79 protein-coding genes, 3 tRNA genes, 4 rRNA genes, 1 other RNA gene and 1 riboswitch are annotated in these 83,378 nt (G+C 48.2%); of the genes, 30 read left to right on the forward strand and 57 right to left on the reverse strand.

Annotated features, from left to right (window positions below; all coding sequences use genetic code 11):
- The 19 genes from AC1DLI_RS27450 to rpoE all read right to left on the reverse strand — a co-directional run.
- Positions 1-2,898: ribosomal RNA gene (locus tag AC1DLI_RS27450) — 23S ribosomal RNA — on the reverse strand; the annotation flags it as partial.
- Positions 2,899-2,954: 56 nt separating this feature from the next.
- Positions 2,955-3,031: transfer RNA gene (locus AC1DLI_RS27455), tRNA-Ile, on the reverse strand.
- A 39-nt stretch (positions 3,032-3,070) separates the two neighbouring features.
- Positions 3,071-3,187, reverse strand: a 5S ribosomal RNA gene (rrf, locus tag AC1DLI_RS27460).
- 110 nt (positions 3,188-3,297) lie between these two features.
- Positions 3,298-4,698, reverse strand: a 16S ribosomal RNA gene (locus tag AC1DLI_RS27465).
- Positions 4,691-4,954: a pro-sigmaK processing inhibitor BofA family protein gene (locus AC1DLI_RS27470; RefSeq protein ID WP_477607835.1), complete on the reverse strand. Its 264-nt coding sequence runs from the start codon at positions 4,952-4,954 to the stop codon at positions 4,691-4,693. Before AC1DLI_RS27470 ends, AC1DLI_RS27465 begins: the two co-directional genes overlap by 8 nt.
- Complete coding sequence (locus AC1DLI_RS27475; protein WP_308998692.1) at positions 4,951-5,199, reverse strand: DUF2508 family protein; 249 nt, start codon at positions 5,197-5,199, stop codon at positions 4,951-4,953. The genes AC1DLI_RS27470 and AC1DLI_RS27475 overlap by 4 nt, the downstream gene beginning before the upstream one ends.
- A 162-nt stretch (positions 5,200-5,361) precedes the next feature.
- Positions 5,362-5,961, reverse strand: coding sequence for a recombination mediator RecR (recR, locus tag AC1DLI_RS27480; protein WP_053373262.1), 600 nt, complete (start codon positions 5,959-5,961; stop codon positions 5,362-5,364).
- A 40-nt stretch (positions 5,962-6,001) separates the two neighbouring features.
- On the reverse strand, positions 6,002-6,313 hold the full coding sequence (locus AC1DLI_RS27485; protein WP_053373263.1) for a YbaB/EbfC family nucleoid-associated protein: 312 nt from the start codon (positions 6,311-6,313) through the stop codon (positions 6,002-6,004).
- Between the two features lie 24 nt (positions 6,314-6,337).
- Positions 6,338-8,134 carry a DNA polymerase III subunit gamma/tau gene (gene dnaX / locus AC1DLI_RS27490; protein ID WP_477607838.1) on the reverse strand — a complete coding sequence of 599 codons (1,797 nt, stop codon included), beginning with the start codon at positions 8,132-8,134 and terminating at the stop codon, positions 6,338-6,340.
- Positions 8,135-8,359: 225 nt separating this feature from the next.
- Positions 8,360-8,628, reverse strand: an RNA gene (ffs, locus tag AC1DLI_RS27495) — signal recognition particle sRNA large type.
- 72 nt (positions 8,629-8,700) lie between these two features.
- A complete protein-coding gene (locus AC1DLI_RS27500; RefSeq protein ID WP_477607840.1) occupies positions 8,701-9,120 on the reverse strand; it encodes a hypothetical protein in 420 nt (139 codons plus the stop codon).
- Positions 9,121-9,203: 83 nt separating this feature from the next.
- Entirely contained in the window at positions 9,204-9,401 is a 198-nt protein-coding gene (rpmE, locus tag AC1DLI_RS27505; RefSeq protein ID WP_053373265.1) for a 50S ribosomal protein L31, read from the reverse strand.
- A gap of 143 nt (positions 9,402-9,544) precedes the next feature.
- Positions 9,545-10,798 (reverse strand): radical SAM family protein, encoded by a 1,254-nt coding sequence (locus tag AC1DLI_RS27510; protein WP_477607842.1) that lies wholly within the window; start codon positions 10,796-10,798, stop codon positions 9,545-9,547.
- 21 nt (positions 10,799-10,819) lie between these two features.
- On the reverse strand, positions 10,820-12,154 hold the full coding sequence (gene rho, locus AC1DLI_RS27515; RefSeq protein ID WP_477607844.1) for a transcription termination factor Rho: 1,335 nt from the start codon (positions 12,152-12,154) through the stop codon (positions 10,820-10,822).
- 124 nt (positions 12,155-12,278) lie between these two features.
- Positions 12,279-13,541: a UDP-N-acetylglucosamine 1-carboxyvinyltransferase gene (locus AC1DLI_RS27520; RefSeq protein WP_477607846.1), complete on the reverse strand. Its 1,263-nt coding sequence runs from the start codon at positions 13,539-13,541 to the stop codon at positions 12,279-12,281.
- A gap of 114 nt (positions 13,542-13,655) precedes the next feature.
- The gene (locus AC1DLI_RS27525; protein ID WP_477607848.1) at positions 13,656-13,853 is read right to left on the reverse strand and encodes a hypothetical protein; all 198 of its coding nucleotides are present in this window, start codon (positions 13,851-13,853) and stop codon (positions 13,656-13,658) included.
- 136 nt (positions 13,854-13,989) lie between these two features.
- A complete protein-coding gene (locus tag AC1DLI_RS27530) occupies positions 13,990-14,388 on the reverse strand; it encodes a response regulator (RefSeq protein WP_477607850.1) in 399 nt (132 codons plus the stop codon).
- A 157-nt stretch (positions 14,389-14,545) separates the two neighbouring features.
- Positions 14,546-16,147 carry a CTP synthase gene (locus tag AC1DLI_RS27535; RefSeq protein WP_477607852.1) on the reverse strand — a complete coding sequence of 534 codons (1,602 nt, stop codon included), beginning with the start codon at positions 16,145-16,147 and terminating at the stop codon, positions 14,546-14,548.
- A 473-nt stretch (positions 16,148-16,620) separates the two neighbouring features.
- On the reverse strand, positions 16,621-17,196 hold the full coding sequence (gene rpoE / locus AC1DLI_RS27540) for a DNA-directed RNA polymerase subunit delta (protein ID WP_477607854.1): 576 nt from the start codon (positions 17,194-17,196) through the stop codon (positions 16,621-16,623).
- Between the two features lie 460 nt (positions 17,197-17,656).
- Here rpoE and AC1DLI_RS27545 point away from each other — a divergent pair, with 460 nt between their 5' ends.
- Positions 17,657-18,790 carry a S8 family peptidase gene (locus tag AC1DLI_RS27545; protein ID WP_308998683.1) on the forward strand — a complete coding sequence of 378 codons (1,134 nt, stop codon included), beginning with the start codon at positions 17,657-17,659 and terminating at the stop codon, positions 18,788-18,790.
- Between the two features lie 29 nt (positions 18,791-18,819).
- Here AC1DLI_RS27545 and argS read toward each other — a convergent pair whose 3' ends face one another.
- The 9 genes from argS to AC1DLI_RS27590 form a co-directional block, all read right to left on the reverse strand.
- The gene (argS, locus tag AC1DLI_RS27550; protein WP_477607856.1) at positions 18,820-20,499 is read right to left on the reverse strand and encodes an arginine--tRNA ligase; all 1,680 of its coding nucleotides are present in this window, start codon (positions 20,497-20,499) and stop codon (positions 18,820-18,822) included.
- Entirely contained in the window at positions 20,499-20,969 is a 471-nt protein-coding gene (locus AC1DLI_RS27555) for a YwiB family protein (protein WP_477607858.1), read from the reverse strand. Before AC1DLI_RS27555 ends, argS begins: the two co-directional genes overlap by 1 nt.
- Before the next feature lie 79 nt (positions 20,970-21,048).
- The gene (locus AC1DLI_RS27560; protein WP_477607860.1) at positions 21,049-21,558 is read right to left on the reverse strand and encodes a DNA-deoxyinosine glycosylase; all 510 of its coding nucleotides are present in this window, start codon (positions 21,556-21,558) and stop codon (positions 21,049-21,051) included.
- 456 nt (positions 21,559-22,014) lie between these two features.
- Positions 22,015-24,201 carry a bifunctional 2',3'-cyclic-nucleotide 2'-phosphodiesterase/3'-nucleotidase gene (locus AC1DLI_RS27565; RefSeq protein ID WP_477607969.1) on the reverse strand — a complete coding sequence of 729 codons (2,187 nt, stop codon included), beginning with the start codon at positions 24,199-24,201 and terminating at the stop codon, positions 22,015-22,017.
- Positions 24,202-24,431: 230 nt separating this feature from the next.
- Positions 24,432-25,451, reverse strand: coding sequence for a tyrosine-protein phosphatase (locus tag AC1DLI_RS27570; RefSeq protein ID WP_477607862.1), 1,020 nt, complete (start codon positions 25,449-25,451; stop codon positions 24,432-24,434).
- 33 nt (positions 25,452-25,484) lie between these two features.
- Positions 25,485-26,318 (reverse strand): phosphonate ABC transporter, permease protein PhnE, encoded by an 834-nt coding sequence (phnE, locus tag AC1DLI_RS27575; RefSeq protein WP_477607864.1) that lies wholly within the window; start codon positions 26,316-26,318, stop codon positions 25,485-25,487.
- On the reverse strand, positions 26,318-27,109 hold the full coding sequence (phnE, locus tag AC1DLI_RS27580; protein ID WP_477607866.1) for a phosphonate ABC transporter, permease protein PhnE: 792 nt from the start codon (positions 27,107-27,109) through the stop codon (positions 26,318-26,320). Before phnE (AC1DLI_RS27580) ends, phnE (AC1DLI_RS27575) begins: the two co-directional genes overlap by 1 nt.
- A 2-nt stretch (positions 27,110-27,111) precedes the next feature.
- Positions 27,112-27,912 carry a phosphonate ABC transporter ATP-binding protein gene (phnC, locus tag AC1DLI_RS27585; protein WP_477607868.1) on the reverse strand — a complete coding sequence of 267 codons (801 nt, stop codon included), beginning with the start codon at positions 27,910-27,912 and terminating at the stop codon, positions 27,112-27,114.
- Between the two features lie 32 nt (positions 27,913-27,944).
- Entirely contained in the window at positions 27,945-28,907 is a 963-nt protein-coding gene (locus AC1DLI_RS27590; protein ID WP_477607870.1) for a phosphate/phosphite/phosphonate ABC transporter substrate-binding protein, read from the reverse strand.
- Between the two features lie 193 nt (positions 28,908-29,100).
- Between AC1DLI_RS27590 and AC1DLI_RS27595 the strand changes: the two genes are divergently transcribed.
- Entirely contained in the window at positions 29,101-29,748 is a 648-nt protein-coding gene (locus tag AC1DLI_RS27595; RefSeq protein ID WP_477607871.1) for a GntR family transcriptional regulator, read from the forward strand.
- A gap of 178 nt (positions 29,749-29,926) precedes the next feature.
- On the opposite strand, the gene speB is transcribed toward AC1DLI_RS27595, so the two are convergent.
- The gene (gene speB / locus AC1DLI_RS27600) at positions 29,927-30,796 is read right to left on the reverse strand and encodes an agmatinase (RefSeq protein ID WP_076271583.1); all 870 of its coding nucleotides are present in this window, start codon (positions 30,794-30,796) and stop codon (positions 29,927-29,929) included.
- A 36-nt stretch (positions 30,797-30,832) separates the two neighbouring features.
- The gene (gene speE / locus AC1DLI_RS27605; protein WP_053373276.1) at positions 30,833-31,660 is read right to left on the reverse strand and encodes a polyamine aminopropyltransferase; all 828 of its coding nucleotides are present in this window, start codon (positions 31,658-31,660) and stop codon (positions 30,833-30,835) included.
- A 342-nt stretch (positions 31,661-32,002) separates the two neighbouring features.
- Between speE and AC1DLI_RS27610 the strand changes: the two genes are divergently transcribed.
- The 7 genes from AC1DLI_RS27610 to AC1DLI_RS27640 all read left to right on the forward strand — a co-directional run bounded on the left by AC1DLI_RS27610 (position 32,003) and on the right by AC1DLI_RS27640 (position 40,135).
- Positions 32,003-34,108, forward strand: a complete 2,106-nt coding sequence (locus AC1DLI_RS27610) for a transglycosylase domain-containing protein (RefSeq protein WP_477607873.1) — start codon at positions 32,003-32,005, stop codon at positions 34,106-34,108.
- Between the two features lie 181 nt (positions 34,109-34,289).
- Positions 34,290-34,571 (forward strand): hypothetical protein, encoded by a 282-nt coding sequence (locus AC1DLI_RS27615; protein WP_477607875.1) that lies wholly within the window; start codon positions 34,290-34,292, stop codon positions 34,569-34,571.
- Positions 34,572-34,902: 331 nt separating this feature from the next.
- Positions 34,903-35,901 carry a ubiquinol oxidase subunit II gene (cyoA, locus tag AC1DLI_RS27620; protein ID WP_477607877.1) on the forward strand — a complete coding sequence of 333 codons (999 nt, stop codon included), beginning with the start codon at positions 34,903-34,905 and terminating at the stop codon, positions 35,899-35,901.
- A 62-nt stretch (positions 35,902-35,963) separates the two neighbouring features.
- Positions 35,964-37,934, forward strand: coding sequence for a cbb3-type cytochrome c oxidase subunit I (locus AC1DLI_RS27625; protein WP_477607879.1), 1,971 nt, complete (start codon positions 35,964-35,966; stop codon positions 37,932-37,934).
- Positions 37,934-38,575, forward strand: a complete 642-nt coding sequence (gene cyoC, locus AC1DLI_RS27630) for a cytochrome o ubiquinol oxidase subunit III (RefSeq protein ID WP_477607881.1) — start codon at positions 37,934-37,936, stop codon at positions 38,573-38,575. The genes AC1DLI_RS27625 and cyoC overlap by 1 nt, the downstream gene beginning before the upstream one ends.
- A 1-nt stretch (position 38,576) precedes the next feature.
- Positions 38,577-38,906 carry a cytochrome o ubiquinol oxidase subunit IV gene (cyoD, locus tag AC1DLI_RS27635; RefSeq protein WP_477607883.1) on the forward strand — a complete coding sequence of 110 codons (330 nt, stop codon included), beginning with the start codon at positions 38,577-38,579 and terminating at the stop codon, positions 38,904-38,906.
- Positions 38,907-39,106: 200 nt separating this feature from the next.
- Entirely contained in the window at positions 39,107-40,135 is a 1,029-nt protein-coding gene (locus tag AC1DLI_RS27640; protein WP_477607885.1) for an N-acetyltransferase family protein, read from the forward strand.
- A 174-nt stretch (positions 40,136-40,309) separates the two neighbouring features.
- Here the strand turns inward: AC1DLI_RS27640 and AC1DLI_RS27645 are convergent, their stop codons facing one another.
- The 5 genes from AC1DLI_RS27645 to AC1DLI_RS27665 form a co-directional block, all read right to left on the reverse strand.
- A complete protein-coding gene (locus AC1DLI_RS27645; RefSeq protein WP_477607887.1) occupies positions 40,310-40,999 on the reverse strand; it encodes a hypothetical protein in 690 nt (229 codons plus the stop codon).
- Positions 40,996-42,177 (reverse strand): hypothetical protein, encoded by a 1,182-nt coding sequence (locus AC1DLI_RS27650; protein ID WP_477607889.1) that lies wholly within the window; start codon positions 42,175-42,177, stop codon positions 40,996-40,998. Before AC1DLI_RS27650 ends, AC1DLI_RS27645 begins: the two co-directional genes overlap by 4 nt.
- A 34-nt stretch (positions 42,178-42,211) precedes the next feature.
- Positions 42,212-42,787, reverse strand: a complete 576-nt coding sequence (locus AC1DLI_RS27655; RefSeq protein ID WP_477607891.1) for a zf-HC2 domain-containing protein — start codon at positions 42,785-42,787, stop codon at positions 42,212-42,214.
- Positions 42,784-43,236 carry a sigma-70 family RNA polymerase sigma factor gene (locus AC1DLI_RS27660; RefSeq protein WP_477607893.1) on the reverse strand — a complete coding sequence of 151 codons (453 nt, stop codon included), beginning with the start codon at positions 43,234-43,236 and terminating at the stop codon, positions 42,784-42,786. The genes AC1DLI_RS27655 and AC1DLI_RS27660 overlap by 4 nt, the downstream gene beginning before the upstream one ends.
- A 310-nt stretch (positions 43,237-43,546) precedes the next feature.
- A complete protein-coding gene (locus AC1DLI_RS27665; RefSeq protein ID WP_477607895.1) occupies positions 43,547-44,071 on the reverse strand; it encodes a YwhD family protein in 525 nt (174 codons plus the stop codon).
- Positions 44,072-44,177: 106 nt separating this feature from the next.
- On the opposite strand from AC1DLI_RS27665, the gene AC1DLI_RS27670 reads away from it, so the two are divergent.
- The 5 genes from AC1DLI_RS27670 to AC1DLI_RS27690 all read left to right on the forward strand — a co-directional run bounded on the left by AC1DLI_RS27670 (position 44,178) and on the right by AC1DLI_RS27690 (position 50,333).
- Positions 44,178-46,193, forward strand: a complete 2,016-nt coding sequence (locus AC1DLI_RS27670; RefSeq protein ID WP_477607897.1) for a M1 family metallopeptidase — start codon at positions 44,178-44,180, stop codon at positions 46,191-46,193.
- 27 nt (positions 46,194-46,220) lie between these two features.
- Positions 46,221-47,036: a hypothetical protein gene (locus tag AC1DLI_RS27675; RefSeq protein WP_477607900.1), complete on the forward strand. Its 816-nt coding sequence runs from the start codon at positions 46,221-46,223 to the stop codon at positions 47,034-47,036.
- 159 nt (positions 47,037-47,195) lie between these two features.
- A complete protein-coding gene (locus AC1DLI_RS27680; protein WP_477607902.1) occupies positions 47,196-47,780 on the forward strand; it encodes a hypothetical protein in 585 nt (194 codons plus the stop codon).
- A 417-nt stretch (positions 47,781-48,197) separates the two neighbouring features.
- A riboswitch (cyclic di-AMP (ydaO/yuaA leader) is annotated at positions 48,198-48,350 on the forward strand.
- 3 nt (positions 48,351-48,353) lie between these two features.
- Entirely contained in the window at positions 48,354-48,830 is a 477-nt protein-coding gene (locus tag AC1DLI_RS27685) for a C40 family peptidase (protein WP_477607904.1), read from the forward strand.
- Positions 48,831-48,989: 159 nt separating this feature from the next.
- The gene (locus AC1DLI_RS27690) at positions 48,990-50,333 is read left to right on the forward strand and encodes an FAD-binding domain-containing protein (protein WP_477607906.1); all 1,344 of its coding nucleotides are present in this window, start codon (positions 48,990-48,992) and stop codon (positions 50,331-50,333) included.
- Positions 50,334-50,470: 137 nt separating this feature from the next.
- Here AC1DLI_RS27690 and AC1DLI_RS27695 read toward each other — a convergent pair whose 3' ends face one another.
- Positions 50,471-51,712, reverse strand: coding sequence for an MFS transporter (locus tag AC1DLI_RS27695; protein WP_477607908.1), 1,242 nt, complete (start codon positions 51,710-51,712; stop codon positions 50,471-50,473).
- A gap of 114 nt (positions 51,713-51,826) precedes the next feature.
- Here AC1DLI_RS27695 and AC1DLI_RS27700 point away from each other — a divergent pair, with 114 nt between their 5' ends.
- A complete protein-coding gene (locus AC1DLI_RS27700; RefSeq protein ID WP_477607910.1) occupies positions 51,827-52,348 on the forward strand; it encodes a GNAT family N-acetyltransferase in 522 nt (173 codons plus the stop codon).
- Here AC1DLI_RS27700 and AC1DLI_RS27705 read toward each other — a convergent pair.
- Together AC1DLI_RS27705 and AC1DLI_RS27710 are read right to left on the reverse strand one after the other, a co-directional pair.
- Positions 52,345-53,580 carry an EAL domain-containing protein gene (locus AC1DLI_RS27705; protein ID WP_477607912.1) on the reverse strand — a complete coding sequence of 412 codons (1,236 nt, stop codon included), beginning with the start codon at positions 53,578-53,580 and terminating at the stop codon, positions 52,345-52,347. The two genes, AC1DLI_RS27700 and AC1DLI_RS27705, sit on opposite strands and share 4 nt — an antisense overlap.
- Positions 53,581-53,711: 131 nt before the next feature.
- Complete coding sequence (locus AC1DLI_RS27710) at positions 53,712-54,005, reverse strand: hypothetical protein (protein ID WP_477607914.1); 294 nt, start codon at positions 54,003-54,005, stop codon at positions 53,712-53,714.
- 182 nt (positions 54,006-54,187) lie between these two features.
- Between AC1DLI_RS27710 and motA the strand changes: the two genes are divergently transcribed.
- Both motA and AC1DLI_RS27720 read left to right on the forward strand, forming a co-directional pair.
- Positions 54,188-54,988: a flagellar motor stator protein MotA gene (gene motA, locus AC1DLI_RS27715; RefSeq protein ID WP_477607971.1), complete on the forward strand. Its 801-nt coding sequence runs from the start codon at positions 54,188-54,190 to the stop codon at positions 54,986-54,988.
- On the forward strand, positions 54,972-55,814 hold the full coding sequence (locus tag AC1DLI_RS27720) for a flagellar motor protein MotB (RefSeq protein ID WP_477607916.1): 843 nt from the start codon (positions 54,972-54,974) through the stop codon (positions 55,812-55,814). The genes motA and AC1DLI_RS27720 overlap by 17 nt, the downstream gene beginning before the upstream one ends.
- A gap of 67 nt (positions 55,815-55,881) precedes the next feature.
- Here AC1DLI_RS27720 and rluF read toward each other — a convergent pair whose 3' ends face one another.
- Genes rluF through AC1DLI_RS27735 form a run of 3 tightly spaced genes read right to left on the reverse strand, consistent with a single transcriptional unit; the run spans position 55,882 to position 59,250 of the window.
- Positions 55,882-56,583: a 23S rRNA pseudouridine(2604) synthase RluF gene (gene rluF, locus AC1DLI_RS27725; protein WP_477607918.1), complete on the reverse strand. Its 702-nt coding sequence runs from the start codon at positions 56,581-56,583 to the stop codon at positions 55,882-55,884.
- Positions 56,584-56,590: 7 nt separating this feature from the next.
- Positions 56,591-57,379 carry an NAD(P)H-binding protein gene (locus AC1DLI_RS27730; RefSeq protein WP_477607920.1) on the reverse strand — a complete coding sequence of 263 codons (789 nt, stop codon included), beginning with the start codon at positions 57,377-57,379 and terminating at the stop codon, positions 56,591-56,593.
- A 44-nt stretch (positions 57,380-57,423) separates the two neighbouring features.
- Positions 57,424-59,250 (reverse strand): ATP-binding protein, encoded by a 1,827-nt coding sequence (locus AC1DLI_RS27735; protein ID WP_477607922.1) that lies wholly within the window; start codon positions 59,248-59,250, stop codon positions 57,424-57,426.
- A 199-nt stretch (positions 59,251-59,449) separates the two neighbouring features.
- Between AC1DLI_RS27735 and tadA the strand changes: the two genes are divergently transcribed.
- Complete coding sequence (gene tadA, locus AC1DLI_RS27740) at positions 59,450-59,914, forward strand: tRNA adenosine(34) deaminase TadA (RefSeq protein WP_477607924.1); 465 nt, start codon at positions 59,450-59,452, stop codon at positions 59,912-59,914.
- 7 nt (positions 59,915-59,921) lie between these two features.
- Here tadA and AC1DLI_RS27745 read toward each other — a convergent pair whose 3' ends face one another.
- Positions 59,922-60,116, reverse strand: coding sequence for a Spo0E family sporulation regulatory protein-aspartic acid phosphatase (locus AC1DLI_RS27745; protein WP_477607926.1), 195 nt, complete (start codon positions 60,114-60,116; stop codon positions 59,922-59,924).
- 417 nt (positions 60,117-60,533) lie between these two features.
- Here AC1DLI_RS27745 and AC1DLI_RS27750 point away from each other — a divergent pair, with 417 nt between their 5' ends.
- The 4 genes from AC1DLI_RS27750 to AC1DLI_RS27765 all read left to right on the forward strand — a co-directional run bounded on the left by AC1DLI_RS27750 (position 60,534) and on the right by AC1DLI_RS27765 (position 64,243).
- Positions 60,534-61,721 (forward strand): carboxylate--amine ligase, encoded by a 1,188-nt coding sequence (locus AC1DLI_RS27750; RefSeq protein ID WP_477607928.1) that lies wholly within the window; start codon positions 60,534-60,536, stop codon positions 61,719-61,721.
- A gap of 42 nt (positions 61,722-61,763) precedes the next feature.
- The gene (locus tag AC1DLI_RS27755) at positions 61,764-63,233 is read left to right on the forward strand and encodes a UDP-N-acetylmuramoyl-L-alanyl-D-glutamate--2,6-diaminopimelate ligase (protein WP_477607930.1); all 1,470 of its coding nucleotides are present in this window, start codon (positions 61,764-61,766) and stop codon (positions 63,231-63,233) included.
- Positions 63,234-63,300: 67 nt separating this feature from the next.
- The gene (locus AC1DLI_RS27760) at positions 63,301-64,014 is read left to right on the forward strand and encodes an aspartate/glutamate racemase family protein (RefSeq protein ID WP_477607932.1); all 714 of its coding nucleotides are present in this window, start codon (positions 63,301-63,303) and stop codon (positions 64,012-64,014) included.
- A gap of 28 nt (positions 64,015-64,042) precedes the next feature.
- Positions 64,043-64,243 (forward strand): hypothetical protein, encoded by a 201-nt coding sequence (locus AC1DLI_RS27765; RefSeq protein ID WP_477607934.1) that lies wholly within the window; start codon positions 64,043-64,045, stop codon positions 64,241-64,243.
- A gap of 90 nt (positions 64,244-64,333) precedes the next feature.
- Here the strand turns inward: AC1DLI_RS27765 and AC1DLI_RS27770 are convergent, their stop codons facing one another.
- Positions 64,334-64,747 (reverse strand): organic hydroperoxide resistance protein, encoded by a 414-nt coding sequence (locus AC1DLI_RS27770; protein WP_477607936.1) that lies wholly within the window; start codon positions 64,745-64,747, stop codon positions 64,334-64,336.
- A 299-nt stretch (positions 64,748-65,046) separates the two neighbouring features.
- Positions 65,047-66,198 (reverse strand): HD domain-containing phosphohydrolase, encoded by a 1,152-nt coding sequence (locus tag AC1DLI_RS27775; protein WP_477607938.1) that lies wholly within the window; start codon positions 66,196-66,198, stop codon positions 65,047-65,049.
- 181 nt (positions 66,199-66,379) lie between these two features.
- On the opposite strand from AC1DLI_RS27775, the gene AC1DLI_RS27780 reads away from it, so the two are divergent.
- The 4 genes from AC1DLI_RS27780 to AC1DLI_RS27795 all read left to right on the forward strand — a co-directional run bounded on the left by AC1DLI_RS27780 (position 66,380) and on the right by AC1DLI_RS27795 (position 68,103).
- A tRNA-Arg gene (locus AC1DLI_RS27780) sits at positions 66,380-66,456 on the forward strand.
- A 142-nt stretch (positions 66,457-66,598) separates the two neighbouring features.
- Complete coding sequence (locus AC1DLI_RS27785) at positions 66,599-67,012, forward strand: YhjD family protein (protein WP_477607940.1); 414 nt, start codon at positions 66,599-66,601, stop codon at positions 67,010-67,012.
- Between the two features lie 195 nt (positions 67,013-67,207).
- Positions 67,208-67,537, forward strand: a complete 330-nt coding sequence (locus AC1DLI_RS27790) for a hypothetical protein (RefSeq protein ID WP_477607942.1) — start codon at positions 67,208-67,210, stop codon at positions 67,535-67,537.
- A gap of 206 nt (positions 67,538-67,743) precedes the next feature.
- Positions 67,744-68,103: a DUF4870 domain-containing protein gene (locus AC1DLI_RS27795; protein WP_308998641.1), complete on the forward strand. Its 360-nt coding sequence runs from the start codon at positions 67,744-67,746 to the stop codon at positions 68,101-68,103.
- An 83-nt stretch (positions 68,104-68,186) separates the two neighbouring features.
- Here the strand turns inward: AC1DLI_RS27795 and AC1DLI_RS27800 are convergent, their stop codons facing one another.
- The gene (locus AC1DLI_RS27800) at positions 68,187-69,032 is read right to left on the reverse strand and encodes a MurR/RpiR family transcriptional regulator (RefSeq protein WP_477607944.1); all 846 of its coding nucleotides are present in this window, start codon (positions 69,030-69,032) and stop codon (positions 68,187-68,189) included.
- A 243-nt stretch (positions 69,033-69,275) separates the two neighbouring features.
- Here AC1DLI_RS27800 and AC1DLI_RS27805 point away from each other — a divergent pair, with 243 nt between their 5' ends.
- The 4 genes from AC1DLI_RS27805 to AC1DLI_RS27820 are packed head-to-tail and all read left to right on the forward strand — an operon-like array spanning position 69,276 to position 73,585.
- On the forward strand, positions 69,276-70,157 hold the full coding sequence (locus AC1DLI_RS27805) for a DUF8171 family membrane protein (protein ID WP_477607946.1): 882 nt from the start codon (positions 69,276-69,278) through the stop codon (positions 70,155-70,157).
- Complete coding sequence (locus AC1DLI_RS27810; RefSeq protein WP_477607948.1) at positions 70,154-71,983, forward strand: ABC transporter ATP-binding protein; 1,830 nt, start codon at positions 70,154-70,156, stop codon at positions 71,981-71,983. Before AC1DLI_RS27805 ends, AC1DLI_RS27810 begins: the two co-directional genes overlap by 4 nt.
- Positions 71,970-72,797 carry an energy-coupling factor transporter transmembrane component T family protein gene (locus AC1DLI_RS27815; protein ID WP_477607950.1) on the forward strand — a complete coding sequence of 276 codons (828 nt, stop codon included), beginning with the start codon at positions 71,970-71,972 and terminating at the stop codon, positions 72,795-72,797. The genes AC1DLI_RS27810 and AC1DLI_RS27815 overlap by 14 nt, the downstream gene beginning before the upstream one ends.
- 29 nt (positions 72,798-72,826) lie before the next feature.
- Positions 72,827-73,585, forward strand: a complete 759-nt coding sequence (locus AC1DLI_RS27820) for a PHP domain-containing protein (RefSeq protein WP_477607952.1) — start codon at positions 72,827-72,829, stop codon at positions 73,583-73,585.
- A 67-nt stretch (positions 73,586-73,652) separates the two neighbouring features.
- Here AC1DLI_RS27820 and AC1DLI_RS27825 read toward each other — a convergent pair whose 3' ends face one another.
- From AC1DLI_RS27825 to rrf (AC1DLI_RS27880), 12 genes are all read right to left on the reverse strand, one after another.
- Entirely contained in the window at positions 73,653-74,711 is a 1,059-nt protein-coding gene (locus AC1DLI_RS27825; protein WP_477607954.1) for a hypothetical protein, read from the reverse strand.
- Between the two features lie 147 nt (positions 74,712-74,858).
- On the reverse strand, positions 74,859-75,008 hold the full coding sequence (locus AC1DLI_RS27830; RefSeq protein ID WP_477607956.1) for a small acid-soluble spore protein P: 150 nt from the start codon (positions 75,006-75,008) through the stop codon (positions 74,859-74,861).
- Positions 75,009-75,053: 45 nt separating this feature from the next.
- Positions 75,054-75,230, reverse strand: coding sequence for a hypothetical protein (locus tag AC1DLI_RS27835; protein WP_308998635.1), 177 nt, complete (start codon positions 75,228-75,230; stop codon positions 75,054-75,056).
- A 15-nt stretch (positions 75,231-75,245) separates the two neighbouring features.
- On the reverse strand, positions 75,246-75,593 hold the full coding sequence (locus tag AC1DLI_RS27840) for a hypothetical protein (protein WP_419876001.1): 348 nt from the start codon (positions 75,591-75,593) through the stop codon (positions 75,246-75,248).
- A gap of 126 nt (positions 75,594-75,719) precedes the next feature.
- Positions 75,720-75,808: transfer RNA gene (locus AC1DLI_RS27845), tRNA-Ser, on the reverse strand.
- A gap of 87 nt (positions 75,809-75,895) precedes the next feature.
- A complete protein-coding gene (gene serS, locus AC1DLI_RS27850) occupies positions 75,896-77,182 on the reverse strand; it encodes a serine--tRNA ligase (RefSeq protein WP_477607959.1) in 1,287 nt (428 codons plus the stop codon).
- Between the two features lie 52 nt (positions 77,183-77,234).
- Positions 77,235-77,819: a pyridoxal 5'-phosphate synthase glutaminase subunit PdxT gene (gene pdxT / locus AC1DLI_RS27855; protein ID WP_477607961.1), complete on the reverse strand. Its 585-nt coding sequence runs from the start codon at positions 77,817-77,819 to the stop codon at positions 77,235-77,237.
- 77 nt (positions 77,820-77,896) lie between these two features.
- Entirely contained in the window at positions 77,897-78,778 is an 882-nt protein-coding gene (pdxS, locus tag AC1DLI_RS27860; protein ID WP_477607963.1) for a pyridoxal 5'-phosphate synthase lyase subunit PdxS, read from the reverse strand.
- A gap of 128 nt (positions 78,779-78,906) precedes the next feature.
- A complete protein-coding gene (locus AC1DLI_RS27865; RefSeq protein ID WP_477607973.1) occupies positions 78,907-80,196 on the reverse strand; it encodes a D-alanyl-D-alanine carboxypeptidase family protein in 1,290 nt (429 codons plus the stop codon).
- Positions 80,197-80,381: 185 nt separating this feature from the next.
- Positions 80,382-81,839, reverse strand: coding sequence for an IMP dehydrogenase (gene guaB / locus AC1DLI_RS27870; protein WP_477607965.1), 1,458 nt, complete (start codon positions 81,837-81,839; stop codon positions 80,382-80,384).
- A gap of 145 nt (positions 81,840-81,984) precedes the next feature.
- A complete protein-coding gene (locus AC1DLI_RS27875; RefSeq protein WP_477607967.1) occupies positions 81,985-83,178 on the reverse strand; it encodes a GNAT family N-acetyltransferase in 1,194 nt (397 codons plus the stop codon).
- 88 nt (positions 83,179-83,266) lie between these two features.
- Positions 83,267-83,378 (reverse strand): 5S ribosomal RNA (gene rrf, locus AC1DLI_RS27880); the annotation flags it as partial.

The following is an 83,378-nucleotide window of genomic DNA, read 5'->3' on the forward strand; positions in this document are numbered from 1 at the left end:
CACACATTGCTGTGCTTCCACCCCGAACCTATCAACCTCGTCGTCTTCAAGGGGTCTTACATACTGGGAAATCTCATCTTGAGGGGGGCTTCACGCTTAGATGCTTTCAGCGCTTATCCCGTCCGTACTTGGCTACCCAGCGGTGCTCCTGGCGGAACAACTGGTACACCAGCGGTACGTCCATCCCGGTCCTCTCGTACTAAGGACAGCTCCTCTCAAATTTCCTGCGCCCGCGACAGATAGGGACCGAACTGTCTCACGACGTTCTGAACCCAGCTCGCGTACCGCTTTAATGGGCGAACAGCCCAACCCTTGGGACCTACTTCAGCCCCAGGATGCGATGAGCCGACATCGAGGTGCCAAACCTCCCCGTCGATGTGGACTCTTGGGGGAGATAAGCCTGTTATCCCCAGGGTAGCTTTTATCCGTTGAGCGATGGCCCTTCCATTCGGTACCACCGGATCACTAAGCCCGACTTTCGTCCCTGCTCGACTTGTAGGTCTCGCAGTCAAGCTCCCTTATGCCTTTGCACTCTTCGAATGATTTCCAACCATTCTGAGGGAACCTTTGGGCGCCTCCGTTACATTTTAGGAGGCGACCGCCCCAGTCAAACTGTCCACCTGACACGGTCCCCGAACCGGTTTCACGGTTCTAGGTTAGAACTCCGATACGATCAGGGTGGTATCCCAACGTCGCCTCCACACAAGCTGGCGCTCATGCTTCTCAGGCTCCCACCTATCCTGTACAGATCGTACCAAAGTCCAATATCAAGTTACAGTAAAGCTCCATGGGGTCTTTCCGTCTTGTCGCGGGTAACCTGCATCTTCACAGGTATTAAAATTTCACCGGATCTCTCGTTGAGACAGCGCCCAAGTCGTTACGCCATTCGTGCGGGTCAGAATTTACCTGACAAGGAATTTCGCTACCTTAGGACCGTTATAGTTACGGCCGCCGTTTACTGGGGCTTCGGTTCACAGCTTCGGGTTTAACCCCTAACCGCTCCCCTTAACCTTCCAGCACCGGGCAGGCGTCAGCCCGTATACTTCGCCTTACGGCTTCGCACAGACCTGTGTTTTTGCTAAACAGTCGCTTGGGCCTTTTCACTGCGGCCCCCTCGGGCTATTCACCCTACCGAGGCACCCCTTCTCCCGAAGTTACGGGGTCATTTTGCCGAGTTCCTTAACGAGAGTTCTTCCGCGCGCCTTAGCATGCTCTGCTCGCCTACCTGTGTCGGTTTGCGGTACGGGCACCTTCACCTGGCTAGAGGCTTTTCTTGACAGCCGGAGTACATGACCTTCGCTACTATAATTTTCGCTCCCCATCACAGCCCAGCCTAAYAGTGTGCGGATTTGCCTACACACTAGCCTCACTGCTTGGACGGGCTATTCCATCAGCCCGCGTCACTGCCCTTCTGTGTCACCCCATTGCTCATAACGGTTTACGGTGGTACAGGAATTTCAACCTGTTGTCCATCCACTACGCCTTTCGGCCTCGCGTTAGGTCCCGACTTACCCTGAGAGGACGAGCCTTCCTCAGGAACCCTTAGGCTTTCGGCGGACAAGATTCTCACTTGTCTTTTCGTTACTCATACCGGCATTCTCACTTGAATACAGTCCACCAGTCCTCACGGTCCAACTTCAATCCGTATTCAACGCTCCCCTACCCAAGTACCTAATGGYACATGTCATAGCTTCGGTGGTGTGTTTAGCCCCGTTACATTTTCGGCGCAGAGTCACTCGACCAGTGAGCTATTACGCACTCTTTAAATGGTGGCTGCTTCTAAGCCAACATCCTGGTTGTCTTTGCAACTCCACATCCTTTCCCACTTAACACACACTTGGGGACCTTAGCTGATGATCTGGGCTGTTTCCCTCTTGACAATGGATCTTAGCACTCACTGTCTGACTCCCGAGTAGCACGTCTATGGCATTCGGAGTTTGACTGGACTTGGTAACCCTTGGCGGGCCCCGCACCCAATCAGTGCTCTACCTCCACGACGCTCATTCCTCGAGGCTAGCCCTAAAGCTATTTCGGGGAGAACCAGCTATCTCCGAGTTCGATTGGAATTTCTCCGCTACCCCCACCTCATCCCCGCACTTTTCAACGTGCGTGGGTTCGGGCCTCCAGTGCGTGTTACCGCACCTTCACCCTGGACAGGGGTAGATCACACGGTTTCGGGTCTACGACCACGTACTTATTCGCCCTATTCAGACTCGCTTTCGCTACGGCTCCGTCTTCCCGACTTAACCTTGCACGTGATCGTAACTCGCCGGTTCATTCTACAAAAGGCACGCCATCACCCATTTAACGGGCTCTGACTTTTTGTAAGCGCACGGTTTCAGGTTCTTTTTCACTCCGCTTCCGCGGTGCTTTTCACCTTTCCCTCACGGTACTGCTTCACTATCGGTCACCAGGGAGTATTTAGCCTTGGCAGATGGTCCTGCCGGATTCCGACGGGGTTTCACGTGTCCCGCCGTACTCAGGATCCGTCTCGGAGRGTGCTTGCTTTCGGTTACAGGGCTTTTACCTGCTCTGGCGGGCCTTTCCAGACCTCTTCGCCTACCAAACACCTTTGTAACTCCRTGTGAGACGTCCTACAACCCCAAGGAGCAAGCTCCTTGGTTTGGGCTAATCCGCGTTCGCTCGCCGCTACTGACGGAATCACTATTGTTTTCTCTTCCTCAGGGTACTTAGATGTTTCAGTTCCCCTGGTATGCCTCTKAYYAASCTATGTATTCASTTRRTAGTAACTGTCCATTACGACAGCTGGGTTTCCCCATTCGGAAATCCTCGGATCAATGCCTGCTTACGGCTCCCCGGGGCGGTATCGTTGTTCGCCACGTCCTTCTTCGGCTCCTGGTGCCTAGGCATCCTCCGTGCGCTCTTACTAGCTTAACCCTCTCCCAGCTGAGCTATGGCCCCATATTAAGTTTACGACTTCCGAGAATTTATAGTGGTGGGCCTTAGTGGACTCGAACCACCGACCTCACCCTTATCAGGGGTGCGCTCTAACCAGCTGAGCTAAAGGCCCTTAATTCTCATCGTACGTATAAAAGGTGTAAGAACACCTGCTTGGCGACGTCCTACTCTCCCAAGACCCTGCGGTCTAAGTACCATTGGCGCTGGAGGGCTTAACGGTCGTGTTCGGTATGGGAACGYGTGGTTCCCCTCCGCCATCGCCACCAAACGGATGACATGACTTGCGTTGAAAGAKGATTAATCTYTCAAAACTGACAACGAGTAAGCGATAAACTGCCAMGTTTATCCGAACCTCATCGGGTYCGGGTATTTCCTTAGAAAGGAGGTGATCCAGCCGCACCTTCCGATACGGCTACCTTGTTACGACTTCACCCCAATCATCTACTGAGACCGACTTTGATAGGATTGGCTCCACCTCGCGGTTTCGCTTCCCGTTGTATCGGCCATTGTAGTACGTGTGTAGCCCAGGTCATAAGGGGCATGATGATTTGACGTCATCCCCACCTTCCTCCGGTTTGTCACCGGCAGTCATCCTAGAGTGCCCACCCGAAGTGCTGGCAACTAAGATCAAGGGTTGCGCTCGTTGCGGGACTTAACCCAACATCTCACGACACGAGCTGACGACAACCATGCACCACCTGTCTCCAATGCTCCGAAGAGGGGCACTATCTCTAATGCTTACATYGGGATGTCAAGACCTGGTAAGGTTCTTCGCGTTGCTTCGAATTAAACCACATACTCCACTGCTTGTGCGGGTCCCCGTCAATTCCTTTGAGTTTCAGTCTTGCGACCGTACTCCCCAGGCGGAATGCTTAATGTGTTAACTTCGGCACCAAGGGTATTGAAACCCCTAACACCTAGCATTCATCGTTTACGGCGTGGACTACCAGGGTATCTAATCCTGTTTGCTCCCCACGCTTTCGCGCCTCAGCGTCAGTTACAGCCCAGAAAGTCGCCTTCGCCACTGGTGTTCCTCCACATCTCTACGCATTTCACCGCTACACGTGGAATTCCACTTTCCTCTTCTGCACTCAAGCTTTGCAGTTTCCATTGCGACTTGGGGTTGAGCCCCAAGTTTAAACAACAGACTTACAAGGCCGCCTGCGCGCGCTTTACGCCCAATAATTCCGGACAACGCTTGCCCCCTACGTATTACCGCGGCTGCTGGCACGTAGTTAGCCGGGGCTTTCTTCTCAGGTACCGTCACCTTGGGAGCAGTTACTCTCCCAAGCATTCTTCCCTGGCAACAGAGCTTTACGATCCGAAAACCTTCATCACTCACGCGGCGTTGCTCCGTCAGACTTTCGTCCATTGCGGAAGATTCCCTACTGCTGCCTCCCGTAGGAGTCTGGGCCGTGTCTCAGTCCCAGTGTGGCCGATCACCCTCTCAGGTCGGCTACGCATCGTCGCCTTGGTGAGCCGTTACCTCACCAACTAGCTAATGCGCCGCGGGTCCATCTATAAGTGATAGATTGCTCCATCTTTCCCAGCTTATTACTCGTTGTTCAGTTTTCAAAGAGCAATCTTTTCTTTCGTGTCGGCCATGTGTCTCATTGGCGACTTTTATAATATATCACAGATGCCCAAGTTAATGCAAGTGTTTTTTTTATTTCTTTTTTTGAAGCCTGTTCACTTACTCTTGGCGCGAGAAATAATGTAACATATAAATGATGCAGGAGTCAACCTTTTACCCAAACCTTTTTACAAAACGTTAAACCACTACCCATTGAAGACCAACAATCAAGGCCACTCCAGGAACACCTAATGTTAACACCGTCCCAATTGTGACGGGATTGAGCGGAATATACATCCCAGGCACGAGCCCGGAATAATTCAAAAGGTACAATAATCCCGCTGCTAAAACAAGATGAAGAGCGAAGCTTCGAAGCAAGCCCCAAGACAGCTTGCTTCTAAAGAGGACGATAGCCAATAAAACTGAAGATACAATTAGGATGGATAACCATACCTCTTTCATAAACTCATTCCTCCCCAGGCTGGCCAATTATCACTCGTACGCTTTGCCATGCGAAGCAGCATCTCATATCTCTTCTCCGCTGTAATCAAATAATAAATGGCATAATCAATTTGATCTTTGCCGACAGCAGTGTTAAAAAACCGGTTGGCATTTTCCCAATCCCGATGAGCATCCGCTATTTCCATACGGATATTATCCATTTCTTTGGTCTGTTTTCCCAAGGTCGCTTGTTGTTTGCTGGTCAAACCTATCCCCTCCCGCTTGTCCCGGCTATTCACAGCTCTCTACTATATGTATAGGCTTGGACATTGGATTAGAACGAGATCTTGATCAGCCGTGTCTTAATGGAACAAAAAAAACGGTAGACCGAGTATAGACTCGATCTACCGCTTTGAAATAAATGAAACTTAATTGATTTCTCTTCGACCTTCTAACGCTTTCGATAACGTAACTTCATCCGCATATTCAAGATCCCCGCCAACCGGGAGCCCATGCGCAATACGCGTAACACGGATTCCAAATGGCTTAATAAGCCTCGATAAGTACATGGCTGTCGCTTCGCCCTCAATGTTCGGATTAGTTGCCAATATAAGCTCCTGCACACGCTCATCGCTTAGTCTTCGCAATAGTTCTGCAATTCGAATTTCATCCGGCCCGATACCTTCCATTGGAGAGATTGCGCCTTGGAGAACATGATATTGCCCTTGAAAATCCTTCATCCGTTCAATGGCCACTAAATCCTTCGATTCTTGAACGACGCAGATGACGGAATTATCACGAGACTTATCCTGGCATATTCTACATGGATCAGTATCGGTAATGTTGCAGCAAACCGAGCAATAGAACAAATTGCGCTTAACGCTTACTAGCGCCTTCGCAAAATCAATGACGTCGTCTTCTTTCATTCGAAGCACATGAAACGCCAGACGGGCGGCCGTTTTGGGTCCAATACCCGGTAATCGCGTAAAAGCATCAATTAATTTCGCTATCGGTTCGGGGTAATACAAAACTGGGTACAGCTCCTTTCAAACGGAAGCACGCTGCTTCTTAAAACAATCCCGGAATTTTCATTCCGCCTGTGAATTTACCCATATCTTTGTTCGCAAGCTCATCAACTTTGGAAAGTGCATCGTTGACAGCTGTAAGCACGAGATCCTGCAGCATTTCTACATCCTCCGGATCTACCGCTTCAGGCTTAATTGTAATGCTTAGAAGCTTCTTATGGCCGTTAGCAGATACAGTTACGACGCCGCCGCCTGCTGTTCCTTCAACCGTCTTTGTTTCAAGCTCTTCTTGCGCCTTCATCATTTGATCCTGCATCTTCTTAACTTGCTTCATCATTTGGTTCATATTGTTCATTTCCATTCACCTCATCATTAGTATTTAATCGTTATCCTTCACTACTACCAAGTCTTCGCCAAAAAGCTTTACGGCTTCTTCCACCCATACAGGCCTGCTTGACGATTGTGGTGCGTTAGGAGCATTAGAAGACTCATGCTCAAGCTGAAGCGTCTCGCTCTTCTGCGCGTCGGCTCCTTGTGCCGCGGCCTGCCAATCCTTCAGCATGACCGTTACAATCCGGAACGAACCTCCAAGCACGTCATGCATTACCTTTTCAATAATATCACGATTTGCCTGTTTTTCGGTCGTTTCACGGTGCATTGTATTCTTAAAAGCGACGAGGATTGCATCATCAGCAGAAGCAACGGGTTCTCCATCCTTCAACCAGGCGTGAACGGTTATTTTGGCATCCTTTACGCCCTGCAGCACATCATTCCATTTCATGCGGATCTGATTGAATTCCGGGCTTCCAGCTGTCGCTAAATACGGATCCAGCTTAACGGATGACCTTGCAATACCGCCCGAGCCACCGAACGAGGTGCGAACCGCATTCGTACGTGCAGCTTGCTTGCTAGCCGCTTGGTCAGCTGGAGATGCTTGGCCTCCGCCGGCCACGCCATTTTGAATGGCCTGCTCCAGCTTACGCTCCAGCGCTTCAATCTGCTGTCGCAATCGTCCTACCTCAGCAGATTGCGCACCGTTTGATGGAGATGAAGCAGCGCTTGCGGAAGCCGCTCCGCCTGCTGTTTGCTCGTCACCCAGGGTACATAACTTCATCAGAGCTACCTCAAACAAAGTTTGCGGCTGCGAGGCATGCTTCAGTTCCACTTGATAACGATTGAGCGTATCAATCATCGCAAACAACCGTGCAGGTGAAAAGGCTTCGGCCATCATTTTGAAGCGTTCTGGATCTACGATGCGTTCCGTCACCGCACCGCCCTGCGGAGCAAGCTTCATAACCAGCAAGTCACGGAAATAGTAAATTAAGTTTTCCATACATTTGTCCGCGCTTTTGCCTGCTTGCATCAAGCTTTCCACGAGCGGCATAACGGCTGATACATTACGATCCTTGACAGCCTCAGCCAGCTGATAAAAATGATCAGCAGCCATTCCGCCAGTCACATCGACCGCCGCTTCAAGAGTGATGCGATTACCGGCAAAGGCAGAAACCTGCTCCAGCAAGCTTATCGCATCACGCATACCGCCTTCGGATAATCTTGCGATATAAGCAATTGCATCCTTCTCAGCCTCTATACCCTCTTCTAGGCAAATCTTAAGCAAATGCTCTGTTTGCTCTTCAAGTGAAACCTGCCTGAAATCAAAACGCTGACAGCGTGAAATAATCGTAGCAGGTAGCTTATGCGGTTCAGTCGTCGCCAAGATAAAAATCACATGCCCCGGCGGCTCCTCCAATGTCTTTAGCAAAGCATTGAACGCCTCAGCCGTGAGCATATGTACTTCATCTATGATATAAACTTTGAACCGCACTTCTGAAGGTGCATATCGCACTTTATCACGAATATCACGTATCTCATCAATCCCGCGATTTGATGCAGCATCAATCTCGATTACATCCATAATATGTCCCGCAGTAATTCCTATGCAAGCATCGCATTCATTACAAGGCTCTTCAGCCGGACCGCGTTCGCAGTTAACCGCTTTCGCCAAAATTTTTGCGGCGCTTGTCTTTCCCGTCCCCCGAGGCCCGTTAAAAAGATAAGCATGCGACACGCGTTGTTCGCGAATGGAATTCTGCAGCGTTTGAATAATATGCTGTTGTCCAACCATGTCCTGAAACGTCTGCGGACGCCAGGCACGGTATAAAGCGATATGTGACACGCAGACCTTTCCTTTCAAGTTGCCTTTTCGTTACAAAAAAATTGCTATACCCCTATTATACAACAACTGTGTAGCAAGCAAAACTTTCTTTTGCCCGCCCCAATCCCATTCTATTAAAATAAAGTTCAATACACAAAAACACCTGCATCCGCTATTTCCGATAAAATTATCGAACAGCGTCAACAGGTGCTTCATTTGTTATTGGTGGTAAAAATCTTTTTAGTACCGTGCACCTACTCCTGATAAATGCGACCCAGGCGGCATCCTTGCACTACAGCTCGAGTCAGGCACTCCTCCGGCACATGAACTAATTTGCTTATGGCTGCTTCCTTCCGGACCTGACCGGGTTCACAAACGTCCATTGCGGAGGACCCAACTGTCAACACTGCTCGCAAGTGCCAAGACCCTACATCAGCATAACCTCAAGTAGGAATTCAACCTCGCTACAGCGGATTGCGAGTTACAGGGCACCGCTACCTCCCCATCTAGCACGGCAAAAATAAGTATAGCCCATTCCGTTGCAAAGCGCAACTCGTACAATTGAATTGGAAACGGATTACTGCTGATTATCTTTTCGCTTCCACATGAACCGAGTACCTCTGCATATTATGCTGTACAACAGATTGGGCCTTCGCGCGCAGCTGCTCAATCTGACCATCGGACAAGGACGAGTCTACATCTAAGTTCACATGAAGGTCCGTTCCGTTAAAATAAATTTGCGTATGCTCAATGCCGGCAATGGGCTCCAGCACTTGTTCGATCATGTTACCGTCCGCGTTATAGTTAAGGTATTGATGGCGATTCGGCAAGTTTGGATTGCTGTTGGAGTACCCCATATATCCATCGTGGCCATAGGTTTTCATCTTGTCCTGCTTGTTGCTCCCACAGGCAGTCAGCGTTATGGCTAACACCAAAACACATACCGCCATAATAAAAATTCGACATAAATGCAATGGTCTAGATAAATCAAACGGTTTCTTTTGCAATCAAAAAACCTCCCTTCTAACCAATAGGATGGCTGAGGGAGGCTCTTGTATTCTGCCAAATAAAGGCGGAACGATTTGTTGGATTAAATACCGTATTTCTTCTTGAAACGATCGACGCGGCCGCCAGCATCCAGGAACTTTTGCTTACCCGTGTAGAATGGGTGGCATTGGGAACAAACCTCTACGCGAAGGCTCGGTTTAATCGAACCAGTCTCGAAGGAATTTCCACAAGCGCAAGTTGCTGTAATGATGTGGTATGTCGGATGAATAGCTTGTTTCATCTCGTTCACCTCTTTCTGCCCTGAATCGCATGCGGACCCAGAGTTAAATCACACATCTCGGATTATAGCATGAACTCTTTTACAGTTGCAATGAATAATCGCTCATATGTCAATATTAGCTTTAATTACCGAAAATGGGACCTTTAACGAAGCAAGGCCGCCGGCGGAACATGCGTATAGGAGCCAATCACAACATCTGGCAGCTCCTCGCGGAAAATCTCAAGCATTTGCTTCATTCCATATATCTCGCCTTGCGCCTTTGGGATAATCGCCAAATAGCTTTCAGGATCGATATTCAGATTTCGCATTTGAATGAGCTTCAATCCCGTACGCTTCACAAAACCGATCATCGCTTCGATTTCTTCCTCACGGTCGGTAACGCCAGGGAAAATCAAGTAGTTAATAGAAGTATATACTCCATTATCGGACGCATACTTCAACGACTTCTCGACATTTTTTAATGTATAACCACGAGGTTTATAATAAGCATTATAGTGATCATCGAGCGCACTAATCGTGCTGACACGCATAAGATTAAGACCCGCATCGACAATTGCGCGCATATAGTCGGTCAGGCCGGCGTTCGTATTAATGTTAATATAACCAAGCGAGGTTTGACTGCGCACACGCTGCATCGCCTCAACAATAATTTTTGCTTGCGTTGAAGGTTCACCTTCACAGCCTTGTCCAAAGCTAATGATCGACTCCGGCTCGCGCAGATGCTCCAACATAATTTCAACAACCTCATCGACCGTCGGCTTGAAGTTCATCCGTGTCTGTGGAGCGACAAAGCCGCTGTCATCGGGTTGCTCGGAAATACAGCCAAAGCAGCCCGCATTACAAGAATAGGATACAGGGACAGCTCCTTCCCATCTTCCTAAAAAGGTGTTAGATGAGGTCAAGCACTCATAACCCAAAGCACAATTGGATAGATGCTTATAAAGCCGGTTCTCAGGATATTTGGCAAGTATGCGCTCGACTTGAATGCCTAACTCGCCACGGTCGCAATTAAGCGGATCCCATCTCTCCGGATCATCGCATTGCTCTGCCGTAACATAGAAGTTTCCATCTTTCCATACGACAGCCGTATAGCCGAAAAGAGGCAACTTTTCGTTCTTATCTGCCTTTACATAACCAGGCAGGCATAGCCGGGTAAAGCCTTGCGGCAGCAATGCACCCACAGCTTGAGCTCCGCCGGGCAGCATTTGCATTTCGCCAGTGTCTGGATTAAGTCCAATCGGCCTCGTGAAGGGCAGGCTTACTAAGGTCGCCCCGTTCGGAAGAGGAATCAATTCCTCCTCCATAATTTCCACAATCATATCACCGCTTCTGCCCAAGGCTATGAAGTCGGGATGGTCAAATACATTTCCTTGTTCATCCGCATATACGAGATTCATGTTGTTCTCCTTCCTGCGGTCTTACGAACCGTGCGTAGTTCTTGGCGTTGGGCGCCTGCTGGTCGTTGTCGTACTGCTTTTAATACCGGACCGCTCCGGCTTCGCTTCAACCGTTGTATCAAGAGACATGAGAAACTGTTCGTTATTCTCGCTGTCTTTAAGTTTTTTCAAGAAATTATCGACATAGTCCGGCGTATCCGTCATCCCTCTGCGGATGGCCCAAACCTTCTCAAGTTCTTCCTTCGTCAGCAGCATCTCTTCACGTCTCGTGCCTGATCTGCGCAAATCGAGAGCAGGGAAAATACGGCGCTCAGAAAGCTTACGGTCAAGATGAAGTTCCATGTTGCCGGTACCTTTAAATTCTTCATAAATGATATCATCCATACGCGAGCCGGTTTCGATCAATGCAGTTGCAAGAATCGTCAAGCTGCCGCCCTCTTCAACGTTACGGGCCGAACCAAAGAACCGTTTTGGACGGTGGAACGCTGCAGGATCAATACCGCCGCTAAGCGTGCGTCCAGATGGAGGAATAACCAAGTTATACGCCCTCGCAAGACGGGTGATACTATCCATCAAGATGACAACATCCTTCTTGTGCTCAACAAGACGAAGCGCTCTTTCAAGTACCAGCTCGGCTACTTTAATATGGTTTTCTGGCAGCTCATCAAATGTAGATGCGATAACCTCGCCTTTCACAGAGCGCTGCATATCCGTAACTTCCTCGGGACGCTCATCGATGAGCAGGACGAACAGTTTAATATCGGGACGGTTTTCTGAAATACTGTGGGCGATTTCTTTGAGCAGCAATGTCTTACCCGTCTTCGGAGGAGCAACGATTAGGCCGCGTTGTCCAAGTCCTACAGGAGCGAGCAAGTCCATCATGCGTGTGGAAAGCTTCGACGATGTCGTCTCAAGCACCAGCTTCTTTTCTGGATAAAGAGGAGTAAGCGCAGGAAAATGCAGTCGTTCCGAAGCCGTCTCAGGGTTTTCGCCATTTACGGCGTTGACCTGCAGCAAACCAAAGTAACGCTCATTTTCTTTTGGCGGGCGGCATTTACCTGATACAAGATCACCGCTTCTTAAATCAAACCTGCGAATTTGCGATGCTGAAATATAAATATCTTCCTTGCTCGGCAGATAGTTAATAGGCCGTAAAAATCCAAAGCCTTCCGACAAAATATCGAGCACGCCTTCCATAAACATAAGACCGCTCTTCTCAGCCTGTGAGCGTAGAATGGCAAAAATTAATTCCTTCTTCTTAAGCGTTCCGTAATAGGGAACCTGAAATTGCTTTGCTAATTTGTATAGCTCGGTCAACTTCATCTCTTCTAGATCCGCGATCTGAAGGTCTGTCATATTCTCACCACTTTATTCAATTTTCATTATGATTTTGTATATCTAGTAAAATCATAGGACTGATTAAACAGCATTGCCGAATTAGACGCCGTCTATTCCACAGCGTCTGCATCGTCCTACTACCTTATGATGAGGCTTCCGTTTCACGCCATACTTCAGCACCCAGCCGGCATAGATTTTCTACTAGATTATCATAACCTCGGTCAATATATTCGACACCTGATATTTCGGTAACACCTTCGTCAACAGTAAGCGCGGCAACAACAAGTGCAGCGCCTGCACGTAAATCAGCTGCTTTTACTTTTGCGGCATTGAGTTTCCCGCCCTCAATTACTGCCGAGCGACCTTCAACACGAATGTTAGCTCCCATACGAGAGAGCTCTGGGACATGCTTGAATCTGGTACCATAAACATAATCCGTTAAAATACTGACTCCGTTTGCTTGCGTAAGCAAGGTCGTCATTGGGGATTGAAGATCCGTAGGGAATCCAGGATATACAAGTGCCTTCACATCGATGGATGTATATTTAGGCCCGCCAATAATACGGATGGATTCATCCATTTCAATGACTTGAACACCCATCTCTTCCAGCTTAGCCGTCATGGCTTCTAAGTGCTTAGGAATAACATTATCGATAAGGACATCGCCGCGTGTTGCAGCAGCTGCAATCATGTACGTACCAGCTTGAATTCGATCAGGAATAATGGAATGTCGGCAGCCGTGAAGCCGGTCGACTCCTTCTATACGAATCGTCTCCGTTCCAGCACCTTTGATTTTTGCGCCCATGGCATTAAGGAGAGTAGCTACATCTATAATTTCAGGCTCTTTTGCCGCGTTTTCAATAATCGTTAATCCTTTGGCCCGGGAGGCCGCTAGCATAATATTAATTGTAGCTCCTACACTTGATACATCGAGATAAATTTTCGCGCCGCGCAGCTCTTTTGCAAAAATCCGAATCGAACCGTGATCATTGGTTACCGTAGCGCCTAATGCTTCAAACCCTTTAATATGTTGGTCAATCGGCCGCGGCTCAAAATTGCAGCCGCCAGGCATGCCTATCGTCGCTTCTCCAAATCTGCCAAGCATAGCGCCCATTAGATAATACGATGCTCGAAGCAGCTTTACTTTACCATTTGGCATTGCCTTAGAGACAAGCTCTGAAGGATCAATGCGCATCATATCGCCATCACGCTTTACGACAGCACCTAGTTCTTGCAAAATTTCGCTGTAAACAGCTACATCACTTATAATCGGCAGATTATCCAGCACAACTTCTGATTCTGCTAATATGGCAGCAGGCACAAGCGCAACCGCGCTATTCTTGGCCCCGCTGATCTGAACAGTACCGCGAAGCGGCCGTCCGCCGCGTATCATCAATTTCTCCATCTAATTATATTTCCTCCCGTAGATTGGAAGAGAATAAAGGAAGAACCGCCAAAGCAAGCGAGTGTTAAGCCCACTTGCCCTAATTGAGGCGGTTTGGTTCCTTTGCTCCTGTTATTACGCTTGGTTGTTGCTTCCGAACAAACGGATTATTCTTGGGTAACAGATAACAGCCTTCATCGCAATGCGAGCAGGCGTCATGTATTTGCGCGGATTGTACAAAGCCGCTTGGTTTTCAATATTTACATTGATTTTGCCTACGCCAGCTGTAGTCGACAAACGAATGGGTTCATCGTTTGGAACATTCTTGCTCAAGCTCTTCCAACTTGTCATTCTGAGACATTATAACATATTGGGACTTGGAAAAGTAAAGCTTGTTTTGCCACTTCCAAGAAATGAAAAAAAACGACATCGTCTTTGAACAATTGACGATGCCGTTTATTAGCTGAATTTATGAGCCTATTGCGAAGCGGCTTGCGGAATTTCCGCCACGCAGCTGCATGTTTACCGCGATCCGCATCTCGTCGATGTCGAATGGCTTCGTAAAGTGCATTAACGCGCCGAGATCCGTCGCTTCTTTGATCATATCGAGTTCACCGTAAGCAGTCATCATGATGACTTTGATGTTACGATCGATCGCTTTTACATGCTTCAAAATTTCGAGACCATCCATACCAGGAATTTTCATATCCAGCAGCACAAGATCAGGAGCTTCGTTTTTCACGATTTCCAAAGCCAGCTTGCCATTAGACGCTTGGAACGTATTGTAGCCCTCGCTGCTGAACACTTCCATTAGCAATACGCGAATACCGTTCTGATCATCAACGATCAATACTTTCTTCTTTTCCAACTCCAAATCCCCCCGCGACTGAGTTTACCTACAAAAATGGCCAACTCTTCCATAATCGTTAATATATTCGCTAAAGTGGGTATATAATCCTTCTCGCCACGAGAAAAACTTATCAGGTGTTGTTACAGAATATGCCATTGATAGAAATGACGAAAAATTACTCCGAGTAGTTAAGCGCAGCTTGTACGAATCCGCGGAACAATGGCTGCGGACGATTCGGTCTAGAAGTGAACTCAGGGTGGAACTGAACAGCCAAGAACCACGGGTGGTCAGCCATTTCTACCATTTCCACAAGACGTCCGTCCGGCGAAGTTCCGGAGATCGTCAGACCTGCTGATTCAATCGTTTCACGGTACTCATTGTTAAATTCATAACGATGACGGTGACGCTCGTAAACAAGCTCGTCTCCGTACTCCCGCTCAGCAAGTGTTTCGGGCTTCAGCTTGCACGGATACAGTCCTAGACGCATCGTACCGCCCATATCTTCAATGTCCTTCTGATCCGGCAGCAAATCAATAACCGGATACGGCGTGGACGAATTAATTTCCGAGCTATTCGCGCCTGCAAGTCCGGCAACGTTACGAGCATATTCAATGACAGCCACCTGCATACCTAAGCAGATACCGAAAAACGGAATTTTTCTCTCGCGAGCGTATTTGATTGCCGTAATCTTACCTTCAATACCGCGATCACCGAAGCCGCCTGGTACAAGGATGCCATGAACGCCTTGCAGCTGCTCATCCACATTCTCTTCCGTAAGCTCATCGGCATGCAGCCAGCGGATTTTTACTTCTGAATCGGAAGCGATACCCGCATGCTCAAGTGATTCCACAATACTTAGATAAGCATCGTGCAGAGCAACGTATTTACCTACAATCGCGATCTCCGTTTTCTTATGGAGCGATTTAACGCGTTTAACCAGTTCTTCCCATTCACGCATATCCGGCTGTTCGGTTTTCAGCTTCAGATGGTTTACGACAATTTCGTCGAGACCTTCTTCACGAAGCATCAAAGGAACCTCATACAACGTGGAAGCATCGCGGCACTCTACAACGGCATTTGCATCGATATCGCAGAACAGACCGATCTTACGCTTCAAATCTTCTGCAAGCGGATGTTCCGTACGGCATACAATGACGTTCGGCTGAATGCCGATGCTGCGCAATTCCTTAACACTGTGCTGGGTCGGCTTCGTTTTCACTTCGCCTGCAGCTTTGATATAAGGGATCAGCGTAACATGAATGTACATCACATTGTCGCGTCCAATATCACTCTTAATTTGACGGATGGCTTCAAGGAAAGGCAAGCTCTCAATGTCACCCACGGTACCGCCGATTTCTGTAATGACAACATCTGATCCCGCTTCTTTGCCGGCGCGGAATACACGATCCTTGATTTCATTCGTAATATGCGGAATAACCTGAACAGTTCCACCCAAGTAGTCGCCGCGGCGTTCTTTTGTAATTACGTTGGAATAGATTTTGCCGGACGTCACATTATTGTTCTTCGAAAGGTTAATATCGATGAACCGTTCATAGTGACCTAGATCCAAATCCGTTTCTGCACCATCATCGGTAACGAATACTTCACCGTGCTGGTATGGACTCATCGTTCCCGGGTCCACGTTGATGTAAGGGTCAAACTTCTGAATCGTTACTTTGAGGCCCCTGTTCTTCAGCAATCGGCCGAGCGAGGCTGCTGTAATCCCTTTGCCCAAAGACGACACTACGCCGCCGGTTACAAATATATATTTGGTCACTGTGATGATACCCTCCAAGCTCCTATGGTTAATGTTTAGGTTTGCCCATTTACTCGATAAACATGGATGCGGATACACTCCGCCCCTCCATCCAGTTTGTGGAAATGCATCCTACAGACCCATCCCTCACAAACAAAAAAAGTGACACCCGTAGCAACGGGGCACTTTTCCTTTTTTGGCATATATAAAAATATAAGCAAGCATAAGTTTGCTGTCATGCTGCGCTTATATTTCATCGCGTGACGCGCCTTTGCCTCGATTAGACGGCAACTGTCGTACACGATTGTATGCATTATTTGTTAACCGAATCTTTAGCCCATGAGATAGTTTACTCTGCGCTTGTAGCACCTGTCAAGCTAAACCGACAGGATACTTGGTACGCCGCTGCCATTTATTCAGGCAAGGGCTCGTACCACGGTAAATGAAGACCAAGTATAAGCTTGTTGAATTTTCGGCCTTAGCCATTCAGCAAACTACTTGCCGCCACTTTCCTCTTCTTCCTCGAAATCCTCATCATCCGAATCATCGTCATCTGCATCCAATTCGCCGTCGACCTCTTCTTCGTCCAGCTCCTCGTCATCGATGACTACTTCCTCATCAACTTCCGCTTCCTCTTCTGCTTCTTCAAAGTCCTCACGGTCCTCGTCGAATACATCGTAGTCTTCTTCAGCCTCTGCGTAAGTATCCTCTTCTTCGTCTGCGAACACATCATCATCCTCGAGATCATCGTCGTCGTTGATGATCCGAGTACGCTTCGCATTGCCTACAGGATCCTCAGAACGCTCAACCGGATACCAGCGCTTCAGTCCCCACATGTTGCTGCCAACACATGCAAAACGGCCGTCAATATTGATTTCCGTATATACCTGGGCGATGAACTGGTTGATTCCATCCGCGGAAAGACCGCGTATTTTAGCGATCTCCATCATAAGATCGCGATAGTAGTAAGGCGTATTAGCCGCTTTCAGCACTTCAAAGGCCAAATCGACCATAGGCATTTCCTTCATACGTTCAGGATCCAGCTTTAACGTAAAATTGCTGCTGCTCATATGGACACATCCTCTCTTGCCAATCAAATTATGTACAAGTTTATTCCTTCAAAATGCAAGGATCGTGTACGTTTCCCTCTTATACACCGCTCACATTTCATTGCGAAGCGAGCGGATACTGCCAGAGGATGGCATCCGTCGTTTACGCTAGTCAAAGTATAGTAAAACCTATTTCCTCCAAAAAAGCAAGCGACCCTTAGCGCTCCGGCACAGCTTGGACTTAAATGCAAAAAGCGAAAGGATAAACCTTCCGCTTTGACTGTATCCATCCGGCCATGACACGAGGTAACGTACCTTGGACGTAAGAGCCCCTGAGAACTCTTTGTTCATCGTATGTACCCGGGCGATTTTTGACACGGTTTGTTGCCTATTTATGCGAAAAAAGGCAAGTTGCTCATGCGTTATCGAACGCTCGGTCATACAATAGTGCAGCATGGTCCGTCGGGAGGGGAAGCCAAGTTTGGACACCGTCGCTTTTATCCGCTTGTTGCAGGATACGATGGCTTGCACGGACACAACGACTGAAAAACGAATCATTCGTTTTCAGCGTGCGAGCGACTACCGATACTTCCTACAGCAAATGCCTCAGGTCGCTTCGTCGTCACCACAAAAAAGCATCAGAAAAATGCCTAGCATTCTTGGAATAGCTTGCAGGTTGCCGGCCGAGGAAACGCTTGAGCGGTTCTCGGGCCGAATATGGATTGAAAAGGACTGCAAAATAAGCGTTCATTCTTCAACGCAAAAGTCGATTACTGTAGATAAAGGTATTCCTTGGGGCGTCAATCAAATTAAAGCCCCGCAAGCATGGGGTACTACGACCGGCCACCGGATAAAGGTCGGCGTCATCGATACGGGGGTTGATTTCAGCCATCCCGATCTCCAGCACTCGCTCTCGCGAGGCATCAATTTGTTAAACCGCAGCATGCTCCCGCATGATGATAACGGTCACGGCACGCATATTGCCGGAACCATCGCGGCAGCCAATCAGCTTCAGGGCATGATCGGCGTTGCGCCGCGCGCGTTGGTTTCTCCTGTCAAAGCCTTCGACCATAATGGGAGCGCCTTCGTTTCCGACATTATTCTCGGTATTGAGTGGTGCATACGCAATCGCATGAACGTGATCAACATGAGCTTCGGCATGAAGACAAGAAGCAAAGCTCTGCTTGGCGCGGTCATAAATGCCCATAATGCCGGGATTATCATCGTCGCTTCCTCCGGTAACGATGGGAAGCGGCGCTCTGTCGATTACCCGGCGCGCTATCCGCAGACAATCGCTGTCGGCGCAACCAACAAGCTCCGCCGCGTTGCTCCCTTCAGCAATCGCGGCGCATACATCGATGTCTATGCACCCGGCGATAAAATCGTATCGGCTTGGCTCCGCGGCAAATACAACGAGATGAGCGGCACGTCTATGGCTACCTCGCATGTCAGCGGAGCAATAGCGCTCTTGCTCGCGCATAAGCAGGGACTTACGCCTTCCGAGATCAAGGCTATTATTAAACGCTCCGTGCAGTCTCTAAGGGGCAGCAAAGCCCGCCGAACGATCGGCGAGCTTGATGTGATGCGTATGATGCAAGCCGTGGATAAGGCCTGAATCCACGGCTTGTTTTTATGAGGCGGATCTTACATACGCTCAGGGGCAGAAACACCGACAAGACGCAGCACGTTGGCAATCGAAATACGAACGGCGGCAAGCAACGCAAGGCGGGCCTGCGACTGATCGGCATCCTCCGTAATCACGCGCTCCGCTCTGTAATAGCTGTGGAATTGTGACGCCAGCTCATACACATAGCGGATAAGGCGATGCGGCGCGTATTGCGCAGCCGCTTCCGAGATTTCCTGCGGCAGCTCGCCAATCTTACGCAAAAGATCGAACTCGCCTTCAGCAGTCAGCTTACTGAAATCAATGCTATCTGCAGCATTGAGCACTAGGCCCTGCTCTTCGGCTTGCCTAAATATGCTGCAAATCCGCGCATGTGCATATTGCACATAGAAAACCGGATTTTCATTTGAAGTAGAGATGGCAAGATCCATATCGAAATCAAGATGCGAATCCATGCTCCGCATGGAGAAGAAGTAACGAATCGCGTCGATGCCAACCTCGTCCATCAGATCCTCCATCGTAACGGCTTTACCCGTACGCTTGGACATTTTCATTTTTTCGCCGTTTTGGAACAAGCTGACCATTTGTGCAATGAGCACGGTCAATTTCTTCGGATCGTTGCCAAGCGCCTCCATGGCTGCTTTCACACGCGGGATATAACCATGGTGGTCGGCGCCCCAAATGTTGATCATTTGATCGAAGCCGCGACCGAATTTGTCGCGGTGATAAGCGATATCCGGCGTCAAATAAGTGTAGGAGCCGTCATTTTTCACAAGGACACGGTTTTTGTCATCGCCAAAGGTCATCGTAGACAGCCAAGTTGCGCCTTCTTCTTCATAAACATGCCCTGTCGCTTTTAGAGCTTCAAGACCTTGCTCTACTTGACCGCTCTCATATAGCGCTGTCTCGCTGTACCAAACATCGAAACCTACGCGGAATCTTCCAAGATCGCGTTTGATCTTGTCCAGCTCGCGCTCCAAACCAAACTGACGGAAAAACGTAAACCGTTCTTGATCGGGGAGCTCCAGCAGCTTGTCCCCTTCTTGCTCGACCAGCAGCTTTGCAAAACCGATGATATCCTCGCCGTAATAACCGTCTTCCGGCATTTCAGCAGTTTGTCCAAGCGCCTGGCGGTAACGAGCCTCGATGGACACGGCCAGATTCTCTACCTGCTTTCCGGCATCATTAATATAGTATTCGCGAGTAACATCGTATCCCGCGTAATCCAGCACGTTACACAGCGCGTCGCCCACGGCCGCACCGCGCGCGTGTCCAAGATGCAGGCTGCCTGTCGGATTCGCGCTGACGAACTCCACCTGAACGCGTTTGCCGTTGCCGTCTAAAGTCCGTCCGTAGTTTTCGCCGGCTTCGATCGCAGCACTTACAACCGGATAAAGGTAGCTGTTGTCCATGCGGAAGTTGATAAAGCCCGGGCCTGCAATCTCTGCGGATTGAATGGACGCTTTTTTCGTATCCAAGTTCGCTATGATCGCTTCCGCAATCTGGCGTGGATTTTTCTTCGCAAGCTTCGTCAACTGCATCGCAGCATTGGTTGCCAAATCTCCATGGGATTTATCCTTAGGCACTTCTATGACGAAAGCAGGAAGCTCTTCCCGCGCCGCTAGGCCTGCTGCTACTGCTGCATCCGCGATGGCCGCCTTTACCTGCTCGTACATTTTCTCTAATACATTTGCACTCATTAATTTATATCCTCCTGTATATGGAGCCGTATATGGAAACGACCCGACATTTGATCATCTACGTGCATTTCGTACTTCCATTCCAACGTAAAAGGCAGCTGCTCCGGCAATGATTCCGCAGCTACGCTCCCGCCTTCGCCATCCGGCAGCTGCAGCGATAGTAGCGTCGTATCCGTTTCAAGCGAAAATGAGGTCATTGACGAATCGTATCGGCCCGTGCGCCTAAGTCCCGGCACAAACAGCTGCTCCGATTCAATCACGCCCCGACGCATGATGGACAGCTCGCCCTGACGGTATTTTACAAGCGTACGCACTTCTCCGGCCTTTGGATCGCCTTCTACTGCCGGCTCGCTGTAGCGAATATAAATCGACCGCTCCTTGCGGAACCATTCGCCTTCATAAACGTGAACATGCGAGCTTCCGTCCTGTACGCTCTCCAAAGTAATTCGCACTTTCCTGTTTTCAGCCATCATCTTGCTCCTGTTATCAGTCTAATCTTATGTAACTACTATATACAGGTAGCCTCTTAATTTCAACGCTAGAGCACGGTTAAGTTGTGGCATACGGCACAATTGCTCGCCACGCCTCCACCCGATCCTCCAGTGTTCGCATTCTCTGAGTAGGAATCGGACTCGAAGAAGGAAGCTTAAGCAGCGTTATTTGTTTAAAGCTGTCATGCCCCCGGTAAAACTTGTGAAAAGTGTCATAAGCCTTCGCACCGTTAAAAGCAAAACATCGCAGCTCTGGGTATTTGGCAACAAGCTCAGGCAATTTCTGCGGCACCTCCGCGCGTATATTCACGTCCAAGCTGCCTTCCCGCTCGCAGGACTCGATCACGTCCCACAGCGCCAGTCGATGCTCCTTCAGGAAAGCAAGACGGTTTTCATAGACGGGATCCATGTCTGAGTCGTTAAACAAGCGGTATATGATTCGCCACATAAAGTTTTGAGGATGCCCGTAAAATTGCTGGTGCTCAAGCGATTTCACGCTTGGCGCAGTCCCCAAAATAAGCACGCGGGCGCGTTCGTCAATAACAGGCGGAAATGAATAGATGCGCATAGAAGATTGCCCCTTTATGTTAAATTCCATTGTGATAGTTGTGACAAACGATAATTCAATTCTAGCCTAGTCCATCTCCTTGTATTTACCCTATCGGAGAGCTTCGGTGTCTCGCCCTGGACTACATCAAAATAAAAGCAGTCCTAAATGCAGCTAAAACTATTTGAAGACTCCCGATCTATTACCTAGGTTCATAGCGCGAAAATTGGGCCGCTAGCTTCCGGATCATGAGCTACATCGTAGTTTGCACATTGGACTCTTTCCTTAATCGCCTCGTCTAAACGGCATCTCCATTCCTCACCGCGGCCATCAGTCGAGAGCTTCACCAGCCCTCTATTGACCTTTGACCTTTCTAAAGCAAAGTATGCAGCTAGCGAGCCGCAACTGCATGAAAGCAAAGAGGCTGTCTACATTAGGCATTCAGCCTTCTGTGACAGCCGCTTGGATCTACGGGTTCTACGGTTTAGCAGGTATTTTAATTTTTTGACCAGGATAAATCAAGTTCGCGTTATTGAGCTTATTATAGCTGGCCAGCTTCTGCCACGTTGTTCCATACTTCCGCGCAATGGCAAATAACGTATCACCCGGTTTCACTGTATATACCGTTTCCTGAGGCACCGAGACGACCGGCTTTTCAGGCTTGGATGGTTCTGCCGGCTTCGATGGCTGTTCCGGCGGCACAACAGCAGTCTTCTTGCTCAGGTCCAGCTTAAACTCCGCGTATCCATCTTCCGTATCCGCGGCGAAGGCAATCGATTTATTCGCTTCATCTACATTTTTCGCTTCCGGCGAGGTCTTAAACGTAACATTCACCGTGTCGTTGATTGGGGCGAGCGACCAGTTCCCGTCAGCTGTCGGATTAATCGTCTTGAAGGATCGGATATAGTCGATTACAACCTGGCGGTTCTCGTCGGGTGCAGCAAGAATGATGCGTTTGCCGTCAGGGTTTGCGAATTTGCTGGAGGATGCGCGGTAGTTGTTAGAAGCAACAACAAACTTTTGATCCGCTTTAATCGGTTTGCCTCCAAATTGCAAATTAACAATCCGTTTCGCACCCTCGTTCTTGAGCACTCCGTTCGCTTCATACTTCGGCGGCTGCGTGACATCAATTTGATAAGTGACACCGTCAATAACATCAAAATTGTAGGTTGGAAAATCATAATTGATCAACTCTTGCTTCTCCTTGCTCTTTGCGTCAATCTGTTTGAATTGTCCTGCAGACCACTCAAGCCATTCTTTAAGCTCGGCCCCCGTGACGAGTACAGCGTTCACCGTATTGGAGTACAAATACAAATCGGCCACGTTCTTTATTGCAATGTCGCCTGCTTTAATACTCGTATAATAGTTTGGCCCTTGGCGTCCTCCTGCTTTGAAAGGAGCCCCTGCCGACAATACGGGAAGACCCTCGTATTCCGTTCCTTGCAGCTGCTTCTCGACATACCATTTCTGTGCGTTGGTGACGATCTGAATGGATGGGTCGTCCTGAATAAGGGCGAACCAGCTATTGATGGACGCTGTTGTTTTGCCGACAGGTCCCCGCACATACGCCAGCGTATTCTCATGATCCTCTTTTACGGCATCGATGACGGTTTGGTCAGCCTCGACGAGGGGCACCTTGTTGACCGCATCATAAATGGGTTTCACCTCGGCCTTCGAATCGGTAACCGTCCATTTCCCTTCCTTTTTCTCCAGCGTAAGATCGATAATGCCAAGATTATTCCCCCAGAAGCCCGGCTCGACGGACGGAACCCCGTTAATGGTGCCTTTGGCAAGATCGACTCCTGTTTTGCCTTCAAAGGATTTGTCGGGGAACACTTTATGCGCATGCCCGAACAAAATCGCGTCAATGCCCGCTACCTTGCTTAAATAAAGCACCGAATTTTCCATAAGTGGCATTTGCGGGATATCCTCAAAGCCCGAGTGTGGAATCGCAACGATAAGATCCGCACCCTTTGCCTTTATTTCCGGCACAAATTTCTCAGCCGTCTTCACGATATCCTTAACGATAACCTTTCCATCCAAATGCGCTTTGTCCCATTGCGTAATTTGCGGCGGCACAAACCCGATTACCCCCACCTTCAGATTATGCTTTACGCCGGCGCTATCTGTGACTTCCTTGTCGAGAATGAGATAGGGTTCAAATAAATTAACATCATTCGTCTCGTCTTTATCTCCATCGTCCTTATATATGTTGGCATTGATGTATGGGAAATCCGCCCCTGCCAGAGAGGTTTCCAAAAATGAAAGGCCATAATTGAATTCATGATTGCCTAAATTGCCTGCGTCATAATCAAGCAAATTCATTGCTTTGTAGACGGGATGAGTCTCTCCCTGCTGCAGTTTATCGACTGTTGCGACGTAATCGCCTAGCGGATTGCCTTGAATCAAATCGCCATTATCGAATAATAAGCTGTTCGGGGCTTCCTGCCGGGCTTTCTTAATAAGGGACGCTGTTTTCGCCAGCCCATATTCATCCGTAGGCTTGTCCGCGAAATAATCATAGTTCACCATGTTCACATGCAGATCCGACGTTTCCAAAATACGAAGCTTCACAGTGCTTTCCGTGCCCGCTTCAGCTGTTACCGTAAGCGGCATTGCGACGAGACTGGCAGAAATGACAGCCGCTAACGTTCCCTTCCACATCGATTTGTACGGTTTCACCACCCATAACTCCTCCTTTAATCTCTTTCTGATATTAAAGTGCACTTATGTAAGGGCATGATGTTCCAATGTTATCCTAAAATATAATAATTTATATATTCAGAATTGTCATTTTATTATTTTGAAAACCATTTGCACTTTTTGTCGAACGAATCGCGACAAACGCAAAAACCGCGAGAAAGCTGCCCCGCGGTTTCTTATTGTTATCGTTTCTATGACGTGAGATACATATATTGAAGCTTCTCCCGGTCTGCTTGCGTGAAGCCTAGCGCCTGCTCCCAATACTGCTCAAAGCTGCCGTAGCGCGCGTCGATCTCATCAAATGATGCCTGCAGGTAAGCCGGCCTTGCTTCCATGAGCGCTTGCGCCACTTCAGGTGTAAGTTTGCTCATAAACGGTGTATGCGACTGGCTTGCGCCTCTCAAATGTTCTTTGAAACGGTCGGCGAACAAATTCGTCAGCGCATAGTCATTCAGCACCGTGCTTCGCGGGACGCCCATCGCTTGCAGGATGACAGCAGACACAAAGCCCGTTCTGTCCTTGCCTGCCGCGCAATGGAATAAGGCAGGAGCCCCGCCGCCCTCGATCAGCTTTTGCAGGATTGTTGCCGTAAGCACTGTGTTGCTCACCATATGGCGGTTCATATCAACCAGCATCGATTCCGTTACGTCCGTCATCGCCGCCATCAGATCCGGGCTCGCTGTCGGCATAAAGGACAAGTTTTCATTCCGCTCGAATCCGATTTGCGGGCTCGGGCTAAGCGCGACCTCTTCGGCCGTGCGCAAATCGCAAATCCATTGAATGCCCAGCTCCTTCAGATAAGGCAGGTCGGTTTGCGACAAACGCGACAAGTCAGCCGACCGAAACAGCGTGCCCCATTTCACCCTTCTGCCGTCCTCGGTTACGTATCCGCCCATATCGCGGAAGTTTAGGGCACCCTCCAGCGGCAGCACCCGGTCCGTAACGGAAATGACCATGCTCTCGCTAAACTTGACATAATAGTATCCCCTTGCATTCGGCTGCGGGTCCTGGAACGTCCACTCGCTCCCCTGCGTCACAATCGCAATGAGATGCGACTCTGCTTCAATAAATTCGTTAGCTGCGCTTCTATAGATAGCAACCTTCTCAAGCTTGACCGGCGGATGCCATGAAATTTGAATTTGGTTTTCTCCCGTGCGCTCCATTTTTAATTCGATAGACTGTGCGATGATTTCCGTCTGCTGAAGATTCATCCTGGTTCTCTCCCTCATTGAGCACGCGCCCCGTTAGGCCCGCTTTCTCATTTTTAATTTTAGTCGGTTCGACACGATTTCCACGCTAAACACCATCAGAAAAATAACAAGTCCAACAAACAGCGCTTGGTCAAAATGGTAGCTTCGCATCGCATGCGACAGCTCAAATCCAATACCGCCTGCACCAACCGCGCCTAATATCGTCGATTCGGCAAGATCCCCCTCGAAACGCATGACGCACCAAGCAAGCAGCGCCGATAAGGCGCAGGGCAGCACCCCTTGAAGCACGATTTGCAGCCAGCTTGCCCCTGTTGAACGCATGGCCTCAATAACACCCTCATCTACCTCTTCAAGTGACTGAGTAAACACCTTAATCAGCCCGCCTATCGCATGCACCATGATTGCAAGCACCCCAGGCAGCGGCCCCATGCCGACCGCCACGATAAAGATCAGCGCCCAAATGAGCGTCGGAATGGCCCTCAGCAGTGAGGCAAAGCTGCGAATAAGCCAGCTAACCATTTTATTAGGCGCGATGTTGTTAGCTGCCAGAAAGGCGAGGAAGAACGCAATGACAATACCGATAACGGTGCCTAGTATAGCAACCTGTATCGATTCCACCGCCGCCAGCAGCACATGCTTCCACTGCGAGGCGTCTGGCGGAAACATGAGACCCACCGTCTTCGCAAACTTTCCGATGCCCGGGAGCAATCGGCTGTAATCGAGCTGCAGCTGAACAAGACTGAAAACAAAAAACAATGCGGCGAATATGCCGTACAGCTTCAGCGTCCGATTCCTCTTGGATCGAATGCGCTCCGCCGGCCTTGCTTCCTGCTTGGGCAATTCATCCGAACGTATCACAGTAGCCATTAAATAATCCGCTCCCTAATCCGATTCGTCATAAATTCCGTCACGAGTACAATCGCAAGAACAAGCAACACAGCCATACTTACCTCTTTATATTGGAACAGCTTAAGCCCGGACTGAATCGTAAAGCCTAATCCTCCTCCGCCTACCATGCCAACAATCGTGGACGCCCTAACGTTAATTTCAAGATTATAGAGCGACCAGCCTACAAAGCTTGGCAGAAACTGCGGCAGCACCGCTTGCGTCATCACCTGCGCATAGCTAGCTCCCGTTGCCCGCAGCGCCTCTACTTGCCCCATATCGATTTCCTCTAATGACTCCGCAAAGCAGCGCACCAGCATCCCGATTGACACAATAATGAGTGATAGCGTACCGACCAGCTTACCGAGACCGAAGGAAGCAACGAGCAGGATCGTCCATATAATGACGGGAATATTGCGAAACAAAGCTGAGAACGCACGGAGCCCGATTTGCAGGATGGGATGCGGCGACGTTGTCGCTGCGGCGAAAATAGACAGGAAACCCGCTACGACTGCGCCAATAACCATGGCCACAAAGCTCATGTAAATTGTATCTAATGCCGGCTCGATCAATCCCGGAAATGAAGCTGCTTCGGGCGGCATTAAATCGACGAACAAAAACCGCGCGCCATCGCCAAGTCCGCCCCAGAGCGCGCCAGGCGTGAAGTCCGTGCCAACCGCAGACCAAACGGTCAGCGCAGCCAAGAACAAGGCCATAATAATGAGTTGATTCCGCTTGCTGCGCCTTACCATCTGAAGCTGCTGTGCTTTCATGCTTATGCCGTCTCCTTCTGCTGCGAAATGATAGAATCTGCATGCATTGCGTTAAGTTTTTTATTCTGGTTGTAAATGAGATCAATCATGTCGTCAGTCAGCTGCTCTGGCGTGCCGTCAAACACCTTAGTCCCTTTATAAATGCCGATAATTCGGGTTGCGTACTTCTTGGCTACATCAACTTGATGCAGATTGCACACGCAGGCTATGCCGTCTTCTTTGCAAAAGGTATATAAGCTGTTCATGACGATATCCGACGCTGCAGGATCTAGGCTTGCTATCGGCTCATCCGCCAAAATCAGCTTCGGCTTCTGCGCGAGTGCTCTAGCGATCCCGACTCGCTGCTGCTGTCCGCCGCTAAGCTCGTCAGCCCGCTTATGCACTTGTTCGCCCAGCCCGACTCGTTCCAGCAAACGAGTCGCTTCCCGCACATCCGATTTTGCATACAGACCGAGCGCACCGCGCCAGCTGCTCATATAACCCAGCCTGCCGTGGAGGACATTGGTGAGAACAGACACACGCTCAACCAGGTTGAAGCCTTGAAAAATCATGCCCATTTCCCGGCGGATGCGCTGCAGCCTGCGGTTGCCCGCTCCGATTGTTTCTGCCCCTTGGAACAGCACCTTGCCTGAGGTCGGCTGAACCATCTGGTTCAAACATCGGAGCAGCGTACTCTTACCCGCACCGCTCGGCCCGATTACAACGATGAATTCGCCTGCCTCCACTTTCATATCAATACCGCTGAGCGCGGCTGTTCCGTCGGCGTACACCTTCTTCAAGTTTTCTACCTGCAGCAATGTCATTTCACTTATCCTCCCTCATCCTCGTTCAATTTCTATTTCAGCATTTCCTCAGGCGACATCTCGAGCATTTTCGCTACCTCGCGAACGCCGTCAAAGTCCGAATCCTCCGCAGGGAAGAAGCCGGCTGCTCCCATCGCTTTAAAATACTCTGGATGCTCCTTGCTATAGCCGAGCGCAAACTCACGCATTTTCTCTACAAGATCCTCCGGCAAACCATCACGGTAGGATAAGGCCCCGCCGCCCGCAATCTTGTCCGACTCGGCAATTACGCGTACATCTTCTTCCTTAATCAAGCCTGCATCCGCGATCATTTTGATACACTGGCTGCATGTTGCCGCTCCATCTGCATCGCCATTGGCAATGGCAAGAAGCGATTTGTCATGTCCACCCGAGAACGATACGTTGCTGAAGAAGGTTTCGATCTCGTCATTGGTAATGCCAAGCTTCTTCATCAATGTCGCGCGCGGATACAAATGTCCGGTCGTAGAAGCCGGATCGGCGAACAAGAAGCTCTTGCCCTTCAGATCCTCAACCGTTTTGGCCGGGGAATCCTTCGGCACAATGATTACGCTGGTTCCTTCGGAACCGGGACCATTATTCATCGCGGCGAGCAGCTTAGCGCCGCTTCTCTCTACCGCAATAATGTAGCCGAAGGGACCGAATGTCGTAACATCTATCTTTTTGGAGCGCATCGCTTCAATCATCATGTTGTAATCCTCGCCCTCGAACGTCTCTACCTTTATGCCGAGGTACTCGCCAAGGTCCTTTGCGAACTGATCTGCATTACGGGAGGATTCGCCGTCCTCCATCGGAAGATTACCGACTCGCAGCACTTCCGGCCATTTGGTTGACGCTGCCGCTTCCTCCGTGTTTGCCTTTCCATCCGCGCTTACGCTGCCGTTATCGGCGTTGTTCGATTTCTGACCGCACCCTGCAAGCACCAACATTACCGCTGTTATTACAAGAGCCATTTGTACACCTGTTTTCTTTAGCACCGTATAGCCTCCTATATTTCTATTGAATATTCATCTGGTACGCAACTAGAATACAAGTTGAATGTCAATGCAATGTTCGCGTATTTTTGAGATATTGTTAAATTCGAAATCATATTGCGGACTGGAAAGCGGGACTGTTAAGATGGGGTTAACCAAATGAAAAGCAATTATGAACGTGAAAGGAAATAGAGCCATGACATCACAAACGCTCATGAATACGGCCTATACGACGCTTCGCGAGAGAATAGTGGGCGGCAGCCTAATGCCCGGAACGCTCTTATCCGAAAATGAATTGGCGGAAGAGCTGCAAATGAGCCGCACGCCTGTCCGCAATGCTATCACCCATCTTGAATCGGAGGGTTTTGTCGTCTCGCTCAAAAACCGCGGCGTGCTGGTGAAGGAAATCAGCGGTAAAGAAATGCTTGATATGTATGAAGCGATGATGTCGCTGCTCGTCTACGCCATTGACATAAAGACAGAAAGAAACAGCAGCATAGACATGGCAAAGCTGGAGGAATGCTTGGAGCGTCAGTTCAAAGCGGAGCAGGAAGACGATTATTTCACTTATATCCAAAACACATTTTTGTTTAACCGTATCATCGTATCATCCATCAACAACCATGCGATGATGTCTATTATGGACATGTACGTGGATAAAATGGCCATGGCCTCTTACATCAACTACAAAATGACGCCCCATATCAAGCATTATTCGGCCAATATGCTGAACAAATCGATATACGACGCCTTGAAGGCCGGCAATGACGAAGAAGCCCGGCGCATAGCGAAGGGCGCTTACGTGTATGCGCGCAGCCGCATGTTCGATAACGGGCGGTTCTAGCGGCAAAATCAACAAGCGTAAACGGCTGACGCCGTCCTTGCGGCAAAAGCTCGTTTCGCGGTGAAATATAAGCATCGTATAAGATTGAAATTTATACTCTCTTATATTTTAAAAAAAGGCTTCGCCCCAGCGGATGGAATACCGCTGGCGGCGAAGCCTTTTTTGTTGCAAGCAATGACTATTTCAAGAAGCCAAGCAGCATCTCACGGATAACCTTAGCCGCTACGATCTGCGTTTGCTCTGTCGGATCATAGGCCGGCGCAACCTCAACGAGGTCAAAGCCGACGATGTTCACGCCGGAGCGAGCGATGGCATGCACCGATTCGATAAGCTCTTTCGATGTGATGCCGCCCGCTTCCGCCGTACCTGTACCAGGAGCCGCGGATGGATCGAGCACATCAATATCGATAGTCAAATAAACCGGGCGGCCCTCAAGCTCTGGAAGCACCTTTTTCAATGGCTCCAAAACCTCAAACGGGTGGAAGTTGATGTTCTCGCGCGCATACTGCCATTCCTCACGGGAGCCCGAACGGATACCAAATTGGTAGATGTTCTGTCCGCCCATTAGTCCAGCTGCTTTACGCAGCGGCGTGGAGTGAGACAACGGCTCGCCTTCATACGACTCGCGCAAATCAGCATGAGCGTCGAAGTGAATGATCGCAAGATCAGGGTACTTCTTGTACACCTCTTGGAAAATCGGCCAAGACACCAAATGCTCGCCGCCGAGTCCAACAGGGATTTTGCCATCGTCCAGAACGCCGCGAACGAATTCGCCGATGATTTCCAGACTGCGCGCTGCATTGCCGAAAGGTAGCAGCAAATCGCCAGCATCGAAATATTCAATATCTTCGAGGCTGCGATCTAAGTAAGGGCTGTATTCTTCAAGTCCGATCGATACCTCACGGATGCGAGGTGGACCGAAACGGGAGCCCGGACGAAAGCTAACCGTGAAATCCATCGGCATGCCGTAGATAACCGCTTTGGAAGCTTCATAATTGTCTGAACTCAGAATGAAGACATTACCCGAATATTTTTGATCCAATTTCATGAGGATTGTCCTCTCCTTCTATCGCGTAGCCGCTTGTTACTTGATTAGATCTTCAACGAATTTAGGCAGCACGAATGCGGCTTTGTGAAGACGCGGCGTGTAGTATTTCGTATCGATTTCCGGAATCGCCGTTTCGTCAACAGCTGTCGGATCGTATTTTTTGCTGCCCATCGTGAACGTCCATAGACCGCTCGGGTAAGTTGGAATGTTCGCACCGTAAACACGAACGATCGGGAATACTTCCTTCACGTCTTTATTTACGCTTTGGATGAGGTCAGCCTTGAACCAAGGGTTGTCCGTTTGCGCAACGAAAATGCCATCTTCCTTCAAGGACTCATAAATGCCTTGGTAGAAACCTTTTGTAAAGAGGTTGGCAGCAGGGCCTACCGGCTCTGTGGAATCAACCATAATTACGTCATACGTATTTTTATGATCATGAATATGCATAAAGCCGTCGTTTACAAGCACTTCAACGCGAGGGTTGTCGAGCTCGCCAGCGATGGATGGCAAATATTTTTTGGAGTACTCAATTACTTTACCATCGATGTCGACTAGAACTGCCTTCTTCACCTTAGGGTGTTTCATAACTTCGCGAATGACGCCGCCGTCTCCGCCGCCTACTACAAGCACGTACTCCGGATTCGGATGCGTGAAAAGAACGGGATGCGCAACCATCTCGTGGTAAACGAACTCATCCTTAACCGTGGTCATAACCATGCCGTCAAGCACAAGCATCGTTCCGAACTCTTCGGTTTCGATCATATCAAGCTGTTGAAAATCCGTTTGTTCATTAACATAAGTTTTAGTAATCTTCGCCGTAATGCCGAAGCTGTCTGTTTGTTTTTCCGTATACCACAATTCCATGTCGTAAAATCCCTTCTTTCCTTCAATCGTTCAACCTGTATTATAGTAAAATTATACCCCTACTACAAGTGTTCAATAGCGACTATCATGTTAATGTATTTTGAAGGGTTTTTCCATATATCCATTGATTTTTCCGTGATGATTATATCCTCAGTAGCATAACACCTGCGCTTCGCATTTATCCTTCGGAATTGCATCGTCATTTCTTTGTCTGCCGAAAAACTACCTATTTCAACAGCAGCACACAAATATTTAGGCAATCGCCCACGATTCTTGAATAGTAAGTTCCCTGTTTTTCCATACTAAGGAAAAGCGAGATTTGCACGGAAGGGAGCCCGCTCCATGAAAAAATCATCCAACCGGCAGGGCAAGCTGCGTCGCCGCCCTGTTCTTCCTTATATAACCGAGAGGTTCCTTCCCCATGTTCTGAAAATGAAAAGATGGCTCCGCTGGTCCATTGCGGCATTCACCTTATTCATTCTAATCATGGCAGGCACGCTCATTTATTTGCGCACGCAGTCTCTGCCTGTCACCGCTATCAGCCAAACATCGCAGATGATTGATTTACAGGGTAATGTCATTGACACCTTTCACGCTGGAGAGAACCGGCGTTCCGTACAGCTCCCCGACATCTCGCATTACCTCATTGAAGCGACCTTAGCGATTGAGGACCGGCGGTTTTACGACCATCGCGGCTTTGATATGAAGGGCATGGCGCGCGCCGTCATGGTGAACGTTCAAAGCTTATCCGCACGGCAAGGCGCGAGTACGCTCACGCAGCAGCTGGCGCGCAACCTTTATTTGACGCATGAGCGAACCTGGCAGCGCAAAATGAAGGAAGCGATGTACACCGTGCAGCTCGAGATGAGCTACTCCAAGGACGAGATCCTCGGCATGTATTTAAATCAAATTTATTACGGACATGGCTCTTATGGCATTGAAGCCGCAGCCATGATGTATTTCAATAAACATGCCTCTGAGCTCTCGCTGGCGGAAAGCGCGATGCTGGCAGGCATTCCGAAGGGGCCCAAGTATTATTCCCCCTACCTGAATATGAAAAACGCGAAGGACCGTCAGCTTACGATTTTGCAAGCCATGCTTGAAGGCGGCTCGATTACATCCGAGCAAGCAGACGCGGCCTATGCGGAGGTGTTGGACTTCCAAACGCTTGGGTCCGGCTCGCAAGAGGGCTTTGCACCATATTTCCGCGATTATATCCGGTACGTTGCCGTGGACAAGCTGGGCATCGATGAGCATTTGCTCAACGAGGGCGGCATTACGATCTATACGACGCTGGATCCGGAAGCACAAGCAACGGCCGAGGAGGTCATTGCGGAAGGGATCCCGGAGAGCTCGGAGCAGCAAGCGGCGCTTATCGCCATCGATCCGCGCAACGGGTATATCAAAGCGATGGTCGGCGGCAGAAATTACAAACAAAATCAATACAACCGTGTATTTGCCAAAACGCGCCAGCCCGGCTCCTCCTTTAAGCCATTCCTGTATTTAACGGCTTTGCAAAGCGGCTTCATGTCACCGGTAACCCGGTATAAGAGCGAGCCGACCGTATTTACCTATGACGAAGGCCGCAAAACCTACGAGCCTCGTAACTATGGCGATAAATACTTGAATGAGCTCATTGACATGCGGAAGGCGCTGGCAAGCTCGGATAACATCTATGCGGTCAACACCATCATGACCGTTGGCGCCGACAAAGTGATTGAGACCGCAAGGAAGCTCGGAATCGAAAGCCCAATGCAGCCTGTTCCCTCGCTAGCGCTTGGTACCTTCCCAGTCAGCCCGTTCGAAATGGCCTCTGCTTTCGGCACATTTGCGAGCGGCGGCATTCATGTCGAGCCGACCGCGATTATTCGTATCGAGGATCGAAAGGGACAGGTATTATATGAAGCGGAGCAGCATGCCGAGCAAGCCGTGACCGCTGCGGAAGCCTATGTCATGACCAGCTTAATGGAAAGCGTATTTGAAGAAGGCGGCACTGCATTTCGGGTATCTTCTATAATTAAGCGCCCGGTTGCAGGCAAAACAGGCACTACGCCAACCGATGCATGGCTGGTCGGCTATACACCTGAGCTCGCCACCGCCGTATGGGTAGGCTACGACAAGGATCGAAAGTTGACGGTTGCCGAAGCCTATCGCGCGGCACCCATCTTCGCTAAATTTACGGAACAGGCACTCGCTGCCGTACCGCCGAAGATTTTCCCCATCCCCGAGGGAGTCGTCAACGTATATATTGATCCTACAAGCGGTAAGCTCGCAGAAGGAAACTGCCCGAATAGGCGACTGGAGTCCTTCTTAAGCGGAACCGAACCAACCGAGGTATGCGGCGAGCCCGCTTCTGGCGATGATAGCAGTGATGACGGAAAGAACGGAACAAACGGGGCAGGCCGCCGCTCATGGTGGAGTGACTTGAAGCGTTGGTGGACAGACTAAAGAACAGCAGCCTTCGATTATATATCAAAGGCTGCTGCTCCTGCCGCCATTTCTGCCGTCATGACCTCTGCACATTTTTGTCCGTTTTATGATCAAAAAGTGAATTTTCTTTGAACAAAAGCATAATGTTGTGGTATAGTGAACATAAGAAAACACTTACAATTAACCGGGAGTGTTCAATATGACAACAAAAACAGCAACAATAAGCCACGTTCAGCATTCAAAATCAGATGTCAAGCGTCTTGTCAAAGCAATGACTGCGATCGCTTGGGTCGTTTTAGCCGTTGGCGTTTTTCTTAGCCTAATCAATTTAAGCCATTTCAGCGATCAAAATGTTGGACTTATGGTCGGCATCGGATTTCTAATCGGCAGCGTTCATATTTATGTTATCGGCACGGCAATCGGTCTCGTCCATGCTCGCCTAAACCAAGAACAGCCGCCGAACGATTCAAACCATCAATAACAGCAGATACTTCACGTATCAATGGAAAGCAAATAGAAAGCCCCGCTCGGTCAATACCGAGCGGGGCTTTCTATTTGCTTTAAATGGTACGAGCTTTCAAAGCGCAGCGTCATCGCTGGTTATGTATGGCATGAGACAAACAGCTGTAATTTGGGTAATGATAGGAAAGATTATTTCGTGCAGTGAGGTTCCTAAATGTAACAGTTGTCTAAGCCGTGAACTTTCTATTACAGAAAAAAGACGAATTATTGACGTAATTGTTAACCCCGCAGTTATTGCCTTGTAGATCTGCTATTGTAGTCGTAAGCAGTAATTTTGAGGAGTTGAACTGATGATGAGACCGTTTCTTCGTGTGCTGACACCCGTATTCATTATGCTAATGGCCGTTTTGCTTTCCGGCTGCGGCGAGCAATTTATTGTGCTCGATCCAAAGGGGCCAATCGGCGAGTCTCAGAAAGATTTGATTTATTTTTCAACCATTCTGTGCGCGGTTATTATCGTGCCTGTACTCATCCTGACAGCTGTCATCGTCTGGCGTTACCGTGATAAGCCAGGCAGCAAAGCTTCCTATAAACCAAACTGGGAGCACAGCACGAAGCTTGAAATTACATGGTGGAGCATTCCGATTGTTGCGATCCTCATCCTTGCAATCGTCACAGTTAAATACACCTATGCGCTGGAGCCGTCCAAACCGATTGAATCGGCTAAAGCGCCAATCACGATCCAAGTGACGTCACTAGATTGGAAATGGTTGTTCAAATATCCGGATGAGGATATAGCGACCGTCAATTATATTAAAATACCGGAAGATGTGCCGATTAAGTTTCAATTAACATCCGATACGGCCATGAATTCCTTCTGGGTACCACAGCTTGGCGGTCAAATTTATTCCATGTCGGGCATGGCAATGACGCTTTTCCTCCAAGCCGATGAACAAGGCAGCTATTACGGCTCCGGAGCGAACTTCACAGGCAAGGATTTTGCGCAAATGACGTTCAAGGTGGATGCCACCACCGAGGAAAATTATAAAGCATGGATTGACGAGGTTAAGGCAACGTCCCCTGCGCTTACTATGGAGGGCTTTGAGAAACTAACCGAACCAAGTGCCTCTGATGTGCAGCTGTTCTCCAGCTTCCCTAAAGGCCTATTCAATAAAGTGGTCACGCAGTATGTGAACGGCGGCGGCGGTGCTCATCAGCATCATGGCAGCACGGAGGCAGAATCTGCTGCAACCGCAGATGAGCAAGAAGCTCCGGCGGATACGACCGAGACGCATAATCATAATGCCAGTAACACTGATTCTACGGTTCATAACCATGCGGGCCATTAACCCGCTAACAAGCGAATGCTTAAGAAGCGAGTTTGTTCCACAAACTTTTAGGAGGACCCCTCATGTTAGACAAAATTAAACAATTCGCATCCGAATTTTTCGTTACTGGCGATCCGCTTATTTTAGGGGCTCAAGTATCCATTGGCTTGTCGCTCGTCGCGATCATATTCGTGCTCACCTTTTTCAAAAAATGGCGTTGGCTCTGGACCGAATGGTTAACCAGCGTCGATCATAAGAAGATTGGTATCATGTATATCATCGCTTCCATTCTTATGTTGTTCCGCGGCGGCGTAGACGCACTGATGATGCGGGTTCAGCTGGCTGCTCCCGAGCTTGAGTTCCTGCATCCGGAACATTATAACCAGATCTTTACCACGCACGGCGTTATTATGATTTTGTTCATGGCGATGCCGCTCATGTTCGGTTTGTTCAATATCGTCGTCCCGCTCCAAATTGGAGCCCGCGACGTTGCATTTCCGTTCCTGAACTCCCTTAGCTTCTGGATGTTCTTCTTTGGAGCGATGCTGTTTAACGTTTCCTTCATTATCGGCGGCTCGCCGGATGCAGGCTGGCTGGCTTATCCGCCGCTTTCCGAGCTTTCAGGCAGTCCAGGTCTTGGTCAGGACTTCTATATCTGGGGTATCCAAATTTCAGGTATCGGTTCCTTGGCTACAGGAATCAACTTCGTTGTAACGATTTTGAAAATGCGCGCGCCAGGCATGAAGCTCATGCAAATGCCAATGTTCGTATGGTCCGTGCTTTCGTCTTGCATTACCATTATGTTCGCGTTCCCGATTCTGACCGTTACATTATTCTTGCTATTCATTGACCGCTATCTAGGCGCACATTTCTTTACGCTCGACGGCGGCGGCAATCCGATGATGTACATCAACCTCATCTGGATGTGGGGACATCCCGAGGTTTATATCGTTATTTTGCCGGCATTCGGCATATTCTCTGAGATCGTATCCGCATTTTCGAAGAAAAAGCTATTCGGCTACAAATCAATGGTGTTTGCTCTTATGTCCATTAGCTTCTTCTCGTTCTTCACCTGGGCGCATCACTTCTTCACGATGGGCTCCGGCGCGAATGTCAACGCATTCTTCGCTTTGACGACAATGTTGATCGCTATCCCTACCGGGGTTAAAGTATTCAACTGGCTGTTTACGATGTACCGCGGCCGAATCAAATTCACGACCCCGATGATGTGGACGATTGCATTCATTCCATGCTTCGTTGTCGGCGGGATGACCGGTGTACTTTTATCCGTTGCGCCGGCTGACTTCCAGTTCCATAACAGCTACTTTCTTATCGCACATTTCCATCAGGTGCTGATCGGCGGCGTAGTGTTCGGTTATTTCGCAGGTCTCTACTACTGGTGGCCAAAAATGTTCGGTTTCCGCCTGCATGAAGGCCTTGGCAAATGGGCTTTCTGGTTCTGGAACATCGGTTTCTATGTTTGCTTCATGCCGCAATATGCACTTGGTCTAATGGGTATGACGCGTCGCTTCAACGAATACGACTTTGATATGGGCTGGCAGCCGCTCAACGTCGTATCAACAGTCGGAGCATTCTTAATGGGTGTCGCGTTTATTTTCCAAGTGTGGCAAATCGCTCATAGCATTAAGTTCTTCAAGAAGGAGAAAGACGGCGACGCATGGGACGGACGTACACTTGAATGGTCGATTCCATCTCCTGCTCCGCTCTACAACTTTGCTCGCTTGCCGCAGGTTACGAGCCAAGATGATTGGTGGGAAGAGAAGCAGCGTATTGCAAACGGCCAGCCTGCGAAGCCTTTGGCTCCGCTTGAGCCGATTCATATGCCAAAAAACTCAGGTATTCCATTCATCATGTCGCTTTGCTGGTTCACGGCAGGCTTCGGCTTCGTATGGGATTGGCTGTGGATGGCCATACCGGGCCTAATCGGCGTAGCCATTTGCATGCTTGTTCGTTCGTTCTCCTACGATACCGATTATTACATTCCGGTGGATGAGATCGAACGTACGGAAGCAGCGTTAAGGGGGACAAAATAATGGCACATGCAGTTTCTACTCCAGCGGGAGCGCATGGCGGACACGGTGCCGGTCACGGCGGCGGTCACCATGACGATCATCATGATCAAGAATCGATGAAAATGTTCGGCTTCTGGCTGTTTCTTATAACTGACGTAATCTTATTCGGTACTTTGTTCGCCACTTATGTCGTCCTTCGTCTCAATACAGACGGAGGACCGACAGGCGCGGAGCTGCTCGAGATGAACGGAATCATTATTTCCACCTTCATCCTCCTGACGAGCAGCTTCACAAGCGGTATCGCTGTTCTTGAGATGAACAAAGGCAACAAGCGGGGCCTCATCTTCTGGCTCGCCATTACTGCTTTGCTCGGCGCATCCTTCATTTTTCTAGAAGTAAACGAGTTCATGCACTTGGTGCACGAGGGGGCTACCATCGGAACAAGCGCATATTGGTCCGCCTTCTTCGTTCTCGTCGGAACTCACGGACTTCACGTTTCGGTTGGTCTGGTCTGGATGATCGCGCTTATGCTCCAGCTGAGCCGCCGCGGAATCACGCCCGTTACGAAGCGTAAGGTCGGCATCATCAGCTTGTACTGGCATTTCTTGGACGTCGTTTGGATCTTCGTGTTCACTATCGTTTACTTGATGGGGGTGATGTAGGATGGAAAAGCATGATACGCATTCGCATAATGCACACGAATCCCATGGCGGTTCGATGAAATCCTATGTTATCGGTTTCCTCTTCTCCATCATTTTGACGATTATCCCGCTCGTTGTTGTGATGAATGATATGCTGAGCAAAAAGGCTGCAACCGTGCTTATCCTTGTCATGGCCATTTTGCAGTTTGCCGTGCAGCTCCTCTTCTTCATGCACATTAGAGATGAGGAGAAGCCGCGATTCAATCTTATGGCGCTCATCTTCGGCCTTGTTATTTTGCTGACGATCGTTGCCGGCTCCATTTGGATCATGACTTATAATACGGTGGCCTGATAGCTGACTGTGCATTAATAAATTCCAGAAAAAAAACTGCGCCAAAGTCACAGTGACTGCGGCGCAGTTTTTTTCTTATATAAGAAAGCAGCCGCATCTCTCCTCGTATGTTCTTTATTGTTTATAATCATATTCTCCCTTCCTACTCCCCTTGCCGTCATGTCATAATTCCCCTAAAGAGAAACAAATAAAAACATGGGGTGATCACGATAACCATTATTCTTCGTCCCTTGCAGCTGCCGGATGATTATGAGCAGCTGGCTGGATTGCTAAACCAAGTATGGTCAGAGCCGACTTCAGCGGAGCGTCTTCTAGAGGATGACCAGAAGCTCTACGAGGTTGGACACACATGGATGGATGAGAACGGCTTGCTCGCTGGATACGATCGCGAGCGTCAGGTTGCGGTCAATGAGCAAGGGGAAATTGTCGGCTATATTTGGTCATGGCGAGCGCCATGGACAGAGCCCGGGCATTTATGCAATACACTCATCGTTGCGGAAGCATACCGCAAACAAGGAATCGGTCAGCGCTTGCTGCTTCACATAGGCGAGTGGGCTTTGAAGCTCGGGGCAACCATGCTCATATCGGAAGTATGGGACGATAACGAGGATGCGCAGCATTTTGCCAGCCGCCGTGCTTTTGCAAAAGAACGCCATGCCTTTCAGTCGCTTCTGCGGTTGGATAACGAAGAGGGTCGCCAAGCCGCACTAATTCCCGATCTGCCCGCGGTGGGGGACCTGCGTTTTCTAACGCTTGCGGATGAGCCTGGCGAGGCAAGCGAGCTCAAGCTTTATGAGCTGTACAAAGAAACGCTCGTTGATATCCCCGGCTTTATGGGAGATGTCCCCGTAATAAACGAATGGCGCAAATGGTATTTAAAAGTAGACGGCTATGCACCGGAACGAGTAATTATTGCAGCTGACGGAGAAACGTTTGTAGGTGTTACCAACGTTTTGCACAACACGCAAACCAATGGTATGTACCATGAATATACCGGCGTGAGCCGGGCTTACCGAGGCCAAAAGGTAGCACAGGCTTTAAAAATCAAAGCTATACAGCTGGCCAAGCATCACGGCGCTTCTTATCTTCGCACAGACAATGATTCCACAAACGCGCCTATTCTCCGTATTAATCGCAAGCTGGGTTATGTCCCGCTTCGCGGCTCCTACCGGCTTCTGGCTCCACTAGATGAAATGTTGGCTAGCCTGCACAGCAAGATTTCAAAGTAAATTATACAAGCGTAAACGGCTGTCGCCGTCCTCTGTGGCAAAAGCTGTCGTTTCGCGGAGATATATAAGCCCATTTATAAGTGAAAACTTATAAATTCTTATATATTAAATAAAGGGCTGTAAATCAAGGTCAATGACCTTGATTTACAGCCCTACGTTATGTCCTAATACTTCTTATTGCTGATGGTCTTGCTCCACAACCTCTATCCCCTGGGGTACAATTAACGTCAGCTCCGCATGAACCGTATCCGAAATCAGCCCGCCATCCCGGCGGTCGACGACACCTACCATTACATACATCGTTTTGCCAACAATTTCGGTTTGCAGAAGCCTATTATCCAGGCGCTCAAGCTTGTCTGCCGACCAATAGCGAATTTGTCCCAGAAGCTTCAGCTCACGTGTATCGGTCTGCTCCAACTTTACCCCGTCCCAAGCATGAAGGACGATTTTGTTTATTTCAGCAGGCACCTTCACGTTTTTCGTATCCACGAAAGCGGAGCGCTGCGTCATCTGCATGCCTCTCTGCAGCTCATCGAATAAGCCGGTTGACATCAACAGGGCGAGTCCAAGACTGGCCATGCCTACGACGCCCACAAAGAAAACACTCATCCAGTCGTAGCGAACGATTGCCCGCTCGCTGCTTGAAAACTTCAGATAAAGCAGCAGTTCTGTCCCAAGCATGATAAATACAACGGGAGCCACCCACATCAGCACTTCGTAGGCCTCTATATCCTGCCAAAGCGATACTGCAAGCGCGGTACCCATAAGCATCAGCGTAACCCCCATCGATAAGGAGCCGACGCGCCAGGTACGCAAGCCTTCCACTTTATTAACCGCCGGGTTCGCCATATTTACGGGATTCAACGAGATTCCTCCCCGTGCTTAGCAAGTAACGTCGGTGGAAGCTCCGGAGGTTTTCCCCTGCCTCTATCCCCAGCTGCTCTGCTTCCGAATGCCAGCCGCAATCCAACAATGATCATAATGAAAGCAACAACCGCCGTTGGAATCATATATTTGACCGCCATATACTGCCTATAAATCTCATTCGAAAAGTGGGATGTAACCTCTGCGGCCACACGGTCGAGCAAATAGTAAACACCAAAGCCTAGCAGCCCGATGCCAAACCAGCGCTGATAAGRGACCAGCTGCGTCAGCACAGGCTCATCCGTAAGCGTCTCACGCTCATAACGCGATGTCTGCTGCAGCGCATCGAAGAAAGCGAAGCACCAGAACAGCGGAAGCAGGAAGAAAAACAGCGACAACCGCAAATTGTCCATAATAAAAACGGTCAACAGAAAGCCGCCCATCAGCTGCAGTCCCCGCTTTTGCAAGCCCAAATAGAGATGGCCTGCACCTGGGAATATCGATAGCGCTATAGCAAGCACCTTGCTTTTGCGCCCCGAAGCAATATAGGCTTCCATATCCTCGAATATGGCGCGATCCACCAATTGCTCGCCGCGCTGCTTGGCATGCAGCTTGCTGATCGCATCAAACATGCTGTATATCCATATGACTGGCAGTGCAAGCAGGAAGATAAGCAGCTCTCCCCTTTGAATGATTGCGCTTAAAAAGACGATAATCGCAAACCAGCCGATAAACGAAATCAGAATGGTTATTCCCCGCTGCATGAGACCCATATTCATATGGCCAAGGCCCGGTACGAGAGAGTACAAAATCGTCCGCGATTTCTCGCGCTGCTGCTGGGGCTCCAAGGGCACAAAGCCGGGACCGAAGTGCTCCGCTTGATACTCATGCGGGTAATGCTGTGTCGGATGCACCGGATGCCGCGATACGCCTTTGCCTACCAGCAGGGTAAACAGCATATCGATCATATTAATGACCCAGACAAAAAAGGCAAGCATTAAGAGTACGATTACTTCATCATTACCAGACCCGTTAGCCATCGATAAAAGCAGAAGCAAAGCCAGCGATCCAAAAAAACCTCCCCCATACAGCACCGCGCGCACGGGCCGGCCTATATAGCCATGTCCTACGCCGGGCATAAATGCCAGCAAAAACGCCACTAAAGGGCTTTTATTCATAAGCTATCCTTCCTTTCCATGTCCTTGTTTTCTATTATTTAAAACGGGTCGCTTTCAAGCCATCTAACCATGATCCGGTTTGATCGACTATTTTGTCCGACCACGATTCCGAAGGTTTATCGTTGGCCGCTGGCGGTTTCGGAGGCATGGCCTGCTCCATGTTCTCATTCATATCCATCTGCGCCAGCTTCTGCGAGAAGGAAGTAAAGGTTCCGCTGACAAGCAGCAGCAGCGTAATGGAGGCTGCTATCGTGTAGTGTGTCACTGGGTGCTGAAGCCATGTGCGCAGGCGGGGAGGCTTCTCATGCTTGGACGCAGATAAGCTCGGTGCTGCAGCTTTAGTTTCATGGAGCTCTTGTTCGCTCTTCAACTGCCCAACGACGCGCTGCTCAAGCAGCATCATATCAGGTAGAGGTATGCGAGACTCGCTGTCTCCGACGTAAAAGGATGAATGCTCCTCGTCCTCAGACGATGCAATCGCAGCCATAAAGAGGTTCAAGCAGAAATCACAGCCAGTCAAATGCTGCTCTATCCCTGCACGTTCAGTCTCAGCTAGCCTATCGTTGACATATCGACTCATCAGATCCTGCGGTATGTGCCCATTCCTCATTCGAAATCCTCCTTCCGCCAGTGGCGCTTCATCCAACTTCGTGCCCGGTACAGCCTAGACTCTACGCTTTTGAGCTCTAGTCCTGTTTCGGCCGCGATCTGCTCATACGATTTGTCCTCCATATAAAATGCGGTTACGACCTCGCGATAGTTATCCGGCATTTCTTCTACCCGCTCGCGAACATGCTTCCGGTTAGCCTGCTCGATTGCAACGAGCTCCGCAGCCGGCATTACGGCATTTTCTTCATGCATTTTCTCAGACATCGCATCATCGTCTGCCAGTTCCTCAGGTCTGCGAGCCCTGCTTCGCTTGAAATCAATCGATCGATTAACGGCAATGCGGGTAATCCACGTTTTAAGCCCATCTAATCGGCATTCCGGAAGGGAGCGATAGATTTGCAGCAGCACTTCCTGCGTAACATCCTCCGCATCATGCGGGGAGTGAAGCACGGCGAAGACTGTTCTATATATATAAGAACCATACGCCTGCACGAAAAGGCCATAATGCTCGGGCCCGCCCTTTTGTACCGCTATGATCCAATCCTCGTCTTGAATGTCGCTCCCCTCCTTCCCAGTCTAATAGACGCCAGCCAGTCCTTCTTACCCTGCACTAAAAATAAAAAAACTTTCATGCACTTTCTAAAAAACGTCCGAACACACAGAAAACCCCGTCATTCGTAAGGCAATCCATACGAATGACGGGGATTCTCATCCCTTATTGGCGAACACGCCTGCACTGCGAATCACGAAATGCCCGCTGCTACACGTTCAGCGCTTGCTTGAGCTCTTCCGGAGAGCGGTCCCACCACTCTTGGTTATGCTCAACGAGCAGCTTGCGAAGCGCAGCTTTATCTACCTCGCCAAGCTCCGTCAGGTTATAGCGGCGCTTAATGGAATGGTCCAGTTTGTTGACGTGATCGGCAAGAATTTTCCAGCCGCGGCGCGCCTCGGTATCGATGAGCATCTCGCATGCCGTTGCCCCGGCGTAATAAGAGCCTTCCTCGTTGCGGTCGACGGCTACCCATACGATCCAGCACTGGCGGCCGTTTGGCGTATCCTCTTTGTTCGGCGTAAACTTGATGCCGCGCTCTACTTTACTCTTTGCATGCATGGCGCCTACATCGATATAAGCGACGCCAGCATCGATAATGACACAGGATACGGCGCTCAAATCAATGGTCCCCGCGCCAAAGCCTTTATGTTGTTTGTTGCTCACTACGTTGAGCGACAGTGATTTCTTTTCCTTCTTTTCCGGCTGAGCCGGCTGTCCTTGTTCTTCCGTCATGCGTATTCACACCTTCCCCAATACAATAATTCCATTTTAGCTAATAATCATCGAAAAGCAAACATATACATGCTGTAGATGCTTGTCAACGGGAGGGAAACGTTCAATGACTCCACGCTATTTCAAACGAATTTTACTCGTAATACTCGCAGTCGTCATGCTCGGTTTATCTGTGCAGTACGGCTTCGGGACTGCTTGGCAATCCCAATATACTTATGCTTTCGCCCCTGCCGCCAAAGCCAAGCAAGCACCAGCCCCTGCGCAAAAATCGGCCAAGCCGCCAGTTGTGCAGGAACCGAACACGGTCATGACACCAAAACCGCAGGAGCTCAGCAAACGTATCGTTGAGTACCATATCAGCGTACATTTGGTTGATAACGCAAAGCAATTAAACGGTGAGCAGACTGTAACCTGGACCAACCCCGGCAAAAAAACAGTGTCCGAGCTCTATTTCCATCTGTACCCGAACGCTTTCCATTCAGAGCAATCCACGTTTATGAAGGAGTCCGGGGGCAAGCTCCGTCAGGACAAAGCAACCCAGAACAGCCAAGGCTATATGAAGCTGCTAACGTTAGAAACGCTTAACGGCGAGAGCTTGCTGCCGCGTCTGCAATACGTGCAGCCAGATGACGGCAATGCCGATGACTTCACCTTGGCCAAAATACGCCTGCCTGAGCCTGTGGCCCCAGGCAAATCCGTAACGCTTCAAATGGGCTATGAGGTGAAGCTGCCCGAGGTTTTCGCAAGAATGGGCTATTCCGGTAATTTCGTCATGGCGGGACAATGGTTTCCAAAGCTCGCCGTCTATGAAACGATTGGAACACGGGGACGTACCGCCGAAGGCTGGAATGTACACCAATATCATGGAAATTCCGAGTTTTACAGCGACTTCGGCATATACAGTGTAAAGATTAAGGTTCCTGAAGCCTACACGGTTGCTGCTACCGGCTTCCAAACCAAGCCAATAGAAATCAAAGACCAGATGAAGGTTTACCAATTTTACGCGGATGACGTTCACGATTTTGCTTGGTCAGCCTCGCCGGACTTTGTCTATGAGGAGACGGCCTACTCCGATACGGGTATTCCAGGCGTACGGATCAAGCTATACCTCGATCCCACGCATGCAGCCCTAAAGGATCGTTACATGCACGCCGCCAAGTCCGCTCTCTCCAGCTATGCAAAGTGGTATGGCGAGTACCCTTACAGCACGCTCTCGGTCGTTGTGCCTCCGAAAGGGGCAAATGGAGCCGGCGGCATGGAGTATCCAACGCTCATTACCGCCTTTGCCGCTGAGAAGGAAAATCCCGGCTACGATCTCGAGCGTACGGTCGTGCATGAGATCGGACATCAATACTGGTACGGAATGGTGGCATCCAATGAGTTCGAAGAGGCTTGGCTGGACGAAGGCTTTACGTCCTACGCCGAGGATAAAGTCATGGAAACTGCTTATGGTTTAGAGTCGAATTTGCGAATGGAGGCCAGTTACATGACCGATCCCGCGCCGCTCAAGCAGCTGTCCTGGTCTTATGGCAGCCACTCGCAATACGCGGAAAACGTATATATGCGGGCCAAGCTCGTGCTTGTCGGAATAGAAAATCAGGTCGGCTCCAGAACCATGCAGAAAATATTACGCACCTATTTTCAAAAATTTAAATTCAAACACCCGAACACCGCTGATTTCCAGCGTGTTGTCGAGCAGGTAACCAAAGGCAATTGGCATGATTATTTCAGTCAGTACGTATACGACGATCAAATGGCTGATTTCTCTATTGAATCCATACATGTTCGTCCGGTTACGAAGGATGGAGCTCAGATGTATGAATCGATTGTGCTCGTCAAAAAGAACGGCGGCAGCAATGGCGACATCAAAGTTCTAATGAAATTTACAGACGGCTCCCAAGTAACGAAGCTATGGAACGCCGAAGAATCCCATATGCAATACAAGCTGCTGCATTCATCTCCGCTTGAATGGGCCATTGTCGACCCTAGTTACAGCAATGTGCTCGACAACAAGCTCATCAACAACTATATGCAGGCTCAACTGCCTGAGGACAAGCGGACGAGATGGAGCCTCGGCGCAGTCAAGCTAATTGAAGGTCTGCTCGGGTCGCTGAGCTGGTAAGTAACTGCGTTCAAGGAGCGATAAACGATGAAGATACATTTGAAGCAAGGCTGGCAACTCGCGGTTAAACATTTTTACCTCGTTATTTTGTTATTCTTATATCAGCTGCTATGGGGATTTTTCCTCTACCGTTTCATTGATTCGGTCATATCCCCGCTGCTGCGGAGATATCCAAGCTCATATCCGTCTGATGTGGCCGCTCAGCTCTTCATGACCGAAGCGCAGTTCCAGCTGTTCAAGACTGATATCATCTCTCCTTACGTTTGGACGCTTGGAGGCCTTCTCGTTGCAAGAATGCTGATCACCCCCTTGTTTAATGCCGGGCTTTTCTATTCGCTGAACCAAGCCCGGTCAGACGGGGGGACCCGGTTTTTGGAGGGCATCCGCAAAGCGTGGAAGCCAGTGGTTCTCCTTTACTGGATCGAGGCCATCCTCTCGCTTGCACCCGCTTGGTATGTGCTACCGCGCTCGCTTGATGCCCTGCTGGGGAGCGGCTCTGTACCTGAACTGCTGCAGGCGGTTCTTCCCGGCGCAGCGCTGTGGCTGCTTTGGGGCACGCTGCTGCACCTGTTGTTCCTAGCCATGCAGTTCGGCGCCGCTTCGGGCGAAGGCATATTCAGTTCCCTTTGGCGGGCGCTCCGAAATTTTATCTCGTACGGAGCCCTATCGCTTATCATGTGGGGGATTGGAGCTGCCGCGGGACTCGCTGTCACGAGTTTATCTATGCTTTGGGCGGGGCTGTTCGCACTCATTCTGCATCAGGGCTATCACCTGATTCGCACACTGATGAAGGTATGGACGATAGCCGCGCAGTACGATTACCTGCAGACCAAACAATTGTAGCAAGCGTAAACGGCCGTGGACATTATAGGAATAAGAAGCCTTCGGCCCCACTATTGCTGTGGAAACGAAGGCTTTTTTATTTTGCAGACAAGCGCAACTAAATGATGACATTTCTGTATAAATAGTTAAGAGAATCTGAACAATGGGGGATACACGCAAATGATGCGTAAAAAACTGATTATCATATCGATGGCATTGCTTATATCTGGCGGTTCATTAGTTGCAGCAGACAAATTAATGCAGAAGGTGACGCTGGTTTACAATAATAAGCAAAGCGCAGAGGATGGCCTGCTCGTAGATGATAAGGTATACATCAACATCCGATCCTTAAGCGATTCCTTGCAAGCTTTTATCCAGTGGAAGGGCAGCGAGAAGAAGCTTCTCATCCAGAAGCCCAATGTTCATATGTTTCTGATGAATGAGAAAAGAACGATGTTCGGGCAAGTTGATAAAGGCAGCGTTCAGAAGTTTTTGGTGCAAGCGCAAATCGATAACTTAAATGTCTCCATTACGGAATTTAAGGTCACCCTTGTTGACCCTAACGATAAAGAAACTATCATTGACCGGCGCAGCCAGGATGATGATGATTTCAAGGAATTTGTTGAGAAGGATACCTTCTGGTTCAGCTCGAAGCTTGTCTCTTATGACTTTAAATACGTAGGCAAATACAAGCTGCGTTTTTGGATGGAACAGAAGAACGGCGATCCGCAGCTCATTTCCGAGAAAATCATTACCGCCAAATAAATGAAATGCTTCTTCCCGAAAGGGGCCGTTCATATGAACGGTCCCTTTTTCTTTTGAATAACGACATAGAAGTCGTTCCTTGTCCCAATGCGTCTGTTTGCCTTGTAATCTAGCGCTAAAAAATATGAGATTTTTTTAATCTTATACGAATAATCCGCTAACTACCGCCGTTTATGGGACTTAAGACTAGCCCGCTGGGCGTGGCTGCTAAAGGACAAAACGGTATATTTTACACAATAGCCACATAATTAATGAAATTGAGTCATGGCTTTTAGTTAGAAAGAACTATTATCGAGCGTTTATTTTACACAAAAAACGGTTAAACGGAGCGAATTGCCAAAAGGTTACATGAGAATTATTAGAAATTGCAATTAAAGGCAGGAGATGAATGAAAATAATCGAATAATTCTCAAGAGCAATAAAAAACGGCCTAATTCCCTATCGGGAAACGGGGGAACCACTTTGGGTGAATTGATTCTGACGTCTGATTAATTTGCAGCGCCTGAGGAATCATAGGGAACCTTCAACCGAACCCCACAGCTAACCTCGTCGGCATTGGAAGGAGTTTCACAATTGAAAAAGGTTACCGCAATACTCCTGGGTCTCGTTCTCGTGCTCGCTTTTCAAGCGGGAAGCGCTTTCGCAGACTCGAAATTAAACGGATATATCAGTGATGTTATTGGTACTCCGTACAAAAGCGGCGGAACAACGTCGAGAGGTTTTGATTGCTCCGGCTTTACGAGCTATGTGTTCGATAAAATGGGCATCGATCTTCCGCGCACTTCCGGCTCGCAAGCAAAATCAGGCACGAAGGTCGCTAAATCAGACCTACTTCCGGGAGATCTTGTGTTCTTCGACACAGCCGGCGGCAACAACAGCGCCGTATCCCATGTTGGCATTTACATTGGAGATGGAAAGTTTGCACACTCCTCCTCTAGCAGAGGCGTTGTAACAGACAAACTTAACTCATCTTATTATGAAAACCGTTTTGTGACTGCACGTCGTGTCATGGATGCGGATTCTTTCCAAACGTATGCCGACGCTCAATAGAGTAACCTAATCCCTCGTAATGAGGGTTGCACGGGTAGACTCATCCAGCAAAGCCGCAGTTTTTTGTCCTCTTGCGACAAACAACTTGCGGCTTTGCTGTTTCATTTCAAGCCGATTGCGGAATTTCATTTGCCGCTTTTGGAGAAGGAGCTATGCCTGATGTATTTGTTTATTCATCGCAAGGACTTGCGCACAACAGATATGCGCGCCTTTGACTATTTAAGAAAAAAGGATACACAAGGCATTCATCTGCTAATCATAGATCCCGTGCTTATTGGCGACGGCCGAATGACCAGTCATAGCGGCCGAAACTTTATTGCGCAAGCCGCCTCCTTGCTGCACAGCTACTCTAATGCTGGAAAGGAGCTTCATGTGCTGTACGGAGATCCTGCATCAATTACTGAAGCTCTTTTGCAGGCTCATCCGATTGAAGAAGTCATCGTCCATGCAGACTACACGCCTTACTCACGCCAAAGGGATGATCGGCTGCAGCAGATCACTCGCCGTTTAGGACGTCGCTGGATGCCGATTGCAGACGCGCCGCTTGCTGACTTAGAAGCGTTCCCTGCATTTGCTCGGCGCTCCGAGCCTTATAAAGTATTTACACCCTTTTACCGCATGTGGTGCAGCTTTATGCTTGAGTGCTACAGCAGCGCGAGCGACACAGCGGTTCAGGAACTTGCTACCCTATGCGAAATAGACGGCAAGGTCGCTCTTGCATTCGCACTGCCAGAAGCCGTTTCTTGCGCGCTTGGCGGCACGAATGTAGAAGGAGCGCCGAAGTCGCTCGCTAAGCTGGACCGTTTCGTACGCGAGCGCCTTGCTTCATACGCAAATGGCCGTGACGCTTACGCAGCGGAGCATACAAGCGGTCTTGCTCGGTTTCTGAATACAGGCGCCCTCTCTGCTCGACACGCTTACGAGCTTACGGAAGGACTGCCCGGTGCGGAAACTTGGGTCCGCCAGCTCGCATGGCGTGATTTTTATTTGTATCAAGCGATGTATCATGAAGATTTTTTCCGGTATGAGCAGCTTGCTGATTTGTCTCCGCTTTCGGATACGAATTTTGAAGCATGGGCTTCGGCTGCCACCGGTATTCCGATCATTGATGCAGCTATGACACAGCTCAACCGCACAGGTGAGCTGCCCAACCGTTTGCGAATGGTAACGGCCATGTTTCTAACCAAAAATCTGCTTTGCCCTTTTACGCTTGGTGAGCAGTATTTCCGCCTTCACTTGGGCGATTATGACAATACACTTAACCGCGGCGGTTGGCTGTGGTGCTCCTCTCTTGGCTATGACGCTGCTCCCTATTTCCGCGTTATGAACCCGGTAGCGCAATCGCGAGCACATGATCCTAGCGGAAGCTATATTAGGCGTTGGCTTCCTCATTTAGAGCATTTATCCGATAAGGAGATCCACCTGCCGCAAAGCGGAGCCATTGTAGATTTAAAGGCATCGCGTGCGCGTGCTATTGAAGTATACAAAACAATACTGAAGTAGCCGTCCCCAGTCACCAAGAGTTGGACAAGCCGTTCCATATTTCTTTTGTTTACTAACAAATAAACCTCCGTATTCGCTTTGAAACAGCAAATACGGAGGTTTTTCATTTCTTTCGAAACCCTTATCTTCTAACAACCTTAAATCCGTGAGCGAATTCCCTGCGTCTGTTTTCTTCCCAGAACAAGCATAACCGCCAGCAGAACCAGCATTAGTATAACGAGCGCGCTAACATACCATAAGGTGGACTGTACATTGTACTGATCCATAAACCAGCCCGTCACTCGCGGGAAAATAGCGCCTCCAAGACCGCCGCATGCCACAAGCAAGCTGGTGGTTCTTTCGGTCATTCCCGGAATAAGCTCATTGGCATAAACGAGAGCGATTCCGAAAATACCTGAGAAGAACAACCCGCTCAAGGCAACGAGCGTAAGCATCCAGCTTAGCTGTCCCATAACGGCCATTAAAACAAATATAACGGAAGCCCCTGCCGTTGCGATGAACAAGTAACGGGAGTAGCCCATTCGATCCGCAAGCACGCCGGCAAACAGACGGCCAAGCACCATCGTCCCCCAGAATAAGCTGAGAGCAGCTGCAGCGCTGGACTCATCAACCTCCGAACGAACGATGAGAATAGAAGGAAGATAGTTTGAGAAGCTCATTTCCATGCCCACGTAGATCATAAAAAATAAGGCCGACAACAAGAGGAATGGCAGCGCTTTGCGCGGATAGCCAAAAAAGACGGAAGCTTCAGCAGCACGAGCTGCAGCTCCCCCTTCTGGCTCAGATGCGTTGCCTTGCACCACAGCCCTGGCCGGCATATAGCCGAGCTGGTTATCCAACTCACCGAATGACATGGTCAACCACAGCACGAAGGTGACGCCGGACATAGCAGCCAGTATGGGGAAGGAAACCTGCCAGATGCTTTGCTGAATAAGATAAGCCGCTGCGATGGGAATCAATAAAGCACCAACGCCAAAAAAGGTTTCCAAGCGGCTCATCGCGGACGCCTTACCGTTCTTCGCCATATCAATAATCATGGCGCCGACTACCGCTTCAGTCATCCCAAAGCCGAGCCCCGCAAGCGGGGCAATCGCCAGCATCCAGCCCCAAGGAAGCAGCAGGCTGTAAGCTGCTTCACTAAGCGTGAGTATACCCATTGCTATTAACACGGCACCCCGTTTACCAACCCTCGCGGTAATGGATGGCGCGAGCAGAACACCTACCAGAAAACCGAGAAACTGATTCATGATCCATTGCCCGCCGTCTTTATAGGTTAAACCGTAATAATCGATAAGCTGCTCCAAAATGGACCCGCCCACCACATGGGCAACTCCAATTACAAGGTATGACAAACATCCAAGCCAAATTAACTTCTTCATTCTTATGCTTCTCCTTATATACGCACGCTCTTCTTGCGCCTGTCTGATATAATTATCCTGTTTCAACCCTTTTACCCGTTAAGCAGCAGCTCATTCCAACGGAGGTACCGACCTATGACAAGCAACCAAAGCTCCACCCATTATAATCGAGAACCATTCGATATGACCATACATCCGCTCGAAATTACTCATGCGCAGGATATTTGCAGTTGGAGCTATGATGCGCCCTATGATTGCTATAATTGGCCGTCATGGGAGCAAATGAAAAAAGACGAAATCGAATTTGGCGATTCCGTCCTTCGTGTGTCTCAATATGCTGCTGTATTGGATAATAGTCTCCATTTGTTCGGCTTTGCGCAATTCTTTCCGATAACCGGCGTGACACGGCTTGGGCTCGGGCTCCGGCCTGACCTCTGCAGCCGCGGCTTTGGCCCCGCATTCACACGGCTTATCGTATCGGAAGCCCAGCGCCGCGCCCCTCAAAACGAAATTGATTTGGAAGTGCTGGCTTGGAACACACGCGCCATCCGCGCTTACCAGCAAGCAGGTTTTCAAATTACGGATACCTATTCGCGTTCGACATCTGCAGGCTTCGCTGAATGCCATTGCATGGTCTATGAGCCGGACGCTCGTTAAAGCCGCTGGGCATCTCGCTCAGCATCCTTCAAATCCATAAATAATATAAGTCCAGGCGCAACCAGTACCGAAACGGTTCTAATCCAGGCATGGGAATCCAGATCCGTATAGGCTCGTGATACGATTGCGCGCCGATTCTCGTTTAGTTGAACCAGATTAGGAACAAAATAGGGGCGCCAGCTCCAATTCGCCCCGCGATACTGGTCCTCTCGCCGCCATGCTTGCTCCGATTCCCGGCAAAAATTCGAGGAAAGCTGAATGCCATCATCATTGCATAAGTAAACCCGTATACAATGATCATAAAGCTCAGGAAGCAGCTCCTCGATCCATTCATCCTTGTCTTCGGGGTACTCCGCTTTCTGTACCAGCTCAATCAGCTGCTCGGCCAGCTGCTCCGATTGCCTCTGCCAATACCTCTCGGACCCTACATAATGCTGCAAATGCTGCTCAAGCTCTACTTCAATTATCGCTGCAAAACATCCGGGTTCCCGAAATTCCGGCTCCGCTCTTGCAAACATAAAGCCTTGAACGTACCGTGCGCCAGCCTGTATGGAGCGAGCCAAGTCCTCCCGCGTCTCTACGCCTTCAACCAGCAGTGAAGCGCCAATTTGCTCCGCTAAATCGGAGAAGGAGCGCAGCACTCCGAAATAACCGTCATGCGTCGCGCTCTTTTTGATCATATGAATATCGATTTTAAGCAGATTCGGCTGAATATGTGCAATGCGATCCGTACTGCTGAAACCGCTGCCGACATCATCAATAGCGATTAAGCAGCCTCTCGCCCGGTATAGATCAACCACGGAGCGGAGCTTCTCCATTGAGCCGTGAAAGCATTCCTCCGTGATTTCTATGACGATACGCTTCGGATCAATGCCATATTTGTCGAGCAAGGATAACGTGTACAGCTCGCCGTTCTGCTCATACCGATAAATCCATGATGGCTTTAAATTTATGAAAAGCATAGGCGGCTCTTCTATTAACGTAAGCTTGGAGAACGCCTGCTCGCGAAGCAATCGATCGACAACGATGTGGTCCTCCTCCGCAATTTGATCATCACAGAAAAAAGGACCCAGGCTGCGAACCGAATCGCCCTTTACTGCTCGGCCAAGCACCTCATAACCCATGATTCGCCTTGTATCCATTGCTATAATGGGCTGATAAAATGCAGCTAATGTTTCACCGTCTAAACCAAGCGCCTTCGGCAGAAGCAGCGATGATAAGCACTCATTCATAGCGGCCTCCTCTATGTTACATACATGTTATATTATCTGTCATACTTTGTTGAATAACATTGTAATAGAGTCGACATAAAATGTAAAGATCCGACAATAAGCTCCCTCAATCGTACTCAATATATCGATTATTATATCAGCCTAATAATTTGCGTCACTTTATCATCCTGGGAAACCTCAATAACATGATGTTTGTCATTATAGGTAATTACGCCAGTGCCCACCTCTATTACCGGGTTTTCGCCTAAGCCAAAAAACACATCGTCCGCCAATGCCTCCATTACCTCATGCCGATCCTCTACGGGAAGCACAGACCATTCCTCCGGTTCCATTTCAAAAAAAGTGTAACTGTGCTCGATCTCAGCTACTGCCGCTGTCAAATCCTTCAATATATCTGCATATTCCCTTGCATGTCTAACGCCCATTTGCGTATACCACCTTTATCATCGTCATTTTTTATACACATCTCTCTACTATTCTACCGCATTTTCGTAAATTTTAACGCGTTCGCCTCCAAAACGTTTCATTTACTCTAACTTCAGAATGCCCATATGTCGATAATAGAAGAAGTAGAGAAATGTCGAAAATGATTTGGACGGGGTGTATGATGAAAAATTCAACAATTATCGGACTTGTTCTAGGGTTAGTCGCTGTACTCGGAGGGATGGTTTTAAAAGGAGCACACCTGTCGTCTCTTTTAAATCCTGCTGCTTATATGATTATTATTTTGGGAACTGTAGCGTCTGTTATGATCGCCTTTCCCATATCCGAGCTTTCCAAGATCGGGAAGCTGTTTAAAATGGTATTTACCGAGCAAAAGCTGCCTCAGCGTGATGAACTGATTCAACGTTTCATGGAGTGGGCATCCATTACGCGCCGTGAGGGCTTGCTAGCTCTTGAAGCAAAAGTTGATGAAATTGAAGATACGTTCCTTCGGAACGGCATGCGTATGATTATTGACGGAAATGACCAAGATTTCGTTCGTGACGTATTGCTTGAAGACATTGCTGCAACGGAAGACCGCCATAAGGCGGGCGCGCTTATTTTTACGCAGGCCGGCACATACGCTCCTACGCTCGGTGTACTGGGCGCGGTTGTAGGCTTGATCGCGGCGCTTGCCGATATGAGTGACATGGAGAAGCTCGCCCATGCTATCGCGGGTGCTTTTATCGCTACATTGCTCGGTATCTTTACAGGTTATGTACTATGGCATCCCATTGCTAACAAACTAAAACGTATGTCTAAGCTGGAAATCCAAATTCGTCTTATGATGGTTGAAGGTCTTCTATCCATTCAATCCGGTGTATCGACGATCGCGATTAATCAGAAGCTGTCCGTGTTCCTTACACCTACAGAAAGATTGAAGATGAGGGAGAAGGAGGAAGGCGCCGTTGAGCAGAAAGCATAGACACGAAGAACATGAAGAGCATGTTGACGAATCCTGGCTCATTCCTTATGCCGACTTGCTCACCCTGCTGCTCGCACTCTTTATCGTGTTGTACTCCATGAACTCCGTCGACGTGAAAAAGTTCGAAGAAATGTCCAAAGCCTTTAGCGTTGCGCTCAGCACAGGCAGCGGCGTTCTAACCGAATCATCCATCGTGGAATCTGGTGAGGATGATGGAAAGAAACAGGACGAAGCCGGCGGCATTATTGATTCCAAGGATGATAGCAAGGAACAGACCCAAAGCCAAACCGCTGAGGAAAAAGCTCGCAAGGCCATTATGGAGCAGGAGCAAAAGGATCTTGAGGATCTGAAGAAGAAGGTTGACGCTTATATCAAAAAGAACGGCCTAACAACCGATTTGGAAACGAAGCTCAATCTTTCCCAGCTCATGATTACCATTAGTGACAACGCCTTATTTGCCCCGGCGCAAGCGTCAGTAAAGCCTGAATCGAAAGCACTGGCCGTTGCCATCGGCAAGATGCTCCAGCAATATCCGGATTACCAGGTCATCGTATCCGGCCATACCGATACGACGCCGATCTCGACTGTCTTCTTCAAGTCGAATTGGGATTTGAGCTCGATGCGGGCCATTCGTTTTATGGATATTTTGCTCGAAAATAAACAGCTAAAGCCCGAACGCTTCAGCGCTATCGGCTATGGCGAATATCGGCCGGTTGCCGATAACAAAACGGCGGCAGGCAAGTCCAAAAACCGCCGGGTTGAGGTTTCAATCATGCACAGCTACTCCGATGAAACAAATCCGCAAAGTCTGGCCGTTACGAAATAATAAAAGAAAAACCCTGAACCCACTCGCAAACCGAGTGTGGTTCAGGGTTTTTCTTTTATTCTCGGGTCTACACTGGCTTATAGCTCAGCGTTTCAAATAACGTCGCCTTCTCGGCCTCCGTCAGGTCTCTCCACTTCCCGACATGCAGTCCTGCGAGCTGGATGTTCATAATACGCTGCCGCTGCAGCCGCCTTACATGATAGCCAAACGCCTCGCACATTCTGCGGATTTGGCGGTTTCGACCTTCTGTTAAAATAATGCGGAATACCCGGTCCGTAACTCGCGTTACCACACACGGTAAAGTCATGCTTCCCAAAATGCGAACGCCGCTCGCCATCCCTTGCAGGAATGCGTCTGTCACCGGCTTATCCACCGTGACTAAATATTCCTTCTCGTGCTTCCCTTCCGAGCGGAGAATCGGGTTCACGATGTCTCCGTCATTCGTTAAAAGAATCAGGCCCTCTGAATCCTTATCCAGCCTGCCGATTGGAAAGATACGCTCTGAATGACCGACAAAATCAACAATATTTCCTCTGATATGAAGCTCAGTCGTACTCGTAATGCCTACCGGCTTATTCAGCGCAATATAAACATGGTTTTTTTGCTCGCCGATTTTTTTGCCATCGACTCTCACATCGTCGCCAAGCTCAGCCTGACTGCCGAGCTGCGCCGTAACACCGTTAATTGTTACGCGTCCGCCGTCTACCAGCTTATCCGCCTCACGCCTGGAGCAATATCCCGTTTCACTAATAAACTTATTAATTCTCAAAGCTGTTTCACCCCGTTGTATGTACTGCCAAATCGGCAATTTTGTCCGATGGATAATAATATATAGCCGGTGCCTTGCTTGCAGCGGCTGCAGCATCTTTTGTCATTGCGTTTCCTGCTGCCCGGATCATCGCTAATGCCACATCCGATCCCTTTATCGGCCTATATTTCCGCAAAGGGCCAATCATCGCAAACTGCAGCCCTTTTGATACAAATGCCCCGATGGCTTCGCCTGGTCGAACGGCTGTCCGCTCACCAAGCAGAAGAGAGGGCTGGAATACCTGCACAATCGGGATATGCAAACGGGCCAGCGCATCCTGCAGTTCACCTTTAACTCTGCTATAAAAGATGTTCGAGCTTGAATCCGCTCCCATTGCCGTAACAACAGAGAAAAGAGAGGCACCCGTTCGTTCTGCAAAATGAGCCAGCATTAGCGGATAATCGTAATCAACTCTCCGGAATGCTTCCCGCGTCTTGGCCGCTTTAATCGTCGTCCCTAACGTGCAGAACACTGCGTCGACGGTTACCTGATCTAACGCTTCATCCATGTCATCAAGGTCTGCCACGATAACCCTCAGCTTCATCCTCTCGCTTGTTGTCCCTAACCCCTTGACCACTATTGGCCGCCTGGCGAGAACCGTTACCTCTTTTACGAGCGGATCGCGAAGGAGCTGCCCAAGCAAAGCAGAGCCTATTAAACCGGTAGCCCCCACAAGCAAAGCACTACAGCCGGCTGTTTCATTAGCAGACAAACCTTTATTTAATCCTGTCTCCTTCAATACGATATCATGCTTCAATGGAGAATTCCCTCCCTCGTACCCCTAAGAAGCCGGTTCCATGCTCATGCTTCCAGTATAACGCTCTCTCCTGTTTCTTTCAAAGCCGGAAGCATAACATGTATGGTAGTTCCAACATTCACTTGGCTTTTGATCTCCATCGTTCCCCGATGGCTGTTAATAATCCGTTGAGTCACCATTATGCCAAGTCCAGTGCCCGTTTCCTTGCCCGTAAAAAAAGGATCGCCGATTTTCGGTATCATTTCATCCGGGATGCCCATGCCCTCATCCGTAATCGAGATTGAAATATGCTCCCTCTTATGTCCGATATGGATGTGGATCTCACCACCGCTTGGCATGGCTTCAATCGCGTTTTTCAATAAATTAATAAATACCTGTTTTAATTGATTTTCCTCGCATGAAATCAGGCAAATTTCTTCCGTCAACGAAATACAGAACTCTATATTATGCAGAAGGGCTTCACTATTCATTAAAGCAATGACATCCTGCAGCACGTCCCGCACATCCTTGGTCACAAATCTCGTTGCCTGCGGCTTAGCCAAGATTAGAAACTCCCCGACGATGAGGTTGATACGGTCGAGCTCCGAGAGCATAAGGGTTACGTGGGAAAGCGCCAGCTTCTTGCTCTCCTGCTGGAGCTGCAAAAAACCGCGCAGCGTCGTTAGCGGATTCCGAATCTCATGCGCTACGCCCGCCGCAAGCTGTCCTACCGTCGTCAGCTTCTCCGATCGGCGCAGCAGCTCCTCCATTTTATTGCGGCTTCTCATATCTCTTGAAATACTGGCAAAAGCTCGAATCGTTCCATCAGAATCACGGATAGGCGAGAGCGTCACGCTAACGGGAATCAATTCGCCTGACTTGGTAATTCGCATCGTCTCCTGTGCAGGCAGCGCCTTCCCTAACAACAGCTGATTCAGCATATTTTTCATTTCCGTCCGATGCGTTTCCGGCAGGATCGGAAAGATAAGCCCGATAACCTCCTCTTCCTCATAGCCGAAGAGCTGCTCGAAAGCCCGATTTACCTGAATCACCTTGCCGTCCAGATCATTAAGATGAATCGCATCACTAGTATGATTTATGAATGACTCCAAATGCTCCTTCATTCGCCGGTTTTCCTCAAACGCTCTTCGCAGCTTGTTCATATAAATACTCAAATTTTGCGACATCGCATTCACCTTTAACGCAAGCAAACCAAATTCGTCCTTGCGCTTAATGCGAATGGGCTGCTGAAAGCGTGCGGAAGAAACTTCATTTACCTTCCATAAAATATCCTTTAGCGGCCTAATCATAACGCCTACCAGCCAATAACTGATGATGAGCACAAGGATCATCGTTATTCCTGTGTAGATCAGCGTATCATTGCGTTTTTGACTGATGAGCTGTTTAAACCCCTCGCCGTCATAAACTACGCTTATGATATACCTGCCCATCTTCTCGCTTGAGTAATAGCTGCGATAATAAGTCTTCCCGTTGATTTGCATTTTCCGCAGCTCAAACCCCGTTTTCTTCGCCTCGGTTATAACGGACTGCTCACTTATCGTATTCAAATAGGTATACGTGCCGTACGGAACCGATAGTGTGTCTTGCTCAAATACCGTAATTTCCTTTATATTGGGGATTATTGTTTTTACGATGTCAAAAAGATGTCCGGGGCTGGAAAGATCGCCGTCTTCGAGGGGAATTCCGAGTCCCGACTGCTTCTCATAGGCGGAAAAGGAATTAGCTATATGCATAGAGGTATCCTGCATCGTACGGCGAGCTTGCTCCCGCATGTCATGCATCATCGAATATTCACTTAAAATGTGGTGTAATATGAAGAATGTAAATACGATAAGCGTAATCAGGACAGAGAATTTCATCTTAATCGACAATGTATGACACATCCTTTTACACAAAAACGTGTTTATTAACAACTTATACACATTACTAACAGTTATTGTGCACAGCTCTGAATAAAATGTGAGTATTTTTGTGCATATCCCACTAGTTATCCACAATGTTATCCACTACATGTTAACAACAGAATATTTGTTCGTTGTATAATGATAAAAAGTAAAGGGGTTTTAACTTATGACAAGAGAACAAGAAGACCAGAATTGGATGCTAGAAGCCATAGAAGAAGCCAAAAAAGCCGAGCAAATCGGAGAGGTTCCAATCGGGGCCGTTATAGTTAGAAATAATGAAATCATAGGAAGGGGCTACAATTTACGCGAAACACGGTTTGATCCAACCGCGCATGCCGAAATGGTAGCCATTCGTGACGCCTGCGATCGCATCGGCGCATGGAGATTGTTAGATTGCACATTATATGTCACGTTAGAGCCTTGTCCAATGTGCGCCGGAGCCATTGTCCAATCCAGGGTTAAACGTGTTGTATACGGAACAACTGATCCAAAGGCGGGATGTGCCGGGACGCTCATGAACTTATTGCAAGAGCCCCGTTTCAATCATGAAACGGAGCTCACTAGTGGTATTTTGCAGCCTGAATGCGCATCTTTATTAACGCAATTTTTTCGTAAACTTAGAGTAAAATAGTATCCTTCTATAAGTCATCACGTCGTAATGTAATATGTGATAGCTCATTTCTTTGTATATGCTGTAACGCAACAATAAGCTGATCGGCCTCTTCGCTAATTGCTAGAACATCCGGATCTGTCAAGCTGCCGCGTTCTTCGGCTATTTCATGAAGCTTTAGCCGTAGCGACTGCAATTGTTTAAGCAAGTTTTTTTTGTCCATAGCTCGCTTCGGGGCACGCTCCTTATCTAGCACTCGTGTGGTAATGCTTCTATTATACTCGTAGAGCAATAAGGAGTTTGTAAAAACTTGTCGACGAAAGCAGACAATTTTCGGGCATTATTCGACAAAATGAAGTTAATTATTCCAATTTATAGTCCTTTTATACTATAAAAACCTATCATAATATGGTAATTTATATTCTTGCCAGCATGACCTTTCATGAAACCGGGGACTGTATGCAAACCATCGGTCTATTCTTGCTTTTCCCCTTCTAATTGGGAAGCAAAATCCGTTTGCCATCCGCTATTATGAGGATAAATCCATTTGTATTATAAGAAAGTATGAAGTAAAATTATTTAAACATTAGTCGTAATGTGATAGAAATGAACATAAATTCGGATGTCGGGATGTGCCCTTGTGAATAACAAAGCAGTTATTTTAGGTTGTAATTATTATATTGGTTTAAGCACCATTCGTTGCTTGGGAATTAACGGCGTACATACGGTTGCCGTTGATTATTCTACTAAAGATACCTATGGCGCGGATTCAAAATATACGTCGGAGAGACTAATCTCTCCTCATTATAAAGATGATACGGCTGCATTTATTCGTTTTTTGAAGGAGTATGCTCGCAAGCAAAGCGCCCCTCCTGTCCTTATACCTTGCCATGACTCCTACCTTGAGGTCATCGATGAGCATTTGGAGGAGCTGAGAGAACATTATCTCATTCCGCAAAACGTGCCAGGCATTTATTCAGATATGATGAATAAGGAAGTACTGCAGCGTTTAGCGCTTGAAAACGGCGTTTCAGTTCCTGAGACCGTCCGGGTAAACGAAGAAAACTTTTTCGAGAAAATCGATCAAACGATCAAATATCCTTGTATCGTTAAACCGACGGACTCCCCTTCCTTCGTTGCGAAATTCAGAAGAAAGCTTTTTAAAGTGAACAACCGCGCGGAGCTTGAGCAAGCCTTGGACAAAGCAAAGGAAGCCCATTTGGAAGTCATCGTACAACGAATCATTCCAGGCTTTGACGATCATATGTATACCTTTGACGCTTATTTAAATCAGGACTCCAAAGTGACGCACTGGGTAACCTGCCAGAAATTCCGCCAGTATCCCATCAACTTTGGGGCATCCGTGTACACTGGTCAAAGATACGTGCAAGAGCTGTTCGACATTGGCGCTCCTTTTCTGGAGAAGATGAAATGGAAGGGCTTTGCGGAGATCGAGTTCAAGAAGGATGCCGAAACTGGCCGCTATTATTTAATCGAGGTCAACTGCCGGATTACAAACTTGAATAACCTGCTCTACAAGGTTGGCGTGAACATTCCATGGATTACCTATCAGGAGCTGACAGGCGGCAACCTAGTTCCCCCAAAAGCCGTCAAAGAAAATACGAACCGCGTATTCTGGTACGGATATGAAGACATGCTCGCGGTCCGCGACTACGTCAAGACTGGACAGTTAACCTGGAGGCAGGTATTCGTATCGTTGTTTAAGCCAAAAGCTTATGCCATTTGGGATTGGAAGGATCCTAAGCCAGCCTTCTCCTATGCCTCTATTATCGGCGGCAAGCTAACGAAAAAGCTTCTAAGAAAATAGCCCGAACAGACAGAAACAGGTCACTAGAATGGAGCTGATCGTATGTTATTGACCTCTTTAATTACAGATCTTGAATATAAGCTCGTGAAAGGCGATTTACATAGAGAAGCAGCCTCGATTGCCTATGATTCCAGGGAGGCCGCGCCAAACGGTGTGTTTGTCGCGATTTCAGGTTTTTCGGTAGATGGCCATCGTTTCATTGATAAGGCGATCGAACTTGGAGCGACCACGATTATAGTAGAGAAGGATGTTCCTGTCGCTGCAGACGTAGCCGTTCTGCAGGTAGCCGACACGCGAGAAGCGCTTGCGCGATTAGCCGCTAATTTCTATGACCGCCCAACGGAGCAAATGAATCTTCTTGGAATAACGGGAACGAACGGAAAAACTTCGACCACTTATTTTCTCAAATCCATTTTCGAGCAGACGGGTACCACGCTTGGGATAATCGGTACGATAGGCACGGTTATCGGGGATAAGGTGTTCCAAAATAAAAACACGACGCCCGAGTCTCTTAATCTCCAGAAGATCTTCGCTGAAATGACGCAAGCCCACATGAAGCATTGTGTCATGGAGGTGTCCTCGCATGCGCTTAACCTGAGCCGGGTTGCCCATTCCAGTTTCAATACCGGAATTTTCACGAACCTAACGCCGGATCATCTCGAGCTGCATCATACGATGGAGGAGTATTTCGAGGCTAAGGCGAAGCTGTTTGACATGACATCGGACTACAATATCATTAACGCCGATGATAAATACGGCCGGATTCTTATCGAGCGTTTAAAGGGCAAGGCGCCAAAGCTTCTCACCTACGGAATTGAGCAGGAAGCCGATATCTATGCGACGGATATTAATTATTTTTCCGATTACACTACCTATACCCTAAATACGCCAAAGGGCAGCATCTCCATCAAGGTGAATCTCCCTGGGACGATTTATGTATATAACAGTTTGGCGGCTGTCGCAACCGCATACGTCAACCAATTCAGCCTGCAGCAAATCGCTGAGGGTATATTGGCTGTCGATGGCATTAAAGGCCGTCTAGAAGTCGTTTATCAAGACGAAGACACTAAAATTATCGTCGATTTCGCACATACCGAGGACAGCTTGGAGAAGGCTTTGACGACGATAAGACCGTTCGCCAAGGGAAGAATCATTCTTGTATTCGGCGTTTATGCGTCAGATGGAGAATCCGGCACGGAGAAGCGTAGAGCAATGGCGAAGGTTGCTGCCAATTTTGCTGATTTTTCCGTTATCACCTCGGACAATCCGAAGATGCAGGATAACAACTTGATTATCCGTGAAATTATAGAGGGCGTTGAAGCATATAACGGTGCTTACGAGGCTGTTGTCGACCGGAGAGACGCGATTGCTTTTGCCATTGAAATCAGTAAAAAAGACGATGTAATCCTTATCGCCGGCAAAGGCCATGAAACGACGCAAATTATCGGGAAAACAGAAATTCCTTTTAACGAAGCAGAAATCGTCCGAGAAATTAAATTACAAACAAAATAACAGTGCACTAAAGAACATAGGGATCTGATTAAATGCAACTAACACTTCAATAAAAGTAGGTTGAACAATGGAAGCTAAAAGCTTAGGCGTCATTGGCGGGATGGGACCGAAAGCAACATCCGTATTTTTCGACATGATTATCGAACAGACAGCAGCGGACCGCGATCAGGACCATATTGATATGGTCATCCTTAATCATGCCACGTTGCCCGATCGAACAGGAGTTATATTGGGCAACAGAGGCGAGCTTTTTCTAAAAGCGGTTGCTAAGGATTTAAAGCTGCTTGAAGCATCCGGCGTGTCGAATATAGCAATACCATGTAATACCTCGCATTACTTTTATAACGAAATGCAGCAGATGACCAGCATTAACATTATCAACATGGTAGATGAGAGCTTGAAGGAAATTTACGATACTTACGGTGAACACTGCAAAGTCGGTATTTTGGCAACAAACGGGACGGTTAGCAGCGGCGTTTACCGCAAGGGCTGCGAACAGTACAATATGCAGCTGCATGAGCCGGAAGCAGCGGTTCAAGAGCATGTGATGGACATTATCTACAATAAGGTTAAACGAAATCTTCCTGTAGAGCCTTCCGAATTCGAAGGTATCATTAACCATCTTCTAACTCATGATGAATGCCTTTGCGTCATCATTGCATGCACCGAATTATCATGCATTCCGATTCGGGAAGAAGTAGCAAAAAATTGCGTGGATGCGATGTCCGTGCTTGTTCAGAAGTCAATCGAGCTGTCCGGCAAACAATCCATTTTTAAATAATGAACGACAGCACTAACGGAGGCTTGGCATGACGGAGACAGGGTTCGAGGCATTTGAGTCATTTTTTTCGGAGTCTTTTGCAGGCGCCGTACGTATCAGGGAAATAAGGCTGTCTTCCGCTGAAAGGGACTATATCGCATCACGTTACCCCCACGCTTCGCTAAAAGCCATTCAAACGAAAGCTTATCCCGATGATAAGCTTTGGTTTGAGGTTGTGCTGCATACCTAGGCCTCTGCTTATTATTGCATGCAAGTAAAAAATCCGGAGAGTGATCTCCGGATTTTTTGTATTGCAACGCAAGGTTAGCTTTATTTTTCCTTATACCAGGTTGAACTCTACGTTAATATTGCCGCGAGTCGCCCGCGAATACGGACAAACCTGATGAGCCGCTTCGACGAGTTCCTGTGCAACATCCCGCTCAACTCCGACAATAGAAATATCAAGCTTTGCTTCCAGCTCATACCCTCCGCCGTCATCCTTCCCCAATGTTACATGGGCGGTTACTTCCGTTTTCTCCACCTTGATTTTCTTCATCCGGCTTACAAGATTGATCGCGCTCTCGAAACAAGCTGCATAACCGCCAGCAAACAGCTGCTCTGGATTTGTTGCTCCGCCTTGACCTCCAAGCTCCTTCGGTGCTCTCACATCCACATTTAAAATATTATCACTCGATACGAGCTTACCGTCTCTTCCGCCTGTTGCCGTTACCGTAGCTGTGTATAGTTTTTGCATAATCAATTCCTCCAATTTGTTTTTTAAAATCTTTGCACTCCCGCATCGCATAAAGTCGGCTCTCATTACAGAAGAAGGCATCAAACATTCGTATTGCACGAATGCGTACTTTCTACTCTGATTAAGCAAACCTGCCAACATCGAGTGAATTAATTTGATACAATTTAATTTGATACAATTTAATTTTATAAAATTTAATATACACGGTTATGGGTTGGTTGTCAATAAAGAAGCGAGCTTCGGTCGATCATAAAAAAAGACCTTTATGGATTTCTCCATTAAGGTCTTAACGTTCATCTTTATTCCGTTTCGAACAGATCCTCATTCTGATCTCTCACTTCGAGTATAAGGGGCAGCTGCTGGAAAAAAACATCAACCACCTGCGGGTCAAAATGCCGTTCCCGCTCTTCCTTAATCAGTTTCAAAATGCGCTCTAACGGCCACGCCTCTTTATATACTCTAGCGCTGCCTAAGGCATCGAATACATCTGCCAGCGCCGTTATTCGTCCATAAATATGTATATCCTCGCCTGCAAGCCCCTGCGGATAACCTGTTCCATCCCATTTCTCGTGATGCTGCCATGCCACAATGGCTGCGGCCTGCAGGAGCTGTCTCTTGGACTTTCTCAGCAGCCGGTAACCAATCATGCAGTGCTCCTTCATCTGCTCGAATTCCTCGGCTGTGAGCTTTCCAGGCTTTTGCAAAATCGCATCCGGAATAGCTACCTTCCCAATATCATGCATGGGTGATGCGCTTCGCAGCATCTCTGCTTCTACCTTGCTCATGCCAAGGCCTACCGCTAAAATATAGGAATAATGAGCGACCCGCTTTACATGGTTTCCCGTTTCCTTTGATCGTCCCTCGCCAATATTGCCCATAGCCAAAATAATTTCTTTCTGTGTCTCCATTATTTCCTCATGAAGCATAATGGATTCAAGAGATTTGCCTGAATAGGCCGCAGCAAGCGTAAGATAATCCATATCCTGCGTTGAAAACGACTGTTTTTTCGTTAGCTTGTTAATCGCTTGATACGCCCCGATAACCTCTCCCTGATTGTTGCGGAAAGGAATGGTCATGATCGACTTTGTCCGGTAGCCCGTCTTTCTGTCGCTGTCCGGATTATGCCTCGGGTCACCGTAAGCATCATCGATAAAAATGGGCTGCCCGGTACTGATTGCATTCCCTACTAAGCCGCTCCCGTAAGGTATTCTAATTTCTCCGACACCAGGCGCAACTACCGTAAACAGCTCATTACGCGCAACATCAATTAGCCAGACCGTACAACGGTCGGCAACGACCATTTCCCTGCCCATATTCGCCATTAAGACGAGAACAGCTTCTAACTTTTTCTCATTGGCGATTTTGGCGGTATATTCAAAGATGACCTTAAGCATTTGTTCTGGGGATAAATCTAATCTAAAAGAGTTAGGTTCATTGAAGTATTCGTACATACGGGGTATTCCTCCAGCCGTTCGAACTCATCGTCCTTACAACTATTCGCCTTCCCGTACTTTTTATCCTGCTATTCAACCCGAAAAAAAGACCTTTTTCGACAATAACTGCAGAATCCCAAATCATGGCTGGTTCATCTTGCTTCCTTAAAAGTAAGCATGTTATAATTAATTTTGCTGCGCGTCCGTAGCTCATCCGGATAGAGCAAACGTTTCCTAAACGTTAGGTGGGAGGTTCGAGCCCTCTCGGGCGCGCCATATATTTTTAGAAGCAGCTATCGTCATTATAATAAGACCTTCTACGCAGTCGTCGTAGAAGGTCTTTTTGTAATCTTTATGCTATAGATAGGTTGACTACAGAACGTTTGTTCCCCTATAATGTGCATGAGGTGATTTACAAATGGCCATGCCGTTATATAAGGTAAACAATCATTACCAGCCGCCTGCGTTGGAAGAGCTTCAGCTTATACAGAATTCCATTATACTTCCCCTGGCACTCGTTGTCGTTGAACGAAATAGGCGCGAGCTGGATAGAAAAGCCCGCTCCTTGCGTGCGATCTTTGCTAAGGCCGCAGACATTATCATTTTGAGAATGAAAGCAGATTTAGCGGCGAACACCCAGCTGCTGGTTTCAAAAAGCATAACCGTATGTAAGGATAACGGAACACCTAACAAGCTAACCTATCGTTTCAATTGCCGCGGCTATGAAGATCGGCTTACCCTGACACATGAATACATACGAAATGAAATAAACAAACAGATATCCGCTTATAATTCCGAAATCTTCGCGAAGCATGCATCCACCGATTCATAGAATAAGGGGCAATGAAATGTGCTTTCCTTTAAAGTCTCGCTGACGTGCGGGGCTTATTGTCCTACGCAGCCGTAAATAGATGTAACCTGTACGTCATTTCATGCGTAAAAAGTAAAAACAGAGAACGTGAAGCAATTCCTATTTTTAAGCATCCGATCCGCTGTTAACCATAAAATTTCGTTAGGAGGAATAGATATGAAGGCCGCTGGCACGCTGCTGCTGGTTACCGCAATTATGGAAGGCATACTAGGCTTTCCTTTTCTGGGAGGTACCTTGGTTGTATTTTCCGGTTACACCGTGCTATTCGTCGCACTTGTGCTCCACATTATAACGTTGGTGCTTTGCTCGCAGCACAACAAACCCATTGTGGGCAGCATACTCGGCATTGTCACATCGGTATTGGCGTGGATTCCATTTCTAGGAATGATCATGCACCTTACAACGGCTGTATTTCTCTTCATAGCCGCTTTCAAAAAGGAGCCGAGCAACAATCCCCCATATCCACCCGCTCCAGGAAGCTTCTAAATAAACAGGACTATCCCATTGTAGAGCTTTTCTACGGTTGGATTGTCCTTTTTTCATCTTAGCGGATGAACCTTTTTCAAATCGTTTGTTCCCCTAACACGATACGAGCGCCAAATCCCAGCATATTTATGCATATGTTTCAGCCTTGCCAACGTATAAGTACATAAAGCCATTTAACATCTTTTAAAAACTAAGGGAGGCAACACATGATGAATCAGCCCTTTGGGCTCCACAAAGAGGAAAAAACGTACGGCATGCTCTGTCATCTGCTTGCATTCAGCGGTTTGATTATTCCGCTCGGCAACATTCTTGGTCCACTCGTCATCTGGCTCATGAAGAAGGACCAATCGAGCTACGTAGATATGCATGGCAAGGAATCGCTTAATTTCCAGATCAGCAACGCGATCTATACCATTATTTCAGGCTTGCTTATTTTCGTTCTTATCGGCTTTATCACTACGCCGCTATTATTTGTTTTCTGGCTCGTGTTCACCATTATTGCTTCCATTCGCGCCTCCGAGGGTAATGGCTATCGTTATCCACTGACGATTCGTTTTTTCAAATAACAAGCGTAAACGGCTGTCGCAAAACTTATAATTTCTTATATTTTAAGCAAAGACGCTGGAGCCGATCAGGCTCCAGCGTCTTTTTATTTAGGCAGCAGCGAGGCGTATTTCTTCCGCAGCGCATGTAAACGATCCAGCTGCTGAAGCGCCTGCTCCCCGCGACGCTTCGTTACAGCGACCGATAATGCATCCATAAGCGCGACCGGCGCTGCCATCGAATGAAAGCCCTCCAGCTCGCCTCGATCAACCTGCAGAACTAGATCGCTCTGCTCCAGCATATCGGATACGAGCAAATCGGTAATAAGCACTGTTGTATAACCTGCTGTGCGTGCATTATCAAGCAGCACGGTCATTTCTGGAGAGCGCCGAACAAATCCAAACATAAGCACAACATCATTGGGCCCCGCATGAACAAGCGATTCTAGCAGCTCGCTTCCGCTGCCTGCCATTCCCTCGATTTGCACGCTAATACGATTTAATCGAAAGCGTATGAGCTCTATTAAGCTAACAGCCGCTCCCGTACCGAATACATAAACCTTCCGCGCGGCATGGATGGCTTCGACCACCTTGTAAAATTGCTCCCGCTCCACCCGCTTCGACGTAACCTGTACATTCGCAGAAGCAATCTCCAGCATTTCACTTACGATATCCGCCTCTTCATGCTCCATCTTATTCAAAATTTGTTTCATCTTGTGCGCAGGCGTCGCATGCTCGTTTTGCAGCAAATGCTTCTTGAATGCCTTTAAATTAGAAAAGCCGATCGTCCGCCAAAATCGCGACACAGTCGCTGTGCTTACGCCTACCGCCAGCGCGATATCCTCCTCCGTACAGTATGGAATTTGCTGCAGCGCGCCCATCACGTAATTGGCGATCGCCTGCTGACTCTTTGACATATTGTCGAGATCCATCTCCAAATGAAAGGCTGTCATGTCAAACTATCTCCTATTCTTCTCTATGATCGCATTTAAATTTTTATAAACGGAGTATAACACCTTTTTGACGATTAGTGATAATTTTTTTTCATAATTATTAAAATGTATTTTATTTTACACAATCCATACAATTCGTTGATGATCCGAAAACACTTAATCCCTATATTGTAGAAGGATTCGCTTTGAAACGAGGCTTTCAAAACGGAATCCGCCTCACATAAAAATTTAGGAGGAATCCCAATGGTTTCAGCGCCTAAGCGCCGTTACGAGTTAACGCAATCGCAAAAGCTTATGGTCTTCATATTATCGATGTCTTTGTACGGTATCTCCAACATGTTCTCCGAGCTCATTCCTGAGCTTAAGCTTGGTCCGGTTGAGCTGAAAGTTGAATATTTTGCCTTTATACCGCTTACGCTATGCATTCTATTTAATCCACTGTATGCTGCGCTTGGCGCTTCCTTTGGAGAGGTTATTTTCGGCGAGCTGCTGCTTGGGCAATTCGGCGGGCTTGGCGAGCTGGAGAAATTTATTGAATTTACAATTGCGATGTACATAGCGGGACTGCTCGTTAGCGATCCCCGCAATCGGAAGCAGCTCGCGCTCGCCTCCTTCGTCGCGGTCGGTATTGACCAAATGCTAAGCGCAATTGTCGATATCAGCAAAGTATGGTTCGGTATTGAAGAGCTCGAGGCTGTTCCTGGTATCCCAGAGAGCATTTTGCTCATTGAAGGTCTAAGCTTCCTGAATGCCATGGTTATTACGGGTATCTTCTTCTCCCTCCTGCCAACCTTATTTCTTGTTCCTCGTTTGTATGGCAAAATAGAGCCGCTGCTTGGCATGAAGCCGCGTGACAGCCGAGTTATTGTTTCATTGGGCCAGCTCATGACGCCGCGTCTTCTTATTACCGCTATCTTATTCGTTTTTATTGGCGTAATCGCTGAGTTCTTATCCGAAGCGGACATCAATATCGCCGTATGGGAGCCCGAATTTATCGAACAGTACGGCAGCGGCTTCATCTGGGTTAGCGTTCTTGCAGCCGTGCTGGTCCTTGCCGTTACCCTATTCGCTGCCTTCCGCGCCAAATCCAAGTCTGCTCGCACATCGGGGGATATAAAGCTTTGAGACCTACATACACAGAGAATACCCCGCAGGAGCCGCTTCAGGCGGCTCCAATCATAGCTCTGAGGGAAGTTCATTTTCAATATCCTGGTGCGGAAGGCACAGCACTCCACAACATTCATCTTACTATCCAGCCTGGCGAATTTATTGCGATCGCCGGCACAAACGGCAGCGGAAAGTCGACTCTGTGTAAATGTCTCAATGGCCTTATTCCGAACTACTACGTCGGCGATTTAAGCGGCTCAATCGAGGTGGCTGGTCTTACTGCTGCTGAGGAGACCGTGTCCTCCTTATCCCGCAAGGTTGCTTATGTATTTCAAGATTTTGAGAATCAGCTCGTTCGTCCCACCGTCTATGACGAGGCCTGCTTTGCTCCGCTTAATTATGGTTTTGCGGATTACAAGGAACGAGGGCTGCGCGCGCTTTCTATGCTTGGCATTGAACAACTGAAGGAGCAGTGGATTTGGCAGCTAAGCGGCGGACAAAAGCATCTTACGGCTCTAGCAGGCGCATTGTCGCTCGATCCTGACATTATTATTGTCGATGAGCCAGTGGCCCAGCTTGACCCGTTCCATGCCAGGCTTATTTATGACAAGCTCAAAATATTAAATGAGCAATACGGAAAAACAATTATCGTCATCGAGCATCATACCGAATTTATTGCGGATTACTGTCACAAGGTCGTGCTCATGGATTGCGGAACGATACGTTGGGTCAAACCCGTTCAAGAAGCGTTGTCCGCCGTTGACGAGCTGGCTGCCCTGCATATTTTGCCTCCGCAGGTAACAATGGCCGTTCGCGATTCGGAGGCAGCCGGAATGCATTCGCCAAAAGGCGGTCAGCTTTACCCGATAACAGTCGATGAGGCGGCAAGCTATTTTAGGAAGGTGCTAGCACAGCCTTTCATTGTGGAGGACAGTTCATTCATTAACGAACAAAATAACAATACCATTTACCCTAAGAAACAGCTTATTACGTTTACCGACGTCTCCTATGCCTATAAAACCATCACGAGAGACATGCACCCCGTCATTCGTGATATGTCGATTAGTTTTTATGAAGGGGATCGTATCGCTTTGGTTGGGAATAACGGTGCGGGCAAATCAACGCTTCTGAAATTAATGTCAGGCATTCGTCGACCAAGCACTGGACGGCTGGAGGTATGCGGGCATATGACCAAGCAGGCTTCGCCCGAGCTATTATCCGATTTTGTCTCCTACATTTATCAGAATCCTGAGGAGATGTTTATTGAAGATTCTATCCGTAAGGATATTGAGTATTTTTTAAAAGCCCGCAGCATCCCGGATTACCGCAGCTTTGTCGACGGTATTCTTGATCGGCTGCGCCTGACTGACTTGCAGGAACGAGACGGCAGGCTTCTAAGCGGCGGACAGCAGCGCAGGGCGACGTTAGCCATCGGCTTAGCCATGCGCCCTACCGTCATGCTGCTTGATGAACCGACCGCCAGCCTTGATGCCTCAAGCCGCCGCGAGATGACCGAAATGTTAGCCCAGCTGCAAAATCAAGTGAAAACAACGATTATCGCTACACATGATATGCAGCTTGTCGCCGAATGGGCCAATCGCGTCATCGTCATGCATAACGGCCGGGTGGCACTTGATACCGATCAACGCTCACTTTTCAGCCATACTGCCGTTCTTGAGAAAGCGGGACTCATTGCACCCCAAATTGCCCTGCTTAGCCAGCAGCTGGGCATTGAGCCGCCCTGCTTATCCGTTGCCGAATTCACGGCGCGTTTTACCGGTGCACAGTTATCCACCCGAAAATCACATTTAGATAAGGAGGGCCATACCATTGGAAGCCATTAAGCAAAGCATGCTCGACAAGCTGAGCGTAGAACAAATTAAAATTGAATTAATGCGTACCGCTTTCGGCAGGCAGTCGACCCTGCTGTCGCGCTTTGATCCGCGTATCCTGCTCATCTGGTACTCCTTTTTCGCCATAGCGCCCTGGTTTATTCATAACAAAGCTATTTTGCTCGGCATGCTTATTCCGATGCTGGCGCTCACGTTGTCCTCTAAGGTAAGTCCGCTTGTCCTAATCATCATGGGCGTCGGACTCGTCAGCGAAATCAGCTACATTTTATTCGGCTCCCTCTTCTTCGGCGGAAGCCTAGCCGGGGTATGGCCGCTCATGACATTAACGTTAAAAATATTACTCATCTCATTAGCCAGCATTGCCGTCTTTTCCAGCATGGACCCCGAGAAGCTCAGCGACGCACTGCTTAGTATGGGAATGCCCGGGCAATTCAGCTTCGGCGTCTCTTATGGCTACCGGATGCTTCCGATTCTGATTGAGGAGTACCATAATCTGATCCACTCGTTCCGGCTGCGAGGTCGCGCACCCCGCAAGAAAGGCTTTCTGTATATGCGGTCACTTGTTTATATGGCTAAAATCGGCGTCTTCGCCTTTTATCCGCTCATTTTGAATACGGCCAAGCGGACCAGAACGACAGTGGAAGCGTTAGAGGTGCGCGGCTTCACCTATGCACTGGTCAGTCCTGAAGCGAAACGGCTGAAGCTTTCTCATATGCAAGTTCGACCGTATGATTTTATTTTTCTCGGCTGCTCCTTGCTGTTTATGATTGCGCTAGTTGGTGTTGGGCATTTTATTTCTTTCTAATCTTTCTATGGAATGGAGATTATTTACTTATGATGAATATTGATTTGCATACACATGGCAAGCTCTCGAAGAAAACGCATTTTTCACTTGAATACTTCCTTTCGATGGTTCGCGAAGCGAAGGAAAACGGGCTGCAGGCCGTGGCGCTGACCGAACATTTTAATACGCTGAATTTTACGGACATGCTGGATCAGCTGGACTATCACTTTGACTACAAGAATGATTATTATCTTATCGAGGGATTGAAGGTATTCTCGGGCATGGAGGTGGACGTGGCAAACAAGGGGCATATTCTGCTTATTGGCAATCGTATGATTATTCGTGATCTGAGGCAGCAGCTTGAGCCACATACCACGAAGGATAGCTTCATACCGCTAGAGGAGCTGCTTGACCGTACCGATGATTTTCCCCTGCTTCGGATCGGCGCTCACCCGATGAGGGAGAGCACACCGCTCACGCATCATGCTGTAGCAACGCTCCAGCGTCTCGATACGCTTGACGTGAACGCAAAGGATTTATTCCAGTACGGCTTTGGCATGGCCGATAAAGTACAGCAGTTCGCGGATGAGCTTGGCCTGCCGGTCAGTGCCGGAAGCGATTCTCATCAGCCCCTGCAGTTCGGCAGCGTCATCAACCGTTTGGATCATGAATGCCACACAGCGGTACAGCTGCGTAATGAGCTTCTGAATGGGAATTATCAGCTTGAAATATCACCTTGCCTGAACGTTAAAGTAAAGGCTGCGCAAATGATGAAAGAACTGTTGAAAAAGTCGATGGTTGTTGCCTGAGTTTAACGAATTGCAATACAAAAGAAGCAGCGCTTGGATACCAAGAGCTGCTTCTTTTTATGAGTGATTATAGTCCAGTCGGCATTTGGAACATGTTAGTCAATTCTTCAAGCGTAATCGCGTCTGTCGGGATTTCATTCTCGAACTTCGGTGCTTTGCCGATATTCGAATACGTGACGTCATAATGAATGCCAAACTTCATGTTCTGACCGCTTTCTTTATCCGAAGCGGTAATGTTCAGCTTAGCTGCTTGGTACGAGAGATAACCATCCGAGATCGCAGCCGTAGCCTTCAACGTGTTGATTTTGACATCATTTTTAAGCGTATCTAAAATTTCTGTTTTGTTCGTTTCAAGGTCAGTCTTGAACTTCTCGATATCCGCTTTCTCAAGCTGCAACGATTTAAGCGTGGCTTCATTGGCCAGAAGCACGTTCAGCACCTCAGGAAGCACCTCATTAACGATTGTATCTACCGTTTTCGGGTAGTTGCTCTCGTTAATTTCGAATACAACGACTTGGTCGGCTTTCATATCAGCCGGTAGACCCGCATCTTCGGCCTTAGGCTCGCTGAAATAAGTTTTCTCGTCAAAATGTTTAAGCAGCACTTCGCCAAGCTCTTTGACTAGCTTCTGCTGGGCAGCTGTATCAAGCTCAGCCGCGCCCTGCTGCTCTGCAAGCTCTTTTAGATCAATCTTGATGAACTTGCCTGTAATCGTCTCAGGCAAAGGCAGCATTGGAATTTGCGGCACCTTTACGTACAGCGTTTCCTCTGTCAGGATCATCGGCACCGTCAGCTTCATTTCCATGTCGCCCGGAATGACGATTTCCATATTCAAGTCTGTGCGCATCGGGTCTTTCTGATGTACGGCGTCAACGGTAATCGACGCATCCTTAATCATGCCTACAATAGCAGCTGTTGCAGCAGCATCGCCTTGCATGGCTGCGTCCTGCGGGATCTCCAGTTCATCTAATCCAATGGACATTTTTATAGCATATGAGTCCGCCTGTGATGTCTTTGTCATAGCCGCTTGCAAAGCTTCCTTCGGCGGTTTGCCCGAGCTGCAGCCTGCAATAACGACCAAAATAACGGCTAATAAAAGCACCGCTACTTTTTGAAACTTTTTCATGTAATAAGTTCCTCCCCTATCTTTGTATGAGCACCTCCATTCTATACTAAAAAAGCACGTTTTAGAAGTTATATCCAAAAAATCCCGTTTCAGCTGACTGAAACGGGACGTTTGATCTATTCATTTTAATGCCAAAGAATTATTGTATTACCCCTGACGGTTATTATGGCTCACATGATTACTTTGCTTTGTTTTCTTCGATCCGGATAACGGCTCCTGCTGCCCGCCTCCGCCATTTCGCTGCTGTTTGATGTTCTGAGGATTTTCCGGCACGGGTACGCTGTCTGGCTTTGACATACACATTCTCCTCCAGTAAGAGTTTTATTTTAACTTCAGCATTTGCTAACTCTTCTGATGCTCTAAATTGGCGGGCTGATCATGATTTAATGCGTCTTGGTGACGACGATCGTTTTTGTCCTGCTGTAGCTGCTGAGCCTGGTGACTATTGACCGGTTCTACAGCTAGCGCATCCACCACATTGGATAAATTTTTATCAGCCGTTCCCTTTGCTTGCGTCATGGGTTATTCTCTCCTCTACACATGCGTCAAACGCTGCAGCGCCTGCGCACATTCATGCAAATGTCTTGTATAATCCTGTATAAGCTCTTGAATGACTTCTCCACGTTCATCGACGGATATCTTATCCTTCTCCACGTCAATAAACTCGACCTTGACCTCACGGCTGTCTACATAAGTTACTTTAAAATCGAACGAATACGCTTGATGCCCCGCCGTTTCAATTGTCACACGCAGTGACTTGGAATCGGACTCGTCAGGCAACACCTTGCTGCGATCCGCACTGTTTAACATCTCCGGCAAGGTTTGCCGCCAAGCATCTGCCAAATTTTCTTGATTCATTTGCAGCTCATCTGATTTACCCATTTAATAAAGCACCTCCACATCGTATAACATGCGAAAAGCGGCATTATTTTATACGAGGGGAGCTATTACAAAAAAAGCCCAAACGCTTAGCGTCTGGGCTTGTTCATATGTAATCTGAGAAAAATATGGAGGAGAGAGTGGGACTCGAACCCACGTGGGCTTGCACCCTAACAGTTTTCAAGACTGCCCCGTTATGACCGCTTCGGTATCTCTCCGTACATTCAATTGTCACAAGAGATATTGTACCACAGGTCAAAATACAGATGCAACTATATTTTGACCTTGTGGCAAAAAAAATTTTTTTAAAGCTTAGTTGATGGAATCGAGCTGACTCCACCCATATACGGACGTAATACCTCTGGAATGGTTACAGACCCGTCTGCTTGTTGGAAGTTCTCGATAATAGCCGCAAACGTGCGTCCGACAGCTAAACCGGAACCATTCAAGGTATGAACGAATTCAGGCTTGCTCTTCGTATCTCTGCGGAAACGAATACCTGCGCGACGTGCTTGGAAATCCTCGACATTCGAACAGGACGAAATCTCCCGATAAGTGCCTGCACTCGGCAGCCAGACTTCAAGGTCATACGTTTTGGCCGCTGTAAAGCCCATATCGCCTGTGCAAAGAGCCAGAACCCGGTAAGGCAGGCCCAGCAGCTGCAAAACCTTCTCCGCATTGGCTGTCATCTTCTCGAGCTCGTCGTAGGAATCCTCGGGCTTCGTCAGTTTGATCAGTTCAACCTTATTGAACTGATGCTGACGGATTAAGCCGCGCGTATCGCGTCCAGCAGAGCCGGCTTCCGAACGGAAGCAAGAGCTGTAGGCCACAAAATACTTTGGAAGCTCCTCAGCCGATAAAATTTCTTCCCGATGAAGATTCGTAACCGGAACCTCAGCCGTTGGAATTAGAAAATAATCGGAATCGGATATTTTGAACAAATCCTCTTCAAATTTTGGAAGCTGTCCCGTTCCAACCAAGCTGTCGCGATTAACGATATACGGAGGCAGCACCTCTTCATAACCGTGCTTATCGCTATGCAAGTCCATCATAAAGCTAATCAACGCACGCTCAAGACGCGCGCCAAGGCCCCGGTAGAACGTAAACCGTGAACCCGTTACCTTTGCCGCACGCTCGAAATCCAAAATACCGAGCGCTTGCGCAACTTCCCAATGCGGCTTCGGCTCGAAGTCAAAGCTAGGCACTTCGCCGTTTTTGCGAAGCTCTACATTGTCCTCCTCCGATTTACCGATCGGAACGCTATCGCTAGGAATATTCGGAATCGCTAGCGTAAGCTCCTCCACTTGCGTTTCTAGCTCACGCAGTTCATCATCCAGCTCTTTAATCCGGTCGCCAACCTCTCTCATCTCAACAATGAGTGATTCGGCATCCTCGCCCGTTCTTTTGAGCTTGGCTACTTCTTGCGATACCGTATTACGACGGCTTTTTAGCTGTTCCGTTTCCTGGATAAGATCACGGCGCTTCGTATCAAGCACAGGGAAATTAACGATCAGATCGAGTGAAGCCCCGCGGTTGCGAAGTGCTGTCTCCACTTTTTCGAACTCATTTCTTAACAATTTAACATCCAGCACGTTTCAAAAGCCCCTCTCTGAAGGGAGTGATTTTATAATATTTTTGTAAATCCTACTCTTTACCTGCAGCTGCTTCCTTCACCATATCAACGAAATAAGCATGCAGCCTAAAATCGTCGGTAAGCTCTGGATGATACGAAACAGCAAGAAGATGTCCTTGTCTAGCCGTAACGATCTCGTCTCTGTATGTAGACAATACCTCAACGTCAGAACCGACTTTTTTGATCAAGGGCGCTCGGATAAAGACTGCGCGAACAGGCTCGTCTATACCCTTTACATCTAAGTCCGTCTCAAAGCTTTCCTGCTGCCGGCCAAAAGCGTTCCTAGCAACTGTCATGTCCATGAGACGTAAATGTGCATCCTCTTGTCCTTCAATCTGATCCGCCAAAACGATAAGGCCTGCACAAGTACCGAACAATGGCTTGCCCTGTGCGGAGAAATCCGCAATGGCTTCCATAAAGCCGTATTTCCGCATCAGCTTACCGATTGTCGTGCTCTCGCCACCGGGAATAACAAGACCCTGCAGCCCTTCAAGCTCCTCAACCCGCTTAACGGCGACCGCCTCTGCGCCCGCCAATTCTAAGCTTCGTATATGTTCTGCCACAGCGCCTTGAAGCGCCAGTACGCCTATCTTCATTGCTCTAATCGCCTTCCTTTACGGGCAAGGGCCGGCAGCGCTATACGCGCTAAGCCGGCACCTGCATATTACAACTATTAGATACCGCGGTCCTGCATGCGCTCAGAAGAGTTAAGCTTGGAAATTTCAATCCCCTTCATAGCAGCTCCCAAGTTTTTCGATACTTCAGCAATTAGCTTGTAATCTTGATAATGAGTAGTTGCTTCAACGATTGCACGAGCGAATTTCTCTGGGTTTTCCGATGTGAAAATACCGGAACCAACGAATACGCCGTCTGCTCCAAGATGCATCATCAAAGCTGCATCGGAAGGTGTAGCTACTCCGCCTGCTGCGAAGTTAACCACTGGAAGCTTGCCAGTMTCATGTACGTTAAGAAGCAATTCATAAGCTACGCCAAGAATTTTTGCTTCATGATAAAGCTCGTCCTTCGACAAGCCTTGAATTTTACGAATTTGACCATTGATCAGACGAAGGTGACGAACAGCCTCTACGATATTGCCTGTTCCTGGTTCACCCTTCGTACGAAGCATAGCAGCTCCTTCTTGAATACGGCGCAAAGCTTCTCCAAGATCTTTCGCTCCGCATACGAATGGAATCGTAAACTCATTCTTGCTGATGTGGAATACTTCATCGGCTGGCGTAAGCACTTCACTCTCATCGATATAGTCAACGCCCAGTGATTCGAGCACTTTAGCTTCTACATAATGCCCGATACGAGCCTTTGCCATTACTGGAATAGAAACGACTTTCATAACTTCTTCTACAATTGTCGGATCCGCCATACGAGCGACTCCGCCAGCTGCACGAATTTCTGAAGGGACGCGCTCAAGTGCCATTACCGCTGTTGCACCTGCTGCTTCTGCTACCTTCGCTTGCTCGGCGCTCATAACGTCCATTATGACGCCGCCTTTTTGCATTTCTGCCATGCCGCGTTTTACGCGCGATGTACCTGTTTCCATGCTTCAAATCCTCCTATTTTCATCCATTAAAATGTATATTACCGCAGTTGTTCTAACCATTGATTTTACAGGAACGAAGATTAATCGACAAGCCTTGATTTACTTTATTTCCATGTTCATTACTCGGATTAGAACAAATTGACGATTCCGTTAAACAAACCTGCAAAAAAATTGCCGATAGCGCGGAACATCAAACGGAACCAACCTGCTTTTTGTCCGTCTTCAGTCGTGATCAAGTTCACAGTATGCTTCAATTCTTGCTTTGTTTCCGCATCCGTATACTTGTAGGTAACCGTTCCAACCACTGTGCCTACCGGGATTGGAGCAACAAGTTCGTCCTCGCTTTTCACTTTGCTCTCTACAACCTCGATCTTAGGCTCTGAGCCCTTTTTCACCATGAAAGTAATATCCTTGTCCGTTACTACCGGAAGGGATTTCTTTTTACCCTTCTTAATCTTAACCGTTTGTACCGTTTCTACCACGGATTTTGGAGGAAGCACCGTCTTTTTCTCAAAAGTGCTGAAACCGTAGTTGTACATCTTTGCCGTTTCGTTAAAACGGGCCGACTTGGTTGCTGTATCCATAACAACGCTTATAAAGCGCTGTTCGCCCTGTTTAACCGTGCCCGTAAAGTTGTAGCCGGCTGAATTAATAAAGCCTGTCTTCATTCCGTCAACGCCTTCATAGGCTAAATGCTTAAGTCCTGTTTGATTTACATTCGTGCCCAGCATCCAGTTGATGTTAACGATAGGATTTTTGTCACGCTCGCGAAATTTATATTCCTGCAGCTTCGAATATTCCAGAAACTCCGGATGCTCGTTCAAAATGATTTGTGCCAGCTTGGCCATATCGGATGCAGAAATCACAGTTGTTTCCGATAGTCCCGTTGCACTTGTAAAAATGGCCGTTTTAAGTCCGAGTTTATCCGCCATTTCATTCATTTTGGTTACGAAGCCTTGTTCGCTGCCCGCAATTTGAGAAGCTAGAGCAATCGTTGCATCATTAGCTGAGCCTACTGCCATCGCTTTATATAAATCTCTAACCGTATGTTGATCGCCTTGTGCTAGAAATACGGACGAGCCATCCGGCGGCGTAGAGGCAGCTTCTTCGCTTGTTTTCACTACATCATCCCAGGATAGACGCTCATTCGTAATTTCTTCAAGTACGATATATTCCGTCATTAGCTTAGTCATACTTGCAGCAGGAAGCGGTTCCTCTGAATTAACCTCATACAAAACTTGACCGGATTCCGCGTCAATTAAAATAGCTGCTTTAACCTGCAAGCCTAAAGAGTTTTCCGTGCTAGGTCTTCCTTCGTAACCATTCGCCAGCGCCACCGCAGAACCAAGCGACAGCATTACCATCCAAACCGCCAAACTTGCAGCGATGACCGACTTTAACCGAACCGGTCTTACCATTTCCTTCAACGTCGTCTCCCCTTTTCCCACTTGGTTTGTCCGTTGTTAATTGTAACATATCAAACCCTAACAATTAAACCTCTTCACGGTGTTAGAAGAATGAGTAATCCTTCATAAAAAAAGACAAGGAATAGCGACTCGATCGCTTTCCCTGTCCTTGTTCATTCCTATTAAATAAATGTAAATTATAGAGAGTAGTTCGGAGCTTCTTTCGTAATTTGCACATCATGCGGATGGCTTTCGCGAAGGCCAGATCCTGTAATGCGAACAAATTGCGTATCATTCTTAAGCTCGTCCAGTGAGGATGTACCGCAATAGCCCATGCCGGAACGCAAGCCGCCTAGCAATTGATGAACTGTGTCCGCAAGCGGTCCTTTGTAAGGAACACGACCTTCAATACCTTCAGGAACAAGCTTACTTTCGTTTTCTTGGAAGTAACGATCCTTGCTTCCTTCTTTCATAGCGCCGATCGAGCCCATGCCGCGATATACTTTAAAGCTGCGACCTTGGAAAATTTCCGTTTCGCCAGGGCTTTCAGCTGTGCCTGCAAACAAGCTTCCGATCATAATCGCGCTTGCTCCAGATGCGATAGCTTTCGTGATGTCACCAGAATACTTAATACCACCGTCTGCAATAACCGGAATGTTGTATTCGCGAGCTACCGATGCACAATCGTAAATTGCTGTAATTTGTGGAACACCGATACCTGCAATGACACGAGTCGTACAAATCGATCCAGGACCGATACCGACTTTAATTACAGATGCGCCAGCTTCAATTAGATCACGTGTAGCCTCTCCTGTCGCAACGTTACCCGCAATAATCGTAAGATCCGGGTAAGCAGCACGAAGCTTGCGAACTGCGTCCAAAATGTTAATGTGGTGACCGTGCGCCGAATCGACAACAAGTACATCAATACCTGATTGTACCAAGGCTTCCGCACGATCCATTGTATCCTTCGAGATCCCTACTGCTGCTCCGCAAAGCAGGCGACCATGCTTATCCTTAGCCGCGTTCGGGAACTGAATCGCTTTTTCGATATCTTTTATTGTAATAAGACCTTTAAGCGTGTTCGACTCATCGATGAGTGGAAGCTTCTCGATCTTATGTTTCTGAAGCAATACTTCAGCTTCCTGAAGCGTAGTGCCTACAGGTGCTGTAACGAGGTTATTGCGAGTCATGACTTCATTGATTTTAATGGAATAATCATGTACAAAACGCAAATCACGGTTGGTCAAAATGCCGACAAGCTTCTTATCTTGGTCAACAATCGGCACGCCTGAGATGCGGTATTTTCCCATCAACTCTTCTGCGTCATAAACATGGTGATCAGGCGTAAGCGAGAATGGATTTGTAATTACACCGCTCTCCGAACGTTTTACGCGGTCTACTTCCTCTGCTTGCTGCGCAATCGACATGTTCTTATGGATAATGCCGATACCGCCCTCACGCGCTATTGCAATCGCCAATGCGGCTTCTGTAACGGTGTCCATGCCAGCGCTAATGAGCGGAATGTTTAGCTTAATGTTCTCGCTTAATCGAATCGAGATGTCAACTTCTCTAGGCAGCACTTCTGATTTACGCGGAATAAGCAGGACGTCGTCAAACGTTAGCCCTTCTTTGGCGAATTTCGTTTCCCACACGAGTATGTTCCTCCCTTAATTTAAGTACGTCTCACATATATTATTAGCAATATTAGCAGAGGGGGTATAGGCTGTCAAGGCTGATGAATAGCTTTGTTACATCCACTTTATACTCCATTTGGAAGACTCGCTGAATGGTATTTCTTTAGAAAAAGTCGGGTAAATACGTTGTTCGTTCGGGAATACGAACTTGTAAGCGTTTAATCAGCTCAGTATCTCCTTCAATTCGTGCAAATTGGGCGAGTTGGGTTGGTCTCAGGTACCCTAAAAGCAACGTTGTAAAAGACCCAATATCCATTTTTAATGCATTTTCTATGGCAGCATTTTCGTCCAAACGGGTAAAAACACCTTTTCCAGCTGTATCTATTTGGAGCAAATAACAGCCGTCATTCCAAGTGGCATGCTCATCGATTAACCGTATTGGAATTTGATCGTTGGCATTCGATGCCGTAAAGGAATAGCGGTCAATAAACTTCTCTGCATCCACGACACGCGCCATAAAATAAGGAATGATCTCCTGCTTAATTCTCGGATCAGACAATAAAAATGGAAGCTGATCATCCGATGGTACCGTAATGGTGAGCTCATTGATCATGGAATCATGCTGCGAAATAAACGACCATAATGCGCCTCTCGCCTCTTCATTTAAGTATATGAGCTCATGAACCGATAATCGGCTATTTTTCACTTCATAAATCACATAGCCAATCGCATCGCCGGCTTTATCATAATACAGACCGATCTGCCCAGGCTTTCTTTTCCCAATTCTATATTTCCACCATAGCTCCGTACGCACTAATGAACCATTATACTTTGATGCAAAGGCATGGTATATAACACTTAATATGCTATAGTCGCCATCAAATCGCTCAATCCGACCCTCATAAGTAGTTCTCGCAGGCAGCTGCTCTGACTTAATCGTGTAAGCTTTTTGTTCGGTATACGTCTCCCAGCCAAATTTACGATAGAAACCAAAGGCAAAAGGAGCAAGAAATGAAACTAACTGGCCCTTGGATTTCATTTCGAGAAGCGCTTGATTTATGATTTGAGCTACTAATCCTTGCCTTCTATACTCTGGCCATGTCGCAACCCCGGCAAGACCACCCATTTCAAAAATTTCTCCGCCTATGTAAGTTTGAAGCTCCAGTACCGCGGCTTGCGCTGCAAATTTATTATCGACATACGCCGCATACCTTACTGCTGGCTCCAATTCAAACTGCTCCTTAGATTTTTCAAGCTCATCAGCTGATCTCTCATACTGAAATGCAAATTGCGATAATGCCATACTTTCATAAAAATGCTCCATACTCATATGCTTAATTTCAATTTGCTTTGCCACTAAGAAACGCCTCCTCATTTCATATAGCTCTATCATAACGCATAAACAACAAAAAAACCTATCGCATCACATGCGATAGGTCTCTCGTGCTTGGCGACGTCCTACTCTCCCAAGACCCTGCGGTCTAAGTACCATTGGCGCTGGAGGGCTTAACGGTCGTGTTCGGTATGGGAACGCGTGGTTCCCCTCCGCCATCGCCA

Source organism: Paenibacillus sp. 01T443 (assembly GCF_056398325.1).

Coding starts and splice junctions, on each gene's coding strand:
- AC1DLI_RS27470 (WP_477607835.1), bottom strand. CDS start 4,954: ATGAAAGAGGTATGGTTATCCATCCTAATTGTATCTTCAGTTTTATTG.
- AC1DLI_RS27485 (WP_053373263.1), bottom strand. CDS start 6,313: ATGAACAATATGAACCAAATGATGAAGCAAGTTAAGAAGATGCAGGAT.
- rpmE (WP_053373265.1), bottom strand. CDS start 9,401: ATGAAACAAGCTATTCATCCGACATACCACATCATTACAGCAACTTGC.
- AC1DLI_RS27510 (WP_477607842.1), bottom strand. CDS start 10,798: ATGAATCTCGTATATGCGGATGAACAAGGAAATGTATTTGACCATCCC.
- rho (WP_477607844.1), bottom strand. CDS start 12,154: ATGACAGACCTTCAGATCGCGGATCTAGAAGAGATGAAGTTGACCGAG.
- AC1DLI_RS27520 (WP_477607846.1), bottom strand. CDS start 13,541: ATGGAGAAATTGATGATACGCGGCGGACGGCCGCTTCGCGGTACTGTT.
- rpoE (WP_477607854.1), bottom strand. CDS start 17,196: ATGAGCAGCAGCAATTTTACGTTAAAGCTGGATCCTGAACGTATGAAG.
- argS (WP_477607856.1), bottom strand. CDS start 20,499: ATGAGTGCAAATGTATTAGAGAAAATGTACGAGCAGGTAAAGGCGGCC.
- AC1DLI_RS27555 (WP_477607858.1), bottom strand. CDS start 20,969: ATGGCTGAAAACAGGAAAGTGCGAATTACTTTGGAGAGCGTACAGGAC.
- AC1DLI_RS27560 (WP_477607860.1), bottom strand. CDS start 21,558: ATGCGCATCTATTCATTTCCGCCTGTTATTGACGAACGCGCCCGCGTG.
- AC1DLI_RS27565 (WP_477607969.1), bottom strand. CDS start 24,201: ATGTGGAAGGGAACGTTAGCGGCTGTCATTTCTGCCAGTCTCGTCGCA.
- AC1DLI_RS27570 (WP_477607862.1), bottom strand. CDS start 25,451: ATGAATCTTCAGCAGACGGAAATCATCGCACAGTCTATCGAATTAAAA.
- phnE (WP_477607864.1), bottom strand. CDS start 26,318: ATGGCTACTGTGATACGTTCGGATGAATTGCCCAAGCAGGAAGCAAGG.
- phnE (WP_477607866.1), bottom strand. CDS start 27,109: ATGAAAGCACAGCAGCTTCAGATGGTAAGGCGCAGCAAGCGGAATCAA.
- phnC (WP_477607868.1), bottom strand. CDS start 27,912: ATGACATTGCTGCAGGTAGAAAACTTGAAGAAGGTGTACGCCGACGGA.
- AC1DLI_RS27595 (WP_477607871.1), top strand. CDS start 29,101: ATGACATCACAAACGCTCATGAATACGGCCTATACGACGCTTCGCGAG.
- speB (WP_076271583.1), bottom strand. CDS start 30,796: ATGAAATTGGATCAAAAATATTCGGGTAATGTCTTCATTCTGAGTTCA.
- speE (WP_053373276.1), bottom strand. CDS start 31,660: ATGGAATTGTGGTATACGGAAAAACAAACAGACAGCTTCGGCATTACG.
- AC1DLI_RS27610 (WP_477607873.1), top strand. CDS start 32,003: ATGAAAAAATCATCCAACCGGCAGGGCAAGCTGCGTCGCCGCCCTGTT.
- AC1DLI_RS27615 (WP_477607875.1), top strand. CDS start 34,290: ATGACAACAAAAACAGCAACAATAAGCCACGTTCAGCATTCAAAATCA.
- cyoA (WP_477607877.1), top strand. CDS start 34,903: ATGATGAGACCGTTTCTTCGTGTGCTGACACCCGTATTCATTATGCTA.
- AC1DLI_RS27625 (WP_477607879.1), top strand. CDS start 35,964: ATGTTAGACAAAATTAAACAATTCGCATCCGAATTTTTCGTTACTGGC.
- cyoC (WP_477607881.1), top strand. CDS start 37,934: ATGGCACATGCAGTTTCTACTCCAGCGGGAGCGCATGGCGGACACGGT.
- cyoD (WP_477607883.1), top strand. CDS start 38,577: ATGGAAAAGCATGATACGCATTCGCATAATGCACACGAATCCCATGGC.
- AC1DLI_RS27655 (WP_477607891.1), bottom strand. CDS start 42,787: ATGAGGAATGGGCACATACCGCAGGATCTGATGAGTCGATATGTCAAC.
- AC1DLI_RS27665 (WP_477607895.1), bottom strand. CDS start 44,071: ATGACGGAAGAACAAGGACAGCCGGCTCAGCCGGAAAAGAAGGAAAAG.
- AC1DLI_RS27670 (WP_477607897.1), top strand. CDS start 44,178: ATGACTCCACGCTATTTCAAACGAATTTTACTCGTAATACTCGCAGTC.
- AC1DLI_RS27675 (WP_477607900.1), top strand. CDS start 46,221: ATGAAGATACATTTGAAGCAAGGCTGGCAACTCGCGGTTAAACATTTT.
- AC1DLI_RS27680 (WP_477607902.1), top strand. CDS start 47,196: ATGATGCGTAAAAAACTGATTATCATATCGATGGCATTGCTTATATCT.
- AC1DLI_RS27690 (WP_477607906.1), top strand. CDS start 48,990: ATGTATTTGTTTATTCATCGCAAGGACTTGCGCACAACAGATATGCGC.
- AC1DLI_RS27695 (WP_477607908.1), bottom strand. CDS start 51,712: ATGAAGAAGTTAATTTGGCTTGGATGTTTGTCATACCTTGTAATTGGA.
- AC1DLI_RS27700 (WP_477607910.1), top strand. CDS start 51,827: ATGACAAGCAACCAAAGCTCCACCCATTATAATCGAGAACCATTCGAT.
- AC1DLI_RS27705 (WP_477607912.1), bottom strand. CDS start 53,580: ATGAATGAGTGCTTATCATCGCTGCTTCTGCCGAAGGCGCTTGGTTTA.
- AC1DLI_RS27710 (WP_477607914.1), bottom strand. CDS start 54,005: ATGGGCGTTAGACATGCAAGGGAATATGCAGATATATTGAAGGATTTG.
- motA (WP_477607971.1), top strand. CDS start 54,188: ATGAAAAATTCAACAATTATCGGACTTGTTCTAGGGTTAGTCGCTGTA.
- tadA (WP_477607924.1), top strand. CDS start 59,450: ATGACAAGAGAACAAGAAGACCAGAATTGGATGCTAGAAGCCATAGAA.
- AC1DLI_RS27745 (WP_477607926.1), bottom strand. CDS start 60,116: ATGGACAAAAAAAACTTGCTTAAACAATTGCAGTCGCTACGGCTAAAG.
- AC1DLI_RS27755 (WP_477607930.1), top strand. CDS start 61,764: ATGTTATTGACCTCTTTAATTACAGATCTTGAATATAAGCTCGTGAAA.
- AC1DLI_RS27760 (WP_477607932.1), top strand. CDS start 63,301: ATGGAAGCTAAAAGCTTAGGCGTCATTGGCGGGATGGGACCGAAAGCA.
- AC1DLI_RS27765 (WP_477607934.1), top strand. CDS start 64,043: ATGACGGAGACAGGGTTCGAGGCATTTGAGTCATTTTTTTCGGAGTCT.
- AC1DLI_RS27770 (WP_477607936.1), bottom strand. CDS start 64,747: ATGCAAAAACTATACACAGCTACGGTAACGGCAACAGGCGGAAGAGAC.
- AC1DLI_RS27775 (WP_477607938.1), bottom strand. CDS start 66,198: ATGTACGAATACTTCAATGAACCTAACTCTTTTAGATTAGATTTATCC.
- AC1DLI_RS27785 (WP_477607940.1), top strand. CDS start 66,599: ATGGCCATGCCGTTATATAAGGTAAACAATCATTACCAGCCGCCTGCG.
- AC1DLI_RS27790 (WP_477607942.1), top strand. CDS start 67,208: ATGAAGGCCGCTGGCACGCTGCTGCTGGTTACCGCAATTATGGAAGGC.
- AC1DLI_RS27795 (WP_308998641.1), top strand. CDS start 67,744: ATGATGAATCAGCCCTTTGGGCTCCACAAAGAGGAAAAAACGTACGGC.
- AC1DLI_RS27800 (WP_477607944.1), bottom strand. CDS start 69,032: ATGACAGCCTTTCATTTGGAGATGGATCTCGACAATATGTCAAAGAGT.
- AC1DLI_RS27805 (WP_477607946.1), top strand. CDS start 69,276: ATGGTTTCAGCGCCTAAGCGCCGTTACGAGTTAACGCAATCGCAAAAG.
- AC1DLI_RS27820 (WP_477607952.1), top strand. CDS start 72,827: ATGATGAATATTGATTTGCATACACATGGCAAGCTCTCGAAGAAAACG.
- AC1DLI_RS27825 (WP_477607954.1), bottom strand. CDS start 74,711: ATGAAAAAGTTTCAAAAAGTAGCGGTGCTTTTATTAGCCGTTATTTTG.
- AC1DLI_RS27830 (WP_477607956.1), bottom strand. CDS start 75,008: ATGTCAAAGCCAGACAGCGTACCCGTGCCGGAAAATCCTCAGAACATC.
- AC1DLI_RS27835 (WP_308998635.1), bottom strand. CDS start 75,230: ATGACGCAAGCAAAGGGAACGGCTGATAAAAATTTATCCAATGTGGTG.
- AC1DLI_RS27840 (WP_419876001.1), bottom strand. CDS start 75,593: ATGGGTAAATCAGATGAGCTGCAAATGAATCAAGAAAATTTGGCAGAT.
- pdxT (WP_477607961.1), bottom strand. CDS start 77,819: ATGAAGATAGGCGTACTGGCGCTTCAAGGCGCTGTGGCAGAACATATA.
- AC1DLI_RS27865 (WP_477607973.1), bottom strand. CDS start 80,196: ATGGTAAGACCGGTTCGGTTAAAGTCGGTCATCGCTGCAAGTTTGGCG.